The organism is Zavarzinella sp., assembly GCA_041399155.1.
Taxonomy (GTDB): domain Bacteria; phylum Planctomycetota; class Planctomycetia; order Gemmatales; family Gemmataceae; genus JAWKTI01.
On sequence record JAWKTI010000002.1, the window covers coordinates 807,402 to 922,744 of the forward strand.

104 protein-coding genes, 1 tRNA gene and 1 pseudogene (2 of these 106 cut by a window edge) are annotated in these 115,343 nt (G+C 49.0%); 57 read left to right on the forward strand and 49 right to left on the reverse strand.

The genetic code is table 11. The features are described 5' to 3' along the window. From R3B84_13330 to R3B84_13360, 7 genes are all read right to left on the reverse strand, one after another. Positions 1 to 1,119 carry the 5' portion of a DUF1549 domain-containing protein gene (locus tag R3B84_13330; protein ID MEZ6141549.1) on the reverse strand. Its footprint begins 648 nt before the window's first position, so 1,119 of the gene's 1,767 nt are visible here — the first part of the coding sequence; the start codon lies at positions 1,117 to 1,119; the stop codon falls past the left edge of the window. 45 nt (positions 1,120 to 1,164) lie between these two features. Then, complete coding sequence (locus tag R3B84_13335) at positions 1,165 to 1,380, reverse strand: c-type cytochrome domain-containing protein (GenBank protein ID MEZ6141550.1); 216 nt, start codon at positions 1,378 to 1,380, stop codon at positions 1,165 to 1,167. Positions 1,381 to 1,425: 45 nt separating this feature from the next. Then, positions 1,426 to 2,469: a sialate O-acetylesterase gene (locus R3B84_13340; GenBank protein MEZ6141551.1), complete on the reverse strand. Its 1,044-nt coding sequence runs from the start codon at positions 2,467 to 2,469 to the stop codon at positions 1,426 to 1,428. 253 nt (positions 2,470 to 2,722) lie between these two features. Next, entirely contained in the window at positions 2,723 to 3,724 is a 1,002-nt protein-coding gene (locus R3B84_13345) for a WD40 repeat domain-containing protein (GenBank protein ID MEZ6141552.1), read from the reverse strand. 60 nt (positions 3,725 to 3,784) lie between these two features. Next, entirely contained in the window at positions 3,785 to 5,056 is a 1,272-nt protein-coding gene (locus R3B84_13350; protein ID MEZ6141553.1) for a DUF1501 domain-containing protein, read from the reverse strand. Positions 5,057 to 5,074: 18 nt separating this feature from the next. After that, a complete protein-coding gene (locus tag R3B84_13355; protein MEZ6141554.1) occupies positions 5,075 to 7,240 on the reverse strand; it encodes a DUF1549 domain-containing protein in 2,166 nt (721 codons plus the stop codon). 276 nt (positions 7,241 to 7,516) lie between these two features. After that, the gene (locus R3B84_13360; GenBank protein MEZ6141555.1) at positions 7,517 to 8,548 is read right to left on the reverse strand and encodes an NAD-binding protein; all 1,032 of its coding nucleotides are present in this window, start codon (positions 8,546 to 8,548) and stop codon (positions 7,517 to 7,519) included. A 125-nt stretch (positions 8,549 to 8,673) separates the two neighbouring features. Between R3B84_13360 and R3B84_13365 the strand changes: the two genes are divergently transcribed. Next, on the forward strand, positions 8,674 to 9,015 hold the full coding sequence (locus R3B84_13365; protein ID MEZ6141556.1) for a hypothetical protein: 342 nt from the start codon (positions 8,674 to 8,676) through the stop codon (positions 9,013 to 9,015). Positions 9,016 to 9,047: 32 nt separating this feature from the next. Here R3B84_13365 and R3B84_13370 read toward each other — a convergent pair whose 3' ends face one another. Together R3B84_13370 and R3B84_13375 are read right to left on the reverse strand one after the other, a co-directional pair. Further along, the gene (locus tag R3B84_13370; GenBank protein ID MEZ6141557.1) at positions 9,048 to 10,274 is read right to left on the reverse strand and encodes a hypothetical protein; all 1,227 of its coding nucleotides are present in this window, start codon (positions 10,272 to 10,274) and stop codon (positions 9,048 to 9,050) included. 210 nt (positions 10,275 to 10,484) lie between these two features. Continuing rightward, the gene (locus tag R3B84_13375; GenBank protein MEZ6141558.1) at positions 10,485 to 11,375 is read right to left on the reverse strand and encodes a hypothetical protein; all 891 of its coding nucleotides are present in this window, start codon (positions 11,373 to 11,375) and stop codon (positions 10,485 to 10,487) included. Positions 11,376 to 11,656: 281 nt separating this feature from the next. On the opposite strand from R3B84_13375, the gene R3B84_13380 reads away from it, so the two are divergent. The 4 genes from R3B84_13380 to R3B84_13395 all read left to right on the forward strand — a co-directional run bounded on the left by R3B84_13380 (position 11,657) and on the right by R3B84_13395 (position 14,222). Further along, positions 11,657 to 12,157 carry a hypothetical protein gene (locus tag R3B84_13380; protein MEZ6141559.1) on the forward strand — a complete coding sequence of 167 codons (501 nt, stop codon included), beginning with the start codon at positions 11,657 to 11,659 and terminating at the stop codon, positions 12,155 to 12,157. Then, on the forward strand, positions 12,151 to 12,501 hold the full coding sequence (gene tnpB, locus R3B84_13385) for an IS66 family insertion sequence element accessory protein TnpB (protein ID MEZ6141560.1): 351 nt from the start codon (positions 12,151 to 12,153) through the stop codon (positions 12,499 to 12,501). The genes R3B84_13380 and tnpB overlap by 7 nt, the downstream gene beginning before the upstream one ends. A 100-nt stretch (positions 12,502 to 12,601) precedes the next feature. Further along, positions 12,602 to 13,894: an IS66 family transposase gene (locus tag R3B84_13390; protein MEZ6141561.1), complete on the forward strand. Its 1,293-nt coding sequence runs from the start codon at positions 12,602 to 12,604 to the stop codon at positions 13,892 to 13,894. Positions 13,895 to 13,985: 91 nt separating this feature from the next. Continuing rightward, a complete protein-coding gene (locus tag R3B84_13395; protein ID MEZ6141562.1) occupies positions 13,986 to 14,222 on the forward strand; it encodes a transposase domain-containing protein in 237 nt (78 codons plus the stop codon). Between the two features lie 83 nt (positions 14,223 to 14,305). Here R3B84_13395 and R3B84_13400 read toward each other — a convergent pair whose 3' ends face one another. Further along, entirely contained in the window at positions 14,306 to 15,391 is a 1,086-nt protein-coding gene (locus tag R3B84_13400) for a hypothetical protein (protein ID MEZ6141563.1), read from the reverse strand. 77 nt (positions 15,392 to 15,468) lie between these two features. Here R3B84_13400 and R3B84_13405 point away from each other — a divergent pair, with 77 nt between their 5' ends. Then, positions 15,469 to 15,669 carry a hypothetical protein gene (locus R3B84_13405; protein MEZ6141564.1) on the forward strand — a complete coding sequence of 67 codons (201 nt, stop codon included), beginning with the start codon at positions 15,469 to 15,471 and terminating at the stop codon, positions 15,667 to 15,669. Between the two features lie 8 nt (positions 15,670 to 15,677). Here R3B84_13405 and R3B84_13410 read toward each other — a convergent pair whose 3' ends face one another. Further along, positions 15,678 to 17,123 carry an IS66 family transposase gene (locus tag R3B84_13410; protein MEZ6141565.1) on the reverse strand — a complete coding sequence of 482 codons (1,446 nt, stop codon included), beginning with the start codon at positions 17,121 to 17,123 and terminating at the stop codon, positions 15,678 to 15,680. A 77-nt stretch (positions 17,124 to 17,200) separates the two neighbouring features. Between R3B84_13410 and R3B84_13415 the strand changes: the two are divergent. The 12 genes and pseudogenes from R3B84_13415 (at position 17,201) to R3B84_13470 (ending at position 31,277) form a co-directional block, all read left to right on the forward strand. Next, positions 17,201 to 17,776, forward strand: a pseudogene (locus R3B84_13415) (IS5 family transposase). A gap of 187 nt (positions 17,777 to 17,963) precedes the next feature. Beyond that, positions 17,964 to 18,356: a hypothetical protein gene (locus R3B84_13420; GenBank protein MEZ6141566.1), complete on the forward strand. Its 393-nt coding sequence runs from the start codon at positions 17,964 to 17,966 to the stop codon at positions 18,354 to 18,356. A gap of 606 nt (positions 18,357 to 18,962) precedes the next feature. Next, positions 18,963 to 19,514 carry an FHA domain-containing protein gene (locus R3B84_13425; GenBank protein ID MEZ6141567.1) on the forward strand — a complete coding sequence of 184 codons (552 nt, stop codon included), beginning with the start codon at positions 18,963 to 18,965 and terminating at the stop codon, positions 19,512 to 19,514. Positions 19,515 to 19,660: 146 nt separating this feature from the next. Beyond that, positions 19,661 to 20,797, forward strand: a complete 1,137-nt coding sequence (locus tag R3B84_13430) for a hypothetical protein (GenBank protein ID MEZ6141568.1) — start codon at positions 19,661 to 19,663, stop codon at positions 20,795 to 20,797. Next, positions 20,787 to 21,362 (forward strand): hypothetical protein, encoded by a 576-nt coding sequence (locus R3B84_13435; protein ID MEZ6141569.1) that lies wholly within the window; start codon positions 20,787 to 20,789, stop codon positions 21,360 to 21,362. The genes R3B84_13430 and R3B84_13435 overlap by 11 nt, the downstream gene beginning before the upstream one ends. A gap of 101 nt (positions 21,363 to 21,463) precedes the next feature. Continuing rightward, complete coding sequence (locus R3B84_13440) at positions 21,464 to 23,518, forward strand: hypothetical protein (GenBank protein MEZ6141570.1); 2,055 nt, start codon at positions 21,464 to 21,466, stop codon at positions 23,516 to 23,518. A 46-nt stretch (positions 23,519 to 23,564) separates the two neighbouring features. Then, positions 23,565 to 24,077 carry a hypothetical protein gene (locus R3B84_13445; protein ID MEZ6141571.1) on the forward strand — a complete coding sequence of 171 codons (513 nt, stop codon included), beginning with the start codon at positions 23,565 to 23,567 and terminating at the stop codon, positions 24,075 to 24,077. Positions 24,078 to 24,112: 35 nt separating this feature from the next. After that, the gene (locus R3B84_13450; GenBank protein MEZ6141572.1) at positions 24,113 to 25,777 is read left to right on the forward strand and encodes a YCF48-related protein; all 1,665 of its coding nucleotides are present in this window, start codon (positions 24,113 to 24,115) and stop codon (positions 25,775 to 25,777) included. Between the two features lie 53 nt (positions 25,778 to 25,830). Next, positions 25,831 to 27,183, forward strand: a complete 1,353-nt coding sequence (locus R3B84_13455; protein MEZ6141573.1) for a ferritin-like domain-containing protein — start codon at positions 25,831 to 25,833, stop codon at positions 27,181 to 27,183. Between the two features lie 20 nt (positions 27,184 to 27,203). Beyond that, positions 27,204 to 28,847 (forward strand): LodA/GoxA family CTQ-dependent oxidase, encoded by a 1,644-nt coding sequence (locus R3B84_13460; protein MEZ6141574.1) that lies wholly within the window; start codon positions 27,204 to 27,206, stop codon positions 28,845 to 28,847. A gap of 159 nt (positions 28,848 to 29,006) precedes the next feature. Continuing rightward, positions 29,007 to 30,113 carry a PQQ-dependent sugar dehydrogenase gene (locus R3B84_13465; GenBank protein MEZ6141575.1) on the forward strand — a complete coding sequence of 369 codons (1,107 nt, stop codon included), beginning with the start codon at positions 29,007 to 29,009 and terminating at the stop codon, positions 30,111 to 30,113. 96 nt (positions 30,114 to 30,209) lie between these two features. After that, entirely contained in the window at positions 30,210 to 31,277 is a 1,068-nt protein-coding gene (locus tag R3B84_13470) for a tryptophan 7-halogenase (GenBank protein MEZ6141576.1), read from the forward strand. Between the two features lie 391 nt (positions 31,278 to 31,668). Here R3B84_13470 and R3B84_13475 read toward each other — a convergent pair whose 3' ends face one another. Together R3B84_13475 and R3B84_13480 are read right to left on the reverse strand one after the other, a co-directional pair. After that, positions 31,669 to 33,693 (reverse strand): ferritin-like domain-containing protein, encoded by a 2,025-nt coding sequence (locus tag R3B84_13475; GenBank protein MEZ6141577.1) that lies wholly within the window; start codon positions 33,691 to 33,693, stop codon positions 31,669 to 31,671. Positions 33,694 to 33,942: 249 nt separating this feature from the next. After that, entirely contained in the window at positions 33,943 to 35,703 is a 1,761-nt protein-coding gene (locus tag R3B84_13480; GenBank protein ID MEZ6141578.1) for a hypothetical protein, read from the reverse strand. A 439-nt stretch (positions 35,704 to 36,142) separates the two neighbouring features. On the opposite strand from R3B84_13480, the gene R3B84_13485 reads away from it, so the two are divergent. Then, entirely contained in the window at positions 36,143 to 36,445 is a 303-nt protein-coding gene (locus R3B84_13485) for a hypothetical protein (protein ID MEZ6141579.1), read from the forward strand. 391 nt (positions 36,446 to 36,836) lie between these two features. On the opposite strand, the gene R3B84_13490 is transcribed toward R3B84_13485, so the two are convergent. The 3 genes from R3B84_13490 to R3B84_13500 all read right to left on the reverse strand — a co-directional run bounded on the left by R3B84_13490 (position 36,837) and on the right by R3B84_13500 (position 38,385). Then, positions 36,837 to 37,757 (reverse strand): hypothetical protein, encoded by a 921-nt coding sequence (locus tag R3B84_13490; protein MEZ6141580.1) that lies wholly within the window; start codon positions 37,755 to 37,757, stop codon positions 36,837 to 36,839. 62 nt (positions 37,758 to 37,819) lie between these two features. Then, positions 37,820 to 38,116, reverse strand: a complete 297-nt coding sequence (locus tag R3B84_13495) for a hypothetical protein (GenBank protein ID MEZ6141581.1) — start codon at positions 38,114 to 38,116, stop codon at positions 37,820 to 37,822. Between the two features lie 74 nt (positions 38,117 to 38,190). Further along, positions 38,191 to 38,385, reverse strand: coding sequence for a helix-turn-helix domain-containing protein (locus tag R3B84_13500; protein ID MEZ6141582.1), 195 nt, complete (start codon positions 38,383 to 38,385; stop codon positions 38,191 to 38,193). 225 nt (positions 38,386 to 38,610) lie between these two features. Between R3B84_13500 and R3B84_13505 the strand changes: the two genes are divergently transcribed. The 3 genes from R3B84_13505 to R3B84_13515 all read left to right on the forward strand — a co-directional run bounded on the left by R3B84_13505 (position 38,611) and on the right by R3B84_13515 (position 41,676). After that, positions 38,611 to 39,456, forward strand: coding sequence for a hypothetical protein (locus R3B84_13505; GenBank protein ID MEZ6141583.1), 846 nt, complete (start codon positions 38,611 to 38,613; stop codon positions 39,454 to 39,456). Continuing rightward, entirely contained in the window at positions 39,450 to 40,109 is a 660-nt protein-coding gene (locus tag R3B84_13510) for a hypothetical protein (protein MEZ6141584.1), read from the forward strand. The genes R3B84_13505 and R3B84_13510 overlap by 7 nt, the downstream gene beginning before the upstream one ends. 352 nt (positions 40,110 to 40,461) lie before the next feature. Further along, complete coding sequence (locus tag R3B84_13515; GenBank protein ID MEZ6141585.1) at positions 40,462 to 41,676, forward strand: hypothetical protein; 1,215 nt, start codon at positions 40,462 to 40,464, stop codon at positions 41,674 to 41,676. A gap of 192 nt (positions 41,677 to 41,868) precedes the next feature. Here R3B84_13515 and R3B84_13520 read toward each other — a convergent pair whose 3' ends face one another. The 4 genes from R3B84_13520 to R3B84_13535 form a co-directional block, all read right to left on the reverse strand. After that, on the reverse strand, positions 41,869 to 42,276 hold the full coding sequence (locus R3B84_13520; protein ID MEZ6141586.1) for a hypothetical protein: 408 nt from the start codon (positions 42,274 to 42,276) through the stop codon (positions 41,869 to 41,871). Next, positions 42,276 to 43,778, reverse strand: coding sequence for a recombinase family protein (locus tag R3B84_13525; GenBank protein MEZ6141587.1), 1,503 nt, complete (start codon positions 43,776 to 43,778; stop codon positions 42,276 to 42,278). Before R3B84_13525 ends, R3B84_13520 begins: the two co-directional genes overlap by 1 nt. Next, complete coding sequence (locus R3B84_13530) at positions 43,775 to 44,242, reverse strand: DUF2924 domain-containing protein (GenBank protein MEZ6141588.1); 468 nt, start codon at positions 44,240 to 44,242, stop codon at positions 43,775 to 43,777. The genes R3B84_13525 and R3B84_13530 overlap by 4 nt, the downstream gene beginning before the upstream one ends. 565 nt (positions 44,243 to 44,807) lie before the next feature. Next, a tRNA-Asn gene (locus R3B84_13535) sits at positions 44,808 to 44,879 on the reverse strand. A gap of 142 nt (positions 44,880 to 45,021) precedes the next feature. Between R3B84_13535 and R3B84_13540 the strand changes: the two genes are divergently transcribed. Further along, entirely contained in the window at positions 45,022 to 45,885 is an 864-nt protein-coding gene (locus R3B84_13540; protein ID MEZ6141589.1) for a fumarylacetoacetate hydrolase family protein, read from the forward strand. Positions 45,886 to 45,942: 57 nt separating this feature from the next. On the opposite strand, the gene R3B84_13545 is transcribed toward R3B84_13540, so the two are convergent. The 3 genes from R3B84_13545 to R3B84_13555 form a co-directional block, all read right to left on the reverse strand. After that, the gene (locus tag R3B84_13545) at positions 45,943 to 46,539 is read right to left on the reverse strand and encodes a sigma-70 family RNA polymerase sigma factor (GenBank protein MEZ6141590.1); all 597 of its coding nucleotides are present in this window, start codon (positions 46,537 to 46,539) and stop codon (positions 45,943 to 45,945) included. Next, on the reverse strand, positions 46,517 to 46,750 hold the full coding sequence (locus R3B84_13550; protein ID MEZ6141591.1) for a hypothetical protein: 234 nt from the start codon (positions 46,748 to 46,750) through the stop codon (positions 46,517 to 46,519). Before R3B84_13550 ends, R3B84_13545 begins: the two co-directional genes overlap by 23 nt. Positions 46,751 to 46,910: 160 nt before the next feature. Next, positions 46,911 to 47,267: a hypothetical protein gene (locus R3B84_13555; GenBank protein MEZ6141592.1), complete on the reverse strand. Its 357-nt coding sequence runs from the start codon at positions 47,265 to 47,267 to the stop codon at positions 46,911 to 46,913. Positions 47,268 to 47,954: 687 nt separating this feature from the next. On the opposite strand from R3B84_13555, the gene R3B84_13560 reads away from it, so the two are divergent. Together R3B84_13560 and selD are read left to right on the forward strand one after the other, a co-directional pair. Beyond that, complete coding sequence (locus tag R3B84_13560) at positions 47,955 to 49,397, forward strand: L-serine ammonia-lyase (protein ID MEZ6141593.1); 1,443 nt, start codon at positions 47,955 to 47,957, stop codon at positions 49,395 to 49,397. Positions 49,398 to 49,463: 66 nt separating this feature from the next. Further along, positions 49,464 to 50,522 (forward strand): selenide, water dikinase SelD, encoded by a 1,059-nt coding sequence (gene selD / locus R3B84_13565; GenBank protein ID MEZ6141594.1) that lies wholly within the window; start codon positions 49,464 to 49,466, stop codon positions 50,520 to 50,522. 47 nt (positions 50,523 to 50,569) lie between these two features. On the opposite strand, the gene R3B84_13570 is transcribed toward selD, so the two are convergent. Continuing rightward, the gene (locus R3B84_13570; protein ID MEZ6141595.1) at positions 50,570 to 50,935 is read right to left on the reverse strand and encodes a hypothetical protein; all 366 of its coding nucleotides are present in this window, start codon (positions 50,933 to 50,935) and stop codon (positions 50,570 to 50,572) included. A 212-nt stretch (positions 50,936 to 51,147) separates the two neighbouring features. Between R3B84_13570 and aspS the strand changes: the two genes are divergently transcribed. Then, on the forward strand, positions 51,148 to 52,926 hold the full coding sequence (aspS, locus tag R3B84_13575) for an aspartate--tRNA ligase (protein MEZ6141596.1): 1,779 nt from the start codon (positions 51,148 to 51,150) through the stop codon (positions 52,924 to 52,926). A gap of 159 nt (positions 52,927 to 53,085) precedes the next feature. Here the strand turns inward: aspS and R3B84_13580 are convergent, their stop codons facing one another. Beyond that, complete coding sequence (locus R3B84_13580; GenBank protein ID MEZ6141597.1) at positions 53,086 to 54,471, reverse strand: hypothetical protein; 1,386 nt, start codon at positions 54,469 to 54,471, stop codon at positions 53,086 to 53,088. 404 nt (positions 54,472 to 54,875) lie between these two features. Between R3B84_13580 and R3B84_13585 the strand changes: the two genes are divergently transcribed. Both R3B84_13585 and R3B84_13590 read left to right on the forward strand, forming a co-directional pair. After that, positions 54,876 to 55,592, forward strand: coding sequence for a DUF1080 domain-containing protein (locus R3B84_13585; protein MEZ6141598.1), 717 nt, complete (start codon positions 54,876 to 54,878; stop codon positions 55,590 to 55,592). Between the two features lie 153 nt (positions 55,593 to 55,745). Continuing rightward, positions 55,746 to 56,840: a twin-arginine translocase subunit TatC gene (locus R3B84_13590; GenBank protein MEZ6141599.1), complete on the forward strand. Its 1,095-nt coding sequence runs from the start codon at positions 55,746 to 55,748 to the stop codon at positions 56,838 to 56,840. Between the two features lie 75 nt (positions 56,841 to 56,915). On the opposite strand, the gene R3B84_13595 is transcribed toward R3B84_13590, so the two are convergent. After that, positions 56,916 to 57,167 (reverse strand): DUF202 domain-containing protein, encoded by a 252-nt coding sequence (locus R3B84_13595; protein ID MEZ6141600.1) that lies wholly within the window; start codon positions 57,165 to 57,167, stop codon positions 56,916 to 56,918. Between the two features lie 109 nt (positions 57,168 to 57,276). On the opposite strand from R3B84_13595, the gene R3B84_13600 reads away from it, so the two are divergent. Further along, entirely contained in the window at positions 57,277 to 59,160 is a 1,884-nt protein-coding gene (locus R3B84_13600) for a hypothetical protein (protein MEZ6141601.1), read from the forward strand. A 93-nt stretch (positions 59,161 to 59,253) separates the two neighbouring features. Here the strand turns inward: R3B84_13600 and R3B84_13605 are convergent, their stop codons facing one another. Then, on the reverse strand, positions 59,254 to 60,894 hold the full coding sequence (locus R3B84_13605; GenBank protein MEZ6141602.1) for a TolC family protein: 1,641 nt from the start codon (positions 60,892 to 60,894) through the stop codon (positions 59,254 to 59,256). A gap of 398 nt (positions 60,895 to 61,292) precedes the next feature. On the opposite strand from R3B84_13605, the gene R3B84_13610 reads away from it, so the two are divergent. The 10 genes from R3B84_13610 (at position 61,293) to R3B84_13655 (ending at position 71,512) form a co-directional block, all read left to right on the forward strand. Further along, a complete protein-coding gene (locus R3B84_13610; GenBank protein ID MEZ6141603.1) occupies positions 61,293 to 63,392 on the forward strand; it encodes a hypothetical protein in 2,100 nt (699 codons plus the stop codon). Next, positions 63,389 to 63,844 (forward strand): hypothetical protein, encoded by a 456-nt coding sequence (locus tag R3B84_13615; protein ID MEZ6141604.1) that lies wholly within the window; start codon positions 63,389 to 63,391, stop codon positions 63,842 to 63,844. Before R3B84_13610 ends, R3B84_13615 begins: the two co-directional genes overlap by 4 nt. Positions 63,845 to 64,047: 203 nt before the next feature. Then, on the forward strand, positions 64,048 to 64,443 hold the full coding sequence (locus tag R3B84_13620) for a prepilin-type N-terminal cleavage/methylation domain-containing protein (protein ID MEZ6141605.1): 396 nt from the start codon (positions 64,048 to 64,050) through the stop codon (positions 64,441 to 64,443). A 15-nt stretch (positions 64,444 to 64,458) separates the two neighbouring features. After that, positions 64,459 to 65,037 (forward strand): prepilin-type N-terminal cleavage/methylation domain-containing protein, encoded by a 579-nt coding sequence (locus R3B84_13625; GenBank protein MEZ6141606.1) that lies wholly within the window; start codon positions 64,459 to 64,461, stop codon positions 65,035 to 65,037. Then, positions 65,037 to 65,495, forward strand: coding sequence for a hypothetical protein (locus tag R3B84_13630; protein MEZ6141607.1), 459 nt, complete (start codon positions 65,037 to 65,039; stop codon positions 65,493 to 65,495). Before R3B84_13625 ends, R3B84_13630 begins: the two co-directional genes overlap by 1 nt. A 2-nt stretch (positions 65,496 to 65,497) precedes the next feature. Next, on the forward strand, positions 65,498 to 66,292 hold the full coding sequence (locus tag R3B84_13635) for a prepilin-type N-terminal cleavage/methylation domain-containing protein (protein MEZ6141608.1): 795 nt from the start codon (positions 65,498 to 65,500) through the stop codon (positions 66,290 to 66,292). A gap of 14 nt (positions 66,293 to 66,306) precedes the next feature. Next, positions 66,307 to 67,893, forward strand: a complete 1,587-nt coding sequence (locus tag R3B84_13640) for a type II secretion system protein GspK (protein MEZ6141609.1) — start codon at positions 66,307 to 66,309, stop codon at positions 67,891 to 67,893. 98 nt (positions 67,894 to 67,991) lie between these two features. Then, positions 67,992 to 69,680 (forward strand): pilus assembly protein PilM, encoded by a 1,689-nt coding sequence (gene pilM / locus R3B84_13645; GenBank protein MEZ6141610.1) that lies wholly within the window; start codon positions 67,992 to 67,994, stop codon positions 69,678 to 69,680. After that, positions 69,680 to 71,011: a hypothetical protein gene (locus tag R3B84_13650; GenBank protein MEZ6141611.1), complete on the forward strand. Its 1,332-nt coding sequence runs from the start codon at positions 69,680 to 69,682 to the stop codon at positions 71,009 to 71,011. The genes pilM and R3B84_13650 overlap by 1 nt, the downstream gene beginning before the upstream one ends. A gap of 81 nt (positions 71,012 to 71,092) precedes the next feature. Continuing rightward, positions 71,093 to 71,512: a hypothetical protein gene (locus R3B84_13655; protein ID MEZ6141612.1), complete on the forward strand. Its 420-nt coding sequence runs from the start codon at positions 71,093 to 71,095 to the stop codon at positions 71,510 to 71,512. A gap of 460 nt (positions 71,513 to 71,972) precedes the next feature. On the opposite strand, the gene R3B84_13660 is transcribed toward R3B84_13655, so the two are convergent. Next, the gene (locus tag R3B84_13660) at positions 71,973 to 73,580 is read right to left on the reverse strand and encodes a sulfatase (protein ID MEZ6141613.1); all 1,608 of its coding nucleotides are present in this window, start codon (positions 73,578 to 73,580) and stop codon (positions 71,973 to 71,975) included. Between the two features lie 268 nt (positions 73,581 to 73,848). On the opposite strand from R3B84_13660, the gene R3B84_13665 reads away from it, so the two are divergent. After that, complete coding sequence (locus tag R3B84_13665; GenBank protein ID MEZ6141614.1) at positions 73,849 to 74,682, forward strand: hypothetical protein; 834 nt, start codon at positions 73,849 to 73,851, stop codon at positions 74,680 to 74,682. A 39-nt stretch (positions 74,683 to 74,721) separates the two neighbouring features. Here R3B84_13665 and amrB read toward each other — a convergent pair whose 3' ends face one another. The 3 genes from amrB to dnaK all read right to left on the reverse strand — a co-directional run bounded on the left by amrB (position 74,722) and on the right by dnaK (position 79,230). Next, a complete protein-coding gene (gene amrB, locus R3B84_13670; GenBank protein MEZ6141615.1) occupies positions 74,722 to 75,936 on the reverse strand; it encodes an AmmeMemoRadiSam system protein B in 1,215 nt (404 codons plus the stop codon). A 122-nt stretch (positions 75,937 to 76,058) separates the two neighbouring features. Continuing rightward, positions 76,059 to 76,943 (reverse strand): SDR family oxidoreductase, encoded by an 885-nt coding sequence (locus tag R3B84_13675; GenBank protein MEZ6141616.1) that lies wholly within the window; start codon positions 76,941 to 76,943, stop codon positions 76,059 to 76,061. A 340-nt stretch (positions 76,944 to 77,283) separates the two neighbouring features. Beyond that, positions 77,284 to 79,230, reverse strand: a complete 1,947-nt coding sequence (gene dnaK / locus R3B84_13680; GenBank protein MEZ6141617.1) for a molecular chaperone DnaK — start codon at positions 79,228 to 79,230, stop codon at positions 77,284 to 77,286. A 402-nt stretch (positions 79,231 to 79,632) separates the two neighbouring features. Between dnaK and R3B84_13685 the strand changes: the two genes are divergently transcribed. From R3B84_13685 to pgsA, 8 genes are all read left to right on the forward strand, one after another. Continuing rightward, complete coding sequence (locus R3B84_13685) at positions 79,633 to 80,952, forward strand: hypothetical protein (protein ID MEZ6141618.1); 1,320 nt, start codon at positions 79,633 to 79,635, stop codon at positions 80,950 to 80,952. Then, on the forward strand, positions 80,949 to 82,481 hold the full coding sequence (locus R3B84_13690; protein MEZ6141619.1) for a hypothetical protein: 1,533 nt from the start codon (positions 80,949 to 80,951) through the stop codon (positions 82,479 to 82,481). Before R3B84_13685 ends, R3B84_13690 begins: the two co-directional genes overlap by 4 nt. A gap of 200 nt (positions 82,482 to 82,681) precedes the next feature. Beyond that, positions 82,682 to 83,656 carry a MoxR family ATPase gene (locus tag R3B84_13695; protein ID MEZ6141620.1) on the forward strand — a complete coding sequence of 325 codons (975 nt, stop codon included), beginning with the start codon at positions 82,682 to 82,684 and terminating at the stop codon, positions 83,654 to 83,656. A gap of 13 nt (positions 83,657 to 83,669) precedes the next feature. Further along, the gene (locus R3B84_13700; protein ID MEZ6141621.1) at positions 83,670 to 85,682 is read left to right on the forward strand and encodes a DUF58 domain-containing protein; all 2,013 of its coding nucleotides are present in this window, start codon (positions 83,670 to 83,672) and stop codon (positions 85,680 to 85,682) included. 2 nt (positions 85,683 to 85,684) lie between these two features. Next, positions 85,685 to 86,509 (forward strand): hypothetical protein, encoded by an 825-nt coding sequence (locus tag R3B84_13705; protein ID MEZ6141622.1) that lies wholly within the window; start codon positions 85,685 to 85,687, stop codon positions 86,507 to 86,509. Positions 86,510 to 86,517: 8 nt separating this feature from the next. Then, positions 86,518 to 86,814: a hypothetical protein gene (locus R3B84_13710; protein ID MEZ6141623.1), complete on the forward strand. Its 297-nt coding sequence runs from the start codon at positions 86,518 to 86,520 to the stop codon at positions 86,812 to 86,814. A gap of 105 nt (positions 86,815 to 86,919) precedes the next feature. Next, on the forward strand, positions 86,920 to 88,269 hold the full coding sequence (gene rimO, locus R3B84_13715; protein MEZ6141624.1) for a 30S ribosomal protein S12 methylthiotransferase RimO: 1,350 nt from the start codon (positions 86,920 to 86,922) through the stop codon (positions 88,267 to 88,269). Between the two features lie 12 nt (positions 88,270 to 88,281). After that, complete coding sequence (gene pgsA / locus R3B84_13720; GenBank protein MEZ6141625.1) at positions 88,282 to 88,869, forward strand: CDP-diacylglycerol--glycerol-3-phosphate 3-phosphatidyltransferase; 588 nt, start codon at positions 88,282 to 88,284, stop codon at positions 88,867 to 88,869. Positions 88,870 to 88,882: 13 nt separating this feature from the next. Here pgsA and R3B84_13725 read toward each other — a convergent pair whose 3' ends face one another. From R3B84_13725 to R3B84_13740, 4 genes are read right to left on the reverse strand one after another with little or no spacing between them, the layout of a single operon-like run. Beyond that, positions 88,883 to 89,929: a transglutaminase-like domain-containing protein gene (locus R3B84_13725; GenBank protein ID MEZ6141626.1), complete on the reverse strand. Its 1,047-nt coding sequence runs from the start codon at positions 89,927 to 89,929 to the stop codon at positions 88,883 to 88,885. 50 nt (positions 89,930 to 89,979) lie between these two features. Further along, positions 89,980 to 91,581, reverse strand: coding sequence for a DUF1549 domain-containing protein (locus tag R3B84_13730; protein MEZ6141627.1), 1,602 nt, complete (start codon positions 91,579 to 91,581; stop codon positions 89,980 to 89,982). After that, the gene (locus tag R3B84_13735; GenBank protein MEZ6141628.1) at positions 91,578 to 92,615 is read right to left on the reverse strand and encodes a hypothetical protein; all 1,038 of its coding nucleotides are present in this window, start codon (positions 92,613 to 92,615) and stop codon (positions 91,578 to 91,580) included. The genes R3B84_13730 and R3B84_13735 overlap by 4 nt, the downstream gene beginning before the upstream one ends. A gap of 46 nt (positions 92,616 to 92,661) precedes the next feature. Next, positions 92,662 to 93,978 (reverse strand): DUF1501 domain-containing protein, encoded by a 1,317-nt coding sequence (locus R3B84_13740; GenBank protein MEZ6141629.1) that lies wholly within the window; start codon positions 93,976 to 93,978, stop codon positions 92,662 to 92,664. Positions 93,979 to 94,213: 235 nt separating this feature from the next. Between R3B84_13740 and R3B84_13745 the strand changes: the two genes are divergently transcribed. Continuing rightward, positions 94,214 to 95,008, forward strand: coding sequence for a hypothetical protein (locus R3B84_13745; GenBank protein MEZ6141630.1), 795 nt, complete (start codon positions 94,214 to 94,216; stop codon positions 95,006 to 95,008). 136 nt (positions 95,009 to 95,144) lie between these two features. Here the strand turns inward: R3B84_13745 and R3B84_13750 are convergent, their stop codons facing one another. Genes R3B84_13750 through R3B84_13780 form a run of 7 tightly spaced genes read right to left on the reverse strand, consistent with a single transcriptional unit; the run spans position 95,145 to position 102,864 of the window. Beyond that, positions 95,145 to 96,437 (reverse strand): FAD-dependent oxidoreductase, encoded by a 1,293-nt coding sequence (locus tag R3B84_13750; protein MEZ6141631.1) that lies wholly within the window; start codon positions 96,435 to 96,437, stop codon positions 95,145 to 95,147. Further along, positions 96,350 to 97,444 (reverse strand): mandelate racemase/muconate lactonizing enzyme family protein, encoded by a 1,095-nt coding sequence (locus tag R3B84_13755; GenBank protein ID MEZ6141632.1) that lies wholly within the window; start codon positions 97,442 to 97,444, stop codon positions 96,350 to 96,352. The genes R3B84_13750 and R3B84_13755 overlap by 88 nt, the downstream gene beginning before the upstream one ends. Before the next feature lie 25 nt (positions 97,445 to 97,469). Continuing rightward, positions 97,470 to 98,180, reverse strand: a complete 711-nt coding sequence (locus R3B84_13760) for an ABC transporter ATP-binding protein (protein MEZ6141633.1) — start codon at positions 98,178 to 98,180, stop codon at positions 97,470 to 97,472. Then, the gene (locus R3B84_13765) at positions 98,180 to 99,472 is read right to left on the reverse strand and encodes an ATP-binding cassette domain-containing protein (protein MEZ6141634.1); all 1,293 of its coding nucleotides are present in this window, start codon (positions 99,470 to 99,472) and stop codon (positions 98,180 to 98,182) included. The genes R3B84_13760 and R3B84_13765 overlap by 1 nt, the downstream gene beginning before the upstream one ends. Positions 99,473 to 99,499: 27 nt before the next feature. Continuing rightward, on the reverse strand, positions 99,500 to 100,576 hold the full coding sequence (locus R3B84_13770; GenBank protein MEZ6141635.1) for a branched-chain amino acid ABC transporter permease: 1,077 nt from the start codon (positions 100,574 to 100,576) through the stop codon (positions 99,500 to 99,502). Beyond that, positions 100,573 to 101,607, reverse strand: a complete 1,035-nt coding sequence (locus R3B84_13775) for a branched-chain amino acid ABC transporter permease (GenBank protein ID MEZ6141636.1) — start codon at positions 101,605 to 101,607, stop codon at positions 100,573 to 100,575. Before R3B84_13775 ends, R3B84_13770 begins: the two co-directional genes overlap by 4 nt. Positions 101,608 to 101,625: 18 nt before the next feature. Beyond that, positions 101,626 to 102,864 (reverse strand): branched-chain amino acid ABC transporter substrate-binding protein, encoded by a 1,239-nt coding sequence (locus R3B84_13780; protein ID MEZ6141637.1) that lies wholly within the window; start codon positions 102,862 to 102,864, stop codon positions 101,626 to 101,628. A 15-nt stretch (positions 102,865 to 102,879) separates the two neighbouring features. Between R3B84_13780 and R3B84_13785 the strand changes: the two genes are divergently transcribed. The 5 genes from R3B84_13785 (at position 102,880) to R3B84_13805 (ending at position 105,864) form a co-directional block, all read left to right on the forward strand. Then, the gene (locus R3B84_13785) at positions 102,880 to 103,062 is read left to right on the forward strand and encodes a hypothetical protein (GenBank protein MEZ6141638.1); all 183 of its coding nucleotides are present in this window, start codon (positions 102,880 to 102,882) and stop codon (positions 103,060 to 103,062) included. After that, entirely contained in the window at positions 103,049 to 103,720 is a 672-nt protein-coding gene (locus tag R3B84_13790) for an HAD family phosphatase (protein MEZ6141639.1), read from the forward strand. Before R3B84_13785 ends, R3B84_13790 begins: the two co-directional genes overlap by 14 nt. Before the next feature lie 39 nt (positions 103,721 to 103,759). Then, complete coding sequence (locus tag R3B84_13795; GenBank protein ID MEZ6141640.1) at positions 103,760 to 103,882, forward strand: hypothetical protein; 123 nt, start codon at positions 103,760 to 103,762, stop codon at positions 103,880 to 103,882. Between the two features lie 27 nt (positions 103,883 to 103,909). After that, positions 103,910 to 104,305 carry a peroxiredoxin-like family protein gene (locus R3B84_13800; protein MEZ6141641.1) on the forward strand — a complete coding sequence of 132 codons (396 nt, stop codon included), beginning with the start codon at positions 103,910 to 103,912 and terminating at the stop codon, positions 104,303 to 104,305. Between the two features lie 89 nt (positions 104,306 to 104,394). Continuing rightward, complete coding sequence (locus tag R3B84_13805) at positions 104,395 to 105,864, forward strand: cytochrome c peroxidase (protein MEZ6141642.1); 1,470 nt, start codon at positions 104,395 to 104,397, stop codon at positions 105,862 to 105,864. 96 nt (positions 105,865 to 105,960) lie between these two features. Here the strand turns inward: R3B84_13805 and R3B84_13810 are convergent, their stop codons facing one another. The 7 genes from R3B84_13810 to R3B84_13840 form a co-directional block, all read right to left on the reverse strand. Continuing rightward, positions 105,961 to 107,832 (reverse strand): PQQ-binding-like beta-propeller repeat protein, encoded by a 1,872-nt coding sequence (locus R3B84_13810; GenBank protein ID MEZ6141643.1) that lies wholly within the window; start codon positions 107,830 to 107,832, stop codon positions 105,961 to 105,963. A 104-nt stretch (positions 107,833 to 107,936) separates the two neighbouring features. Next, positions 107,937 to 108,356, reverse strand: a complete 420-nt coding sequence (locus R3B84_13815) for an NIPSNAP family protein (protein MEZ6141644.1) — start codon at positions 108,354 to 108,356, stop codon at positions 107,937 to 107,939. Positions 108,357 to 108,529: 173 nt separating this feature from the next. Beyond that, the gene (locus R3B84_13820) at positions 108,530 to 109,072 is read right to left on the reverse strand and encodes a TlpA disulfide reductase family protein (GenBank protein MEZ6141645.1); all 543 of its coding nucleotides are present in this window, start codon (positions 109,070 to 109,072) and stop codon (positions 108,530 to 108,532) included. Continuing rightward, positions 109,056 to 109,409: a hypothetical protein gene (locus R3B84_13825; GenBank protein ID MEZ6141646.1), complete on the reverse strand. Its 354-nt coding sequence runs from the start codon at positions 109,407 to 109,409 to the stop codon at positions 109,056 to 109,058. Before R3B84_13825 ends, R3B84_13820 begins: the two co-directional genes overlap by 17 nt. A gap of 124 nt (positions 109,410 to 109,533) precedes the next feature. Then, positions 109,534 to 110,148, reverse strand: a complete 615-nt coding sequence (locus tag R3B84_13830; GenBank protein ID MEZ6141647.1) for a hypothetical protein — start codon at positions 110,146 to 110,148, stop codon at positions 109,534 to 109,536. A gap of 17 nt (positions 110,149 to 110,165) precedes the next feature. After that, on the reverse strand, positions 110,166 to 110,438 hold the full coding sequence (locus tag R3B84_13835) for a hypothetical protein (protein ID MEZ6141648.1): 273 nt from the start codon (positions 110,436 to 110,438) through the stop codon (positions 110,166 to 110,168). Next, positions 110,404 to 110,730: an FHA domain-containing protein gene (locus R3B84_13840; GenBank protein ID MEZ6141649.1), complete on the reverse strand. Its 327-nt coding sequence runs from the start codon at positions 110,728 to 110,730 to the stop codon at positions 110,404 to 110,406. The genes R3B84_13835 and R3B84_13840 overlap by 35 nt, the downstream gene beginning before the upstream one ends. A gap of 401 nt (positions 110,731 to 111,131) precedes the next feature. Between R3B84_13840 and R3B84_13845 the strand changes: the two genes are divergently transcribed. From R3B84_13845 to R3B84_13855, 3 genes are all read left to right on the forward strand, one after another. Beyond that, positions 111,132 to 112,409: an extracellular solute-binding protein gene (locus tag R3B84_13845; protein MEZ6141650.1), complete on the forward strand. Its 1,278-nt coding sequence runs from the start codon at positions 111,132 to 111,134 to the stop codon at positions 112,407 to 112,409. Between the two features lie 268 nt (positions 112,410 to 112,677). Further along, positions 112,678 to 113,571: a YdjY domain-containing protein gene (locus R3B84_13850; protein ID MEZ6141651.1), complete on the forward strand. Its 894-nt coding sequence runs from the start codon at positions 112,678 to 112,680 to the stop codon at positions 113,569 to 113,571. A gap of 145 nt (positions 113,572 to 113,716) precedes the next feature. After that, on the forward strand, positions 113,717 to 115,343 hold the 5' portion of the coding sequence (locus tag R3B84_13855) for a zinc-dependent metalloprotease (protein MEZ6141652.1). The gene runs 998 nt beyond the window's last position; the window shows 1,627 of its 2,625 coding nt (coding positions 1–1,627); it begins with the start codon at positions 113,717 to 113,719; the stop codon falls past the right edge of the window.

Here is a 115,343-nt window from a genome sequence, read left to right on the forward strand (position 1 = left end):
CGCAACTTTCAGTTTTTCGTTGGCCACATTCAGTGCATTTTCTGCTACGTCCAGTTTTTGCCGAGCAGCGGTAAGGAATGTTTCTGTTACCCAGGCACGCCGTTCTGGTTGCCACGCTTCCAAGGGCAGATCAACTGTTTTGATTTCCGGCATTTCAGGTGCAATCAGGTTGGGTACGCCCGGAGTAATCGATTGCGACTGATCAGGATTTTTTTCATCCCCACGCACGAACCGGTAGGTGGGTGTTTCCGGGTGGGCATCGAACACTCGAGGGATGCCATTCTTCTCCAAATCGTTTTCGCCAGGGACGACTTCCAGGCGGGCATGGTATGGCTCAAAGAAGGCTCGCATCTGGTAATATGCCCGTTGTGGGAATGGATCGTATTTGTGGTCGTGGCAGCGGACACAGTTCATTGTCAGGCCCAGAAAACCCTTACTGACATGCTCCACCGTTTCATCCATCCACTGGTGCCGATTGAACAGAAAATAATTGCGTGCCAGATAGCCTGTTGCCCGTAATTTTTTCAGGTCGTTGGGGTATAATTCATCGGCAGCTATCATCTGTCGAACCATTTCATCGTAAGAAATATTTGCGTTCAGCGATTCCATGATCCAGTCTCGCCAGTGCCAAAGATGCTTCTGGCTGTTGCGCAACTGGCTCCCCAACCCCCACCAATCACTATAGCGCCAGATATCCATCCAGTGTCGAGCCCAGCGCTCTCCATGTCGGGGGCTACTTAATAGGCGATTGACTTCGCTTTCATACCAATGCTCACTTGTATCAGTCTGAACCCGCTGCAATTCTTCCAATGTGGGTGGCAGGCCAATCAAGTCCAGAGACAGTCGGCGTAAAAGAATCGCACGAGATGCTTCAGGTAGTGGGGTCAAGCCACGTTGTTCGTGCTGTTTGGCCACGAAGGCGTCAATCGGATTACGCACCCAATCCCTGCGTTCGAAGGTGGGCACAATTGGACGCGTAATCGGCTGAAATGCCCAGTGATTTCTTGGGTCGGCTTCTGGTTTCTCATCTTTGGGATGTGGGGCACCTGCGAGAATCCATTGCCGTAGCAGGTCGATTTCAACTTGATTGAATGGAGAACCTTCATGTGCTGGCGGCATCCGATCCACCATATCTTTGGGGCAACGCGGGCGATCAACTCACTCTCAGCAGGTTTTCCAGGCACCACCGCTGGGCCGGAGGTACCCTTTGATGGCCAGGTCGGCGGTATCCAGTCGTAACTTACCGTTCTGCTTCAACGCGCCGTGGCAGGCATAACACCGTGTCAGCAGTGGTTTCACCTGCTTGAGATAGTCGATTTCGGCAGCACGCAGTGTCCCGGTCAGAACAAGGAAACTGATGACCAGAAAGTGGTATCGCACCGGAATACTCTCCAAATATGAAGGTTCTCTCACGAATAAGGCCTTTTACTTCTTACCATGCAGTTCCAGCATCGTTTCCCCCATCGTGCGGCCGATGCGGTTGAACCAGATGGCACTGCCCAGGTAGTGGTAAGGTCGGTCCCCACCTGTCTTCTGCCATTGTTCCAGATTTTTCTGCCATGTGGGAAATAATTCTTCCGCTGCCTTATCCACCAGCACATCGGTGCGGATCGTCTTCACATTTCCGCGAAACTCCGGCACATCATTCATCGAAAGCTGGGCGTTCTGCACAATCAGCATCGCACCTTTGGCTGGTGCGGAGCCGTTCTGGCCCATCGCACCAATGACCACGGGTAATGTGGGGGTCTTGTATTCCTTGCGAATATCGTTGATCAGGTTTTTCATGTGGGTGGCGTATTCATTTTCCGCACCGTACTGGTCGTTCCAGCCTTGAAACCACACGAAACCGCTGATCACCGGCTTTTTCCCTTTCAATGTGGGGAACAGGGTATCTTTATTGGCCAGTGTATCGCTTACTTCCTTCAGCATCGCCCGATAGGAAGACCCATACGGTTCCAGAATCGACTCGTATGTGGGTAATGGATTCTGTTTTTTGCTCTTTTTGTTATTGTTCTGTGCCTGAGTTTTGGCTTTTTCCCACTCTGCAGTTAAGGTGGCTTTGTCTGGCATGCCAGATGATGGTGGGCGGAACAGTTTGAACAGCGAATGCCCACCCCAGCACGTTTTGATTAGCAGGACAGGTTCTTCAAAGTGATTCCCCACCACGGTGCCAAATTCCAACTCAACTCCGGTGCGGTCGCGTGAACCATAGCCAATCGTCAGCCCACCGTGACGTTGCAGGAATTTCACATATACATCGTCCCGCACAATCCACTGATCATCCTTTCGCAGGTGGGCAAACAGGTTGGCAGTTTTTGGGTCGCGTGCCTGATGCTCGTACAAGGCGTTCGGTGCCTTCCCTTCCATGTTCGACTGACCCGCCAGAATATAAACACGGACGATCTGCTCGTCTGCTGCATGCACCAGGGTGCCAATCAAAGTAACCACCAAACCACAAAGCCATTTCATACCACTGTTCCTCATCTGGGAGAGATTTTTGAACATCTACTGTAACAGGATTTTCCCAGAAATGAAAACGATTTTCAGGAAAACCGAAATGGTGGCTGAAAAGGGCATCACCCCTAATTGGTTGATCAATCAGTATGTGAAGATTAAGTAGCTTAACCAAAAGAAACTGACATGTAAGGTATCGCTGCTGTGTAGGGTACTAATGACCGATTAGCTGAATGGGGATTTAATTTACCCGCGGTTACTGGATAGGTTACTTCTTGCCTGCTGGTTTTTCATAGAGGCAGGTAACACGAATTTGACGATCATGATGTGCGGTGACCACTTGCAAACTTTCCGGGTGCAGATCCATATCACGGGAAGTGTTCGGCAACTTCAGGCGATGAAATACCTTTTCGTCTTCTGCCTTCCAGAAAACCAGAAAGCCACCGCCACTACCGCCAGTTGCACATACCAGCGAGCCATCCGGGAGATAAAACACATTCCACCCGATACCTTTGACGGTAGCATCGGTGTGGGTTTTGACTTTTTTACCGGATTCCCAGTTAAACTGCAGGACTACCGGTTCGTTTACCGCACCGAGTGGATTGGTTGCTTTATGTAACCCACTGCAGGCAATGTGTTTACGGTCTGGACTGATCGCCAGCGACCGCACCCCACCATAGCGGACGCCCTGCGATTTATCCGTCATGAGTTCTTTGGCATCGAATGATCTTACCAGTTTTCCGGTAGTGATTTCCCACTGATGAATATTTCCGACCAGATCGCCTGAAAGCAACCATTTTCCATCCGGATGAAAAATGGCACTGTAGACATCGGATTGATGCCCAGAAAATGTCTGAATCAGTTTGTAATCAGACACATTCCATAATTTTACCAGGCCATCGTTCCCGGTACTAACCAGATATTTTCCGTCTGAGCTGAAGCTTACCGCACGCACCCAGCCAGTGTGGGCTTTGATTGCTTTGAGAGGAACCTGTTTCTCCTGAAGAGTATTCCAGAAAATAATCGTGTCGTCGCAGCCAGCGCTGACAAAAAAGTCCCCACTGGGATGAACAGCGATATCGTTTACCCAGCTTTCGTGCGCCTGCCATGTGATATGTTTTCCGGTAGCGATTTCCCATCGCTGGAGAGAGTAGTCTTCAGCACTCGAAAATAGATAGCGGTTTTTCGGATCGAACGCACAGGAAATCAATGGGCTGGTATATTTCCATGTCGAAGAGATCGATGCTTTTTTCGGATCCGCCGTTAACATGTTTTCTCCGGAGCAGTGGGATATTCTTCAAAATGTAACATTTCGGGCAACAAACTAACTTCAGGCAATTAATTCTCGAATTGGCTTGTAAGCCGGATCGGCCATTGGAATTGGTCTGCCACCGATGTCAAACGAGCCTTCCGAATCAAGCCCCAAAGCGCACAGATAGGTGTGAAACAAATGCCCATGGTTTACTTCCCGATCGATCACGCTGGTGCCATTTGCGTTCGTTTTTCCAATGACAGCACCTGGTGTGATTTTGGCTCCACCCAGACAGATCGACCAGGCATTGCCCCAGTGATCGCGACCATAGTTGGCATTAATGCGTGGCGTTCGGCCAAATTCAGACATCACAACAACCAACGTGCTGTCCAGCATGCCCCGCTCATGTAAATCGGTGATTAAAGCAGAAAACGCACGATCAAATTCACCTACCTGTTCCAGATGAAAATTGAAGTTTTCGTTGTGAGTATCGTAATTGGAATGCGATGTCTGGACAAATGTAATCCCATTTTCCAATAATCTTCTGGCCATCAGCAGATGTTTACCCAGTTCATCAGTGCCATAGCGATCCTGATCTTTGGCTGATTCCTTCGATACATCGAAGACATCTCGTTGTTTCATCAATTCCATTGCAGATTCATAACTGTATGCATAAACATCCGTCTCTGCGGTGCGGCGACGCTGAGCGAACCGGTCGTTCACTTTGCGACGGAAGTCATTTCGCGATATGTCCAGTTCTTCAGTGAGGTTTGCAGGTCGAGCAGAGTTCTTTGGCGGTCCGTTCACCCCGATGCTGGCAAATTTCGGCCCGAGGTAAGCGGCATCGTTTCCACGTCCTCCACCGGGGATGATAATGTGCCCAGGTAGTGGATTGGAAGTATCTTCCAAAGCGCGGGCACAGACTGCTCCAATGGTAGGCAGTGATACCCCAGGTGTTTCGTTTCGACCATGCAGCATTTGATAGCGACCTTTGCCATGATCGCCGTTTTTGGTATTGATGCTGCGAATAAGAGCAAGCTTGCCCATATGTTTGGCAGTTTCAGGAAGAAGCTCCGAAATATGCACCCCAGGGATAGCAGTCGGGATCGCCCGAAATGGACCACCAGTATCGGTCTTCGGTTTCGGGTCCCAGCTTTCCAACTGGCTCAATCCGCCGGACATATAAATTACCAAAACTCGCTTCTGATCCTTCGCCAGTTTTGCCGCCATCGCAGGTTGCGTTAGTGCACCTAACCCACCAACGACAAAACTTCCTGCTATCCCACCGAGAAATTGCCGTCTGGCGATCTTGTGATCGGCAGTACTGCATGGTTTACGCAGATTGAACATTGTCATTCCTTTCAATTATTAATGCTGGAATCGAAACTCGCTGGATGTTAATAGTGCCCACACTAACTCCTGAATAGCGGCTGTCCGATCTTTATCCCGTGGCTTCAGGTACGCTGCGACATCTGCTACTTCGTCCTTTGTCGGACGACGAGTGAATACGCTGATATACAATTCATTGGCAAGCAGTTCGTTTGTAGTTTTCTTCAACAGACGGTCAGTTAAATTACCACCAGCCGGTGTCAGCAGGCTTCGCAATTCATTCCCGTTGGCAAAAAACAACGCTTGTTCGGCAGTTGCAAAGAAATCTGTCTGCGGTTGTGCCGCACCATGTCCAAACAGAGAGATGAATGTTTTTTCATTTGGAAGCAACTTGGTGTAAACATCATCTTCAATTGCTTTTGACCGCGATTTTATTTTCGATGGATCTTTGAAGTCTTCAGGTTTGAATGGTGATTTTTTATCAATTGCGACAGTGGATACCGTGCGCTGGCGATCAATTGCCCCAGTTGCTTGGAGTACACTCCATGTCAATTGTTCCGGGGTCATCGGTTCCACAATGCCAATCTGGAATTGTTCAGACCAGTATTGGGTCAGTAAATCATAAGCTGCGTTGAATGCTTCCTTCTCTTTAACTGATAACTGATCGCTTCTTTTGTTACTGAGTTGTTCAAACTTCAAGCGATATTCATCAAGAGCTTTGATTGCTTCAATTCGTTTGTGAATAGCACTCACTATGAGGTTCTGTTCATCGTTCTTCTTCGACAGTGGGGCCAGTTTCTTTGCGCGATCCTCCACAACTTGTTGAAGTGAAACACGCTCAGTGGTCAACTCTTTAAAGGTCTGGTTCGCGTTGGTTAATTTTTCTGCTGTTGGTTTCTGTTTAGAATTGATTATTGCCTTGGCAGCGCGGATCTCTTCGTTTAATTTCGTTAATTTTTTGTTAGGTTCAAACCACTCATCATAAGCTTTTTGAAAAAGTGAATCACGTTCTGCTTGTATTTTTTTCTGAACGGCCAGTTCCGTTTCTAGCCTGGTGAGCAACGGGGCAGTCGATTTTATTTCTGCGATTTGCTCATTCGGGAGGAGCACCGATCGCTGGTAAGTATTGGTGAGGGCGATTTGCCGAAGAAATGATTTGATATCAAAATTCATTTCAGCAAATTCTGCCGCAAGTAAGTTCAACAATTCCGGATGAGAAGGTGGATTGTCCGCGTGGTGTAAATCGAGCGGATGCACAATCCCTCGTCCAAGCATCATCGCCCACAGCCGGTTTACAATATTGCGGCGAAAAGCGTGATTGTCGCCTTTCAAGGTGAATTCTTTCAGTTGATTTCGGCGACTGTATTTCGGAATGGGAAGCAAGTTTGGCTTCGTTTTGTCTGGTGGTACCGCATACTCTTCCCCCGTTTTGAAAACAGGTTCAGTGATTTCCAGCTCCCCGGGTAAACGAGGCCGAGTTTCACCCTCTTCTGAGGTAAACACGGATTTGAAATCGGCATCCCCATCTGCCTTTTCTGCAATGATTGGTGGTTTCTTTTTATCCGGTTGAAAGAGATAGGTTCGATTCACAAAAGCAAAGATGCCGTAGTAATCTGCCTGAAAATAGTCATCAATCAGTGGGTGATCGTGACATTGAGCACATTGGAGGTCGAGTCCGAAAAAAATCCGCCCAATATCTCGAGTCAGCAAATGAGGTTCTGCGGTGCGGGACACAATAAAACCAGTAGGCCCAACAGTTTTCTGGTCAATTCCATCAGCACCGAATAGATCCGCAGCGATCTGATTCCAGGGTTTGTTGTTACGGACACTGGAAGTGAGATAATCGGTCCATTCAGCGGTTGTCACCCGGCGTTCCATCAGGGTGAGGCCGAGCATGTTGGCCATATGACGGACATATTGCTCCGTGGAGAGCAGTTCGTCAATCAAACGTGCTCTTTTGTGCTGAGAGTCATCCTCAAAAAACTGCCTGGCTTGATCTGCCGATGGGATCATTCCGGTCAGATCGAGATAAACTCGTCGCGCAAATTCTTCATCGGTAGTAAGTGGTGCCGCCGGACCAGTCCGACTGGCATCAATGATCTGATCGATACGAACATGGAGTGGGTCTGCCGCGTCGATTGATCGTGGTGTTGCAGTGCAAACTGCAATAAGCAGGAGGCTGCTGACTTTGAACCATGTCAACATCGTCGATTCCACTGGAAGGCCAGGCGAGAAATTAAGGTAGGAACACTCTTGTTTGAATGTTTGTTAGATGTTACTTCCATTTTCATACTCCGTCAACGATTATTTACTTGATCGGCACAAAATTACTGACTTTTCATCGCTGTGACGTGCCTGATGGGCTGTTTTTATGGACAAGTGAGCGGTTTTTCCGGATTCGATATCTTTTGGTATTGGCTCCTCTATCGATGCGAAGCCAGTGTAATCAAACCCTTAAATGACACATTACCCAAGGCACGTTTACTGATTTTTTGCATTGAATCTTCGCGTGCGCTGTTGCAGGCGTACGATTTCATCGGCCATGCCCACTACCAGCAGTGTGCTGCCAGCTTCAATGGTGACGTCACAGTCCGGGTTGAAAATCGTATCACCAGCTGGTTGATGTAAAGTGATAACCACTACCTTCAAATCAATACCGATTCCAGCATCCTTGAGGCTTCTGCCTACAAAAGGACTGCCAACAGCGACGCCTACCTCCTCAATGCGATAACTTTCGGTTTTGTGGCTACTTGCCTGTTCAAAGAAGAGATGAACAGTTGGGCGCAAAACAGCCTGTGCGACACGGTGCCCGCCAATCACATATGGTGCTACCACGTGATTTGCACCGACTCTTTTGAGTTTTGCTTCCGAATTCTCGCTTTCTGCTCGGGAAATTAATTGGAGTTTGGTATTCATCGACCGAGCAGTGAGGATTACATAAAGGTTGTCTGCATCCGAGGGAAGCAGGCTGACAAGGGACCTTGCTGTGGGGAGGTGTGCCTTGGCCAGAACTTCATCTGAAGTACAATCACCCACCAGCGGTACACCTGATTCAAAATTAATCTCATCGAGCCGTTTCAGATCACGGTCGATCACGACATAGGGGAGATGATTTCGTTCGAATTCCTCACATACCATTCGGCCCATTCGACCAGCTCCACATACAATAATGTGGTCATTCATCTCTTCCAGAGCTCGGGTCATGCGACTCTCCTTGATTGCTTTGCGAATATCCAGGCTGATGATGCTGCGAACAATTTCAGTAGCGATGTAAAATAGTGTGAAAATCCCAAGAAAAGAAAAACAAATTGTAAATAACCGCCCCGTATCTCTGAGTGGATGAACTTCACTGTATCCCAGTGTTGTCAGCGTGATGGCTGACATATACAACGCATCCAGCCAGGACCACTGAGGCCCACCGATCAGCTTGTAACCGATGGTGCCAATCAGAATCAGAATGAATGGCAACGAAATCGCAAATACCTGTCGGCGGCTGAGGAGGCGCTGAATCATCGGTTCATTGCTCTGGTCAGAAAAGGAGGTGCGAAATGATTCTGTATTTGTTTCAAGCTCATCTTCAAGTCTGAATTTTGGTTAGAGCCGCTACAGCTTGACCCGAACATCGTGCAACAGAATTGGTGAGGCAAGTTCCTGAGCACGTCGCCAGTGCTTGGATAGGTCACTCGATTGCAGTTGCTGATACACACTACTGGCAGGTAACTGATGAAGACTACGAACAAGCACTGGCAGGTGCAGAGCAAGCGAAGCAAAATGCGAAGCAGTCAGTTACTGAGTGGTATCGTCAGGAACAGAATTCGCAAATTGATGGTAATAGTAAAAACTTGGAAAATCCCGATGAATTACGGGTTGATTCGAAATGTGATGAGAAAAGTACACATTTGAATACCTCCCCAAGAGGGACGCTGTTCGTAACAAAACTACTCTTATTCATCATTAAGCGAGCAGCAAAATGTATTTGATTCCCAGATTAATTTGTTTCAGCAATGATGGTTTATTCCGAATCAATCGGTACGGAGTCTGGTGCCTCACCATGTGGTGAACTGTTATCATCCGAAGGCAAGCGTACCAGAACTGATCGTAACCGACCTTGCACTAGCGGAGGTAAAACTCGCCGTATCTCATCAAGGCGTCGCTTCAAATCAATTAACGAATATAGGATTTCTGGAACCACGACGCTATTAACAAGTAGATCAAGAGTGCCAAGGTGCCCAGAAATGATCGATGATTGGATAATCGCCCGCATGGCGACTACGCGACGATCGGTTTGGAGATCTTCCCGGTTCACTTGCTGGAGCAGAAATCGCTGAATTGAGATTTGGAATTCCTCTGACCCCTGTCGAATTAATTCCAGTATTGTCAAGCAAAATTGTTCAAGTTCATCATTGGCAAAGTTCGTGAAAATATAACCCAGCCAAGTTGGGTTTTCTTGGATCCAAATCATATCTTGTACCACGATCATGCCAAGCCCAACTGCTGTTCGAAATTGGCAGAGCAAGAAATCTCGGCCATCTGGAGATAACTCTCCAATTATTCTTAATTTTTCAAGCAATGGTGTTGTGGCATCTTCATCAGCTTCGGGCTCAAAATGGGTCAAATCTTCCGAATGATTTTGCTCTCTCGATGCAAATAGCCAACGGATCGCGATTGGATCGAAGGCTGCGTCGATCGCTAGAATGGGCGGTTCCGCGATCCCATCTCGAACTGGGAATCCAGCACGAAGACAATGTGCAACTAATACGTCAACAGTATCTTGGTGGTTCCTAAGTAATGTAATTTCGCTCGCAGGACCAGCCTCCAGGAGAGAAATCCGCCAAAGAGCAGTAAAATGTGTCGTAACAAATGCGAGCGATGATGGAGCACGCTGAGGGCGTCCTAGCAAAGAACTAATCGCTGAGCGATGTGCAAGTTGAGCAGGGATACTAAGCTGGAGCAGACTGATGATTTCTGAATTATTCCCAAGGTCCCTCGCGTTATATGAAAAAATCTCAGCAGTTACTTGTGCAGCTGACCACCAGGCTAGTGAGGCGATTATTGTTGCATCCGAAATGTGTGAATTTACTTCCAGTGTCTGGACATAATGTTGCGCAACAGTGTGCAGAAAATGCCATGTCTTGCCGCGAGGAGTGGATTTTGCGTCTGCTGTAGTGAATCCGCTAAGAATGTCAGCGACTCTTGAGCAAGCCTCTGTTTGACTTTCGGAAGGTACTATACTAGGCATGCTTAAGAAAACGCGGCAAAAATGGTAGCACTTCAACGGGTGAGCAAAGTCATCTGCCCAAGTTGAGATCTCGTTCCATACACCTACATTACCGTGAATTAAAGTCCATGCCCGCACAAGGGATTCAATAGCAAATGGTGCGGCTAAAGGAAGGTGGCCGAATCTTTGGTAATACCTCTCAAGGGATTCTGTTAGAGTTTTCTCGGAAACCTAGATTTGAATTAATTCTTCGGAGCTATTTCTGGGTAAGCTGTAACATGTAATGGGGATGCTTTCGAGTAAGCCTATACGTGGCTCAAGTAGTTGCCTTAACGCCACATTGATTTCCTCCTCCCATCGAGCTCCGTGTGCTTGGTGAAGTCGAGCGAGAGCAAAGAGGAAATCTTTCGACATTGCTGTAACTAATGCACGGGCGGCAGTGCGAAACTTAACATTGTCCGTATGGGTTATGTCCGGTGTTAACTCTTCTGCTGCCTTGAGAGTGTTTGGCGTAAAGAAATGTGTAATTGTTACTTCAGAATGAAACAGATGCTTCATCGCTGCGTTTCGCACAATGGCAGAAGAGTGAAACAAAAAGTCCGGAATATAGTGTGCCTCGTCCGGTTCGCCGTCTTGAGACGTTCTCAGAAACATCCATGGACCGAAAGAATAGTTAATCAGTTGTGGATGAGATGAATCAACTAGAGCTGATAAAGCAGTGGCATTGGGTTCAAAATCAGAAGACTTACTAATACCTAATTCAGCTAACACAGTGCCAAAGCGAACACTTAGTTCTTGGTGAAGGAATGCAGTTTTGACTGTTAAGCGGCGAAAGTTTTTTATTTGTTCTCGATACTCATGAACTATTGGTTGCTCCAACTCTACCTCGATAATAGCAGACATGATGTCATCGTATTCTTCGACAGTTACCTCTAGTTTTTCTGTGATAGCGACACGTGAATCATTCGAACGCTGGATATCTTGGAATTGAGACGCTTTCAGTAAGGCGAATGTGAGCAAAAGGCGGGGGATGTCAGCTGCAGCGACAGTGCAGGCAGCATGCGGCAGGTTGCGAGGAGAAGGCGGTAGGAATTCGCTCACGCACCATTTCGTCAAAGACATCCTCACCTCCCCGTCAAATCTGGCATCATGCCAAACTTGCATCAGAAATTGTCCGATAGCCTCTACCACACAAGTGAAATATCGCAACCCAATTGTGACTGGTGGCGTTGTAGGCTCTTGTCCACAGAAGAGTCCTGGGTCCAAGCAACAATCATGAACATACCGACAAATATCGCGAAGCTCTTGACCAGGAGGGAAGTCAATATGTCGTATCCGTTCGGTGAACGACTGTCTTGTGTAGCGTGGTAAGCTGCTGGTTTCTTGTTTCAAGGAGATCAGTGATGCTGAAGAATCGTCGCAATTTAGAACTGGAACAATCTTGGCGAGTGCATTTGCAGCAGCAATTGACAAGTGGGTTTTCGATTGCGGAATACTGTCGTCAGCAGAGTTTGAGTGCGATTCAATTTTATTTTTGGAAACGAACCATTATGCAGCGAGAACAGGAGATTATTTCGATACAGCCCAAGTCGTTTGCTGGTAAAGCAGAACCAATGCCGTCAAAATCTTCCGCTGGTAAACGACAGGTGGCACCAAAGGTGGCAGCGGGTGAAACTGCCCAGGCATCAGCACCAGTCAACCATCAGCCCGGTGCACCAACAAGCAAGGAAGCAGAACCGCCCGCGTTCATCCCGGTCGTTTTTCAACATCTCAAGGTTCCACAATATAGCGATACGCCGATCGAGATTATTCTGTCTGGTCAACAAACGATCCGCGTACGGGCGGGATGCGATCGGCAATTACTAGCAGAAATCGTTCACCTGCTGGGAGAATCATCATGCTGAATCTGCCCGACAGCGTGCGTGTATTCGTGGCCACGCATCCCGTGGATATGCGGCGAAGTTTTGATGGCTTGTGTTTCCTGGTTCAGCAATATTTGGGTCAGGATCCGTTGTCTGGTGATCTGTTTGTCTTCCGCAATCGCCGTGGCGACTGCTTGAAATTGCTCTGGTGGGATCGTGATGGCCTGGCCATCTGGTACAAACGCCTGGAACAAGGCAACTTTCTGTTTCCGAAAGATCCCAGTGCCGTTCTGACGTTGACCGGCATTGATCTGCAACTGATTCTGCAGGGAATCGATCTGAGTAAGGTTCAACGTCAGCATCGTTATCAGCGACCAGCCGACTGAAGATTTCACTGGCAAATCAGTTCTCAATTGATTTCAGAAAAAATATCAAAATTCTCCATGATTGATTGATAGTTTTTGCTACCTCGCGCGTCTTAATAGTATGAGCGAGTCATCGGCTGATCACGATCCTTCTCTACCCGTTGACCTCGGTCAGTGTCATGAAATAATTCGGACAATTTCCGAAAAGTATCTGCAGCAACAAGCACTGATTGAATCCCTTCAGAACCAGATCAACAACCTGATGCGATCTGGTCGGAATCAGAAACGGGAATATTTTGACCCGGGCCAAGGGGAGTTATTTGAAGAGCCGGAACCGGAACCAGAGCCTGTTATCGAACTCGAACCTGAACCAGTTATCGAGCCAGAATCGCCAACTCGTCGCAAAGGTCATGGACGCAAGCGGCCACTGACAGATTTGCCTCGGCAGCGGGTAGTGATTGATCTTGAGCCGGAACAGAAAACCTGCTCCTGCTGTCACCAGCCGCTGACAAGAATTGGCGAAGTGATCAGTAGTCGTTACGAATACAAACCTGCTTCAATATTTGTGATGGAGTTTGCCCGTCAGAAATATGCCTGTCAACGTTGCCTTGATCGCCGGCCTGCGGATAACAACCCTGTACCCGTCAATGACTTGATCCGCGTGGCAGAACCACCTGCAAATCCGATTCCCAAGGGAAATGCTGGACCTGGGTTACTGGCTTTTATTCTGGTCAGTAAGTTTGTTGATCATCTGCCGCTGCACCGGCTCGAACGATTGTTTCAGCGAGCCGCTCTGAAGTTATCTCGCTCTACAATGTGCAGTTGGCTGGGCGATGTCGCGCAATTGCTGGAGCCACTTTATTGCTGGATGCTGGCGGATCTCTTGCAATCCCGGGTAATTCATATCGATGAAACCAGTTTGCCACTGCAGAAAAAAGATAATCAGCGTCAGTTGCATCCCGCCCGCATGTGGGTAGCGATTGGTGATGCACTGCATCCGCATCTGATTTATGACTTCACACTGAGCAAAGCACGCGCAGGGCCAGAAGCACTGCTGAATGATTACAACGGCTACTTGCATGCGGATGCAGCCAACTTGTACGACCAGTTGTACACCCGGCAAAATATGACCGAGGTGGCGTGCTGGGCACATGCGCGGCGCAAGTTTCATGAGGCCCAGATTACGGCACCGCTGCAGGCTGCGCGGGCCATGGTGCTGATCAGCAAACTGTATCGGATTGAAAAGGAGATTAAGAAGGATCTGGCTGAGCAGTCCTGGGAATTGTCTGTGCAGGAAGCGTCTCGAGTGCAGATTCGCCAGGAAAAAGCAATTCCCGTGTTGAAAGAATTGCACGATTGGCTGCATGCGGAGGCACCAAAGTTGTTGCCCAAAGCCCGATTGCCAAAGCGGTGAACTATGCGTTGCGCCATTGGCAGGCCCTGCACCGATATACCGAGCAGGGGTATTTGAATATTGATAATAATGCCGCGGAGCGGCATTGCGAGTGATTGCCCTGGGACGCAAGAACTGGCTGTTTGCAGGCAGTGAACAAGGCGGTCGCAATGCAGCCATCATCTACAGCATCGTGCAATCGTGCCTGCACGCGGGTGTGGAGCCGCAGGCCTACCTGACCGATATCCTGGCAAAACTGCCCACCTGGCCCAAGGATCGCCTGAGCGAGCTATCCCCTGCAGCCTGGAAACCTCAACAATTCGACAACAACAATCCCACACCATCCTGAATCCATCTACCCGATTCTAAACAATTGCGAAATCTCAACGAGCTCTGCAAGTTGTGAGAAACTCAACTCACGGATGTATGAAATCAGAACAGTCGTTCACTGAACGGGTACATATGTCTGCTTGCGAACTCTATCAGGATCTCTGGCTTAGGCACCATGAAGCGGTATCGCCACTTGGCTAACTGGAGCCAGGCATCGCTAAATTCTGCGATGTTCAATTTCCCATTTTTAGCGAGAGTAACTAGCAATTGCTCGGCTCCGAAGGCTTGTCCATCTTGACCATTGCGAGCATTGAGTAATTTTGTCTGAAGAAAGCGGTCATCAGCTAACAGGGGGATCTGGTGCTGATCGGCAAGTAGTAGAGCATCGAGGGTCGGATGGATTTCAGCAGAATCGGTCAGGCCTTCAGCTTCTATCATAGGTTCAGGATGATTCGGCATAGTAGGTTTTACACGCTCATCCGACGTCAACATCCCGCGGAGTTCCCTGCTCCAATTCATCCGTTGAGCCCGCCGATCAACACCCAGCAATTCTTGGCGCATTGATTCAATATCACCCGGATCTAGATAAAACTTAATGCCTGTGACGAACTTATCAAGCAGGCCAGCTTTGTGCACAGTTACCAAGGTTGATAGTCCAACCCTGATCCCACTCAATGCCGCGGTATGGAACATCGCGCCATCGCTAGTTGGGCGGTGGCACATTTGCAGTAAGCGATCCGTTTCTGCTCTTGATAGCTGTCCGACCCGCTTCAGCCAATTCACGGCATCGGCCAGATGAAAGTGAGCAGGTTTTTCTTCCAGATGATGCTCGTCAAGTGTGGGCAGAGTATTGGAAGTCATAGAAAGTGAGCGGAGACTTCCTTGATCGACAGCAGCGAGGATAGCCCGTCTAGCAGCAATTTCAGAGGGCTGGTGAGGTTGAATTGTTCGATATTCTTCAAGAAACTGCTCGAGGTACCTTGCAGGGAAAAGGATTTGACCAAAAAAGGTGAGGGTGCGATCAAGGAGGCCAAGTCTGTGCAAGGGTATCCGTTCGGTGAATGACTGTCTTGTGTAGCGTGGTAAGCTGCTGGTTTCTTGTTTCAAGGAGATCAGTGATGCTGAAGAATCGTCGCAATTTAGTACTGGAACAATCTTGGCGAATGCATTTGCAGCAGCAATTGACAAGTGGGTTTTCGATTGCGGAATACTGTCGTCAGCAGAGTTTGAGTGCGATTCAATTTTATTTTTGGAAACGAACCATTATGCAGCGAGAACAGGAGATTATTTCGATACAGCCCAAGTCGTTTGCTGGTAAAGCAGAACCAATGCCGTCAAAATCTTCCGCTGGTAAACGACAGGTGGCACCAAAGGTGGCAGCGGGTGAAACTGCCCAGGCATCAGCACCAGTCAACCATCAGCCAGGTGCACCAACAAGCAAGGAAGCAGAACTGCCCGCGTTGTAACCGTTCACTTATGTTGTTGCAAGTTTCGGTGCAGGTTTGCCTTTCCGGTGTGCGTTGATCGCTTCTTCCAGATAATCTAATACGTTTCTCCCCTGTAGTTTCAATGTTTCACATACCGTCAGGATTCGCTCTGCGAACCGACAGCCACGAGCACTTTGAGAACCAAAGCTGCGTCGCCGCCACAACACAGCGCGACGTTGTACACGCTCCGCATCATTATTCGTTGGCGGAACATGCTCATGGTCGACAAACAGCCATAAACGCCTTTCTACTTTGGCCACCCTCTCGCAAAACCCTGCAACTGTTTGGTCCTTACTACCTTGCCCCTGTTTCAGCAGCGTGCGTACGCGTTCCTTCAACGGTTTCATCCGCTGTTGCAATGTTTGGCGACTTATCTGATGATCTCTCGTAAAAATATGCCATAGCTCAAATATTTCCTTGTGTAATTCAAGCCAGTGATCCACGAGTTTTGTCGCTCGCTTACTTCGTTTGGACAATGCCTCCCAGTTGCGTTTCAAATGTGCCCAACATAATTGATGGCTATCTTCAGGAAGGTTCTTCACATATACCTTCCAGCGATCCGTACTGACAAATCCAGGGAGTGCTTCACCCATAAACGTTTTCAATGCATCAATATTGCGACGTGCATGAATGAGAAATACTACGATATGAATCTTTGCCGCAATCGCTGTCCATAACCAGCGTTTGTGGCCCGCCTCTTTCCAGCCCGTTTCATCAAACCCCTTTACATCAGCGTTTTTAACTTTCTCACGAGCTTCCTCATAAGGTGCGTCCAATGCCGGAATTGCCTCGGCTTCCAGATTGCTGATGGTTCCCAAGGATATGTCTATGCCAAAAATCGTTTTGCAAGTTCGTTCGATTGACCGTTTACTCAATCCATCCTGACCCACCATACATAGCAGAGCAGCTGTCAATCGAGGACCGGTGCAATGGTTGCGGTACTCGGCAGGAATGGTCATCGCCGTTGTGTGTCCACAATCAGCACATTTCCGGGAATGACCTTCATATTGTGTTACGATTAAAGGCTGCTGTGGCAGTTCAACTTGCTGATGAATCCTGGGTTCAGGTAGATTCGGACAGCCAACAAGTGATTTGTGGCAGCGAGAACAGGTTTCTGGCACGAACTTGATAAAGGAGTCCACACTTTCAGGAGGCAAGGGTTTTCGCAGATTTGCCTTGTGACCATGTTGTGCCCCGCGTTTGCGACCAGTCGGCTTTTGGGAAGCTAATTTTTCTTTTTCTGCAGGTTCTTGCTTGTTAGGCGGTTTCAGCTTGTCTTCCAGATCACGAATGCGAGCTTCCATCGCCAGTATTGTCTTTTGTTGTTGCTGAATAATTTGTTGCTGATCCATCAGCTGTTGTTGCAGCAAATGAACCTGCTTGAGCAATTGCTGGCACCCAGGACATTCGGAATTGAACGACTCGATTTCCATCACCGGATTATAGAAAATGGCTGAAATTTGCGAAAGGCCAATTCCCGAACCGGTGAACGGTTACCAATGTTTTTCAGCGACTTTTTGAGGACATGCCGAAAGATACACCACTGGAAAACATCAAACGAATATTCATCGATAGCTCAGTAGTTCGAGCACATCAACATGCTGCTGGCGCGGCAAAAACTGGTGACGACGATGATCAGGATCTTGGGAGAAGTAGAGGGGGATTGAGTACGAAGATTCACGTTGCATGTCTTGACGAAAACACGTTAATCGCAGTGGAAGTAACTCCTGGACAAGCTGGAGATGCACCTGAATTCGACAATCTGTTTGATGAAAGCATCATACAAGTTCCTGATATCGAGGAAGTTGTTGCAGATAAAGCTTATGATAGCGATCGTATCCGATCAAAAGTGATCGAAGAAGGGGATATTCCAGTACATATCCCAAACAAATCAACTGCGAAGGAAGAATGGCCAATCGACAAAGAAGCTTACAGAAGCCGTAACAAAATAGAAAGATTCTTTAATAAATTGAAGCAATTTCGAAGAATTGCAACTCAATACGACAAACTGTCAGACTGCTTTCTGAGCTTCATTCATCTGGCTGCTACGTTCATCAAATGCCGTTCATTCGTCAACAGAACCTAGCTTCGACATTGAGACTAGAGTATACTGTATACTAGACCCCATTGTCAAGACCACAAAAACGCTTTCGAGAAGCGATTTTCTAATTTCATGATGTATTGCTGCAACGTCCTTTCACCAGAACACTCCAGGAAGTTGCCGTCGAAACATCATCCCTTCTCATGGACTTCTTTCGGGATCCAGCATACCAATGGGCAGCCAGCTCCGCGTGGACCTCGGCAATCGCAGCGAAGAAGCCATCGCGGCGCTGCGCCATCACGCCGGCGCCAAACGAGCCCGCGCGGCGGAAATCGAGGCCGACGATCCCGAACTCATCGCAGCCAGCCGCGGAGTGGACGGCCACGCGATCACGCTAAACCTGCTGGGACGTTTCCTCGCCCGTGCCCACGGTGGTGACGTCCGCCGGCGCGACATGGTGAAGTTCAAGGAAGCAGACCGCAAGGGACAAGGCGGCACGACCTTCAAGATGCTTGCCGCGTTTGAGAACTGGTTTGACAAGTGCGGCGAATTCGGCGCGCGTCGTCTACTCACCATCCTGCGATTGATCAGCCTGTTGATCGTCCCGCAGAATGGGGATGCCTAGGAGTACTGCGAAACCCACCTGTCATCGCCGGGCTGACCGACCTGTTATTCATGAACAGGCTGGATCAGAGCACTGGACAGGCGAAGGGATATCCAATCCCTGATGAGAATTGGAATACTGCGTCTTCGTTTTTCGCCGATTTTGGGCTTCTGGCAATTCACGCTGACATCAATTCGGAAACGGCGATCGATTGCCATCCTCTGATTCGCGAACACTTTGCTCATCACATGCTCAAAAGCCAAGTTGACGCCTGACGATCTGCGCATGACCGGTCGCACTTTGTCTTGTTTCAGGCGGTGCAATTCAAAATCGCTTACCCATAAGACACCCGCGAGTAAATCGAATATCGGACAACAAAAATGAAAAAACGCACAATCGTTTTCGAATGACCCCATTTTCTTGTCCGAAATCAAAGAGGCTAGCGTGTAACAAGGTAAGACTCCGCATCACAACTCATTGAGTTCGTGCAACCGAGTGCAAATGGAACAAGGAACATAACGGTTCCATTTGTGTTGATATGAACTAACTACATCGGTCACGTATTCTCGACTGAGTTTGCAAAGTTGGTCATCATTGACTTCGAACATAGTTAGAAGAGATATTGCCATGGTACCTTCACCTTTTTATCTTCGTTCTATCCTTGCACCATTCTTACGAATTTCGCTTTTTCAGGGTGTTGTTACGCTAGGAAGAAGCTCTAATGCAAATATTGTAGTTGCAGACAAAAGTGTTTCTCGCCGTCATGCCGAATTCAAAATCATCAAATCGGATGTCGCGATTCGTGATCTCGATAGCCGCAATGGCACATATTTAGATGGTGTTCGAATCAAGACCGGAGTGATTGGAGCGGGCCAGATAATCCGCTTTGGATTGATCTCGTTTTATGTTGATAAAACCGCAGCGCAGGATGAAGATACGTTTGATTCCAGCCTCCCGAAGTCAAAGACCAATCGATGCTGGAAAGAGTGCGAATCCGGCTTGACGAACGCTCAGGCGCGTGTGTTGATTTTGCTTCTTGAAGGTTATTCTGAAATCGAAATCGGCTTGAAATTACACATCAGCAGACATACTGTTCATAATCACGCCCGTGCCATTTATCTCGCGTTTGATGTGCACTCACGGTCGCAGCTCATGGCGTTTCATGCCAGGCAATTGTAAAAGTGATTCGCGAGTCCAAGACTCAGCCGATCCCAAATTAGCCTGTTTAGGTCATGGCACCGACAGAGAAAAGAACAATAACACTTGATAGGTTCGTTAGATTCTGTTTTGAAAAGACTCTCACTATTACACAGAGATGATCACTTATGCTCAACAACGGCGATACTAAACGAGAATATAAAGTAGCCGGCAAATCGGTCCGGGGACTAGGCAGTTTCCACAAAACGCTGAAACACAATGAATTTGGCGAAGTGGATTCCGGCCAGTTTGAGAAGCTTGTCGATGCAACCGAGGGAGCTGCAGCATTCAAAGATGTGCCAAGCTTTGCCAGCGGTGCGGCTAAACTGACAAATCCCCAGTGTGGACTTGCAAGCGATCGCCTGACACAGCACCCCGCACATTATACGATGCCACCTGCACCGCAAGTGCTCTCCATTACGACTGCTGCCGAAATGACTGAGTTGTATTGGATGGCGTTGCTCAGGGATGTTTCTTTTGATCAATTCGCAGACGATCCGGGCGTTAAGTCCGCGGCTGCGGAGGTCTATGCAAAGTTTCAACTGGCGGTTGCAGATACTGATGCAGGGCATCTGATGCCGGGAATTGATGTGCCAGACGAATCTGGCAAGCTGGCCAAGATAACACCGCAGAATCTTTTCCGCCTCGGCCTGCCAGGAGATGAATTTGGCCCGATGCTCAGTCAATTTATGATTCGGGATATTCACTACGGTACTCAACAAATTGATCAGAAACAACTTCCTTACGCAAAGGACCGCAACTATCTGACCGAGTTCACTGCATGGCTTGATGCACAAAACACTGGACGAGACATCGACGGAAACGACTATTCCACTGCCAATGATGGTAATCCAGATAATTTCGAGAAGGACCGAAGATACATTGCTACACCCCGCGATCTTGCTCGTTTTGTGAATAAGGATGCCTTGCACCAGGCATATTTCAATGCCACGCTGCTGCTGTTATCAGGTGGTGCACTTTGGACAGACGGCAATCCATATGGGGACAACGGCAGTCTGAACAAACGCGAAGCGGGCTTTGGTGTTCTTGGGGGCCCGCATATTCTCGCACTTGTTTCCGAAGTCGCTACTCGAGCGCTCAAGGTCGTCTGGAGATCAAAAGTGGCAGGTTCACCTGCGGCTAAGACCGGAGGCATACGGCGGACTTGTCCACGTGCAGAATATCGGTGCGCCATCGGGCAAGAGACCTTACGGGCTGCCGGGCTGGGTTGCAAGCACCGCTGCTGCAAAGCAGGTGAAAGATAAGTACAAGAGTTTGTTGTTACCAATGGCCTTCACGCCGGGCAGTCCTAATCATCCCGCGTATGGAGCTGGTCACGCTACCGTTGCCGGTGCGTGTGTCACTGTACTGAAAGCATTCTTCAAAACAATTAACAAGACCAAGAGTAAATCAGAACCGATCAAGTTCAGCACTCTTACCGAACGCGAGACGCCCTATTCGAAACCCCAGCCGATTCAATCTTACATAACCAGCGCTGAACATGAATGTGTGCGAAAAACATTGCCGAAAGCAGAAGCGGACAAACTCACCATCGAAGGTGAATTGAATAAGCTCGCGATGAATGTCGCGATGGGCCGCAGCTTTGGCGGAGTGCACTGGCGAACGGACAATACCCGCAGTCTTATCCTGGGTGAAGCGTTGGCAGCACGGATTTTGGCTGATATTACGCTGGATTCCAACGAAAAACCCACTTTTGAATTCCGCAGTTTCAGTCGAAAAAGCGATGGTAAACCCAAGATGATTTTGATCCGCCAGGGCAGAATCTACGTGGATGGTGATCTTGTTGAAACGAACACAAGTGCGCTGTAAATGCAAACAGGTTTCCAAGCAAACCGGCTGTTAGGAAACGCGTGACATGCATTCTGGATCGTGATAGGAAGTTAACAAATTACACTATACGAGGCAATTTCATGAACGTCAGCGGATTATACGAACGACAGGCCAATAATGATGTTCCATTTTCCCGCGAGAATTTGCGTCTTGATGTGGATGGTACTTTTCCACAAATGGCGGCAAGCGGAACCGGGTCGTCCGGGTTGCAGTTCAGCGCCCATTGGGTTGCGCGGCCTTTGACGCAAACAATCACTTTGGATGGCGAAGAGTGGAGCGGGCCGATTGTTCAAAAGTTCGGGAACGTAAACCTGATGCCGTACGATTTTATCTCGATACGAGTTGAGAATGGCCAGTTACGCGCAACGTTTCAACGCACAGGCTTTCCTGATCGCGTGAAGGATTTCAATTTCAAATCTCCACACTTTCGAGAAGTTACGTTCGAATACGACGCGGAGGAGGGTGTCGACCTCTTGCTGGAGTACGAGACGCATTCGCATGTGGATCGGCCAGCGACCTTAGCGAACGAAACGCTGAGCATTGATAATGTGTTTGAGCGAGCCGGATTCGACGTGCTGCGCACCGGGCAGGACAGCATCGTGCCCAATGCCGGTTCCGGCACGAATGAACGATGGAGTTCCAATGAAATGCATGACGCAATGCAGGTTCATTTCTCTCGGTTCGCGGCGTTGCCACTTTCTCAACAAAACCAGCCACGCTGGGCGTTGTGGACGTTCTTTGCAAAACTGTACGAAGACGGTCCAAGTACAGGCGGCATTATGTTTGACACGATTGGGTCGGCACATCGTCAAGGAACCGCAATTTTTCGAAATTCCTTTATCTCCAATGCCCCTTTTGGAGAAACCACAGTTGATGCCTGGCGGCAACGTATGGCGTTTTGGACTGCAGTTCACGAGATGGGCCATGCATTCAACCTTCTGCATGCCTGGCAGAAAACATTGGGAACCCCCTGGATTCCTCAGCCATCAGGATACGACTTGCTGACATTCATGAATTACCCTTACTTGTATAAGACGGGAACTTTTTCAGAAGCGAATACTATCCGTTTCTTCAAAGATTTCGACTTCCGTTTCACAGATGATGAACTCTTATTTCTGCGTCACGCGCCTGAGCGCTACGTCATCATGGGTGGAGCAAACTTCGGGACCAACCACGCACTCGAACAGGCGCGTCTTTCGCCTGTGCCTGCCTTTGCTCTCGAATTAAGGGTTAATCGTGAGACACCGGAATTCGAGTTCATGGAACCGGTTGTCATCGAAATGAAGCTGACGAATACAACCAGTCAGCCGACATTAATTGAAGAACATCTGCTCCGCATGAATGATTCGATGACGATCCTGGTCCGAAAAAGAGGTGAGGAAGCCAAGGCGTTTCATCCGTTCGCGCATTATTGTTACCAGCCGAACTTGATTGTGCTTGAGCCTGGCCAGTCCGTATATGAGTCGCTGTTCCTTTCCGTTGATCATCATGAATGGCTCATTGATTCGCCGGGATACTACTCAATCCAGGTCTGCCTGCAACTGCGTGACGAAGACATTCTTTCCAACGCGTTCCAGGTCAGGGTGGCTCCGCCAGTGAATCGCGACCAGGAGTATCTTGCTCAGGATTATTTCAGTGAAGATGTCGGTCGTGTGATCACGTTTGATGGAACATTAGTTCTGACGAAAGCGCATGATACCTTACAGGAAGTATCAGCTCGGTTTCCAAAGAGCAATGCAGCTATCCATGCGAACGTTGCTTTACATATGCCCCGTGCCGCACCGTACAAACTTCTCGTGGCATCCGGCGAAGATAAGGATTGTCGCTACGAAATTAAAGAAATTGATGCCAGAAAGGCAGATACGCAGGCGCTGGTGAAACTGCTTGGGGATCCCAAAACGGCCGATGAAACAGCCAGATTCCTGGGGCACATCGAATATGGATACTATGCAGAGCGCGTCAGCGATGCATTGAAAATGCAGGATGAAATGGAAGACGCTCACGCGGTCACCCAATGTATGCACGATACGTTAGAATCGCGAGGTGTTCCAGAAAACATATTGGCAGAAATCACAGAAACGATCACAGACGAGCCGACAACGGAGAAGAAACCACGCAAACGCAAACCGAAGTAAAGGAGTTCATTGAAATGCTCGGTCATTGCTTCAGGGAGGCAACTCGATGATTGAAGTGATCATGTTCGATTTAGGCGGGACGTTAGTTTCCGGGTCTCCGCCCGTGCCAATGCCTGGTATTCTTGAAGCGCTGGCAGACATCCAGACGTTGGTGGATTCTAACGGTAAGCCATTGGACTGGTGTTTGGTTTCCGATTTCTACAGTGTTACACCTCCGGCTGTTCCGAACAAAGTGTCCGAAATGGAGAATCAATACAAGGTTATTCTGCAGGATACTGGCCTGGACAGTTTCTTTTCACCCTTCGACCAACGTGTGACCTTATCGACGCATCTGGGAATTCTCAAGCCGGATTGTCGAATTTTCCAATTGGCATTGTCACGCCTTGGCCGCGGAACATTGCCCCTGGAGAAATGCCTTCTGATTACAGAAGAGGCATTTCATGTGTCCTTCGTTCGATCGTTCGGGATGAAGGCGTTACGGTTTGGTGCGATTGGTAATCCAGGTGTGGATTTCAGTTCGTGGGCTGAAGTGAAAAGCCTGATCGCTCAGTATGTGTGATTTCGATTGTTTACGTTTAACTAGGATCAATTACGATGAATCGCTTTCAACGTGTTCAGGAAATTTTAGATACCGCTGTTGGCGGGCCGAGTGCACCAGCTGGCCCGCATAGCGCTTTCTGGCGTGGAATCACACGAGATGAATTCGTAGCGAAGAAAATCTTTGGCCTGGAACTAATCACAGTAGGCAGCGGGGCAGGTTCAATTCTTATCAAAGCATTGAAAGGCGAGACACCTTTTGGAGCAGACACCGGAAACGATGAAGCAGATTACAACCGCATGCCTTCAGGTCGAGATCCTGTCCCCAATGAAGATATTACCTTCATCCAGCAATGGATCGACGAAGGCTGCCTGGAAGATCCCTACGTCGCTGTCGCCCCGCTTGCCTGGCGTACAACCAATGCCCCGGTGGCAAGTGCACGCACGGATGACATCTGGTTCAGCGATCCGCTTACCGGCTGGGCCGTCAACAGCGATGGCACAATTGTCAACACGATTGACGGAGGCGTTTCCTGGAACATACAACACTCTGCCCCGGGTGTTTATTTTCGATGCATTAGTTTTGCAGACTCGAGTAACGGTTGGGCAGGGACATTATCAAGAAGTCGTCGACTGTTCCAAACCGCTGACGGAGGCAATAACTGGACTCGGGTAACCAATCTGCCCGCGGATGCTCCCGTTGCCATCTGCGGAATCTCTGTTGTCAATAATCAGGTTGTCTACGGTTCAGGTACCAATCGGCCAGAAGATTTTCCCGGCATCATCAAGACAACCGATGGCGGAACTACATGGTCCGCGATCGACATGTCCGACCATGCATCGATACTGATCGATGTATATTTCACAGACCCCATGCACGGCTGGGTTGTCGGAGGCAAAGCGAATGAGCCAACACCTACAACGCGTGACAAAGTCAAACCGGTAGTGCTGGAAACCAACGATGGCGGTGTCAGCTGGATCAACCGGCTTGCCGGTCAGGAAGACATGTTCCCGTTCGGCGAATGGGGCTGGAAAATACAATTCCTCAATGACAAACTTGGCTTTGTTTCCCTGGAAAACTTCACAGCCGGAGCAATACTCAAGACCGTGGACGGCGGTAAGACCTGGAAGCGAATCAAGATCAATGACCCGCAGGGAAATGTGAACCTTGAAGGAGTCGGCTTCATTGATGAACAACGTGGCTGGGTAGGCGGTTGGGGGTCAGATTTCACACCGCCTGGGCCGACAGGTTATTCCAGTGCAACGACCGATGGCGGGGAAACATGGACCGACGCCAACGAAATCGGCTTGCGAATTAACCGCTTTCGATTTTTTGGCAAGCCGGTAACCGTAGGGTATGCCTCTGGATTTACCGTGTATAAGTACACCTCGTCTCCATTGCCAGCGATAAGCACAGAGGTAGCTTCTAACCGGACTCGTCCGCTTTTGCCAGTTTCGAACATCCAATCCACGACGTTCCCAGTCGACATACAGATGGATATTCCTGACGGTACCAGGCGTCTCACCTTGCATGTCTGGGATCGCTTCGGTGTCGATCACGGTTACATTCTCGATGAAGTGCGACCCGATTCTGGATTACAGTTTTTCCGTTGGGATGGCATTGATGACCGTGGAAACGCAGTAATTGACGGTGATTATATTCTTCGACTGACTGCGGATGATACTTCTGCCAGCAGTACGCTGTCGTATCGAAGCGTATAAACGGAAAAGTTTTGTAAATATTTGCAACAGATCAATAACACTTGGGAGAAAGCATGAACTCGCGTTTTATCCAAATTCAAAAACCCTCGACTCACACAGGATTAGAACTTGCTGCGCCTGCAACGATTCCAAGACCTGCGGAACTCAGTAAGCGCGACTGGGCAATCTTTTTGCTTCATACCGCTGCTGAAGTTGAGCATGCTCTCCTGGTGCAGTATCTATACGCTGCATACTCGATCAAAAGTCAGACAATTCCAGGAACTGGCTTGTCAACTGATGATTGGTCTTACAGTATTATCAAAATTGCCAAGGAAGAGATGGGGCACCTGCTTTGTCTGCAGAATCTGTTACGCTTCATCGGAGGGCCGACAAACCTTGACCGTGAAGATTTTCCGATTCGGTCACAATTTTATCCTTTTCCATTCATGCTGGAAAAATTCAGTAAAGAGTCACTTTCAAAATATCTTTTCGCAGAGATGCCTGAAGATACAAGCGGGTCAACGATTATCACACCTGAGGAAATTGCGGAGATTCAACTACGTGCCCAGACCGCTGTCGGGAGTTCAGGGGTCGGTTTTCTCAACCATGTGGGAATGCTGTTCAGAACGTTGATCACTGTATTCAGCGACCCTGAACTGGATGATTTTCCTGGACAGTTACCGTTTCAGGCACCCGCGAAAAAGCCCTGGACAACTACGAATGACAAGCAGACAGCCCCTGACCAGATGCCGAAAGGGGTAAAAGTTTTCCGCATTAATTCCAGAGATGATGCTATTCAAGCGCTATCAGCCATAGCACGTCAGGGGGAAGCAGCTAACAATGATAGTGAGTTGATGGATTCACACTTCGGAAGGTTTCTGAGTATCTATCGTGCATTTCCCGATAATTTTGATCCTTCCTACCCGGTTGCTACCAATCCGAATACGAATCTTGTGCAACCGAATGCGAGTACGATCACTGATGCGACAACGCTGTTATGGGCGCACCTGTTCAATGTAAGATATCGTATTCTTCTATCATTCATCGGACATTCGATACTTGTTCCCGCTACACTTCCAAATGAGCCGGACAAACTGGATCCGAACAGTGGTAATTCACTACTTGTTGGATGGATCTATACAGAAATGGTTTACGCCACAGGCTCACTACGTGAGATCGCCATTCAGCTGGCGACTCTGCCACTTGCTGCAGGAGGCACTGATACTGCCGGGCCACCATTCGAACTGCCTTACACACTGGTAATGCCTGATCATGAATCAGATCGCTGGCGTTTACACCGAGATTTAATTAATGCTTCCAGAGACATCCTCAATGAAATCATTTCAGGGGATCCGCAATCTGCGATTGCAAATGACATTTTGACGATCGATACTGCACGATTAACAGAAATTGAAGCTCGAATTTAACTTTTTACACGGAGTAACTCATGTCGAAGACTTATAAGATTCATCCCGCAATCGGATTCGCTCGTGTAGGAACGAGTGGTGAATATTTTAATGGCCCGGAAATCCCAGGCGAATTTGCACAGCCTAACAACGGATCATATCGTGATGCGAACAAAGAACTTTGCAGACAGGCATGTACTTTCAAGATATTTGAATATGACGAAACGCAAAATCAGCCAGAACTGATTGAAGTTGGTGGAACAATTCAAAAAATCGAGTGGTCAGTGCACCTGATGAATAAAAAAGCAGTGTGGTATCAATTTGCAGGTGTTGTCGGTGAGGGCCCGACTGGCTACCCTGCAAATCACCCATTGCGAAATGCAGCGATCACCAATCCAGCCGAGCGCATTAAGAAACTGATTATAGATCCCCTGCAGCGTACGATCATCGCAGACGGTTCTCCAGCAAGTCATGAAATTGAACGCGGAACGAGCACCATCCCGGGCAATGAAACATGGCCACCGGTTTTCACTGGTGGAAAGAGAATTGATTCCCTGGGTACTTTATTTGTGAATTTAAAAGGTTTTCTTACAGTGGCAGGAGGGTATGGGAAGTCCGGTACTCCAGGCCCTTTACCGCCTAATGGACAACTGAATTATGACAATAATGATAACTGGTTTGATGACACTTCAGATGGTTCCGTCACTGCAAAGCTGCATGTATCCGATGGAACAACTATTCAAGTTGATGCCCCTGCCTGGCTCATCGTCGGCCCGCCTGACTACGCACCGCCAATTGAAAACCTGGTAACGGTATATGATTTACTGTACGATCTCGCACTTCGGAAGCTGGGATTGGATGCGACGATTTATAATGGCGCATTTGTTGGCGGGGCAGGTGGATACCGACCTTCATTTACTAAGGACATATACCCGATCTTGCGGCGTGCATTGGATTATCGTTTCGTGATTAAAAGTGCGTCACCTCACCACAGCGGCGGAAATTTTGATATTGTCAGTCTTGCATCTCCGCCAGCACCTGGTGAAGACCCAACAAGCAACATTCGCTCAGACATTTTCGACCGACTCCGTGACCCAGATAACTTGAACGGGCCAGGATCAAAAAACATGCCCAGACTGCACAACGATGGAGTTGATCAGAATCCGCCTCAACCTGAAACTCGGAAATTCACGATTACCCGGTTTCAATATTTTGCCATGAAGCAATGGGCTGCCGGGTGGTTCGTTAGTGATTGGACAACGCCAGCTCCTGTCCCCGCGCTGACTCCGACTGGCATGGATCAGGCCGCAATGGAGGCCGCTTGCGGCGGTTCATTCTTCCCCGGCATGGAAGGATCCTGGATACTTCGTGATCCCAGAATATATCACACCCCCTTTGATTTCCGGTTTAAGCATTTATCAATTGAAGGTGTCGACGGAGTGACTCCCGGGGATGTTACGAAGCGCATGGCTTTGCCCTGGCAAGCCGACTTCCTCAAGTGTGGTGATTCATGGTGGCCCGCTCAGAGGCCAAATCAGGTGAAGAGAGGATCGAGCTCGCAGGAATGGGCATCTGGAATACTCAATCATGTGCAGCTGGTTGATGTCTGGTCTCAGTTGGGTATCGTAGCTCCAGACCCATCGAACCCGGGCGAATATATTGAAACCGAACGCACATTACCTTAATTCGTTGATCTGACTTTGTGAATTGATAATTATCATCAATCGAAATTAGCCTTTTCAGGTCATGCCATCAATCTCCGGAATGCAAACAATATATTTATGTTCAGTTTGGTTCTTTCATGTGAGATCTGTACGCTTCGTATTGCTTTGAGGGAGTTTTTGATGCCTGTTGTCGTAAAACAAATTGTTACTGGCCTGAATCGTCCCGTATTTGCCTGCTCGCCGCCCGGTGATTCTTCTCGACTCTTTATTCTTGAACAACGAGGTGAAATTAAAATCCTAGATCTGACTGCATCGCAACCTCTTTTGAAAGCAACGCCCTTTCTCACTCTGAGTTCCCTGGCAACCGGGAACGAACAAGGGTTGCTAGGCCTGGCATTTCATCCACAATATGCGACGAATCGAACTTTTTTCATCAACTACACCGAGCCTGGTGGTGCGACAATCATTGCTCGCTACACTGTCAAAGCTGCTACGCCCGATCAGGCGGACTCAAGCAGTGCAATTGTGGTGATGAAAGTTTTACAACCGTTTGCCAACCACAACGGCGGTTGGCTTGGCTTCGGGCCAGACGGATTTCTTTACATCGGCCTGGGTGATGGTGGTGCCGGGAACGACCCGGGCAATCGTGCACAAAATCTGGGAGAACTGCTTGGCAAGATGCTGCGAATCGATATTGACGGCGATGATTTTCCAGAGGATACAAACAAAAAATATGCGATACCTTCTACAAATCCATTTGTCAATAATTCCGGCTCCATGAAGGAAATATGGGCATATGGCCTGCGCAATCCGTGGCGTTGTTCATTTGATCGAACATCTGGCGAGCTTTATATTGCGGATGTTGGACAGGACGATTGGGAAGAAGTGAACGTGCAACCACCGGGCCAGGGAGGACAGAATTACGGTTGGCGCCTGCGAGAAGGTTTCCACGACACAGGCCTTGGTTCCGCAAGCGATGTCGTGTTGACTGACCCAGTACACGAATACGACCACGGAGAAGGAATTGCCATTATCGGCGGTTATGTTTATCGTGGAACGAAAGTGCCTGATCTGGTTGGCAAATACCTGTTTGCAGATTTTACCGGACCTATATGGATGCTGTCATTTGCTGATGGAAAATGGGCAGTAGGAGAGAACATTCAAAGTACTTTGTTTCCGGATGGAAATGCTCCAAAGTCGATCACTTCATTCGGGGAAGATGCGAATGGTGAACTCTACCTGCTGAATCAATCTCCCGGGACGATCTATCGTTTTGAACAGATTTGAAAGAGCCACTGTTCAGATTCAAACGACATCGAAACAACAATTTTTCAAACGAGATATGTTTGACGGAAAAACACGTTTATCCGAAACGGAGTGGTTGTGAAAGAGATTCTTATACTCGGTTTAGGCCCAGCCGGTTCGGCGGCAGGTCTGACAGCTCTCTCTGCAGGTGCCTCAATTACAATGCTTGGTCGCGAACCACCCGCCGGCCCGCGTGTAGGCGAAACGATTCCTCCACAAGCCAACATGCTCTTAAGTTCGCTTGGAATTGATAATCTCGCAGCAGATGGACATCTGCCTTCGCATGGCACAGTTTCAATTTGGGCGGATGCGGAACCTGTAGAAAACGACTTCATCTTCAGCCCCTATGGACATGGTTGGCATCTAGATCGAGCAGCCTTCGACGCCCGATTGCTGAAAACCGCCTCAGATCGAGGCGCGAATATTTTCTCTGGCACGCGGCTTCTTTCCGCACGACATGTAGAACACAAGTGGATGATTGTCGCAGACCAGGGAGACAGGCAAGTCAAATTTCAGGCAGATTTTGTTCTCGATGCCACAGGACGTTCCTCCTGGTTTGCTCGTCGACAAGGAGTCACTCGGATACCAAGCGATCGACTAGTCGGCATCGTTGGCTTTTTCGACACAACTGAAGAAAGTGATGCACGTACGTTTCTCGAAGCGAGCGAAGACGGGTGGTGGTACGCTGCACGTTTGCCTGGTTGCCGAAGTGTGGCTGCATTCATGACTGATGCCGATATTTTGGCCGGCTATCCAGGCGGTGCAAAAGCAATGTGGCAAAATCGTCTCCAACAAGTTTCTTTGACCACTCCGTTTGTCAACAAAAATATCGATGCGCTACGAGTGATACCTGCGAATGGCGCTCGGCTGTCCTGCGTTACCGGGCCCGGTTGGGCGGCGATTGGTGATGCTGCAGCGTCCTGGGATCCTCTTTCTTCGCAGGGTATTGTGACTGCGATTGAAGGTGCCAATAGATGCGTAAGTGCATTGATGACTGAACCTGAGGAGTTGAACGAGTATTTGGACTGGTTTGAAACCGCATGGGCAGACTACTCTCGGATACATCGCGTATATTATAGTCAGGTTCGCCGATGGCCGGATTCAGTATTCTGGCGCCGGCGATCGCTACGTGATGATCTCTGGTAGGGTATGCTCCTGCTGTGATTTCTAACGCCAGACTTAGTTTCAATGGCCTTTAATCGGCTGCATGTGATTGAGACAGAGATGTTACCGTTTTAAAATGGTCTAGAGCATACAATCGAACCAGTGTGTGAATCAACCATTCCGGTGGGAGTGGTAACTCAGCCAACGGCAGTTGGAGTTCCCGTTGCCAGCGATAGCAACCGGGAGTCACCACGGAGGGGGAGACCACCAGGTAGCCGCCTGCACGCGTGCGCGGCGTTCCGTAAGTAACTCGTCAGCGGTGTACGATTTTAGATCGATTTTGGACGCGGATTTGGCATTCTCCTGGAGTAACGGTTAACAGATTACAAAGAACATTCCAAAAACGGGACGACGAAAGCAACGTTCTGGGGTACTACATTTCTGGCATGCCAGCGTCCATCCAGGCTTTGAATAGGTCGATATCAGCTTGTGGCCAGCGGCCTTGGGGTGGCATCAGCCCTTCGTCCAGTTGCTGGAAGATCGACGCGGCAAGTGCTTTGACATCATCGTATTTGGAAAGGTCAAAGTTTCCCACTGCCTTCATGCAGGCAACATCGGAAGGAGTAAACAACGGACGGATGTTCGTTGCGAACGTCGGTGCCTGCATTGGTGGAGTGACTGGCGGAGCCACCGGAGGCGTTACTCCGCTTCCAGATGGTATCGGGTCTCGTTCTCGATGCAGACCTGGATAGGGAGGTACGGAGTCGGGACAATTCCGCGTGATCCATCCTTCGATGTAGTCGATCCGTGATTTAGGAACGGCGGGACGCTCACGGGGCATTTGCCCAAGTGGATCGGAACCTCGAAGGACTTTGAGAATTCGAGAGTCATCTGGATGATTGCCAATCACCCAGTTGTTTTGGGCGGCCTTGAAGGCGGCAAGATCGCTCTCCGACCAAAAGTTTCCATGGCGACCAATCGTGAACCCACGCACCGCCTCTTCCAGAATCCGGACCACCTTTGGAAAATCCTGTGACTGCGGCGGTAGCGGGCGACCGGCGACCAGTTCGACCATGATCTTCTGGTCGGCCTCGTCGGATGCTTTCACGTCGATCAGAAATCCGTTGTCCTGATCCGCCGTCTCGGCGAGTAACTCATCAATCAGCCGAACCGCTGCCTTCGAGGTGTCTAAGTGCATCCGCCAACGGTTCGCCTCTCCGTCCGGAATCTGTGTCGTGTACGGTAATTCAAAGGGCGGCCCAGCGCGATGTGCGTCGGCATCCGAGCCTTTGGGAAGAGTCACCAGCTTGCCGGCAAGCTTTTTCAATCGCCGCATTTCGTTAAATACGCCAAGCAACAAATAGCCCCGTGCCGTCCTGTCCCCATTGGCATCGTATCGGGCAGTGTCAATCCGCAGGAAGTGATGTAACTGAGTCAATAAGATCTTATAACGCAGATTGAACAATTGCGCCCAGCGTCGCGATCGCTGGTTCGTGATCCGCCCTGACTGCTTGAACGATTCCAGCCCTGAATCAACCATTTTGTGATAAGGCACAGAGAATGATTCCTCACTCGTATTCGGGCAGACGGGCACATTATGAACGGGCACTGCACCTTGGAGTTCCGTCAGGTCTTTGAATGTCTTGTACGCCAGCAGGAACCATTCAAAGTGTGACTCATCCTCGTCTGCGGACGGGGCAGGTTCCGCATCGACTCCTTCCCCCTGTTCCGCAATCGCCTCCAGGGCGGCCACGGCATCAGCCCGCAGCGTCGCGGGGTCACTACCCGAGAACTGTCTGACTAAAGACTGGACAGCCTTGATCGCCTCTCCGTCGAACGGCCTCGTCTTTGGATCGAAGCCCCAGTCATCCCAGCTGGCCTGAAAATCCGCAGTACCGGGTCGAAAATCGTCGTCACGCAGTCCGCCGTCGGCTTCGCCATGCCGAAACAGCCACAATAACCGCGCAAAGATGTCACCCACATGCGACGGGCAAATCCCGTCGTTCGACGCCTTCGCCTGATCGGTGACGGTTCCCATGATCATTGCCTTGTCGGCATCCGAGATCGAGCCATCATCGGGGAACCGGCGGGGACTCTCTGCGATCAGATACTTCGCGAGCGAGCCGAGCGAGACCGGCTCCAGCTTGAACCGAAACGGCAGCAATTCGCTCGCAAATGGAGAGTGCTCCCGATCAAGATGCAACGGAGCTCCGAGCAGTTGCAACAGATTCTGCACACTCGCTAGGTGGGCCATCTCTTCCCTGGCGATGTGCAGCAAGAGATACCGCAGCAGGTCCACCTTTTCCTGCTTCGCATCGCGATCCGGATCGTCTTCCGCCGGATAGGCAATCGAATAGGCCGCGTATAGGTACTGCACCATCAACGAGTGCTCGACTTCGGCCGTCGCATGGAGCAAGGCGACTGCCTCGTCCCGAGGCTCAAGCTTCGGATTAGTCATCGGTTCCTGTCCCGGGTTCGGGAGCGGAGCCCAGGTTCCAGTACAATTCGTCACAGGTATCACCAAGGCCGCGACATTTGCGACGGCAGCCTCTGCCCTCGCCTCGGGAACAGATAGACGCCTACGGATGATGGATCGCAATTGCATGATTTCTTTCTCAGCTGAACGTTATAGCGATGATAGATTCGAGAATTCACTTCCCGGATGGGTTTAAGTTGTTGTCATCTTTTGCCCAACAAGCGGCTACTGCTAATGCAGTCTTGCCCAACGACGTAGCAACTCGCGTTTGCCGTCCGACAGGTCTCGAGTAATTGGCATGTACCTCGCCGATTCAAACATCGCAGGATCCTTGCTGGTCACCTCAACAATCGTTGCTGCAAGCGCCTCCATTAATGCCTGATCATTAAGTGGCAATCCTCTCTGAGTCATCACTGGGCTGATCAGATCCCAATGCCGCAAGACGGTATTGTAAATAAACTCCCATGTGAGCTCGGAATCAGAGGCGTTGTCATTCAAGTCCATGTCAGTCGGAAGCGTCCGTGTACTGAAGAACTGGTCGCTCATAATGTCAAGCTGCGGCGGCAAGCTCGGTACCAGGGAGCTTGCCTCGTACGGCTGCATTCGATAATCGAGTGGACCGAGTTCCGAATGCTGAACTGTAATTGTCATATTGCCATCCGCATCCACGGAATGAACCGTCTCTGGATCTGAAGTTCGAGCCACGCCCCCACCCGGACCGACTCTGTAGCTGCCAACCACGACATTTGTTGATACGGACGGGGGCCTACCGTGATCAAGGACACGAACAGTCACTGAATGCGTTTCATTCTGATTCAGGTAGACATCGCGCCTGTCAACTACAGCTGTGTAACGCTGTTCACGAAGTAACTCGACGCGTTCGCCATCGATCGTCGACGAAATCACCAATTCACCACTGCGAACCAGATTTGCCAAATCCAAGGCAACTGCGAGTTCGACAATTCCACCTCGCGATTCATACGCCACCTGCCCATAGTCAGAAAGGTTGATCTGGCCAATATCAACTGCAGTTCCGGCTGCCTGTACCGACACAATCAACGGTCCAAGATCCAGTTTCTCCAAATCGGCATTGACTTCAGGAATCACATGCAAGAAATCAATCACCAAATGTGTGTCAGAAATCTCGAAAACTGCTGGCCCACAAGGAACTCCTACTCCCGGAATTGGATTCGAAGGAGTAAGGTATCGGCCCCCAGGCCAAGTCGCCGCTTCATCGTGTTGCCACAGCCCAATCGTTCCAACAACTCGAGAATAGGCTGGGTTCGAGAAGTAATGACCTTGCTGGTGCATCGCCGCGAGCTCGGCAACCGTGCGAGGTTGATGTGGAATGGAATTCAGAATTCCATTCTGAAAATACAGCGTACGGTAGGTTGCAAAACGGAGCATCAGTCCTGCGATGTCGTCTTGTTCCTCCATCACTTCTTTGATTTTGGCCAGGAGCGGAGACTGGTCCGTTCCATGTAATTCAAATGTTCCTTTTGGAAAGGTTGTCTGCCAAACAACACCAGCTCCCCCCGCACTTGGGAGTCCTCCGATGTTTCTGCTGAAATTGATCCACCGTGAGTGCATCGTGTGAGTTCTCGTCGCCGAGAGCCCGAGTGAGGAATCACCCAATGAAAAGCGATCAAAGTAAATCTGAGAATTCCAGACAGCGCGAGGGTCAAGGTCAACGAGCTTGCCATTCAGTGTTAGCGCGTGTCCGAACAACGGATCGGAGTCCAACGGCAAGCTGCCTGGCCCGAAAGATCCACCTACGACCCGCGTGTTGTCCTCCGCGCGCGATGGATCGCTATATCGTTCGAACTTTGCGTCGTGACTGCCAAAGAGATTCCAGATCCCGAAGCCCGGCAGACCAGAGATCAGATGTGCTGGAAACGTATCGTTAGTAACGCCAGAGGGCAGAATGACTTCTGCACGAGCCGAATCGAACAGATCTGCGTTGTTGTTGGCCAGCCCCGGATCCCAGGACATGGTTCCTCGAAAATAGATTCGCGTAGAGTTCAGGACGCTCATGATTGCTCTTGTCTTTCGGGGATAGGAAATCTCTTATCAGTCTCAGATCACAAACGTTTCGCTTTCAGGTTGGATGGTGACAACTTTTTGAAAGCGAGTCATTATCAGGCTCCTTACCAATGCTGGATGGATTAACAGGGTCCCTTGACCGGTTTGAGAGAGAGATTAGGCAACAGATACGAAGGCACAACACCCGATGTGTTGTTGATGGGGGGTAAGGTAACAGTTGTGAATTGTGTCTGTCAAAGTAAATTATCGGAAAAAGAAAAATATTCTGAGAAATTCTTTCTTTTGAGTGAATTTTGTTCAGGTATAGCTCAATTTTCAGCCAAGACCCCTTCCAGTTGCTCCGAGAGTGCCTGCCAGTCGAAACCCAGGCCCGAGAGGTCGTATTCGAGTGCCACCAGATTCTGGACCTGGGAGGCAGATCGGCCACCGTTGGATCATTGCGGAACTCGTAGTCGTGGGCCGCACGGAGAAGGGTGTCCTGTTGGCTGGGGATCAGGTCCAACGCGATCACTGGCACTTCGTTCAGTTGCAACCGGATCGCGGCCTGCCAGCGAGGGAGGCCAAGAAGCACCTCATCGCGGGTGTTCACTACTATTGGTGGACGGATTCCCCACCTGCGGATCACTGTACAAGTTTCCTGTACGGTTGCCTCCGGAATCGATGCACTTCCAGGTGCGGGGTGCAATTCTGAAGGGTTTCTCATTTCGATATTCATTTTACTCTCACTTTTTATCCAGTGCCACCAATTGCGATTATTCGATTCCTGTGGCGATATTTCTATTTTTTTGATGAAGTTGTCGATTAAGTGATAATATTCGATCCTGATTGATCTGATTGCGATTCTCCTGCCTCCGGTAGTGCCCGATGAACATTTTTCAGGTTTCCATTTTTTTTCTCCAAAAAAGAAAGTGTGTCTGGATACCCGATAGCTCCCGGTGGCCTCAAAGAGAACCAATCTGCCCGGTAGTACCTATGGCAAGCTGCAGTCGGTTGGAGCCTGCTTGACACCTTCCCGCCGTTGCAAAATAAACAAATATCCATCATTGTTTGTTGTCCCTTCGACGAATAGGTTCTTCAAAAAATCACGTTTCTGCAGAATCATCAGGCTTGCGGATATTCAGATGTCGGGATCGTTCCCGAAGGTATTCTTCTTGCATCCTGAATGCTTCATTCGCAGCCTCGTTCGAGATTGGTTTTGTGGCCTTGCGGGTGGGCTGTTCATCGTTCCAGCGTTCTTCCTGGATATACTTTGCGGGATTCGGAATCCACCGCCCATCGTCGTTTGTCCAGGCTTGGGACTGACACCGCTGTGCAAGATCTGCAAGGATCCTGGCGACAAGTTCTGGCGTCGGAGCGAGGTTGAGCCATTCACTCAGGGCGGCTTTCTTGCCTGTCTTTTTCGGGTATGAATTCCAAAAACTCTCAAACTCACCGTCTCCCCCTTCGGGGGGTATGGGGGGTGTGTTTTCTTTACTCTTCTCTTCTCTGCTCTTCTCTTCTCTGTCGTTACGTAACGTAACGTTCGTTACGCGTTTTTGGGGATCATCATTATTGCCACTTACGGCTTTTCTGGCACGATATTCCGCCTGTCTCTGAGCATTGGATTTCGCGAGACTTGCAGGCTTCACTTCTGAGTTGTAATCTGAGAAAAAGTTCGGAAAAACAAGGCGATTGTCAACAATGACGAGCCAGCCAACAGCCACCATCGCTGCACCAAATCCAGGCAAATCAGCGATGTCATCGAGGATGTCCGAATTGCCGTAAGTGAAAATTAAATTATCGCCCTCACGCTTGCCTCGATGCCGAAAAGTGCCCCACACCGTAACGAGTCCGCCAACAACAGCGTTACGGAAAACGTTACGCGTTACGTTGGCTCCGTTACGCGTTACGTTACAAATGTTACGGTCAGAATCGAATCCATCAGCCATGAGCAAATCGGCCATCAGACAGACTTTTGGGTCTCTGTAAAGGTCCGTTCGCATCTTGATCCAATCTTCGGCCACGATTCTATCTCCATGCAGGTAAGATCACCCGATTGCTTTCCGCTATTGGGTTGATGAGAAACTCAGCGGTCACTGGCACTCCTCCTGGTGGGTTCCACCGGTTCCACATGAAAGGCGAGTTCACCAAACTCTTTGCGAAGATAGCCCAGAAACAGATGATTGAGATCCCGCCCGATGGTTGTTCGGGCATCGACAATGCAGGTGTGGTGCTCCGGATCGAGGTAGTGGGCCTGGTTTACCCGCACCTGGGATTCTCCATGCAGGCTTTCCACACCCCAGATTGCCAGCAGTAAGGTGGCTTCGACATCCTGCATTGAAATAGCAGGCTGAAAACGATAGCGATACACTGATTCTGCCAATTCGGATCCTCCGCGCAAAATTCCCTCTGTAAATAGTTGTTTGCCAAACGCGCGGAGATTGACGCACGATCTGATTAATTTTCCAGATATATTTTCAGACCCGCATTTTCGAAGCGTTTTCGGAGTTGGCTGACCCGGCGTTGTAAAGTGGTGCGGGGAACTTGCAACATGCGGGCGATTTCGCTGAGAGAATACCTTTGCAAATAATTCGCGAATACCCGCAGATCTTCTGGCAGGTCAGCAAACAGTTCTTGTAAATCGAGTTTCAAATGCAGCTGATCATGAAAGATTCTTCATTAATTCGAATGTGCTCACCAGCAAGCGAAACGGTTAGCCTCGAGCAGGATGATCGTGCCCTACTTCCAATCATGGAGAGAGTGCAACCGGTCATTCGGGAGGGTTGGGTAACTGATTTAGCAAATTGGGGTGTAAAAAGATGGGTCTTTCTGCGATATCAGGGGTTCTGACAACCAAACATCGCAGGAGACCCAATAATGATTATCCCAGACACATCTTCTTCAATCAACCCCAACTTCCTGTTTGGCCTATTTGATCGACTCGCATCAGAAGTCAATCGTGCTGTACAGGAATGCATGCCGATTCGTGATTTCGAGCAACATGTTCAACAATCGGTTGCTCAAATTGGTGCTTCAGCAATCTCGTTGTACCTGGAAATGCTTGGCGATGGCGACGTGGGAGAAAAGATCCAGACAGAAACAGGTGAAGTGCTTCATCGCAGCGAAGAACCCCGACAACGGTCCATCCGAACGATCTTTGGTGAGCATCGGTTTGAGCAGTATGTTTATGGCGTCGATCTTGGCCGCAAGATTGATTTGTATCCTGTGGATGTCATGATTCAGATGCCAGCAAACACATATTCTCCGTGGTTTCGCGAGGTCATGCATTATCTCAGCACAAAGATGTCGTATCAGGAATCATCAGATGTGATTTCTTTGTTGTATCTGCAAAAGAGTCCGGTCGATACTCTGGAACGAAATATCCACAATCTGAGTGAATCTGCAGAACAGTTTCTGAATGAGATCCCAATTCCTGCACCAACAGCAGAGGGAAAGATTCTGGTGGTGAGTGCCGATGCCAAAGGAGTCCCCATGGTTCGCAAGACGAAGGCGATTCCAGCGTTTGATCAACGGTATTTTCCTGGTAATCGGCGTATGGCGACGCTGGCGACCGTATATTCCGTGAATGAATATTTTCGAACGGCTGAAGAGATTGTCGCAGCGTTATTTCGAGAAAACTCGAATCGTGAGGAGAAACGCCCCGAACCGGTGGGCAAAGTGGTTGCGGGATTTTTGTCGCAATGTGATGCGGAGGGGTGCTGATCAGAGGCACGCACCACGCGATGGTGTGGGCAGCAGAACAGGTCGAACGTCGCCACCAATCAGGTCAGCCTTTGGTACGGCTGATGGATGGTCAGACCAGTTTGTGGGAAGCATCTGATGTCAATTTCGATTCATACGAAACAATTGATATCCTGGATATCATTCATGTTGCCAGTTATGTGTGGGATGCGGCAAAAGTGTTTGAGTCTCACCGTGAACATCAGGAAGCGTTTGCTCGAGACCGCCTATTGAGAATCCTGAAGGGAGATGTGAAAAGTGTGGTTTCGGGAATCCGTCAGAAAGCGACAAAAAGCGAATTGAAAGCAGAAAAGTTAAAGAAGATTAATCAGGTTTGCAACTACTTTGAAAAGAACTACCACCGGATGAGATATGACAGCTATTTGCAGCAAGGGCTGCCGATTGCAACTGGGGTGATTGAAGGGGCTTGTCGGCACCTGGTGATGGATCGAATGTGCCGCACGGGAATGAGATGGAAAACGAAAGGGGCCCAGGCAATGCTACACGCCCGAGCAATTGATCTGGCAGGTCGAACCAGAGATTTTCATATTTACCTGGCTAACCAGGAATACCAAAGAACAGACAGGTTCCGCAAACAGCTCAATCTGTCCCACTTATTACCCTTGCCCGGATGACCGGTTGCACTCTCATGGAGATTTTGAAACAACCACGAAACAGTGCTGGTTCGATATTAGGGACGGGGCTGGTTGTCACCACTGATTTTGATCACCGGGATGACTCTAATCTGGTCATCGAACAATGGACCGCCTGGAGGACATCATGATTCCCAGTTGCTGAAACCAGATCCTGTTCTGGTAACAAAAAATTTTAGTCGGATCGAGAATCTGAAGATCGAGCATGGCATCACTTCAGTTGGAACAGCGATAGCGTAGTAATGAATTAATCAAAAGTCTGGTTTCATTCTCCATTTTAGGCTCACTGTGCTAAAACAATATCTTGCTTAATTCTAAACTAGCTGGATTGATTATGTCGCAACTTTTACCTCGGAACACATTGTGTTCAATTTTAAGTTGTATTTCAATGGTGCTGTACTGCGGCTGTGACCGAGTGGTACAGCAAAAGAGTGGTATAGGATCCAACGGATCGGGTTCTCTTCGTGTTTCAGATTCTGCCCAACCTGCAGATCCCTATCCCGACGAGATTGTTTCCTTAACACGAGATTGTGAAACACAAATAAAAGAATCTTTTAAGCAGTATCCTGGCTATAAGATCGTATGTATTTCTGTTGCGGCAGAGCGAAATTGCACTGGTTTTCAACATAAACTGGATTTATCAGACACTATTCCTGCAAATACCATTGTCAGAAATTACAACGGTATTCAGCTTGCAATTGACAAGGATGATGTTGCTTTTCTCACGGGAACCAAACTTGACTACGTAAAAGGGCCACCTGGCGGGTTCAAATTCGATCACCCTCGGCCGGACACTTCTTTATTAACAGAATACCGCTTAAAGGCTGAAGAAGCAGCGCGTTTACGACCGATCGAAGAGGCAAAAGCAAAGCAGATCGACCCAGAAAAAGCCGTTGCAGATTTACTTTCCGATCGCAGACAGCAAGCGTACGATGATTTGAGATTATGGTGGAAATTCAACCAGTCGGAAGTCTGGTCAGAATACGCCAGTCCTGTCAGAAGCGTAGAACGTTACAAGCTTCCAACAGGAAAGTCGATTACCGTTGTATTCACAGGTTCCGAAGGTGATTCAGGTAGAGGTGTTGATGTAATAGGTGACGATGGACGAAACCGCCCTATTTTTGGTGGCCACAATTACATAGAGGAACAGGGCAACTACCTGGATGTAAACGGTGATTCTATTCCCGAAATTGTCAGTGATGTACTTCAAGCAAGCGATAAAAACCGAGATATTACTGCAACTTATTTCGTGATTGTTCCACTTGATTCCGAACGTCCACTGTTGAGTATAAGCTTTGATCGACGTCAATTCAGTGGAAATTCAACCTGGAAATGGAAGCTCGCAAAAACCAAATCCGGAAATAGCGATGTTATCCTTGAGCAACAAGTAAAAAACAAATGGGTTGAACGTGCAAGATTCATCTGGTCTAAAGAGAAATCGAAATATGAAGGCCCCAGTGGATCTTCGAAGGATGGATTTATTGCCGCACCAGGCGAGATTTCTTCTGAAGAGATAGATCAGTTTTTCATCGACGCTACTAAGGAATAGACCAGTATCTTACAATTCCCTCAGCATCAAATCTCGCACACAATGTCTTCATCTGTCTGCTGTTGCCCCATTAGACATCTTCGACAACGTCTTCTCAATCAACCTCTATTCCCCTCCTGAACCGATTGATTGGGAAACGTAGATTGGGCTGGATCAGTCAGCAGTCGTATCGAAGAGAGTTGTCGAAAGTGCTTAGATACTAGCCTGTTTTTTCAACACCTCCCACATTGCCCGTTGGTTCGCCCAATCGAGGGTGGCTGCGATCGGTTGCAGTTGAGCAAGGATGATTGCGGGTCTCCCATGGGTGATCCTGGGCAGAAACAGAATCTCTTCCTGAATATCAGGTGCCAGATGAAGGAGATTCATGATTTGACTAATCCGAGCCCGGCTCACTTGGCCCAGTTCCGCCAGCTGGCGATAGTTCTCCAATTCCCCCGAGGCTAATAATTGTTCACAACGTAAGGCCAAGGCCAGCAATTTTGCTAGCCGGGGAACCCGACCCGCAGCCAACGCAGCTGGTTTCGGTCCCCGTTGCAAGCGTTTTTCTCCACCCCGACCCCAGCGGTCGAAATGAATATCGATCTCCAGTGTCATCGCCATCAATTCATCTCCGCTTGTTCCATTCTGTCCATCAAACTCGAAATCCCGGTGGGGTGGAAGGCAATCGCGATTTTGCCCCGATCGCCATCAAAGGTCACTCGTTCCACCAGCAAATGGAGCAGTTGTATCTGGTCCTGCAAGGTCAAGTGGTGCCAATAGCGGTCAAATTGCTGCAAGGCTCGCTGGATCATATTCCGATCAATCCGGTTCCATCGTCGGTTTAATGTGATTTCCTGCAGACGCTTTTCTGCGATCCGAATCCAAGCCCGAAGTTCCGTCCCGGTCTCACCTGATTGTCTCTTCAACTCCCGTTGCCAGCCTCGGATCCGGTTCTCCAGGGTCTGCTTTTCTCTCTTCCAGGCCAGTCGTTGTTCCTCATCCTGTCGCTGGATCTCCACCAGCACCTCATCGTGCAGTTGTTCATCCTGTCCCAGGATCTGCAGTTGTTGCACCACCAGGTCTTCGATCTGGGCAGCAGGCAGGGAGCCGCTGGAGCAGGTAGAACGGCCAATCTTCTGGGCAGATGAGCAGATGTAATAGCGATACCGCTTGCCACCACGTGTCGTATGGGTGGGCGTCATCGCACAGTTACAATGGGCACAATGCAGGATTCCCTTGAGCAACGCACCAAACTTGTTCCGCACCATCGCACTCGCCGTTCGACCATTCCGTTTCAAGATGGATTGCACTCGTTCCCACAAGTCGGGCTCGATGATTCCGGTGTGCTCCCCCTGATAAATATCCGTCTTATGGCGGATCTTCCCGAGATAGGTAATGTTGGTGAGCATCTTGTGCAGGCTGGTCCGAGTGAACTTCAGTCCACCCCGCAGATTGCCACCATGGGTTCGCCATTGTTTATTGACCCAGCCTCTCCGATCGATCTCCTGGACCACCGACAACAGTGATTGTTGTTCCGCATACAGTTGAAAAATCTGGTGAACCTGATCGGCTTCATATGGTTCCACCACCAACCGGGTCGCATTCGGATCAACCACATAACCGAGAATCGGATAGCCACCCGTCCACTTCCCCTTCTTGCGGGTGGCAGCAATCTTGTCGCGGGTCCGTTCGCTGATCATCTCTCGCTCAAACTGGGCAAACGATAACAGCACATTCAGCACCAGCCGACCCATCGAATTGCCCGTGTGGAATTGCTGAGTCACCGAAACGAATGCCACCTGATGTTGATCGAAGGTTTCAATCAGGCGGGCAAAATCGAGCAGCGATCTGCTCAGGCGATCAACCTTGTAGACCACGACCACATCAATGTCACCCGCAGCAATATCCGCCAGCAGTCGCTTTAAGCCGGGGCGATCCATATTGGCACCGGTAAAGCCGCCATCATCATACTTTGTGGGCAGGCAGACCCAGCCTTCACCCACCATACTATTGATGTAGTTCATCCCCGCATCCCGCTGAGCATCCAGCGTGTTGTATGCCTGATCCAGACCCTCTTCGGTGCTTTTGCGGGTGTATATCGCGCACCGCATCGTCTTGTTCATTGTTTCCCTCGTGGTAATTTGAAGAAATGAAAGCCGTTACAATGGCCGCCTGTGATCACCTTCGCGACCGCACTCAACGAACTGTAGATCTGCCCCGCATACTCAAAACCGTCGTCTCGGATCAGGACCTGCAGAACTTTCCCTTTGTAGGTGCGACTCAAAACCGTACCTGCAGGTGGCAGGCGATTATCGGGGAGTTTGATGATGGAAGGTGGTTGGGGTACCGTCGGTGGGGGATTCAAACGTATTTCCGCATCATCCGCCAGTTCAGTGGCCCGTTGCTTCGCTCGGTCGGATAGCCCACCATGAGCCCGGACCTGCAGTCGCCAGGCGATCCGTTTGATCAGCCAGGCCTTGTTATTCGCCGTGGTCACTTCACCAAACAGATCCCCATAGAGCACCTTCAACTGTTTCACTGTTTTTTGCGGTAGTTCCGCAATCTGCTGTGGCAGACTGGTTCTCATCGGTCATCTCCTTGCTGTTCAGCACTGTGGACAGGTTGCAAGGTGTGCGCGACAGTTTCAAGTCGAAATAACTGATAATCTGAACACTCTTTGCAATCACGGATGTTCCGTAAAGTGCGGGCGAGTAATTGCACAATTTGTTGCCTGCGTTGCTCCTCGTTTCGTTCCTCGAAAACGGTGTCGATCATGGTCTGCTTTCTCCATTCAGCAGCCCACGGTGAATGCCACATGGTGGCCGATCAGTCGTCTGGCATCAAAAGTTCGGGACGATTTCCCTTACCAAGATTATTTGCAAACGGAAGGGAAAATGACGCGCGGCTGTTAACTAGCGGGTGGGGCAAAAAAGAGAGATCTCAGAGATATTTGGAGCAATTTTGCCCAAAGTTGGAGATGGACCATGCCAGGAATTAAAAATAAGCTGCGGTCTCTGGAGAGATTAGAGAAGAGAGCAAAATCTGTAAGTGATTGCAAATAAAGCAGTTACGTCAGCGAAAACGTGTGCTTATATCGCTGGAATGGGGCTGTTAACTGGCTTGGATGGAAAATTCGAAGAGAATCAAATCAGCTCCCCCGGTAGGATTCGAACCTACGACCCGCCGGTTAACAGCCGGCTGCTCTACCGCTGAGCTACAGGGGAATATTTCACCTAACTGGTGGCTTTTAGGTGTCCCAAAGGAACGCCCCCACCTAAGGAAAGTAATTTTTATTTACTGCGGGTAAGTCAGCAAGGGGTCTGCGCAATAAAATCTTAACTTCTCTCTAACTGGAGTATCGACAGTATGCGTCTGGCCACTTTAGCCACACCCGATGGTGCCCACCCGGCAGTATTTCTCGATGGTTTTTACATCGATCTTGTTGCAACGGACAGCGATTTCCCTCGACAGGTTCGCAATATTATTGGCGATGAGATCATGATGGCCAAAGCAGCCGCCACGGCACAGCGTGCGGATGCGGTGCGAATCCCCGAAGCGGGGGCTCAACTTCATTCTCCCATCCACGATCCTCAAAAAGTGGTATGTGTGGGCCTTAATTACCGCGACCATGCCATTGAAAGCAACATGCCGATTCCCAAAGAACCGGTACTTTTCAGTAAATTTCCATCTTCGCTGATTGGCCATGGCGAAGCGATTGTGATCCCCAAAGACAGCACCAAGGTGGATTATGAAGCCGAACTGGTGATTGTGGTGGGCAAACGCGGCCGTCGTATCTCCGAAGCGGATGCTATGGATTACGTTGCTGGCTATGCGGTGGGGCACGATGTTTCCGCCCGCGACTGGCAACTGGAAAAAGATGGCAAACAATGGATGATTGGGAAAACTTTCGACACATTTGCACCTGTGGGGCCCCACCTGGTGACAAAAGACGAAGTGCCAGATATTCACAAATTGCAGATTTCGCTGCGTCTGGATGGCAAAACCATGCAGAACAGCAATACCGAACAGATGATTTTTTCGGTGGCACAGATTATCAGCTATATTTCGCAAGTAATGACGCTGGAACCTGGTGATCTGATTTTCACTGGCACCCCACCTGGAATCGGCCACGCACTCAAGCCACCAGTATATATGGTGGGTGGGGAAGTTGCCGAAGTGGAAATCGAAGGACTGGGCGTGTTGCGAAATCCTGTGGTCGCAGAAAAGTAACGAAAAAAGACTGAAACCAGGTGTGGGCGACCTTGTTTTCAGTCAATCGTTTCAGACTCACACTGCGTTGGCATATTCGCCTTCATAAGAGCCCACTTTCGTGGGTCCCTCATTCATTTCTTCCAACACAGCCTTCAACCGCAGCCGGGCGACGTGCAACCGACGCTTGATCGTTCCTACCGGGGTAGAAAACTCGTCGCTCATCTGCTTCAAGCTCTGACCACGCAGGTAGAACGCTTCCAGCGTTTCCCGGTCCAGTTCCTTCAACTGCTTCAGCCCTTCCCGAAGTTCGGTGCGAGCTTCCTTCCGTGCCAGTTGTTCCTGGGGGGTTTCGGTATGCCCTTCCACCGCATCCAGAACTTCTGGTTCGGTACCCGTGAAGGCCCCTTTACGGGTCTTCTTGTTGATTGCCATCCGTGCGGTAATCCGACGTAACCAGCCGGCGAAGCACCGGGGGTCCCGCAGCTGGGGCAATTTTCGCATGGCGTGCACAAACACTTCCTGCGTTAATTCCTGTGCATCCACCACGTTATTCACACGGTCCAGTGCCATTGCAAAAACAGCATTCTGAAACCGCTTCACTAATTCTCCGTACGCTTCCCGATCACCGGTTTGAGCGCGCAGAACCAAATCATTTACTTCGATCCAGGTCATGATAATACTCTGTACCGATCCTTGTTCCATGGATCGCAGGCAAGTACATCGCACTTGGGAGCGGTGCTGGGATCAGACGGCACTCTGCTCGCAGGTACTTTGCCACCCGGACCGATTCCGTAAATGGAACCACCGTGCGGGGTGCATACAAGACCACGATTGGTTCGGAAAATGTGCACCAAGCCACCGACAGGCAGGTTGGTATACGCACCGGATTTTCCGGACCGCTGTTTTTGGTTGGGAACGTGGAGTTCCCTGGCTAATTCTGGAAGGCAAACCGATATAGGTCTGCAACGCAAGTTTCGTAACTGTAAGTACTTACGAGCAGTGTAGCTATACCGACACCTTCCTTTGGTTAGGGGTTAAGGGATTCAGCTTTTCACAATTTGTCTACCAGCGTGTCTTTGCTGATAGGCGGTTCCCATGGTATGGGTGCGATGCAACGACTGGTAATCGCGCTCGCACGGCATACTGGGTATCATCCGCGATGGTGAAATCTGTTTCCCCTGTTTCAAGCCAGGTCGTTTACACTTCTCAGATCGACCGATCTGTTCGGAAGTACGTTCCATACTATCCGTTTGATCAGTATCTGTGAATGGTAAATCGGTCCACAGGAACAAGGATGCCGTTGGGCAACCACGACCCAGAACCGCTACCACGTTGCAACCGGCAACCAAATTGGCTGCGTTGAGGTTGTTCAGAACGAGGTTCAGATTCAAATTGGCCATGACTAACCCTCCGACAAGTTAGGCGTTCTTCAATTGACGCCCGAGTGTTGATAAATCGAAACGACTTTCGTTTCGCAAAAGTAAAAAAATTAAGGGTTGAACAACAAAAGTTGAGTTACTCACATTTTCACTCAACAACCTATATAACGCTATTCGTTGAAAACTTGGGCAAGATTTTCGAAAAAATGCCAAATTATTTCAAAAAAGCGTCGCTAGACAAATCTCAGACGAGGTGACAGCCTGTTTGGTTCGCAGAAAAAGTAAAAATTCAGGAAGATTTTTTTCCAGTTTTTGCCACCACTGGTAAGTGGAGTGGAATTTTTGCCAAAAATTAAAGGGAACTCATTAATAATGTCCCGATTCAAAGGAATGCTTTCAGCAGGTGATATCGATTTTGGAAAAAAGTCGAAAAAAGTCTGCATCAACACAAGTTATTGTTTGGTAATAAGTTACGTCGACTAAAAATCGCCATTTTGCCTCAATTCAGAAAAAATCTCTTACTGAACGTATGACACGTGGATATATATTTATGTGTAAATTATACCACTTATGTGTGGTACACTCTTTTGAGACATTGTGATGGAAAAGAATTTTTCTGTAACCTGTTCCAGTCTAGATTTTAATCGATGTGGATTCGTTCCACCTGCCCGGTTCAATTCAACCAACGATTTTGGTTACGTACATAAGATGAGCCATATCAGGCAAGGCGAAATCATTGGCATGAGCACCATCAGCACGTTCGATATTTTCAAAATTGGGATTGGGCCTTCCAGCTCCCACACCATGGGTCCATGGCGGGCGGCCCTGGATTTTTTAACCCGAATTGGCCCACTGGAAGCAATTACCCGCGTGCGGATTGACCTGTATGGTTCGCTGGCCAAAACGGGCAAGGGGCACGGCACCGATTATGGAACAGTAATGGGCCTTGCTGGCTATGAACCCAGCACCTGTGCCGCAGAAGAGCTTCCTATTGTAACCAACCTGGCCTGGAAAAAGCACCAGCTTCATCTTGGTGGACAACATTCCATTGAGTTTGTTCCTGAACGTGATGTCGTTTTTCATTTCGATCGATTCCTGCCCCACCATCCGAACGGGATGACCCTAACCGCTTTTCAGGGCGATGGCACATTACATGCAGAAACATACTATTCCATCGGTGGGGGATTCATTGAACGCGAAGGTGATAGCCCGCATTCAGATTCCGAGCAGAATATTCCCCATCCTTTTGCCACCGCAGCCGAACTGTTACAGCATTGTCGCACGCACGGCACCAATATTGCAGAAGTGGTGCTTCGAAATGAACATGCACTGCGACAACCCGGGGAGGTGCAACAGCAATTAACACGGTTACAGGAAGCAATGCGTGCCTGTATCTATCGTGGCTGTCATCAGGAAGGGGTGCTGCCGGGCAACCTGGGCGTAGTCCGACGTGCTGCGGCAATCGCCCGCACGTTACTGCCAAATTCAGCAAAGTTAACAATCCAGGAATGGTGGGCAGCAATTGGTGCATCTGGCCAGCAGTTTTCTAAGGTATCGTTATGGATCAGTTGCTTTGCATTAGCAGTGAATGAAGAAAATGCAGCGTTTGGTCGCGTGGTTACCGCACCCACGAATGGTGCTGCTGGTGTGGTGCCGGCAGTGTTCATCTATCAGCAACTATTTTACCCAGCCGATGAAGAATCTGCAGCCACTTTTCTGCTGACTGCAGGTGCTGTTGGCAGCTTGTTCAAAACGGGTGCTACCATTTCTGCCGCGATGGGTGGTTGCCAGGCAGAAATTGGTGTATCCAGTGCCATGGCGGCAGCAGGTCTGACAGCTACTTGTGGCGGCACACCGGAACAGGTGTTGATGGCTGCCGAAATTGCGATGGAGCACCACCTGGGCCTGACGTGTGACCCCGTTGGCGGCCTGGTTCAGATTCCCTGTATTGAACGGAACACCATGGGAGCGATCAAGGCTATTTCTGCCAGTCAACTGGCCATGAACAGCGACCCCTCCAAAGCACTAGTTTCGCTGGATGCCGTAATCCGCACCATGTGGGAAACTGCACGCGACATGGGTACCAAATACAAGGAAACTGCAGAAGGTGGCCTGGCACTGCAGATTGCAGTGAATGTGAGTGAATGTTAGATTGACTTATGAGCCCACAGCACAGCTTTAACCGCAACTTTTGTTCAACTTCAGGAGAAGCTACCAATGAGTACCGATACACCCATTCGCCTGACCCAACTTGCCAAGCGTGCGGGCTGTGCAGCCAAGCACCCACCCGGATTTCTGCTGCCGTTGCTTGGGCAATTGCCAACGATTATCGATCCGAATGTGCTGGTAGGAAGTGCTACTGCAGATGATGCTGCAATTTACCGTTTGAGTGATGATCAGGCGTTGGTGTTTACTACCGATTTTTTCACGCCCATTGTGGATGAGCCATTCGATTTCGGTCGCGTGGCTGCCGCCAACGCATTGTCTGATATTTACGCAATGGGTGGAAAACCACTAATGGCACTCAGTATCGTGGGCTTTCCAGATTCGCTGCCTGTTCATGTACTTGGCGAAATCCTGCAAGGTGCCAGCACCATTGCTGCGGAAGCTGGCATTGCTATCGTTGGTGGTCACACCATCAAAAGTGAAGAACCCATTTTTGGCCTGGCTGTCATTGGTACTGTGCATCCGAACAAAGTGCTGAGCAATCAGGGGGCCCAGCCTGGAGATCAGTTGATTCTGACGAAACCACTGGGCCTGGGAATTATTTCCACTGCGGCAAAGAATGACAAAGATCTCCAGGGGGCAATTGTGCGTGCCATTGAAGTGATGACCACGTTAAATCGCACTGCTGCCGAAGTGCTGACCCAGTTTCCAGTACATGCACTTACCGATATTACGGGATTTGGTTTACTGGGCCACTTGCGAAACATTACCGCAGCCAGTGGCTGCGAGGCAACCATCTGGGCGGATGCCGTGCCGATTTTGCCTGCCGCACGGACGTACGTGGCACAAGGTATTGTTCCAGGTGGCACTCGTGCCAATCGTAGTTTTCTGGTTGATTGGGTGAAATATGACCCCACCCTGGGTGATGAGATTCAGTTACTTCTTAGCGATGCCCAGACTTCAGGCGGTCTACTGGCAGCAGTGCCGGATAAAAACCTGTTGCAGGTGCTCCGTGCGTTGACGGAAGCTGGCCTGCAACCCGCCCACGTGGGTGAAATCAGTGGTAAGGGTTCCGGGCAGATTCATGTGATTCCACGACAGGTGCTGTAGCTACCAAAATCAGATTGAAATTGATTCTTTCTGAAAAAGCGGATCAATTACTTTGCTCGTTTAAAAGTCATTGCAGTGCCATCGGAATCTTTTACGGTCAGGGTATCCCCACTGATCGAACATTTTTCCACATGTTTATTGCTGTTGCCAAGTTTCTGATCGAGATTCCAGGTAACGTTGTCACCCATTCCAAGTGAGTATTTTCCGGTGTATTTCGTACCAACAATGTCATAAACCATCGTTCCATCAGTGCGGAACTCCAGTGTCATGACGCCAGCTGGGATGTTGTTCCCCTTCACCACTGCTGCGTTGTTGACCCACTTTGTTCCTTCAAGCTTACCCTTATTGTTACTGCAGCCAGTAGCTACAAACAACACCAACGCCGCAACCATACCTGTAGAAAAAGTTTTCATGCGAGTCCCAAAAGAAAGCGATAGATTAATCAATCGAACACCTATTCACATGTTCTGAAAAAAAATCCATTTGGCAAGCAAATGTTACAAATCCAAAGATATTGACGGCATTAAATCTTCTCAAGTTGTTATCCAAGCCGTGAACCAGAGAAATACGTAAAACGCTCTTTTAGGAAGTTTTTGTAAGTCTTCTTTAAAGAAGAGGGTTTTCCATGGCGGATTGGCAGCGAACCCACACCTGTGGTGCGCTTCGGTTGACAGATGTTTCCAGCAAAGTAACCTTAAATGGTTGGGTGCATACCATTCGCACTTACAACGACCAGACGTTTATCGATCTTCGCGATCGTTACGGCCTGACCCAGATAGTATTTGATGGCGATCTGAAAGAACTTGCAGAACAGGCCAAAAAATTAGGCCGTGAATTCTGTATTTCTGTCACTGGAGAGGTGGTGGCCCGTCTGCCAGGGAAAGCAAATCCGAAACTGGCGACGGGGGAAATCGAAGTTCGTGTATCCTCAATGACTGTATTGAATGAATCCCGCACGCCACCGTTCGAAGTGACGGAGTTTGGTAACGAACTGGCAAATGAAGATCTTCGGATGCAGCACCGCTATCTGGACTTGCGGCGTCGCAGCATCCAGGAAGTGCTGCAAATGCGGCACCGCCTGTGTACCACCATCCGCACCGAACTGGATAAACAGCAGTTTCTGGAAATCGAGACTCCTCTGCTGGGGAAAAGTACCCCGGAAGGTGCCCGCGATTACCTGGTACCCAGTCGCCTTTTTCATGGTGAGTGGTACGCACTGCCGCAATCACCTCAGTTATATAAGCAACTGCTGATGATTGCGGGTTACGACCGCTATTTCCAATTGGCACGCTGCCTGCGTGATGAAGATTTGCGGGCAGACCGACAACCGGAATTTACCCAGCTCGACCTGGAAATGTCATTTGTGGAACAGGATGATGTTCTGAATGTGATTGAACAGCTCAGTGTCGCCATTTTCCGCGAATGCCTGGGAATTGAACTGCCCACGCCATTTCCAAGGATGACCTACGATGAAGTCATGCGGACATACGGCAGTGATAAGCCGGATTTGCGCTACGACATGAAAATTGTGGATATCAGCGAAATCGCTGGTGGCACCACGTTCAAGGTATTTCAGGACTGCCTCACAGCAGGTGGGGTCGTCCGTGGATTATGTGCCAAAGGTGCTGCAGGGCAGTTTTCCAATACCGATCTCAAACCAGGCGGCAAACTGACCAAGTTCGTGGCTGACTACGGTGCTAAAGGGCTGGCTTTCCTGAAAGTCGAACAGGACACAGTTTCTGGTTCTTTGGAAAAGTTCCTGACGCCTGAACAGGTAGCTGCCTTGAAGGCCGACATGGGTGCGGAAACGGGCGACTTACTGTTGTTTGTGGCCGATCAGGAAAATGTGGTGTGCGACAGTCTGGGTGCGTTGCGATCACATTTGGCGCAAGTCCTGAAACTGTATGACCCTACGGCGAAAATCTTTAACATCCTTTGGGTGATAGACTTCCCCAGTTTTATGTGGGATGCAGAAGAAAATCGCTGGGTTGCCAACCACCACCCGTTTACCGCACCGAAGGATGAGGATGTGCATTTAATGTCCACTGACCCTGGAAAGGTGCGTGCCAAAGCTTACGACCTGGTGCTGAACGGTTACGAAGTGGGTGGGGGAAGCATCCGGATCCATCAACCAGAAGTTCAGTCGAAAATGTTTGAACTGTTGGGGATGGCTGCCGATGAGGCCCAGGCTCGCTTTGGCTTTTTGCTGGATGCGTTGAAATTTGGTGCCCCACCCCACGGTGGGATTGCACTGGGTGTTGATCGCTGGGCGATGATGATTGCGGGTACCACCAATATTCGGGACGTGATTGCGTTCCCGAAAAACCAGAAAGCACGCGATTTGATGACCGGTGCTCCCGCATCCGTGGATGCCCGACAGTTGAAGGACCTTGGGCTGAAATAGAATTGGATCTGACCACAGATTCCAGCCGTTATCACATTTCCTACAGATCAACCCAGCACATTACCAGCTTTACGAAATAGACACAAAAAAACTCCCTGCATTTTCTGCAGGGAGTTTACGTTGTACAGAAGTCAGTGGAAAAATCAGTTTGCAAAAACCTTATTTGCAGCTGAAGCACTTGAACAGTCCGCAGCCTTTGAAGCTTTTGCCGCAAGAGCTACCGCAGCCAGCGGTGGTGCCACAAGGGGTGCCACAGCCTGCGGAGTAGGTTGCTGCAGGTGCACATGCACTGGTAGGTGTTGCACAAGGAGCTGCGGGTGCTGCACAAGGAACGGCCACTTTGACCATTTTCTTTACTGCAACGGTTTCGGTGTAGGTTTGGTCCATTTCAACAGTTTCGGTCACACATTCGTAAACGGTCTTGGTGACAGGAACGGTCTTGGTGACAGGTTTGCAAACAACCACGTCACGTTCTTCCTGAACGGTTACGCACTCATGCACGGTGCGGGTAACGTCTTTGGTCACAGGAACGCATTTGTAAACGGTAACCATTTCGGTTTTGGTTTCGGGAACCATTTCGCAAACGGTACGGCTGACTTTCTTGGTCACAGGAACGTATTTGCAAACGTTAACCATTACTTTCTTGGTCACAGGAACGCATTTGTAAACAGTGCGGGTGCCCTGCATGGTGACAGGAACGCACTTGGTCACAGGAACGGTCACGGTGCAGGTTTGAGGAACGCGGTCGTACACAGTGCGGGTACGGGTCTGGTAGGTCATGCAGTACTGAGTAGGGGTAGCACAACCGCTGCCGCAACCAAACTTACCGAAGCATTTGCCAAACAGACCACATTTGCCACAGCCAGTGCTGGGAGCAGCACAACCAGTGTCGCAGCTAGGAACGCGGGTCATCACGGGAACAGTTTCACATACGGTGCGAGGAACGCAGGCGTAGGTGGTGTGAGTGCGTTGTTCCATGCTGGTTTGCATTTCGTACTTGGTGTACGTGTAAGGAACTTGTTCTGCAACCTGGGTGTATTCGGTCACAGTACGCTCTTCCTGTGCATTGTGAGCTTCCATCACGGTTACCGTATCTTCAACGGTTTTCATGACTTGCTTGTGCACAGTGTAGGTGCGTGGTTCTTGTGCAGAAACCTGTTCCATCACGGTCACTTTGTCGGTGACTTGCTTGGCAACGAGTTTCTGAACGTTGAATTTTTGCTTTTCGGTCACGTTCACATATTCGGTGACAGTGGTGTTTTCCGTAACTTGCTTTGCTACTTGTTTGGTGACTTGAACGGGAACCTTGCGGGTTTTGGTCACACATTCGTAGGTCGTAACTTCCTGATCGACGTAGGTTACTGCGGGAGCACAAGGTGCGGCAGCGGTGGCACATGGTGCAGCAGCGGTGGCACAGGGGGATGCGGCAACGGTACCACAACCGCTGTTTCCACCTTTCCCCTTACACAGGCTGAAAAAATGTGCCTGTGCAGGGATTGCCGAGCTGATTAATGCAGCTACAGCGAGTACGAACAGTTTCTTCATAAATTCTCCACTTCACAGTTCACCACGATGTCGAACAAGTTGTTAGTCAGAGCGGAGAGGCCAGGTTGGTGGTGAACAACCAGGTTTTCCGCTACCAAAGCAGGATGGATAACCTATCCGCTCTAGGCACAATATTAAGTAGGAGTCAATTAGGCGACTCGCACACATTAGATAAGATAAGCGAATTGGATAATTTGGAAAGTCTGCAACGATTGGAATTACGGTAGGAAATGAAAATTAACTCTAATAATCCCTATATTCTGACTGATTGAACCCTCATGCGGGGCTGAAAACCGTGCTCATTACTTTTTAATGTGTTCAATTTGCAATATTCACACCACTTACCTAAGCTATCCAAACAGAAAAGAAGTAATTATTAACAAACTCTCATCGGAAAAACGAACGTGAAAACAACATCGATCCTGCTGGCTATGGTGGGAGTATTATGCCCCACCATGATGCACGCGGAAGAAAAGGACACCTGGACTCCGCTCTTTAATGGAAAAGACCTGTCGGGCTGGAAGATCCACCCGAAGCCGCATTCTTCCATTGTTGAAGTTTCTGAGAAGAAAAATGATGCGGGCAAAGTTGTGGCGTTTATGGGCAAGTTGAAGGATGACAAATTGATCCCACTTTGGCGAGTGGAAGACGGCATTATCATCGGTGGAGGGCCTCCTTCGCACCTGTTCAGCGAAAAAGGTGAATACACAAACTTCCGATACCGTGTTGAGGCGAAAATCAACGACAAAGGCAACAGCGGGCAATATTTCCGCACTGCTTTTGGCCCCGGTTTCCCCAATGGGTATGAAGCCCAGTTGAATGCCACCCATGGTGACCCGATTCGTACCGGAAGTCTTTATCCTGCAGGTGGTTTGGGCAAATATCGCAAAGAAATCACGGTCATGAACACAGCACCCCACGGTGCGGATGAATGGTTCGTGCAGGAAGTGACCGCAGTGGGTCCCAAAATCACCATCGCAGTCAATGGCAAAAAAACAATTGAATTTGTTGATCCGGAGCACCGATTCAAAAAGGGGCACTTTGCGCTACAGGCCCACGACCCGGGCTCCGTGATGAGTTTCCGAAAAATCGAAGTGATCGAACTGCCCAGCGAAAAGTAGCCAAAAACGCTTGCATCCTGCAACCGAAAGGCTATACTGTTCCTATGCATATTGGCATTGGTACCTTCACAAATGCCACGTACAATCTTCAATCTGTTTGTCTGCTGGTAACTCCGCCAGTGTAGACTCTGCTGCCAGACTACGGAACCTACCATGCTTTCCCGACGTGATCGCGCCAGACCGGTTTACGATGAGAATTTTTTTGAATCAACACGAATGTCCTTTGGAGACCACCTGGAAGAACTCCGGGTTCGCATGTGGCGTGCCCTTGTAGGACTGTTTTTCTTCCTGGTAATCGGCTTTATTCTCGATGGGCTTGGAGATTACTTCAAAATCCCACAATTGGGTATTGGCAAGCCGATGCTCAAAGTGATAACAGCTCCCGTTGAAGACAAAGTACGAGAGTTTTTTGCCAAACGAAATGAAATAGCGCGTGAAAAACTGGCCAATGCCCGAGAAAAACATGACATCAACCGCCTGACAGAAACAAAACCTATGCAGGTTCAGGTGCCTACCAAGGCATTCACCGATACTTTTGAAGGCTTAAAACTAAAAGATCCTGATCAGGAATATATCGACGTTACCTTGAAAGTATCCCCACCGGAAATTAATACGATTGCCGATGAGGGCGGCTCGGTACTGGAGAAGCAACAGTTTCTTACCAGTTTGAGTGTGACAGAAGCCTTCATGGTCTACATCAAAGTTTCTTTGTTGTGTGGCGTGGTGTTGGCGAGCCCCTGGTTGTTCTGGCAGGCTTGGGCCTTCATTGGTGCAGGGTTATACCCCCACGAAAAACGCCTCGTGCACGTTTACATGCCCTTCAGTATTTTTCTTTTTCTGGCAGGTGTTTTCCTTTGCCAGTTTATTGTAATCCCGCGGGCGGTGGCCGCATTACTGGTGTTTAACCAATGGATTGGGATCGACCCGGACTTTCGACTGAAAGAATGGCTGGGATTTGCGATTGTGATGCCGCTGGTATTCGGATTGTCGTTTCAAACGCCACTAGTGATGACTTTCTTCAATCGAATTGGGATGTTTACCTGGCGAGATTACCTCTCCAAGTGGCGACATGCGGTGATGTTGCTAGCCATTATGGCGGCACTGCTGACGCCTTCACCTGATATCGTTTCGATGATGTGGCTGTTTGTGCCCACCTTTTCGCTGTATTTGCTGGGTATCCTGATCTGTTATTACTCTCCACCCCTGGCATTTGAAGAAGATGAGGAAGAAGAGCTCATCGGATTTTAGAAGCTGGGCATCCAATTGAATAACTTTGAACCCGCCTCAATGGAATTAGCATTCCATCAGATTGGGATTACATTGCTATTTTTGCTTTCTGAGACGGTTTCGGATAGCCACAAAACGGTACGCACCAATTACTACAACCAGCATCCCGAAGATGATTAACGTCCATGCTAGGATGAGAATCAGGTTGTTCGATGGATACAACTGCAGCAGAACCGCACCCCCACCTGCCAACGCCAGTGCGGTGCGGATGTAAGCCAAAACGGTCCGTTCATTCGCAAGTTTGGTGCGTTCTACAGCAAGTTCATCCCGAAGCTGAGTTTCATTCATAGTTGTCTATATAGTTAATTAAAAATATAATCAGTTGATTTTATAACACTTTCTTCCCACATCCAGGCGGAAATTTCTACAATTTCCCTACTTCCAGGAGAACCTCTTCATGAAACATTTCACGTGGGTAATGTTATTGTGCCTTGCTGCACCGAACTTGTATAGTGCGGAAGATCCGATGCCATTCGGCAAGGATTTTCCTTCGTTAGACAATGCTGCCACAGGTGAATGGTGGACAAGAAAAGCAAAAAAGGCTGTTTTTAACCTGAATGTGCCCCGAAACAAAGTGGTGGCATTTGCTTTATATACGCACCACCGTGGGGTGTTGAAGTTGTCTGCCCAACTCTATCCTCTAATGCCCACTGAAGCAAAAGAGGTGCGACTCGAGTTCCTGAAAAATGGTCAGTGGGAACTGGCAGCCACTGAAAAAGTGCTCTATCCGGGCTGGAGTGCCCACTTTCGAATTGAAAAATGGGATTCGACGCAAAATGTCCCCTACCGCGTGCGTCATGGAGAAAAAGCAGTTTTTGAAGGGTTGATTCGTAAAGATCCAGGGAACAAACCAGATATTGTGGTTGGTGTTCTGTCCTGCAATTCGAGTCGGACCGATGGGCCACGTGCAGAAATTGTCGAAAATCTGACGGCACAGGACCCGGATTTACTCTTTTTTGCGGGCGACCAAAGCTACCACCACACACAGCACACGGCAGGGTGGCTGGAATTCGGAATCCAGTTTCGCGAAATTATGAAAGATCGCCCTACGATTACCATTCCAGACGACCACGATGTGGGCCAGGCAAACATCTGGGGCGAAAACGGCAAAGTAGCTGCCAATCCTGCAGGTGCCAATGGTGGGTACTATTACCCGGTTTCTTATGTCAATATGGTGCAGCGGTGCCAGACCTGGCACCTGCCCGATCCATTCGATCCCAAGCCGATTGAGCGGGGTATTTCAGTATATTACACCAGTCTGCTGTGGGGTGAGATCGATTTTGCCATTCTGGAAGATCGCAAGTTCAAATCGGGTCCGGAAGGAAAAATCCCCAAAATGGGCCCACGCCCCGACCATATTAATGACGAAAAGTACGATCCCAAAACCGTTGACCTGCCCACTTTGGAACTGCTGGGTAACCGTCAGATGAAGTTTCTGGAACAATGGTCACAGAAGTGGGCTGGGGCAAAAATGAAAAGTGTCCTCTCTCAAACTGCTTTTTGTGGGGCAGTACACATGCACGGTGGCAGGAATGCCCGCCTGCTTGCCGATCTGGATTGTAATGGCTGGCCACAGACTGGTCGAAATGAGGCTTTAAAGGCCATCCGCCGGACCTGGAGCACCCACCTGTGTGGGGATCAGCACCTGGCAGTGCTGGTCAAGCATGGGATCGATGAATTTGACGATGGGCCGTATGCCTTTACCACACCAGCAATTGTGAATACCATTTACGGCCGCTGGTGGCATCCCAAAGATGAAAAAGCGGGTCCGAATGCTGTACCAGGTTCGCCACTGCCATGGACGGGGAACTTTCGCGATGGTTTAGGCAACCGCATTACGATGCTGGCCTATGCCAATCCAGCGAACGTCCAGGATGAAAAGCAACGTGGCGACGGCTACGGGATCGTGCGCTTTCAGAAAAAGAGCCAGAACATTACTTTTGAATGCTGGCCACGCTTCGCAAAAGTAAGCGAGGGCGACACAGCACAGTATCCAGGATGGCCAATGACGGTAAAAGCAGCCGATAATGATGGTCGCAAAGTGACTGGGTATCTGCCCACGCTGGAGTTCAAGTCGATCGCCGACCCTGTGGTGCAAGTGATTGATAACTCAAGCAAAGAAATCATTTACACAATACGGATTGCCGGAAAGACATTTTCCCCAAAGGTATATGCCAACAGCACCTACACCATCCGTTGGGGGAAAGATCTGCCTGAAAATCAACTAATGACCACCGCGAAGCCAGGGACGAAGGATGCTGCGAAAATGTTGGTCGAATGAGGTGTCGATAGTTGATCAAGTTCACGACTGTTGACCGCAGTTTGCAAAACCCTTTCAGTATTTGGTTTGTAGTGTCTGCCCAATGTACTGGAATCACTGCAGTTTGTCGCTTTCAATGGTGGGGCTGGGCTGTATTTCTGTCTTTACTTCAGGCGCGCCTTCAAAAGTCTTTAATTGTGTGCCAGAATGGCCAACTGCACGATAAAGCCGGAATTGTGCCCGGTTGTAATCGGCTATAGCCTGATAGTAGTCCTGATACGCTTGCTGCAACATACTGACCGAAGAAATCGCTTCCTGTGGGCGGATTACCAGCAGAATCTGCTCTCCGACACGTTTTGTCTGGCTCAGACCTGTCAGGTTTTTGTCCGCCGAAGAGACTGCGTTTTCCAGACCGGAACTGGCTGCTTCCATCCGTTTCGCAGCCCGAGTCAGTTGTGCGTGGGCCTGGGTCACATCGGCAATAACCTGGTCTTTCATTCGCAGCAATTCCAGCATCGATTGTCGCTGTTCTGCTTCCCGTTCACGCACGCGGGCGGCATTGCCGAAACCCAGATTCTGCAGTTCCCAAACTGCCTGCACATCCACGCTGAACCGACCAGCAAAATCGCCAATGTAATTATCGATGCCGCCCCCAAAGGTACCCCCAGCCAGTCCGGGAGTATTGGAACCCACCCCACGTACGGCGATGGTGGGCAGAAATGGTCTGGCTTTTTCCTGATCCAGACGTGCCAATGCTGCCTGAATTAGCGCCTGGTGGGCAGCCAGTTCAGGACGGTGCGTCAGTGCCAGTGGGCATAATTGGTCGATACTGGCATCACGTTGAAACAGATTCAGTTGCAAAGCCGGGTCTTCTACGGGTGTCAGCACGGTATTTGGCTGTAATCGCAATAGGCGGGCTAATTCTGCACTGGCTACCTGCCAGTTTTCATATGCGGTTTCCAGACTCTGCCGACGGCGCGCAACTTCCGTTTTCACGCGATTGACTTCGACGTCTGGTGTTAAATCGGGTGCGAGTTTTTCAATACGTGCAGCTAATTCCTCAGCACGTTTCAAAGAATCCAACGCACCAGCAACTTCGCCACGGTGCTGCTGAACCTGAAAATAACTCAATGCCACCTGCAAAGTGGTGTCGTTCCGTTGTGCCTGTGCGGTGGCGATACTGGCATTTAACCGTTGCTTCGCCACTAAAGGTTCGTGGAAGGCATCGCTGACTGAAACAATTGCCTGTGGGCCCCCACCTGCCAGAAAAGATGACCGATTGGTGGCAAAAACTGTACCAACAATATCCTGGATCTGCCCATCGTGGCGAAAATAATCCACACCAATGTTCAGGTTGGGCACCCACATGATGTTCGCACGATCGAGCTGGGCCTGGGCAATTGCGATCTGTTCTTCCGCAATCTGCACATCAATTGGGCTGGCATCTGCCAGTTTCAGTGCCGCAGGCAGATTAATGGGAGATTTCTCATTTGTGTCTGGCGTTACAGGTGGGGGCATCGTTTCACCTGATAACCCAGTTCCTCCAATAGTGATTTTGTTCAAGCCACCGATTGGTGGGACAAATACTTCGTGCACAGATTCAGAAATCGTCGTTTCTGAAGTGCTTTCTGGTAAAGGAGTTACGACAGAGGATTCCCCACGTTCAATGTGCACCATAATGCACGCTGGCAGTGGTACCAGTGCGACACCCACCATTATCAGGCGAACAATACGTGAATATCGGATTTGGTGCACGAACAACCCCATGCCACTTGAGACTTTTCGTGCTTATCGGCATGTTTGGCAAAAAAGATGAACGAATAACTGATTTCTTCCGCAAAGTTTGCCCAAAATACCATCAATGTGGGCATATTATGAGAGTAAATTCATTAATTTGAGCCCATGAATGATTGGGGTTATCGCTATTTTTCAAAAAAGTTCAAAAATTTTTCGTTTTCATAAGTTCATTTTATTTAGGTACTTACGTTGATTGATTTTCAATAGTTGGCCCATAGGTGTCAGAAAAATGTCCCAATTTTACATGTACGTGGATATATTATATATGTGAATATAATTCCACTTTTGAACATTTCACCTGATGTGGGCATTTCGTGTACCACTTTCGCCAACATTCGTTGGAAGGATTTGTTAAGATGAATAACAAGTTGTTGCCTCTCACGATCCGCAAGGAGGAAGAATTGAAGACCACCTTTCCATTCCGCATGCACACTGCCTGGTCGTTCGTCTTCCTGGTAAATATTGTCGTTACGTTCACACCAAATGCTTGGGCCGATGTGATCATTCTCAAAGATGGTTACACGATTCACGGTAAGGCACTCAAAGAGAAGGCAACCATCCGCGATCCGATTTCCGGTGATGCGTTTGTGACCGATAAAGCCGATGGCTTGACAATGATTGATGATGGGGCACGCTATGTGATTATTCCCCAACGGCAGCAACTGGGCGATATTGGTGCCAACGACCGCTTTCAGGCAATGTCGACTTACACCTACCAGGGGAAGTTTTTCCCAGGCAACCTGCGTTTTCCAGGCAACGTCCATTCGCCTGAAGTGGGAAGCTGGGATTACGCGAACTGGCGTCGCAACATTAAGTACATTGATGGGGATAAACCTGCGTTCTACCATTTGCTGAAGCAGCAGATTACGCTGATTTCGCCACATTACATCTACATTAATTCGTGGTCGCACTTCATCCAAACTTCTTATTTGACAAAAGAATTTCCGATTGCCGATCTGCGGGGTCTGCTGCAAAATCACCCGGACCTGGTGGAAAAAGCTAATGAAGTCGTTCCCGCACGTCGCGAGCGTCTGTTCCGATTCTGGCTTCAGGCAGAATTGTACGATGAAGCGGATGTTGAGCTCAAGAGATTGCAAAAGGATGCCCCACAGGAAGTCGAACTTATCCAGAAATTAACAGCAGAATTAAATGAAGCACGTTACAAGAAGATTCTGGATGCCATTACGGTGGCCAACAAAGCCAATCGCCACGAGTGGGTGCAGCAGCAGTTAAAGCAATTGAACATTGCCACGTTGCCCGAAAATTCCAGCATTAAAGTGGCCACCTGGAAAGCAGAATATGAGACGCTGGAAAAAAAACAGGCACGGATGTTGCATCAATTAAAGTTGTGGAGCAGCAAGCTGGATGGCGCCGATCCTACTTTTTTGAAGCCGGCGGTGGCAGCATTGCAAAATGAAATCCACCTAAGTGCGTTGACACGTCTGGATACTTTTTTAACTTTGGCAGAACAAGCGGAACGCGATGTCCAAAGTGGGCGAGAGCCAACTCAGACACCTGCAGAGTTGCTTTCTGCTGCAATTACTGGCTGGCACCTGGGCAAAATTGGGGCAGAAGCAAACACTACCACAGCGAACAAAGTGTGGAATACACGTTTGATGGCTCTGGAATATCTTGCAGGTGGTTCACCACGCGAACGACAGGTACGGATGGAAAAGTATCTCGCTTCCGATCTGAAATTGCCTTACGACGAACTGGAAAAAGTAATTGAAGCGCTGCCTCCACCATTATCGCCTGAAATGATTACCACAGAGCCCTCTTACCAGAATACAGGGCCATTAGTGAACGTGCCGGAGGGTGTGCGTTACTTTTTGAAATTGCCTAAAGAATATCACCCCAGCCGACCGCACCCCTTGCTGGTGCTGCTGCCGGAAATCGGCCAGTTGCCGCACGACATGGTGCGTGAAATGGGGAATATGGCCTCCGACCATGGGTATATCCTGGTATGCCCCATCTGGTATGAGAAAAACCAGCCGTTTTACATGCATTCTGTCATTGAACAAACTAAAGTAATGCAGTTCATTCGTAGCGTGCGACGCACCTACCAGGTGGATGCAGACCGCACTGCGTTGTGGGGCTTTCGCAATGGTGCCAGTCTGGCAATGGACCTGGGTGCCTCCCACCCGGATATTTTTTCTGCCATTGTGGCCTACATTCCGAACCTGTTTACCGACTTTTACATTAACTCGGAATACTGGCTGAATTATCAGAACCTCCCACTGTATATCGTCAGTGGGCAACGTGCTGGTCATACCGTTCCAGGTATTCAAATGGCGATGTCGAAGTTTTCGTCTTCTGGTTTCCCCGCGATTACCAGCATTTATAAAGGACGGTCTTCTGAATTGTACAAAGAGGAAATACCGTTCATTATCGACTGGCTCGACCGGAAGAAACGCGTAGAGATACCCCAGCGGATTGCGCTAGTTTTGGATCGATGACAGTAGGGTTCCGCACCGTGCGTCCAACTGATGAACGCTTTTACTGGTTAAGTGCCAGCCAGCACAAGAAAGGCTTTGAACTGGATTACTCGCAGATTATTCGAAACAGCCCACTTTATTCGGATCAACTGCCGATCATGTTGCCAGACTACCAGCTATTACTGAAAACGTCTCAGAATCGGCCAAAGAATCGGTCTTACCCAGCAAAACTGGCAGCAAGTATTACCGAAGGCAGCATGATTACCGCAAGAGTCCTGGGAGTGGAAGATCTGTCGATCAGCTTTTACCGTGGGATGCTTGACTACTCGCAGGAAGTTCGAATTAAAATTAATGGACAACCTACCACTAAGCATCTGGTGAAGCCCGATCCCGCTGCATTGTTGGAAGACCTTTACGAACGTATGGATCGCCAACGTCCTTATTTCAACAAGTTAACTTTTGAAGTGAAATAACCGTTGCACGAAACCCGTAATTTGGGTAAATTACGCAACACTCTCTCGCAAAATGGTTATTTCCTCAGAATCGTCTTAGGGATACAGATTTACTGTAGTCATTGAGCTATTAATGAAAAAAGATGAAATTATTCCCATTTTCATCTTATTTTAACCCTTATTCGGTTTTAATGAGTTTTTAGAGACACCAGAGGAGAATATCAATGATCCTGACCAAACGTTCATTTGTTGATCACCCCACTAAAGCGGTACGTGGGGCATTTACCTTGCTGGAAGTGCTGGTCGTGGTGACCATCATCATGATTCTGGCATCGTTTGCCACGGTGGCAACGTTCAAGGTGCTGGAAGATAACAAATACACCACCGCGAATGTGCAGTCAGAAACTTGGGCAAAGGCTGTTTCTCAGTTTATCGTGAAAAACCAGGCCAATCCAGACAACCTAGAACAAGTGGCCACCTACATCAGTGGCGATGAACGTTCCTTGGTGAACCCCTGGAACAACCCCTACACCATGACGATTGAAGATACCGAAGAAGGGCCAGTAATTTACATCAGTTCCGATTCACCAAAAGGTCCTATTCAGGTGATGAGAAGATAAGCCGGTAACAGAATAATGCTGATTTCACGCACCATTACTCCCGAAAATCAACTGCGTTCCGGCTTTACCGTGCTGGAATTGCTTGCAGTAATGGCGTTAATTCTCATTCTGGGTGCGGTGGCGATCCCCACGTTGGATGCGTTGTATGGTGATGTGCCACAAAAGGCAGCAGCAGACAAATTGCGTGAAATGTTCGCCGAGGCACGAAGTCGTGCCATTGAAGATGGCCGAGTCTACCGTCTGGGGATCAAGCTGGATCAGGGTGATTACCGTATCGCACCTGATAACGAGATGTACTGGTTAGGCGGGGATGAAGGTGCTTCCGATGATACGGGAGTCCCACCGTTAATTCGTGAAGGGGTGCTGGAAAAAGGGATTACATTCTCCGTCAGCGGGATGAACAGTGCTGAAACTGAATGGTTTCCGGTAGTACTGTTTAATCCGGATGGTTCCTGTTCTGATGATCGTGAAATCATGTTGATGGCCAAAAAAGCCGCACCGGTCGTGCTGCAGATACGTGCCTTAACCGGAGTCATTCAGGTTGTTGATACCAGGCAGCAGCTACAGCAAAGTGGTACGGGAGCAATTCCATAATGCGTCTGCACCACCCCCAGCAACGGGAAGCTTTTTCGCTGATCGAAGTGATCGTGGCTACCGCAATCTTTTTGTTGTCACTGGTCGCAATCAGTAGTCTGGTGGATTTCGGCACCGACCGTGCCGTTGAAGTGCGTGCTCAAAGCCTTGGCACCCGCCTGTGTCAGAGCAAACTGAACGAGTTTGCTGCCGGCGTGGAATTGCTGGAAAATGCCGCCTCCGGTGGCAGCTTTGAAGAAGAGCCGAACTGGAGCTGGGAAGCCGAAGTGGTTCAGGAAGGTGCCCCGAATCTCTATCGCGTGACCATCATCGTCACTGGGGTCTCGCCAGAGATACCCACTGGTCAGATGGAAGTGCAGATGACCCGCTTTATATATGATCCGGCAATGAAAGGCCGCCTCAGTGGGAATTCAACAACAGATGAATCGACCACATCTGGTAGTACTTCAGGGAGTTGATGATGTTACTGCACCGCCAAACCCGAAGTGCCTACACCTTACTCGAAGTAATCGTGGCGAGTGCCCTGGCGCTAATTCTGATGGGCGCCTTGTATGTGGCTCTGGATGTGCAGTTACGTCTGGCAAACGCGGGCCGGGATGCACTTGATGAAGCAATTCTTACTCGGGCGTTAGTGCAGCGGATCGAAAACGATCTGAATGCCGCTCTGACACCTGTTGCACCACCCAAAGAAAGCGAAGAAGACCCACTGGCAGGGATATTGCTTGATGAAACAATTCCGGTGATCGCAGGCGTGGTGGGAAGTGTTGATACTCTGGTGATCTACGTTGCCAAACCCACGACGGGGCGTGTCACGGTCAACTATTCTGTCGAAAATGCGGAAAATATGGCCGACATTCGCAGAATTGTATACTGGATGGCACCCACGGGCTTGGCCAGACAGGAAGTCCCCTGGGTAACTTCAGAAGTATATTCCTCTTCCACCGAACCAGTAATTCTGGATGACCGTGGAGAAGATGCCTATGTGATTGCCCAGGAAGTGACTGAAATCAGCTTTGAATACTTTGATGGCTCTGCCTGGACCGATTACTGGGACGGTGCGGTGCTGGATGAAGATGGCTTGACACCGATCGGCCCACCAGCAGCGATTCGTATTCGTATGTTTGTGTTGGTAGCAGGCCCACAGATTGGGCAGAAAATTGAAAAAGAAGTGGTCCATGTGGTCGCACTGAGCACTGCACCCGGACCTTCAGCCAGTGCCCTGGATCCATTGGGTATGGAAGAAGCAGTTCCTTAATTTGTGAAGTTGTGATGTTGTTACAGAGAGACCCCCATGACCGGAATGCTCCCAGACACGGCTATGTGTTATTAGCGGTGCTGTCCGTGATTGTGGTGCTGACCTTGGCAGCTTTTCAATACAGCGACCTGATGCAGGCAGAAAGCGTTGCAGCAGATCGTCTGCGAAAAGCCACCGAAGCGAAGGCATATGCCGATTCCGGCATCCATTATGCAATGGCATTTTTGTCCGATCGGGATTCGTTCTTAAATACTTTGGGATCTAATCCTTACGATAACCCCACATTTTTTGAGGCGATCACTCTGACCGAAGGCCCATCCCCACGTGGGACGGGGATGTTTTCTCTGTACACACCGGATTACTCTGCCGATGCCAGCACTGGTGGGCAGCTACCAATGCGCTTTGGCGTGACTGACGAAGCCAGCAAGATCAATATCAACGCTTTATTTGACCTAGATTCCACAGGAAGACTGCTTCACGACACACTGATGAAGTTACCTGGGATGACCGATGAAATTGCCTACTCGATTGTGGATTGGCTGGACCCAGACGACCTGGAACAACCAGGTGGGGCAGAACGGCCGCATTATACAGGACTGGAACCTCCATATTCGCCAAAGAATGGCCCACTGTCGACATTAGAAGAGCTGTTATTTGTAAAGGGAGTGACGAAAGATCTATTGTTTGGGACCGATCTCAATCGGAACGGCCGCACCGATGCTGGAGAAGATGGTGCAAACGGTTTCAGCCCAGGTTGGGCGGCTTACCTGACAGTTTACAGTAGAGAAAAGAATGTCGATAACGAAGGGAACGCACGCATCAACATTAATGGCAACGATCTTGCAACACTGCAAACCGATTTGATTGAAGCAGTGGGTGAGGATGTTGCCACGCACATTCTGGCGTATCGACTCTATGGTGCGAACCCACCCCAGCAAAGCGGAAAAGGCCAAAGTATTACGCAAACTCAGGCAAACTACATGGCCATCAAGTTGATCGTTGATAAAGCAATTGCCGATCAGCAGCAGGGACGCAACAGAATCTCCTCGTTGTTCGCACTATATCAAGGTGGGATTTATGTTCCTTATGCAGGCGCTGACCAGAATGGTCGACCAGTGAATATCACCTTTTACAAGGAATCTTTCCTGGCTGATCCAGGTTACGCAGCCGAGATACTGCCATTAATGCTGGACAAGCTGACGACACAGAATGCGACTGATCTGCCTGCCCGGATTAATGTGAACACTGCCCCACGCGAAGTGCTGCTGGCATTACCAAGCATTACTGAAGAAGATGTCGACGCGATCCTGTCGGTGCGACCAGTTTTCTCCGGTGGGGAATCAGTAAGCGTTGATTACGATACTCCCGCCTGGTTGATTACACAGGCCAGCCTGCCCCCTCAGGTGGTACAGGCAATGGATCGTTATATTACCGCACGTTCCAGTGTTTTTCGCCTGCAATCGATCGGCTATTTTGCAGAAGGTGGTCCCATTGCCCGCGTGGAAGCAGTAATTGATACAAACAACGGTTTACCAAGAATTCTGTATTATCGGGATTTAACCGAAATGAGCCGTAGTCTGGATCCAAGGATTGTTCCATAAGTTGAATGTATCAATCAGGACGATTGTGGGTCGTGTTTCATGATTCATTCATGAAGTGGTCTGAAAATAGAATGTAAGCCCAATCCTGGGAGGTTTGTGTGTCCAGATTCATCATCCTCGATATCGATCAGCAGCATGTGCACGTGGTCAGCGGGCAGGCAAAGGGTAAAATGGCCTCGGCCAACATTGCCATTACTGCAACCTTTTCCAGCACGGATGACACCACCTACCAACTTGGGAAGCAGTTGCGGGAGATTCTGAAGACCCACCGCATTGCTGCTGCACCAGTGATCGTCGTGGTGGGCCGCGATAAAGTGGTTGTCAAGGATTTGAAAATCCCTCCGGCAGAAGCCCACGATGAACCGAATCTGGTCAAGTTTCAGGCCACACGGGAATTGAATGAAGCACCCGATTCCGTGATCCTGGATTATACCACCCAGACCAGGCTCGATGCAGATGGACAGCGAAAGGTGCTGGTCAGTGTCTTGCGGAAAGATTCGCTGAAATACTGGAAGGCGATCTGCGCTGCTGCCGGGCTGGAACTCGCAGGGATTACCTTGCGACCCTATGCATTGCAGGCTGCGGCTAGCCATGCGATTGCTACCGGAGAAATCACCGCACCGGAAAACAAGTTTGCTTCCCACGCGGTCATTGCACGTGGGGAAAGCTGGGGCGAACTGATCATCTGTCGCGACGGTGAGGTCGTTTTCACCAGATTACTGCCAGCACTGGCGTTACAATCGGAAAATGGACTACTGGGTGAGATCCGGCGTAACGTTGCTGTCTATAACGCATCGGCACGGCAACAACCCGTTGAAGCGATCTATGTTGCCGAAGCCTCAGGCAGTATTGCTTCGTGGGGTGGTCGACTCGCGAGTGGATTGGATATTCCGGTCCAGGTCTTTAATCCATTGGCGAATGTCCCCAATGACATTGTCCCACAGGAATATGGCCGGTTTGCTGGGCTGGTGGGTGGTCTGGCACTTCGGGCTGCCAGCTCAAAGTTGCCGATTAACTTTGTTACCCCACGCAAAGCCACTGTAAAAAAAGATCCTTCCCAGATCAAATTGAAGTATCTGGCTTTTGCAATCATCGGATTCGTTTTTCTGGCACTGGTGGGTGGTGCGATTTATGCCAGCACGCTGAAATCAGAAGTAGAGCGATTGCAAAAGAAGGTTGCTGGCCTAGACGAGGACTTGAAGAAACTGGAACTGGACAAGAAAAAACTGGATATTCTGAAGGATTGGAGCAGTAGCCGAGTCTGTTGGCTGGATGAACTTTACGATATGACCGCGCGGTTGCCCGATCCAAAGCAGGGTTACCTGGACACGATAACCTTTGCTACCCGCGCACCTGAGAAAAACGCCAAAGTGCGTTACACTGGCACCGTAGACATGAAGATCTACAGCACCTCGGAAAAAGGGCTGACTACGCTGAGCTCCAGCCTGCGTGGTGATGTGAATGCACGTTACCGCAATGTGATTATTCAATCTGCCAGCCGGGGTGTTGCCCGGGGCAACCGGGGAGTCATGCAGACATTAAAAATGGATGTCAAGGCGATCCCGCAGGACAAGTTTAGTGCAGTAATCAACGCAAGTGTGCCTGAAAAACCAGGCGCCACCCCACCGAAAACGGATACTCAGGGAACTCGCGGGCGGTTTTCCAGTCGCACTCCGGGTGGGGAAAGTCGACCCGCTGGTTCGGGAACCGTCCCAGCTGGTACCACGCAACCAGCAGAAAAGAAAGACGATAATGCCAATGTTGCCCCATCGGGAGAACAACGCTAATGACTCAACGTGAAAAAACCCTCTCGATCATTCTGTTGGGTGCAATGCTTTTCTTCGTGGGCGGGGCACTGGGATATTTTGTGGTCCTGTCACCCATCATGGAAAGCAAAGCACAGATCAAAAAGCTGAATTCGGATATTGAAGACAAAGAGCTGGCACAGGAAAAGATCTACGCACAGCAGCGACAAATGAAGGCACTGACAGAACAATCGCTGCCAAACGATGTTCCCAAGTTTCGTGGGATTTACAGTGAGTTTCTTGCACGGCTTTTCCGGCAGGCAAACTTCGAAACGGGTACCGTGCGGATTATCAGCAAAGATCCTGATGAAAAATCGGCCCCAAAGATACCCACGACGAAAAAATATGCCTACACCCGCCTTATTTATGAAGTGGCTGCACAGGGTGATCTCTACCACCTGGTGGATTTTATGCAGATGTTTTACGGTCAGCCGGTGCTGCACAACATCACCAAACTGACAGTATCCCGTCCATCGGAAGCAAAGCTGCAGTCATCACGTGAGTTGACCATTAGCATGACGGTGGAAGCACTGGTGATGGATGGTGCCCCCAATCGGCCAACACTGTTTCCATTACCGTCCGCGCCTGCATTACTGGCTGGTGGTGGGGTGGCGAATGTGGGAATCACCAGTCATTCTGTGACATCTGTCGGCCCAGGTGCCCCGCAACCAATTCAGACGATTCTGGCCTCGCCTTCCCGCCCCTATCTGGCAGTGGCTGGTGCCAACCCGTTTTATGGTCCCCCGCCAAAACCAGAGCCACCTAAACCGGAAGAAAAGAAAACCACACCGCCTCCGCCACCACCGGAACCATCTCCGGATGAAACACCTTACGTCTATATCACCAGTATCATTGGTGATGATGCGGGGCTGACAATCGCTTCACTGTGGGATCGGGCGAACAACTACCACTATTCGGTAGTGAAAGAACCAAGCGGAAATATCTATGTGGAAAGCTACTTTATGTTTGAAGGTAGTCGAAGTACTCTTCACAAGACCAGCCGCGAAATCGTCGTGGGAAGCACCAAAGGGCTGAACATGCGTCGTTTCCGGGTCTGGCAGGTCAATGACGATTCTTTGTTGCTGGAAGAAATTGAACAGATTCCTGCGGATGTAAAAGAATTGCCAAAACTTCCCGCACAATCATTTGTTGCGGGTGGGCTTGCTCAGGCAAATATCCCCACAGGTCGCGTGGGTTTGATGACGCTGGATGAGCCGCTCAGCAACCTGAAAAAGGTCTGGAGTATGGACATTCCTGAAATGATCTACCCACGGTCCAGCGCCCTGCCACCGCTGAAGTCCAGTGGTCGCTGAGCAGTCAGTTGAAAAAAAGATTGCTTTCAAGCCCCAGTTTCACACAATATGCTTTTCATCAGAACCTTCTAGAGAATAGCGATGCCGATCAAGTTTCGTTGTGTTTATTGCGACAAACTTTTAGGAATTGCCACCAGAAAAGCGGGTACCACTGTTGATTGTCCGCAGTGTTCCAATGCTTTAATCGTCCCCACGCCACTACCAGACTCAGTGGATAAAGATGATGAGACGGTAAAAAAACTCTTTGAAGACGATATCGATGAACTGTTGCAGGAAGACCCCAGTGAAGAAACCCCCTCGTTACAGGCAGGTGGGCCGAAAACAACAAAGCCTGCGGTGGCACCTCAACCCGCACCGATTACAGCACCGTTGCCAGTGAAGGAATCTGGTGAGGATTTAACCATCAGCAAAAGTCTGGCCATTGTGATGATGGTACTGTTTGCGTTGTTGCTGTTAGGTGCCTTTATCAGTGGCTTCTTTTTTGCCCGCTCGGGTACGTAGAGCAGGGTTCAATATTTTGAGTTCATTTTGATTGAATTACTATCGGCGACAAATATTTAATGCTGTTGATAGCTACAGGAAATTCATGAATCAGGCTGACGTGATTATTAATTGAATTTGGCCCTGAAGGGGCCATTCTGTCAGCCCAGGGTGAGCGAAGCGAGCACTGGGTATGTCGTACAAAAATCATCGGCCCTGAAGGGGCCGTTCAAGTGTGAAATGATGAACTAAAGCATTTTGATGTTGAAAACAGATCCATTTTGAACGGCCCCTTCAGGGCCGCAGGTATGGTAATTTCTTTTCCCAGGGCTCGCTTCGCTCACCCTGGGCTGACCCTTCAGGGCCAAAAACTATATTCGTTAAACAGCCTGGATCACAATTAGTCGAAACCAGCTCTAATTTTCAATAAACCAGTTTTCGAGAGGTGGCACCAGCTTCCAATTGAGCTGTTACCTGTCAATCATTTCTTCTTCGGTGGGTTCTTTTTCTTCTGTGCTGGCAGATCAGAAAATGGTGGCTTGTCAAACGCATCCTGTAATCGCGGATCGCTGTTTACTTTCAAGATTTCATCGAGCTGAGCAGCCAGTTTCGCTTTTGCTGCCTGATGTGCTGGATCACTAGCCACATTTTTGATCTGGTGCGGGTCTGTTTTCAGGTCGAATAACTCTTCTAATGGTCTTTTGGCAAACGCATAATCAAAATGCCATTTCCATTCCGGCTTGTTGCCGTTCAGCACCAGCCAGGCTTTGGCGGGGCTGGCATCCATATCGGCGTAGGCACGATAGGTATCGTTTTCCAACTGATCCCATGAGGGTGGGAGGTCTCCCTTTGCAGCCACCCCCATTGGCCAGCGATCTGGCTTGAAATTACGGATATACAGATAATCGGCGGTGCGAATCGCTCGCTGGGGATAGGGCATGTTATCATCGCGAGTGAAGGCAACGTGCCGTTCACGACCTGTCAACATCCATGAACGGTCAGGATCGACCTGCCCGGATTTCGTGGATTGCAGCACCGCCACAATACTTTTGCCGTTGATATCTTTGAAAGCAGCAGTTTGCGACAATTCCAGAAAGGTGGGGCATAAATCGATCAGCGAAACGAAATCATCGACCACCCGATTACCAGGGACCTTTGGTCCGGAAACCACAAGACTGACGGCAGTTCCGAAATCGTAGAGATTGCATTTTCCGCCAGGAAAGCCAGGGGCACCGTGGTCTCCACTGATCACAATGATTGTGTTTTCCAGTTCGCCACGACGCTTCAATTCTTCGATATGCACGCCGATTCCTGCATCCCAAGCCTGGATTTCACCCAGATAGTCCGCAAAATCTTCCCGGATTTCGGGCACATCTGGCAGAAAAGGCGGGAGTTTGCCTTTCAATGCTTCTGGATCGATCTTCCAGAGGGCCTTGCCGGAGCCTTTCACCCATTTTCGGTGCACGTTAGTGGGGCCAAACCAGTAGAAAAACGGTTTTTTCTCTTCGCGAGCATCCAGAAACGATTTGAAGTTCCCACCCACTTCCTGATAAAGTTCCTGCTTTGCCTGCTCCAGGGGAGTGCCACCTGCCACCATTTTGGTCACATTTTGTGAGAAAGTATTAAAACGCCCACCCGATTTCTGATAGGCAAAGCGATTCCCACCGAACGGTGCATCTGCGGGAGTGCCTGGGCTCCACACTTTGTACGATTTGCCAATATGGTAGCCGTTTTGTTGTATTGGCAGGGGGAATGACGGCAGACCTTCATCCCACACCGCCCCCTGTAGAATGGCAGCAGTGTTGGTGCGGAAAAAGTAGCGGCCAGTCAGCAGCGAACTACGACATGGCGTGCAGGACGGTGCGTTCACATACGCATTGGTGAACAGCACTCCCTGTTTTGCAATGGCATCAATGTTCGGCGTGCGGATAACTGAGTTGGGTCCCGGTTTTGCTTCCGTTTTCGCATAACAACTGGCGTATTTCCCCCAGTCATCTGCAAAGCAGAAGAGAATATTTGGCCGTTCCGCCCCAGCGACAGGTGGCAGGCAGCCCAGTACGAACAGCCAGATCCAGAGAGGTTTTTTCATTTTATCTCGACCTTGTTTGTTTCAAACTTTCCCAAACGGTTTGGGAAGACATGGACGCAGTTAGTGTAACAGATGTGAAAAGAAAAATGAACCGTTATAAGTAGTCATTTTGAAACGAACGCGTTTTTATGTATGACCTCCAATTTCTCAGCACCAAAATTAGATCAGAAACCAAGCAATCTCCTATGGAAAGCACTATCAAGCGCCACAACGCAGGCCGCTTATAGTATAATTCGATTTGTATACGTACTGTTTACAGGATTTTGCGATGTTCCCACACAAGTTCGTAACCGTCGCTTTTTTATCATTCTGTTTCACTTCTATTGGACAAGAAAAGAAAATTGAAAAAGCCCCATTCCTGATTTATGCCCCGAAAGCTCCCGGCGATTTCACTGAATTGCAACGGCTGACACACAATTCAGAATATCTGGAATATATCGTCGAACTGAATGCAACCAGTGTCGTTTCTAACCAGCATTTTATCGATACGAAAAAGCTGGACATGGAAGCGATTCACCGTGCGTTAGTAGACGCGCGGAACAACAGGCCTAATCGGATATTGAAGCAAAAAGTTCATTTTTCATTGAATTATTACAATCAAGAATTTGTTTCAGATGATGTCAGATCGCTTCTAAGAAAGTCTATGATTGGTCTGGGAGTTGATGTGGGTTTTGAAAATTGCAGTTGTATCAGTTTCGTAACCCGAGATACGTCAGCATGGAAAAAGCGAATTGCTTTTCACAAAGCGTACCAAACAGTTGGTCCAGAACAGGAAAAAGAACCAGGCATTGGCAATAAACATGTTACAGCATTTACAGTCTTAACAGAATACAGCAAGCAACTACATGATGGATCTGATTGCGTCGTAAAATTTAACGAACCGTTTGGGGAAGAATGGGATGGAACACTTAACGCGGAACAGATCCAGGCTGTTGAAAAGGCAGTACGTTTAGCTGATGTGAAAACCAAGCAGTATATCACTTTCTGGATTGTATCTCGTTATGCAAGCAATAAAGCTCAACAGAATTTTAGTGACAATACAGTCCCTAGCTTACTTAAAAAACTTGGTTTCGCAAGTTCTGCGATCATAACCAGCCATTGAACCATTACTCTGATTGATTGGTGTGCTTGAATCAGTTTCTTAAGTAAATGCGGCGCTGGCAAAACTAACGCTTTCAAACCCATCAGCATGCACGAAGCGGTGGTAATTCAGAATCTTACCGGTGCGGGCTCTGGCGGCTTCCAATGCCACGTATGTGGGGGGTAGTCCGCAAATTCTTCGACAATCTTCTTCTTCCGCAATCACTCGAAAGTAACCATCGGTGTCAGCCACTTCCAGCCGATGCAGTAATTTTTCATCCTGCGTTCGACTGTGCAGCAACTGCTCGTCAGAAACCAAGTCCGGGTCATCAAACTTCGGTCCGATGTGGGCAAGATCCCCACTGATCAGGTAAACTACGTTACCACCAGCTTCCTGTTCTGCTTGTCGCAATGCCTGAATCATTCGGAAAACATCGTCCTGGTCGCGTGGGGTGGCTTTTCGCTCAACACAATCGAAAAACGATCCCACCAGTAGTGGGACAATCCGAATCGGTTTTCGCAACTGATACAGGTACTGTAACATCACCACTTCGAGCTCGATGGAATGTTCTGGCACGTGGGCAAACGGATCATCAAACAGGCCATCCCCAAAATGTTCGACGATCGAATTAATGTACTGCTGATCGGCAGGCACCGTGCCAAACGGGGTGATAAAGTTCTGCCTCGATAATGTGAATCGGTGGGATGAATAGTGGGATGTTGCCACGATTACAAAAATATCGGCTGTGGTGCGTTCCACCAATTCCTTAAACCCATGTCCGTAAGTGGTACCACCACGCTGATAGTCCATGTGGGGCACCAGCACTGCACGCACCGCACCTTCCTCGTCGACTCTGCAGCCCGATTCGGCTGGTAAGCCTGGCCCATGGCTGCCACCAAAGAGTTTTTTCAGCTGTTTTGCGGCTTTATCGGGGTCTGCATCGTAAACGCCCAGGCACGCAGGTGGGCGGTCTGCCTGAGTAATGCGATTTCTCAGTGCGGGAGTGTCTAAAAATGTTGCCTGTTCGAGTCCAACTAAAATATTCTGAATGGTTTCTAATGGTACTTCCTGGCCTTCAAATAATTTGGAGGCTTCCGCACGAATCTGGTTGATATTTTTCTTGCCATCGATCAGACGAACAATATCGAACGCTGCACGAGATAGCTGCATCGCAGAACCGATGCGAAAATCGTCCAGAAGCACCACTTTGCCTGGCTCATCTGCCAAAACGGGCCGCAAACCAGGCCGAAGTACCGGAATAGAATCCAACAGCATTGCTCACCATCCGTGACAATTATTAACACCGTGCTATATAACCGCAATAGCATCGAGCCGAGTGTGGGACGCAACGGGAGAAGTCACGTGGGCATTTGCAATTAAAAATTTTCCAACAAAGGTCAAACACCCATGACATTGTAGCCACAATCGACAAAAAGCGTATGCCCGGTCACGGCGCTGGCCAAATCGCTGCACAGAAAGAGCGTGGCATTTGCCACTTCGTCTGGTGCAATCGCGCGTGGCAATGGGGATCGAGCTGCAGCGTAGGTAATCGAATCGTTGAAATCGGAGCGAATCGATCGTGCTGCACGCGAAGCGTATGGACCTGCAGAAATCAGGTTCACACGAATATTTCGTTTGCCCAGGTTGCTTGCCAGTTGGGCAGCATCAATCTGCAGGGCAGCTTTCGCAGTGCTCATTCCACCACCATAATAGGGCACGACGCGAGTGCCACCTAGGTAAGTCAGGCCGACAGCACAGCCACCCCCGGGTCGATTTTCCATATGAGGTGCAGCTGCACGCAGCATCGAAGTGAGGGAGTAGGCACTAATCCCAAGTGCTTCAAAATATGCCGAGCGGCTTGTTTCGACCATCGGCTTCATAATTTCACGGCTGAAGGCGATGGAATGAATCACGATATCGATGCCACCAAAATCTGCGGCACAGGCATCAACCACTTCTTTGATGGCATAGAAGGGGAACTTGTTATAACGTTTGTCGTTGCGGGTGGCTTCATCTACATCGTCCATCGTGTCGAACTTGGCATCGCACGCATAAACCTTTTCCGCTTTCAATTCCCCACCGGTATAAGGCAGTATGCGGGATTCCGCATCCATTTCCCGTGTCAGGAAGCTTTCTACAATCCCCACCACGCGAGGGTGGCAGGCAAGTGCAATGCGTGCACCGGCAGCCTGCAAGGTTTTTGAAATATACCAGGCGAAACTGTCGTTATCACCCACACCAAAGATGAGGGCAACCTTGCCACTCAAATCAATCGGTACCATATCTGTCTGGCTCCGTAATGCTTTATCGCAATTCTGTTTTCTAAAATACGTCCTAACCCACTGTTTTAGGAACTAGTTGGAAAAAAGCATGTTTTGGGTGCTGTGGCAGGTTCCGATCAAATATGAAGTTCAAGTGATCGCATTTTGATCCTGGATTCTGGCCTTTTTTCAGTTTGCCGCGAAGACTACCTGGGTGATGACCCAGCAAAACGAAAAACAGAAATAGAGCCAGAACAATTGATCGAAACCATCAGCAATTTGTTTAGAAGGCTATTTAGAAATTGTTGGGCGAATATTCGATCAAGAAATGAAATCAACCGGGAAAAAACCGGAAATCACGTTACTTCACTTCAAACTCGGCATCCATCACATCATCGCCTTTCGCAGCACCGCCTGCACCTGCGTTACCAGCATCTGCATTGCCTGCATTGGCCTGTACTGCTGCACCCATTGCCTGAATGGCCTGTTCCAGTTCGCCCATGCCAGAACGAATTGCAGCCACATCCTCTGCGTCTTTCGCTTTGCGAAGTTTTTCAATCGCGGCTTTGATGGGTGCCTTGTCGGCATCACCCAGCTTATCGCCTGCTTCAGTCATGGTTTTTTCAGCCATGTGAATCATCGATTCCGCTTTGTTCTTTTCTTCGATAAACTCGCGTTTCTTCTTATCGTCTTCGGCATGCAGTTCCGCATCGCGTTTCATCTTTTCGATTTCGTCTTCGCTCAGACCCGAAGAATTCTCAATGCGAATGTTCGACTGCTTGCCGGATGCCTTGTCTACCGCGGTAACACTCAGCACGCCGTTGGCATCCAGATCGAAGGTCACTTCGATCTGTGGCACACCACGTGGGGCGGGGGCGATTCCTTCCAGGTGGAAGTCGCCAATTTTCTTGTTGTACTGGGTCAGTTGCCGTTCCCCCTGGAATACCTGAATCTGCACACCGGGCTGATTATCCGCAGCCGTGGTATACGTCTGGGTTTCCTTGGTGGGAATGGTTTTGTTGCGTGGAATCAGCACGCTCATCACGCCACCTTCGGTTTCGATACCCAAAGAAAGCGGAGTCACATCCAGCAGCACAATGCTCGATTCGCTGCCCAACAGTAACTGTGCACCCTGAATTGCGGCACCAATGGCAACCACTTCATCCGGATTCACACCTTTGTGGCCTTCTTTGCCGAAGATTTCCTTCACCAGTTGCTGCACGCGGGGCATCCGTGTCATCCCACCGACCAGCACCACTTCGTCAATCTGGTTGGGCTTCAAGTTCGCATCTTTCAGTGCGGCAAGTACCGGCGTTTTGCAACGTTCAATCAACGGTTCCACCATTCGTTCAAATTCCGAACGAGAGAGTGTCTTTTGAATGTGCTTCGGTCCAGTGGCTGGGTCCATCGTAATAAACGGCAAGTTCAAATCAGCAGTCGACTGACTGGAAAGGTCTTTCTTCAGGCGTTCTGCAGCTTCTTTAATCCGCTGCAGTGCTGCCGCATCTTTCCGCAGGTCGATGCTGGTTTCTTTCTGAAACTCATCGCACACCCACTCGATCAGCACATCATCGAAATTATCGCCCCCCAGGTGGGTATCACCGTTGGTCGATTTCACCTGGAAGGTGCCTTCATCGTCGATATCCAGAATCGAAATATCGAATGTACCACCACCCAGGTCGAAAACGGCAATCTTCTGATTCTTTTTCTTGTCGAATGCATACGCCAGCGAAGCCGCGGTGGGCTCGTTGATAATCCGCATACGCTGCTTCGATTTCGTCTTGGTCTTGGGATCTTCGATTTCCCATTCCGTATCGAAACCAGCAATCGCTGCAGCATCAATTGTAGCCTGGCGCTGGGCATCGTTAAAGTATGCTGGCACGGTAATAATTGCTTTACGAACCGTGTGCCCAAGGTAAGATTCGGCTGCTTCTTTCAGTTTGCGAAGCACAATCGCCGAAACTTCTGGTGGGGTGAACGGCTTACCGTCGATTTCCACTTTCACCAGATCGTTTTTGTTGCCAACGATTTTGTAAGGGACCAGTTTTTCTTCCTGTTCCACTTCCAGGTGCCGACGACCCATGAACCGCTTGATCGAATAGATTGTGCGGTGGGGATTCAGTGACGCCTGACGCTTCGCGGGATTGCCCACGAGACGCTCGCCTTTGTCTGTGAATGCCACCACGCTGGGGGTGATCCGATCACCTTCCTGATTGGCGATGACTTTCACTTCGCCGTTTTCTTCCATCACTGCGACGCAGGAATTGGTGGTTCCCAAGTCGATTCCGATAATTTTATCTTTGGCCATAATCATCTCCCTCCTACTCTGTTGCAAGAATGTATAGCAATTACAGTGCCAATTAGAAATATTATTCGCAAACGTTTACCTAATAAGAACTTAAGAAGAAATTATTTTCAGGGAATGAATTTCGATGTTCTACAGGCACTGCCATTTTGACAGGAATAATGTACATATATACACTTTTACTGTCATTTTGTCAGTAACTACTGGTGGGAAATTATTCCTGCTTAGTTCAGGCACTATTGCACCAGGATTGTGGGACAAAGTTAAATATTTTGAACGATTTTGCCATTTTCGCAAACTTTTTTACCTGTTCGCTCGTTTATCAATTAACGTATGGTTTGGGAATTATTTCTCTGGTAGAATGTTCCCAACGGTGGTGATTACGAATGACAAGGAGTGAGTGAGATGAAAATGACAGTAGCATCGGCAATTGCTGTGCTCTTTACTGCCACATCTGCATTTTCGCAATTTCCACCACCCCCGCCGCCTCCGCCACCGATCATTCAGCCGATACAACCCGGTTTTCAACCTGGATTTGAATTGCCTCCAGGGGAATTTCAGCCCGGTGAATTGGAAACAGTCCCAGATTTCCGCAATTGGTTGCAATCGCGATTAGCGAATGGAAAAACAGAACCGGGGGACCTGGATCAACAGAAACAGGAAACTTTACAGCAGTTACTAAAGCAACTGAAAGATCAGCACAACATCGGGCCGGACCAGATCAAAGATATCATCAAAAACAACAAGAAATTTCAGGATCCGGAATTTCTGAAGAAAGTTGAAGCTCTCACCAAATCAAAAGATTTTCCGAACAATATTCAAAACCTGCTGAAAAAGCAGAATGACCTGCAACCACCTAAAATCGATAATCCTGACCAGTTGAAACAGCAATTGGATCAAGTGCTGAAACAACAGCCGAAAGATGTTAAGAATCCTGTCGATCCAGACGTGAGCCTGCCCACTCCGGAAGAGAAGCCAAAGACAGGCCGCGAAAAGATGATGAAGTGGTTGCAGGAACAGATGAAAGACTCCCCACAATCGCAGCAGATGATAGAAGACTTATTCAATGAATTGGGCAAATCGAGCGATTTCGACATTCTGAAAGAATTACCCGAACTCCAGAACGGTGCCTGGAAAGATCTGCTGCAATCGGGCGAATCCACCGCAGAAGACATCATCAAAGACATTGATGGTGGGGAAGGCTTTTTCAGCAAATGGAAGTTTAACTTTCGCTGGGGTTCAGGTGGAGGCGGCGGTGGTGGGGGCTGGAATATTGGTGGAGGCGGCGGAGGTGGCGGCAGTGTGGGTGCCCCGGAAGGCAGTACACTGACAAATGTGATTCTGCCAATTTTTGGCTTGATTGGTGTGGCTTTTATCGCCTATCTTTTGCATCGGCGATGGCGAGAACAGACCCGTCAGGCAGAATTGCTGCAAGCTTCATTGGTGTTTCCTGTTGATTATTTCAACATTCGAACTCGTGAGGACCTGGTTCGTGTTTTTGATGACTATTGCGTAAAAACACTGGGTGCCGAATCCTTACACTGGAACCATCACGTGCTGTTATCGCATCTGGATCAGAAGACGTTGCTGAAAGAGGAGTTAGCGTTACTGGGTCGATTGTACGAGAAGGCACGTTACGCACCGCTGAACGAAGAAATGACTGCTAGTGAGTTGCATGTGGCAGAGGAATGTATGCACCAATTGTCCCGAGGTGCCTCTATATGAGAATGCCCAGATTCCTGATCTTTACTGTGTTTTTCCTGGGTCTGTGCCTGCCCACAGCAAATGCACAGGAAAAACCACTGCCCGCTTATGGCACGGAAATTTTTCGTTTTCTGCTGCACCTGAATGGGGTCAATCCGATCTCATCGTTTCAGGAATATCGTGAAAATCCTCAACCACAGAACACGATTATTGTCTGCCACGGTGATACTGATTGGCTGAATACGATGGGTGAGGACTTTGTGGCCCAGTTTATCAAAGCAGGTGGGGCCATTGTGATTGCATCAGAAAATCCCCCAAGCCGTTTTCCCAATCTGCGAATCCCTGGCTGGAATGAGTCGTTGGGAATTACGATCAGCAATCAATATGTGGAATCGCCTAATGAATCCTGTTATCATCAGTTGGGTTATCAGCCATACCTGGTGCCAATGTGGAAGTTCGCCAAAGTAACGCCTGGCACCCCACATGAGTTGTTTACGGAAACAAATAATCAGGGTGAACTATCACGAGTGCCCAGCGTGGGGCCAAACGCAATTGCAACTTCTGGGCCTGTTGATCTGCTGATCTATCAACAGCCTACCCACCGCACACTACAGACAGCTGTGTTGTCGAAGTATCCTGCAAAATCGTTCTATTTTCTGAATAACAACCGCATGGCACCTTTACTACAAAGTAACAGTTCTTTGGTAGTTTCCGATACTGATTCCGGTGGTTTTCTGTTGCTGTTTGGTAGCCGTTCGCTTACCGATAATTCGATGCTGAAAGGCACGCCGGATCCCAATCAACCACAGGACATTGTGTTTGATAATGGCAATCTCGGTTTTCAGGAACGTCTGGCGAAACTGTTAAAAACTGGATCTGGTGGCAACCGGACCAAATGTCTCTTTGTGGAAGAAGGGCGAGTGATCGATAAATTTGCGGTCCCGCAAATTTCGCCCAATCCAGACGATTTTGATCCTTCGATGATCCCACCGAGCTTGTTATTGAAGATTGCTGATGCAGTGACGGAACCAATTGCGAATTTTGTCGAAGAGAAGCAGATTCCTGATCGCATCACGAATCGAATCGTCCCCACCCGGTGGGTGCGGAAGCTTCTGATCTGGGGCATGATTTTATTGCTGGTAGGATTCATCCTGAAGTGGCTTGGGGTCGTCGGTAAACAACCTCTGTCACTCAGTCTGGCATCGTTAAAGGCCTATCGGCGAAAAGCAAACCGGATCAACCCAGTGTTAGATCGTGCTCGCGAACAGTTGGATAGCCAGAACTTTTATGATGCTGCCCGTCTGCGGGTTCGTTACCACCTGGATATCATGGGTGGGGAGCCGAAATATGATCTACAGATGCCCGAATTACTGATTGCCAGCGATGCCCGCGACCGGAAAGAACTACATGCAAAGATCAGCGAGTTTTGGGAACTTGCTTACGGTACTGAAACGTTTGAGATTTCACCAGAGCATTGGGACCGTTTGAATGACGACCTCGAACGAATCATGCGTCTGGCACAACGGGGTTTCTGGACCTTTGCCCGCTGACGATTATTTTCAATTGCTTGGCATAACGATGTCGATTCATATACTTTCCAGAAGTTGTCCTGGTTATCAAAACACTCGCAGCGATCCTTTCCAGATGAATGTTCGAAATTCAAAACTGCTGCAGAAGAATGATGTTTTGATAGCAAAACTACACAACAACTCTGAATTACTACCACGAACAAAGTTGAGTGATACCCACAATGATTCCAGCTGCAACTGAATCGGCCAAAGAACTGGCAGCGAAAGGACGTCAACTAGCAACACAGGTCACCCAGGAAATTGGGCGTACGGTTGTGGGTATGGACCACGTCACCCACCAGTTGCTCATCGCAATGATCGCAGGTGGGCATGTGCTTCTGGAAGGTGTCCCTGGGGTTGCCAAAACAACCCTCTCAAAAGCATTTGCTCGGTTGTTAGGGTGCCAGTTTTCACGCGTTCAGTTTACTCCAGACCTCTTACCTTCAGATGTCACCGGGACATCAATCCTCGATCGCACGAAAAACGAGTTTGTCCTGAGAAAAGGCCCAATTTTCTGTCAGGTGCTGCTTGCTGACGAGATTAACCGGGCACCTGCGAAAACTCAGTCGGCTTTGCTGGAAGCGATGCAGGAAATGCAGGTGACGGTGGAAGGCACCACTCTGCGATTACCAGAACCATTTCTGGTGCTGGCCACCCAGAACCCCGTTGAACAGGAAGGTGTGTACCGCTTGCCCGAAGCTCAGCTCGACCGATTTCTTTTGAAAATAGAAATGGGTTATCCCGGACATGATGCCGAAGTGCACATGCTGAAGGTGCACAGCCATGCGATTCCGGAACAGCAGCCAATTTTTAACCCCGACACCATTATTCAGATGCAGTCGGTGTTGAATCAGGTATATGGTGCAGAAGAATTACTGCACTACATTGTTGACTTGTGTGAAGAGAGCCGCAAACATCCTGATCTGCTGCTGGGTGCCAGCCCACGTGCTGCACTGTGTCTGTTGCGGTCCGCAAGAGCTCGGGCGGTATTGGAAGGTCGGTATTATTTCACCCACGAAGATGTACAGGAAATTGCCATCCCTGTCCTTGGCCACCGGCTGATCATGAAGCCTGAAGCAGAAGTGGAAGGCCGATCCGTTGCCGATGTGGTGAGGGATCTGCTGGCTGCGGTGCCTGTTCTGGAAGTTGCCGCATAATCCAGAGGGAACCATGCTGACCAAACGTGGCAGAAATCTGCTCTTTTTTCTGTTACTCTTTCTCTTTTTCGGCATCATCATGACCAAAAAATTTGGTTATGGTCTCTTTCTGATTGCCAGTATCTCGCTGGGTTGGTTTCTGTTGGAATGGTTGCAATTTCTTTTTCAGGCGGTCTATGTACTGCCTCGCCTGAGAATCAAACGAACAATTCAGGATGGCGATCACCACCTGCCAGTGTTGTGGTCGAATCTGGAATGTGATGTGGTGATTACCATTAATGGTGCTTCTGGCCATTTGCCCCACCTGCAAGTGGAAGAGATTGTGCCGCAAACTCTGACGATAGTCGATGGTAAACCAGTTCAGTTGGCTGCACTGCCCAAAGGTGGAACATTCTTCCTGACTTATCGAGTGAAGCACGAAGCTCCCGGTGTGATGCACTTTGAAGGTATTCGTCTGAAAGTAATTGACCACCAGGGTTTCTTTTATCGCAAGAAGTTTCATCGCGAGCCAGTCGAGTATCTGGTGCTACCACGTTTAGCAGGTTACGAATCGAATCAACGCACTGGGAAACGCCACAACATTTTTCCGCCACCAGGGATGCACCGCCTGCACCGTCCCGGTGGTGGCAGCGAGTTACTGGATTTGCGGGATTACATTCCTGGCGACCCGCCTAAAACGATTGCCTGGAAGCCATCGGCACGCAAGGATAAGTTGATCACAAAAGAGTTCGAAACAGAAATCCCACTGCGTGTGACCCTCTTTCTGGATGCTTCCGATGCCATGCGAGTGGGCCACCCGAAAAAATTGCCGATCCATCGTTTAGCAAACCTGGGCACGGCAGTAGCAGAAGCGGCGAATTTGCGTCGGGATCATGTGGGTTTGGTGACTTTCCATGCTGATGGTCATGCTGTTGTGCGGCCTGGCCGGAGTCGCACACACCTGATGGATTTGTTGCGGATTCTGGCAAAAATGTGTGGGCAGACAACTCCCACCAGCACCGTGAACGATGCGAGCTTACTGGCAAAATTTGCCTATCCGGTTGCATGTGACCTGTACCCGGATCTGATGGATCCAGCCAACAATACCCTACCACGCGGGATGTTCTGGAAGCCAATTTCGGACAGCAATCTGCGGTGGGTGGCGTTGCTGCTGCTCACCCCATCAGTCTTCATGTTTTTCTGGCTTGTAACGGTTTTCGTTACATTCAGTATCGACCAGGTGGGCCCCACCATTTGGACATTGAAAACGTTATTGCCACTGTTTAAAGATATGGGTATCCTGGGCACCCTGAAGCTGTTTGCGGTGATCTCAGGAATTGGAAATATATCCGCGTTTCTGTTGTGGTTCGTTTATGGTCTGACGGGTTTTCTGCAGAGTCACCGTACGCCGCTGATCTATCGCAAACAACTGGCTTTGTTGTTTGCCCAGTTGGATCAGGCTCCAGCAGGGACAGAATTGCAATATCAGTGGAATGATGAACTGTTTGCACGACGAGCATCCCGATTTTTAACGGATCACCGCGTACGCCACCCAATCAGACTGCATGATGATGAAGGAAATTATCTCTACTACCAGCCTTCGAAATTGGACCATTTGTGCGAACAGCTAAACAGAGCAGTCGGCCTGGCAAGAGATAATGAATTATTTGTCATCGTGGTTGATTTACTGGAATATGGGTCCAATCTCTCAAAACTGATCAAATCAGTTCAGGTGGCAATCGCCCGGCGTCATCAGGTGATCATTATTCAACCCTGGTCAGCGGATATTGACCTGCCACAAAAGCAGATGTCAAAACAGCTGCCAATTCCCGCCGAACCTGCACTGAAATACGAACGCTACGGACTGGAAGCGATTCACGAGCAGGTTATGCAGGACATCGACGATTTGTCCAGTATTGCCTATGTGCGAGTTGTGCGTGAACTTGGCCGAGTGGGTGCCACGGTAGTGCGTGCAGATGAAACAGAACCGATTCACTTAATCCTCACACGACTGGAGAAATTACGTTCCGGTGGGAGGAAATGGTGACCATGGCCGTCAAAAGCATTCGAACCGTCAAGAAAGTAAAGAAGAAATCAGAATTCTTTGAAAATCTCAAGCAGCCTGCTTCGTTAAACTATCTTCTGGTGGCCGTGGTAGGATTTGTCATTTTTGCGTTTGTATTATCATCGCGCGGTAACGATCTGGTGATGCTTTTGTGCGGTGTCCTCGCCATAGCAGGATTGTTGCTCCGCTGGTCCTATGTCCCAATCGTGATCATGTTTTTTACAACCTATGTGTATTTTGATCCGGGACTCCAGGGGCTGATTTCACTGATTAGTTTCGACAGATGGTCAAAAAACTACTCGGCCACAAATTATTTTGAGTGGGATATGCTGGTGGCCGGAATAGCCTTCGTAGCCTACCTGATGGGACATTTTCGCTTTATCTCACTGACTCAGCATTGGATGCCAGAAGATGTGAATCCATGGGCAAATCCGAATTCGGAAAAAATCAAACGCCCATTCTCGCTGGCCACAGCAGAAGAATTAAAAAATGCTTTGCAGACACTTTTTCTGGGTGCGGCGATTGGGACATTGGCCTGTTGGCTGATTGTCCGATTTCACCCCACATACTGGAATCAGGTTCTCAGCCCGGCGGGTTCTTTGTTTTTAACAGGATTACTCCTGGTGACGATCTTTTTTGGTCTGGGGACAGCACTGTTGCAATACCTGCACTGGCAGAGAATGTCTGTAGCAGAGGCGCGGATGATTCTTCGAGACACTGCTTACCATGAAGTGCGAAGGGAAACCAACCGCCAGTTTCGCTGGATCACCTGGTATCGCAACAAACAAAAACGAAAAAATAACAAGTGAGGCAGACAATGTTTTACATCCGTGAGATAATGGGGTGGGGCCTGATGGCGTGTAGTGGCTGGTGCATTTACTACGCCTATTTTGTTTTGCTGAAACAACCGATTCCACGGGTAATTGCCTCGGTAATGCTGACCGTGGTAGCACTCGTCGTTTTTCGTGGGGCAATCCATTTGTTGAAAACTTCGGTTGCTGCCCGACTGGCAAAACTCCCACCAGATATGCCTGCCAACACGGGGTATCGACCATCGCCGAAAGTAGAAAAATCACGCAAACCAGTGATTCCTGGAAAAGTAGCCCGCTCATAGCCTTTGCTCGCAAAAGTAGAGCTGTGATCATTTTCCAAAAGATTCAGCGAATTCAGTCGGGTCACCTCACTACAATAACTGTTTACGTAAAAAAATTGACCACCAATGGCAGAAAAGACCTTTAGTTTCGTTAGTCTGGGGTGTCCCAAAAACACCGTCGATTCGGAACGGATGTTAGGAAAATTAGTTCAGGATGGCTACAAGCTGGTTCCCGATGCGATGGGAGCAGATGTAGTCATCATTAATACCTGTGGCTTCATTGAATCAGCACGGCAGGAATCTCTGCAGGTGATTAATGAAATGCTCGACCGCAAGCGAGCGGGTGAATTCCGCTCTGTGGTGGTGGCAGGCTGCCTGGCAGAACGACAGCGGGATATGTTGCTGGAAACCGTGCCGGAAGTGGATCAGATTCTTGGTGTCTTCAGTCGTGAAGAGATTGTACAGGCTGTAGACCGTGCCCACCTGAACGTGGTAGAACAACGCAGTCTTTTCCGGCCAGCACCGGTTCGTGCCTTAGAAGATACTTCCCGCCTGCGGATCACCCCACGTCATTATGCTTATCTGAAAATTTCAGAGGGCTGCGACCGCTTATGTACGTTCTGTGCAATACCAAAAATGCGTGGCAAGCATATTACCAAGCCGATGGAGGAAGTGGTTCGCGAAGCGAAAGAACTGGCGCAGGACGGAGTGCGGGAACTGATCATCGTGGCACAGGACAGCACCTACTATGGTATGGACCTGTATGGCAAAACGCGTTTGCATGAATTATTGCAACAGTTGGACCAATTAGATGGTATCCAATGGATACGCCTGCTCTATGCCTATCCAGAGCACGTCACTGATGCCTTGCTATCAACTCTGGCGAAAGCGAAAAAAATTATTCCCTATGTGGATATGCCATTACAGCACATTAATGATCGTGTGCTGAAGCGGATGCAACGCCGGGTAAAGCGGGATTCGACGGTCGACTTGATTCAGAGATGGCGAAAGGCGGTCCCCGGCTTAACATTCCGCACCACTTTTATCGTGGGATTCCCTGGTGAAACCGATTCCGAGTTCCAGGAATTGTGCGATTTTGTTCAGGAATCTGCTTTCGAACGTGCTGGTGTCTTCACTTATTCTCTCGAATCAGATACTCCCGCAGCCAAACTGGACGGCCATTTGACCGAAGAGGTGAAGCAGGAACGCTATCACCGACTGATGGAGATCCAGCAACAGGTCGCTTTTGCCTGGAGTGAACGTCAACTGAATCGTGAAATTGATGTGATCATCGATGGACCAGATCCTGAAATCCCCAATTATTATCAGGCGAGAAGTCACGCGGATGCACCGGAAATTGACGGCCTGATCCGACTAAAAGGCAAAAATCTGCGAGCTGGCGACCTGATCCGGGCCAAAGTTACTTCTGCCGATGGATACGATCTGTCAGCACGTGCAATTGGCAATCCTTTCTGATGATATGGTGTTATGGCAAGTATCTGGAACTTCCCCAATATTCTGACCATCAGCCGAATCCCACTGAGTGGTGTGCTGTTTGCCACGATCCACTATGGTTATTGGCAGATCAGTTTGTTGCTGTTTGCACTGGCATCATTTACCGACTGGCTTGATGGCTGGTGGGCCAGAAAATTCAATCAACTGACTGTTTTCGGACGCACTTTTGACCCACTGATTGACAAAATCATGGTGGGTGGGGTGTTTATTTTTCTGATTCCAGTTTCTGCTGCCAAAATGGCACCCTGGATGGTGGCTACCATTATCGGTCGCGAGATTCTGGTCACTGGAATTCGTGGTTACGTGGAAACTCTGGGGAAAAAGTTTGGCGCTGACTGGTTCGGCAAACTCAAAATGCTGTTGCAATGTATTTTGATACTTTTATTCCTGGTATTGATGGCTGGCAAAGATTTCGCCCTGTTCGCACGCCTTGCCTCCAGTGTTTTTGTCGTTTACGAAATACTGCTGTACATCACCATTGCTGTCACGGTTCTCAGTGGAGTGCAGTATTGCTGGAAAGCCAGTAAACTGGTTCAGGGTGTGGAACCGTTTGCAAAATAATTCGGTCTGTGATTTATCGTTGTTTGTAACTGATGATATGTTCGAGCTGATAATCTGAACGAAAACCACCAGAAACCGGAATCCATTCGTGGGCTTTGTCGATGCCGTTCTCTGAAAACCAGACGGAATAATTTTGAAACCAACGATTATTCTGAATAAGTGTGGCAGGAATTTCGAAGCAGGCGTTACCCAGCCCGGGGTCTACCTCGACCCACCCAATCCGTGGCAAATAGACTTCGGCCCATGTATGAATGTTGGTATAGTCTGCTCTCACTTTTTGAAGCTGGCTGGTCACACCATCCGGAGCATACAGATTCAAACCCCACACAGTGCGATAGGGAATCCCAAGGCTGGCGGTCATCTGTTGCAGTACGGATGACTGGTGCCCACAGTGCCCACATCGGTTTTGCATGATGCTGTCAATATCATCAAAATTGAACCTTACGCTGGCATCATAACGAAGATTGGTTTTGATCCAGTCACACAGTAGGGTGACTGTTTGTGCCGGTGAATTGTTTGCCTGCAACTTTTTGGCGATTTGTACAACATCAGGATGAAGTTTATCCTTCACTTTGACATCGATGACCGCTGTCTTGTCAGCTTGTGTGCGGAGGAGTTCTTTCCAGTTGTTTGGTGTCGCCAACAGATTCAACGACCTTTTCGGTGATGGAATCGTCATGGTTGTTGTAAATTCCAGATTTTCCCCTGCTTTCAACGTACCAGGCGTCTGCCATAACACGTAAACGCTGTTTGTGGCAGCATGAATCTGCTGTTTACCACTTTTTGGCTCCAGCAGATACTTGCTGCTCGCACCGTGCTTCAACGCACGATTCTGCCAGGGACGCACCGTCGGCAGTGCATGATACACTCGCAGGTTACTGACTTGTTTTCCTGCGGGTACAACCAACTTTGTGGTCATCGTCACTTCGAATGTAGTAGCCGGATTCAGTTGAATTGCTTTTGATAATGTTTGGGCGTGGGCTGTCAGTACCATGTTCAGGAAAATAGAACAGACGATCGTACTTTTGATCATGCGTGTTGAAATGAACTGATTGAGCATGGAAATTTCTCATCTTGAATCGCTCATCTGATTATACAAATCTATTTGAATTATCGAACAAATCGAAATTCGGATGAGGAACAGATTGCCCAGAGAATATCGGTGAGAATTGTTTCCCTGTTGGGCTTGTTCTCTGATAACAGACCCACCAGTAATGTGGTTTCCTCTGGTGTTGGTCGGCGACTGTAGGCATGCAGGTAAAGATCCAGCACGAGTTTCTGATTCTCAGGTATGGTTTTGAGTTGCTCCAACAAATTTCCACGGTTTGCCCGAAGCCATTTTTGCATCGTTTCATTGTAACTCAGGTAGAGAGCCTGGGCTGCCGTTGCCTCAAAGTTACTGCCATCCTGTTGAAAGCGAAGCACCAGTTTTCGATAATCTCTGTCGCGTTCCATCTGCATACGCACCGCGACTGTCTTATCCAAATTACCCACAGGTTTGGTTTTCGCAGCGATTGCCTGATAGTGGCCCGTCACCATCGACAATGACGTGGCGAACTGATTTTCTGTCAGTGGTTTGCTGGCAGAAACAGGATAAAGTTCTTGTTTTGGACGTGTTTCACCTGCCCATTGGCTACTTCGCAAGTAGGCTTCTGAATGCATCATATCAGCAATCAGATCTTTGATACGAAAACCGCTTGTGGAGAAGTGCAGTGCGAGATCCTCCAGCAATTTCGGGTGGGTGGCAGGGTTCTCTTCATGTACCTGATCCACAGGCTCCACCAGGCCAATCCCAAACAGTTGCTTCCAGACTTTGTTGACCATGGACTTGCGAAAGAATGGATTTTCTGGAGAAACCGCAATTTGTACAAGTTCCGCCCGTCCGTTGGGTGTATTGGGATTTTTTGGCTGTTGATTGTCCAGAAAGAGCATTGAAGCGTTTTTTTCGCCCACTCGTTTGCCAGTGAATAGCAACGGCTTCGCTGGTTTATCCTGCACGATATTGAGATTGCCTTTCTTCCCACGCACGGTGGTGTTAAAAAATGCTGCCAGACCGTAATAATGGTCCTGTTTCCAGCGCGTTACGAATGGATGATCGTGGCATTTGGCACAGGCGAGCTGAATGCCAAAAAAATTGCTGGATACGGCAACGGTTATGGAATCAAGCTGGGCTGTGCGATCACCGTCCAGCCGACTGGTCAGATAATACGAAGCCCCTGGCGTTTTCCCTTCATCAGGATCTAGTAATTCGCGGGAAATCTGGTCCCATGGACGATTTTCTGAAAGTGCCTGAAACAGGTATGTTAGATGCTCCTGACGTGCGGGTGGTAGTTCTTCTTCAATCGGTGGGTTGAGCCAGCGATCCAGGACCCCTGCCCAGTAAAATGCCATTTCTGGGTGCTGCAACAAGCGATCGATCAATTGGTGGTGCCGATCGGTGCGTGAATCTTCCAGAAAAGCAACTGTTTCTTCTTTGGTGGGGATGCGACCCAGCAAATCGAGGTAAATTCGCCGCACCAGATCTTCGGGTGGGGCCAGTGGAGCAGGCAGTACTTTCGCAGTTTCCAACGTGTGGGTGATTTCTGTATTGACGATGGTGGTGCCTTGTCGCTCTTTCGCACCAATATGCCCGCCTGACAGCCAGAAGGTGCTGCCAACAAGAAGGAAACACCGCAAAGAACCTAATAAGTGAGAGATTATTAATTTTTTCATAGCAGATCCCACAGTTCAACAGTGCCATCGTCTTTGCCGCATGCCAGCGTGCGTCCATTTGGGTGAAATGCCAACCCACGCGAGAAGCCGCCTAACTTGATTGAGGCGATTACTTTACCAGGAATGCCCGGAGTGGGGCGTGATTTTGCGTTTTTGGGCATTTCCACAGTTTTGAATTTGCTGTCTTCATAATTCAGGACCTGAACAGTGTCGGAACCTTTCGCCAGCACCGCACCCGTGGGGCTGAATGTCACCTGTGCAGGGGAATTGTCCCCAGCCACCTGATTGCCAGTCGCCACATCCAGAATGATGGTTGATTTCGCGCCAGCAACAGCCAGCCATTTGTCGTCGGAACTGACAAAAATGCCATGAATACCGCTTAGTGCGGGGGTTTGCCCAAAACCATCATTGGCTTCGCCATATTCAAACGTGCGTAACAATTCGGTGTTTTTAGCATCCCACTGAAATAATTTGCCATCTTCCCCAGCAGAAAAGAAATATTTAGCATCGTGGGTCCAGGTAACGCACCTCACATACCCCTTGTGTTCATGAAATCTTTTTAATAATTTCCAGGTGGGGAGTTCCCAGAGTGCCACGGACTGGTCTGCCCCGGCACTAAGTAGACGTTTTCCATCTGTGGAAAGTGCCAGAGCTTCCACCCACCCCACGTGGGCGTTTTCCTGCACATGAGCCACTTTAGTGGTATGGTCTGAGTGTAATTGCCATTGTCGGATGGTGCGATCGGAGCCACCCGTCAGCAACATTGAGCCATCATTATTGGTACAAAACGAGCGAATCCAGCCCAGGTCGTGTGGGCAGATGAATTTCGCCAGATTTGCTTTGCCTAGTTTTTTGAGATCCTGCACCGGACCATCGAGATCCCAGCAGGCAAGTCGACGATCGCTGCACGCACCGAAGAGCAGGTTCTGGCTGGGGTGAAACGCCAACTGATAGATCGTCAGTGGCCCCCGTTTCTCCCCATCGTCTGCCAGCAATCGGAGGTCGCGTTTCGTTGCTTTGGTGAAATTTGCCATAAAGTTATGCCGGCCATGTGAAATATGAGAAAAAATTCACTTTAATTCAGGAAATAACCTCATGAATTACTTTTGCAGTGCGGTCTTCCACCAGTGGAATGGGACGATCTTCGAACTCCAGTTCTGTTTTGGGATTAATACCCAACAATGTGTAAAACGTGCTGAACAGATCAGGAATCGTCACGGGTCTTTCAGTAATTTCCGTTCCTATTTTGTTGGTGGCACCTAACACAACACCAGGTTTGACCCCACAGCCGCCCATCGACATCGACCAACTCTTCGTCCAATGATTCCGTCCGGGTGGGCCTTGTCCCTGTATTGTGGGGGTGCGGCCGAATTCACCCATCAAAATCACCAGGGTTGAATCCCAGAGTCCGCGATCGATTAAATCATCGATCAATGCTCCAGCAGCCTGGTCGAATTCGGTAGTCAGGTACCTCTGATTTTCAAATGCCCGCCGGTGCTTATCCCAGGCAAGCCCGTTCTGGTGCATCACCCGCACGAAGGGAACGCCATTTTCTACCAGCCGCCTTGCCAGAATACAGTCCTTGCCAAAATGGGATGGGCCATATTTTTCCAATGTGGACGCAGATTCCTCTGTAATATCGAAGAGCTTATTCTGCGATAACAGGTTGTTCACCGTGGCAAACGACTGGTGGTGTTGCTGGATAGGCCCTGTTTGTCGATGCTGATCGAATGTTTTACTGAGTTGTACACGTAAGTGATTACGCTGCTGGAACTTCAGCCGATCTGCATCGCCAATAACCTGCGGAAGATCCTGGGGACCTTTTCCCCCACCTGGGCAAACAAGTGCCTGATATTTCGGGCCAAGAAAACCAGGTCCTGGATTGGCCAGGTTCCCACCACTTTGTTGTCCAAGCATCACATATGTGGGCAATCGATCCTCGGCAGGTCGTTGCTGTGCACATACAGAAAGCCAATGAGGTGGGCTGGCAAAAACGTTTATCGGTGGCAAGCCAGTCTGTGCGAAATAATGGGCTTCCATGTGATCACCCAGTTCGCTGGTCATGGAACGAATAATTGCCATTTTGTCCGCAAGGCGGGCAAGATTTGGCATATACTCGTCCATGCGATAGCTTGGGATGGTTGTCTGAATGTTCAAGTGTGGTCCACCAGTGGGAGCACCCGTTTTGGGATCCCATGTTTCAAACTGGCTTGGCCCACCACTCATGAAAAGCAAAATGACATTTTTGGACTTTTTCTTTGCTTCCTGTGCGTTCGCAGTGCCGAACAGCGAACCAAAGCCCCCAAACGCCATCCCACCGGCAAGCAGGGAGCCCTGGAGGATGCTGCGGCGTGATAAGTGTTCACTGAATAAGGACTTAGGTGATTTTTTCAGCATAAAAATCCCATCTGCTCAGGCGGGGGAAACAACTCTGCATTAAATATAGGTTCTACGCACTACAATTTAGGCGAAGAAATCTGCCGAAAGGCCTGAACCTGTTGGAAAAGTGCTTCCGTGTCTTGCATCCAGAATAGCCTGCGCTAAGATAAAAATAGTTTGACGCACGTTGATTCGATGTTTTCACCAGTGTGAAAATCAGAATCGCACCTTTCCATTGTTGAGGAGTTACATCATGAAGGTAAACCGTATTCGCAACATTGTTGCTGTGGCAACGGCCTGTTTTGGTGCCTGGATTGTTAATCAGCAATATTCGCAGGCAGACACATCTACCAGTGATGTTGCATTCATGGTAGATCAGGATGTGAAACTGTTGAAAACGATCACGACCGATTATTCGAAAGCAACTGCTGCCAAAAAGCGTGTGGTGGAGCGAAACGGTTCTCGTGGGATCACTTCTACTGGTTTAGTGATGGCATATTACGCCAATAGTGCAATTGATGGCAAAGATGCTGCTAACGATGCAAAAATGGCAACCTTGCGTGATCTGGGCCTGAAACTGGCAAAAGCTGGCAAAGATAAAGATTTCAAAGGTACCGATGAAATTCTGAAGGCAATTGCTGCTGGTCCGAAAGCAGACCCCGCAGCCAAGAAAGAAAAAATCGATTTGACCGCTGCCATCAAGGGAATGGACCTTTCTGTGGATGATACGATGCATCACTATTTCAAAGACCGTTCTTACGGAACAAATGTAGAAGACATGATCAAGGAACAAGGCAAAAAAGCCACTGTGAAGGCGCAGGAAGCCGCGGCAATTGCCCACCGTGTGAAAAGCCTGGCAGTGTATTCCAAAGTGGTGATGAATGCGGAAAACGCTGGGGCAAAGAAAATGTGGCTCGATTACACCAAAGAAATGGATGAGGCAGCAGATAAACTGTTACAGGCCAGCAAAGGCAAACCTGCCGACCTCACCAAGGCATTTGTTGCTGTCGATGTGGCCTGCACCAAGTGCCACAACGAGTTCAAATAAGCATATTACAATATTGCAAAATTATCGATTGGCAAATTAGTAAAATCAGCTCAGCGATTTCATCACTACCTGTGCGGCATTTTCGCCCGATCTTACCGCACCTTCCATGGTGGCAGGCCACCCTGTTGCTGTCCAATCACCAGCTAGAACCAAGCCTTGCACGTTTGTCTGTGCGGAAGGCCGACACTGATCGATTCCCGGGGTGGGGGAAAATGTGGCGTGATGTTCCGTGATCACTTTTGAACGTAACACTTGTTCGGGTAAGGCTTTCGGAAAAATTTCGCTTAGTTCCTGGATGATCAGTTTGGCGATACCAGCACTCCCCAGAGTTTTTAATTGTTCTGAGGCACTGATGACGACCTGGTAATAGTGGCCAAGTTCGAGGTGTGAACCCCTGGCAAACAACCACTGACTGTGGGTATCGAGCAGCACCACGTGAGGATAGGAAGTGATCGGCTGTTGATACCACAGATGCACGCTGGTTATGGGCGAATTCTGTAGTGACTGAACTTTCTTGATTGATGTAAGTTCTTCTGATATAAGGGCTTGTAGTCGATGCACTGGGATGGCTGATGCAGTGATCGCCCAGTTGCATCTCTCCATCTCGAAGTTCCAGCCCAATGAACTTTCCCGAACGAATGTGGATTTTTTTCACCGCCTGATTCAGGCGAATTTCAATCTGATGCTCTTGCAACCATCGTTGCATTTCCGCACCGTACAACTCGTGCAACGGCACCTTGGGTACGAAAACCTGATTCGCTTTGCGACTGGAGAAAAATGAATCAGCAAACACCTTCCGTGCGTAGTGCGTGCTCACCTGATCGATCTGTTCGTTTAACGCACTGATCAGTACGGTTTCCCAGAAACGTTTGATCGCACGTTCCGATTGATTGTGGTGCTGCAACCAGATGAGAAAATTCCCATCTTCCTGAGGGGGCCACAACCAGAGTTTCAGCAAAGCACGCCCGACTGCTAGCTTTTCCCACCAATTGAGAAAATGTAACTTCAAAAAACTGCGTGCCAGATGTAGTGGTGCGGGGAAGTGATCTGCAGAAAATTCAGAAACCCTACTATCCTTAGTCATAAAGTAGAGTTTTGGTTGTGGCTGAAGATAATGTTCAATCCCTACCGTGCGGCAAAAATCATGAAAATGGGTACAACAGCCCATGCTGACGTGCTGACAGTTATCCAGCCATTCACCCGAAGTGCTGTCAAAAAAAGAGCCCGCTCTACCACCCAGGCGGGAGTTGGATTCCAGTAGAATCGCAGGGATTTTTCGCTTTCCCAGTTCGACTGCAGCTGCCAACCCAGCCAGACCACCCCCCACGATATAAACAGGTTTCATGGGATGAGGGCAGTGCTCGAAGTGGGAGAAAAAGTAATACCGTGCCCAACGCTTGTGGCAGGTCGTTGCTGGCCATTTCGCCATTCGACCGCACTGCTGAAAATATCATCCAAGGTGGTGGCATATTCCGTTGAAGGAATATTTGCCAGCCCGCAAGTCAGGTGCATACCAATTGCCCCACAGAAACGCGGGATGACTGGAATATGATAGACTTCTGCGAGGTGGGCAAGTTTGATCATGTTGGAAATCCCACCGATCTGAAACAGGTCAGGACGCAGCACGCGGGCAAAGCGTGTTTCCAGCAGGCGGGCAAACTGGTCAATCGATTGCAGGCGGGAACCCAATGCCAGTGGTGTTTCAAGTCGCTCGCTGAGGCGACGATAACCGCTTTCGTCGGTATCCGGAACCGGGTCTTCAAACCAGTCTGCACCGATGTCTTCGTCAAGAAACTGTCCAAGTGCCAGCGCGGTGCCCAGATCGTATCGAGTATTCCCACGAACTGCCAATAGTGGGCCATCACCCAACTCTTCCCGAATCAGTTGAACACGATCCGCGTCGAGTTGGGCATCGCAATCACCTACATCCACGATCAGTCCCGTAACTCCTTGCTGGATCAGGCTTTGCGCTGCATGAACCACTTCTTTGGCGGTGCTTTTCCCACTACCCACATCGCCCAGAATGGTGGGGGCCGAAGGTCTGGCCCCACCCAGTAGTTGCGCCAGCGACCAACCGGCAATTTTCGCCCGCAGATCCCACAAGGCAATATCAAGTGCGGCCAGAAGCCGATTAAAAAGTCCCCCACCGGCGATACTTTGGAGTTGGTGCTGCAGGGAAGCGATGATGGCGGTTGCCTGCAGCGGATTTTTTTCCTGCACGTGGGAAGCTAACAGAGATTTTGCCAGCAGTGCTGCCGATTCACCAGCAACTGGAAATGGAGCAAAGCCCACCCCTTCCAACTGATTGTCTGTAACCAGTGTGATCGTCAAAAGCTCAGGTGGGTGAACTTTCGGTGCTGGCACCGCATCGGAAAGTGATATTTTCGTGGGCTTACCAATTCGAAATCGCTGCACATCCAGCCGAATAATTTTCATCGATTTTTAACCAGAATTCTGTGAATTATTCCCCAAGGTAGGCAGCCTGGATGCGGGGGTCATTGAGTAAGGTCGATGCTTGATCGGAAAAAGTGATCTGCCCAGTTTCCAGCACGTAGCCACGGTGGGCCAACTTCAAAGCAAGGCGGGCATTCTGTTCTACTAACAGCACCGACATCCCCTTTGAGTTCAATTCTTTGAGAACATCGAAGATTTTCAGGATAATCATCGGTGCCAGGCCCAAAGAGGGCTCATCGAGCAATAATAACTTCGGTCGGCTCATCAGGGCGCGGGCAATCGCCAGCATCTGCTGTTCCCCACCGGAAAGTGTCCCACCAAGTTGAGATTTACGATCTTTCAATATGGGAAAATAATGAAAGGCTTTGTCGATATCTTCCTGAATTTCTGCTGGATTAGTGCGGGTAAAGGCACCCATCTGCAGATTTTCCAGCACAGTGAGACGTGGAAAAATCTTTCTGCCTTCCGGCGATTGAGCCAACCCCTTTTTCACTGTCTCGTGGGCAGGAGTTTTGGTGATCTGTTCTCCATTGAAGACAATCGACCCACTTCGCACGGGCACGCAGCCGGAAATGGTCATCAGGGTGGTGGTTTTTCCCGCACCATTGGCACCAATTACGGTGACAATTTCACCCACATCGACAGTTAATGAGATATCTTTCAGAACTTCGATCGGGCCATATCCCGCCCGTAGTTGATTCACTTCCAGCAGGGGCATCAGCTCACCTCCTCTTTCCCAAGGTAGGCTTCAATCACCCGTGGGTTGTTGCGAACTTCTTCCGGTGTTCCTTCGGCAATTTTGCTGCCATAATCAAGTACAGCAATGTGATCTGAAATACCCATCACCAGGCTCATGTGGTGTTCAATTAACAGGATGGTGATTTTGCGATCGCGAATTTTTCGAATCAAATCCATCAGTTCCGTGGTTTCTTTCGGATTCATCCCAGCTGCAGGTTCATCCAGCAGCAATAATTCTGGCGACGAGGCCATCGCTCGGGCGATTTCCAGTCGCCGTTGATCGCCGTATGGCAGGCTTTCAGCCAGTTGGTGCACAGACTTGCCCAGCCCCACGAATTGGAGAAGTTCGTAGGCTTTTTGCTGTAGATCCTGTTCGCGGCGACCAAATCGGCATCGACTGATAATATTGAAAAGGTTTGTTTTGTTGTAACGATCCATACCGATCAGCACATTTTCCAGCACCGTCATTTTACCAAAGAGGCGGATGTTCTGAAACGTTCTGGCGATGCCTTCTCTTGAAATCACATCGGGGGTGCGGCGATTCCGGTTCCAGACAACAAATGTTCCAGCACCTGCTAATACTCCGCAAACGATCCCAACGATCAGGCCCAGCTTCAAGCGACTTGATTGGGTTGTATACCATTCAGTGTGCTTGGAGATAAAATTGTCACGAATATTCTCTGCCGAGGATTCAAAAACAATTCGATCACCCGCTTTGGCCACGAACTTTGTCCCCACCTGTTCTGGCTTGAGGTTATCGTTTAATAATAATGCCCTCACCAGATTGGCTTCATCCGCTGTGGAGTATGTTTCAAACTCATAGGCTCCATCAACAGACACGACTCGATGCCCGCGTAAGCCTAGATTTTCGGTAGTAAGTGACCCACGCATAAAGGCGAGTGTATCGTCAAAAACGCGACTGATGGTAAAGTTCTCTGGGGTGGCATTGTGTCGCTTGATCGCAGCTCGCCAAAGCCGATCAGGATTTACCGCGAGTAGAAAACCAGAAAGCATCGCGACGAAACTGACCAGAAGGCACAAAAAGACAATCCGCCACGTAATGGGAAGCCGAACTGGATGCCCCTGAAAATAAACATGGCCTGAGGTAGGCTGATAAATTCCTGTGATGGTGTTGAATGCTGTCGTTTTGCCTGCACCGTTTGGCCCAATGACCGAAAAGATCTCGCCGGACTCCACGTGAAACGAAACATCGTTTACTGCGGTCAGTCCACCGAACTTCATCGTCACGTTTTTCAATTCAAGAATGGCCAAGAACGCAACTCCCTTGAGTGTCTTTGTTTATCGATCACGCCGTTCGGGTACCAGTCCTTCCGGTCGAAAACGCATCACCACCACCAACACCAGGCCAAAGATGAACATTTTCCAGAAGCCGGGGAGCATATAAAAATGGTCGTTTTGCCCAAGCTGTTGTTTCAGATGCTGGTCAACGGTGGGGGCTACAATATTTTCAAAACCCACCACAAGTAATACACCGAGAACTACTCCCCAGCGGTTGCCAAGACCACCAAGGATCAGGCAAACCAGAATCAATACAGAGGTATTGAAGCCATACTGGTCGGGAAATGACGTGTTGCTGAGTTTGAATGTGTACAGGCTGCCTGCCATGCCTGCCAGGCCCCCCGCAATCGCAAAAGCAAGGAGCTTCAGCGTGCTGGATCGGATGCCCATGCAGGTTGCAGCAAGTTCATCTTCACGCACTGCAACCCAGGCTCGACCGATACGAGATCTTTCCAGGTTTCTGAGAAAGAGAAAAACAGCAACCAGCAGCACCAGGGTAACAAAATACCAGCATTCATAACTCTGCCAGTTTAATGTGAGCCCGAGTTGTTTTGCTGGCCAATCAAGAAATTTAGGGCTGGATAATGGGCCGAGTGTTTTGGTGCCATTCGTAATTTCTTCAAAGTTTCGCAGCACGTATCTGGTAACTTCACCAAAGCCCAGGGTGACCAATGCGAGGTAATCGCCACGCAACCGAAGCATCGGAGCGCTGACGACCACTGCAAGGGTGGCGGCAACCAGCATTGAACAGATCATGCAGGGAATCAAATCAAATTGAAAAGGGTAATTGGCCACTGCCAGAATGCCCGTGGTGAACGCGCCGACCGCGAAAAAAGCACCAATACCAAGGTGAAGAATACCCGCATTGCCAACAACGACGTGCAATCCGAGTGCGACAATGCAATAAATAAACAATGTAGGCATTTCGTTCCCGATATCAGTACCGATAGAACGGAAAATGTTCTGGTTTAAATCAGGTACGAATGGGTACACGACTGCAATCAGCAATCCCACAATACCAACGATAGCTGCTAATGGCAGTTTTTTGCGGGGCGGGATAGCAGGTTCGTTTGTCATACCTTCTCCCTGGTGCGTGCCCCCAGAATACCTGACGGTCGGAAAATCAGAATCAGGATGAGTGCCAGAAAGACCATCGCACTGGTCCAGGCTTCACCGACGTAAGCAGATCCGAGTGCCCTTACCATACCGATTACCAAGGCACCTAATACAGCACCGGGTATATTGCCAATGCCACCCAGAACCGCCGCAGTAAAAGCATAGAGACCATTAATGAAGCCAATCTGGAATGATGTTGAGTTCAGATAGAGGGCATACATGACGCTGCCCACACCAGCAAGTGCTCCACCAATCGCAAACGTGACTCCAATAACAGAATCAACATTGATACCCATGAGGCGGGCTGCAGTCGGGTTCTGAGCCGTAGCCCGCATCGCCTTGCCTGTTTTGGAATATTTCACGAACAATGTTAAAAGGATCATCATTGGGATCGTAATCCCAAGGATCATCGCATCTTTCACGGAGAATCGTAACTGGGTGTCTTTGCCCAGGATCGCTGGCAGAAGGTTTCGATCTGGAATCAGGTTAGGGAAACTGCGAACGGAGGCTGCCTGCACAGATTGCCCATTCTCTGGTAACAAACCATTCCATAACTGGCCAAGATTCATCAGCATAAAGCTGACACCGATTGCAGATACAATTAGTGCCAGTTTGGGGGCCGACCTGAGTGGGCGATAGATCAATCGATCAATCCCAAAGTTAAGACCAGCAGTAAATATTGGTACCGTCAAAAAAATCAGCACAACACCGGTGATGATCAGGCTGGTTTTCGCAGTGGTAGCACCATCACCTGCCAGTCCCAGCATTGCCAGCACCGTCAGGGCGAAAAACATGCCCATCATGAAGACATCGCCGTGAGCAAAGTTGATCAATTCAACAATGCCGTAGACCATGGTGTAGCCAAGCGCTATCAAGGCAAAAAGTGCCCCAAATGTCAGCCCTTGAATTAATAATTGAATCAGTACCAGTTGCGAGGATGGAGAGGAGGTTTGAGCAAACAGCCCTGGCAACTCGAATATCGGTTCGATCACACAATACTCCAGTGAAAATTAATCACCAATCGGTTTGTCGAACGGTTCAAACTTTCCTGGTCCAACTTTCACTCCGTTGACAACATCAATCGTGGTATCGCCATTCTCGTCCAACGACCACTTACCTAAAGCACCTTCTTCGAAGTCTTTGATGGTGAAGGCCGCTGCGCGAATTGCTTCACGATCTTTTTTACCAGATCGCTTGATCGCTTCAATTGCCACTTTCCCACATTCATATCCATAAATAGCAAATGCTTCGGGATCTTTACCATATTTCTGCTTGTAGCGATCTACGAACTCTTTCCCTTTGCCAGTTAATTTTTCTGGAGCAATACCGGGAAAAGTGAGGTAGCAATCGAGTGTTTTGAAGGTATCCGCACCAGCAGCCTGGATAAATGCCTGCTCAAAGCAGCCATCTGGTCCCATCATTTTGCATTTGTTCAATCCTACGGCGACCATATCTTTGGCAATCTGGCCAGCGCCTGATTGCGAAGTGGCACCTACGTATAGCAGGTCGGGGTTAAGGTTTTTGATCTGGCTTAGTTTGGTGCGGAAGTCGGTCTGCTTGGGATCGATGCTGTCGTGTCCCAGAACTTCAATACCAATTTGTTTGCAGGTTGCTTTGAAGATATTGGCAATACCCTGACCATAAACTTCCTTATCGTCCAGAATGTAAACGGTTTTCACACCGAGCGATTTTGCCCACTTGGCCCCTTTCGTGCCTTGCAGGTCGTCTGCGGGAACAACGCGTGTAAAGGTTTTCTTCCCACCTTTTTGATAAACGCCTGGTTCATTTGCTTCCCCTGTGCCAGGTTTCGTGAAGCCAGGGTAAGTCACTGCGGGACTGATCTGTAATAACCCACCTTCATTCAGGATTGGTGCAGACACTTTTGCAGCACCAGAGTTATACGGTCCAATGTAAACCATCACATCGGGATTCTTAACGGCATTGCTGGCGTTAGAACTTTCCCGTTGGGCATCCCATTGTCCCTGGGTGGGCGTGGCATCGTCGATATCCTGGTATTCGATCTTGAACTCGACACCATTCAGTGTGATTTTGTTATCTATTTCTTCCAGGGCCATTTTGATGCCATTCACGATGGTATCCGTTTGCCCCTGAGCGCTACCAGTACGTGGGAGGCTGGAAACAATAATGATCGTGTTTGCAGAGGATGCCTTGTCGTTGCAGCCATTGCAACCAGTGGCTAAAGGAACTGCGCAAATCGCCAGCAGGAAAAATTTCAATAACCGCACCATTGGATTGTCACCCCCATGCCACAAATTCTTCAAAAATACTGGCACGTGATTACTTGTACACAGAAAAAAGCCAGAATCAACCGCTTTGTGGGAATTGAGTTTATTTTTACTCCATTTTGGTGGTGGGGGAACCACATTTCCTATATCAACCGTGGGATTTACATGAAAGCGGGATGTGCGGTGCATGGCAACACGTGACTGGGCGGTGATTTGGGACGTGGATGGTACCTTAGTCGACACGGCAAAACTGCACCACGAAGCCTGGGTGCTGACATGTGCCAGACTTGGCAAACTCTTTACACCGCAAGACTTTGCGGATACTTTTGGCAGGCGTAATCCGGAAATTATCCGTCATCTGCTGGGAGAACATCTGACTGATGAGGAAATTGCTCAGATTGGTGCAGATAAAGAAGATCTTTACCGTACAGAGGCCAAAAAAGGGGTAGAACTACTGCCTGGCGTGGGACAATTATTAAAAGGTATTCATCAATTGGCGGTTTCGCAGGGGATTGGAACGAGTGCACCCCGAAAGAACCTCGAACTGATTCTTGAAATTACTGCCAGTACCCATTTTTTCGCCGCACAGGTCGCCATGGAAGACACGACCCGCGGTAAACCTGATCCGGAAGTCTTTCTGAAAGCGGCAGCACAACTCAACATCCCCCCACAGCGGTGCATCGTGCTGGAAGATGCCATCGCAGGAGTGCAGGCTGCTAAGGCAGGTGGGATGAAGTGCATCGGCGTGACATTCGTGGGTCATCACCCACGCGAAAAATTAATCCAGGCGGGTGCAGACCACGTTGTACATTCGTTTGAAGAGATTGACGCCCGCTTTATTGAACAATTGCTCGTATAATAATTGTGTGATATTACAATATTATTGTAAGGTGATTTCGTGATGCTTTCTGCTAATGAATTTCTGAAGATGACCGTCCACGATCAGGTGGGTGCTGAAATTCCCTTACGAAGTCTGGTCACTCGCCGCACATTGTTCATCTTCATGAGGCATATTCAGTGAATCTCCTGTCGAGCGCACCTGGTTCAGGTGCAGGAGATTTTGCCCCAACTACTTGAAATGCAAGTAGATACGATCGTTATCACGATGAGCAAGCCAAAGGCTATCGAAAGCTTTTTAAGAGAGTATCCGCAACCATTTCCTCTTTATGGGAATCCTTCGCTGACTCTTTATATTGCAGTGGGGTTTGGCCGCACCAGTTGGTTGAATTTTTTCCGTCCCACGGTGGTGTGGAAGTACCTGAAAATGATCTTCCAGGGCTTTCGTGTGCGGGCGATTGCCGAGGGAGAGGACGCACTTCAGCTGGGTGGGGATCTGCTTTTTTCGCCCGAAGCGGGCATCGAATGGTGTTACGCGAGCAAAGATGCGGTCGATCGACCTAGCAATGAAGAGATTTTAATGATTAGCCGAGCTCAGGCAAAATAATAGACTAATAATTCGCGAAATTTCCTACCACACACGTGTCCCGCCTGGATTGACGTAACTCTTTACTCTGCAAGAGGTTAACTAACAGTATGACAAGGCTTTTTTTCGTCTGTCTGATCACAATTTCTGCAATCAGCACGGTGCTTGGTCAGCAATCCGATTCTTTTGACGCTCTGGTGCCGAACAGTGCTCTGCAGCGGGCTGTGGAAGAGCAAATCCCCATGGTATTTGTTTCCCGCAATAATCGTGCAGAATGGAATGCGTTGAAGCAGTATTTTACCCTGACTGAACAGGACGCTGTCCACCCAATCAGTGGGAAACCATTCAAGCAGAAAGTGCTGAAAGTGAAACTTCCATTGGGAATCAATCTGCCACCAGCGGTACCCGTGGAAAATCCCATGACCTACACGAAATGGCAATTGGGTAAAAAATTGTATTACGATCCAATTCTTTCCAGCAACAACAAGGTAGCTTGTGCCAGTTGCCACAACCCGAAAATGGGCTTTTCGGATGGTTTTCCCACCTCGGTTGGAATCAACGATGCTGTTGGTGGGATGAACGCACCCACGGTGATCAATTCTGGTTTCAGCCCACTGCAATTCTGGGATGGACGTGCCGCTTCGCTGGAAGAGCAGGCTCAGGGCCCAGTGGGCAATCCCATCGAAATGTTTAACAACGAAGGTTCAGCATGGGAAGCCGCCATTAAGCGAATTCGTCTGAATCCGGATTACAAAGGCTTGTTTGAAAAAGAATTTGGTCATGCTGCCACGCGTGACGCTGTGGCGAAGGCCATTGCCACTTACGAACGCACGGTGATTGTGGGCAATTCAGTACATGACCGTGCCGCAATAGCCGCCCGTGTGCGTGCTGATGATGAAGGTAGCACCAAATTCGATCCCATTGCGGTTGATTATGAGGAAATTCTCAGAGAATGTTTCTCCAGCAAAGATACCCACTCCTTGAGTGCTCTGAAACTGGATCTTTCCAAGGATGAGGCCAAAATTGGTGAAGTTGCTGCATCGATTGCCAACGGTCGCCAGCTCTTTTTCAATAAAGCACAATGCAGCAACTGCCACGTGGGCGAGAGTTTCTCTGACTTTACCTTCCACAACCTGGGTGTGGGGGCGAAAGACGGCAAATTACCTGAAAATCAGATGGGTCGCTTTGCAGCACAGCCCACCGGACACAAAAATCCGTTGTTTGTCGGGGCATTTAAAACCCCACCTTTGCGTGGTTTGCTGGCCAGCAAACCGTATATGCACGATGGCAGTGAAAAAACACTTGCCAATGTGATTGAACTGTACGATCGTGGTGGCAATGCCAATGAATTCCTTGATCCCAAAATGCGCGATACTCTCGCCGAAGCGGCCTACATCACTGCCAAGGCTGCTGGCGAACCATGGAAAGGGGAGCCAGTCACCGTCTTTACTCGTGGCGGACAGCCGATTATTCCCAAGAAATTGAAACTGACCGCACAGGAAAAGATTGACCTGGAAATGTTTATGAGAGCATTAGAAGGCAGCCCAATAGAGAATGTGCTGCATCCCGACTCGAAGTAACATTCCCCGAAGTCTTTATTCGCAAAATTCCGACGTTCTGATTGAAGTCAGAAAATTGCATAGAAAGTTCAATCTGGTCAAATAGATCACAATATTCTACGGCTTTGCTAATTCTCGCAGATCGTAACAATAAATGCCATCACCACCGCGTACGAAAAGACGCCCGTCTACAACAGGATAAATAATTGGTTGTGAGTTATATGCAGTTGTTGCTGTGTTCTTGGGAAGCCACACTGGGCATGAATCGTTCAAATTCTTGTCAAGGAATGTCAATTCTGCTGTGCCATGCTGTCCCTCTGGCAAAAATAATAAACGGTCAGCAACAACGCCTAGCCAGGGGTTAGAACCTGGTCCATGTTTGTTGAACTTCCTTTCCACCAGTAATTTGCCAGAAACCACATCCAGACAACGAATCGTCATTCTACCTAGAAAATAAGCTCGACCATCCACTACAGTGATGGGGACATTTTCATCGGGCTGTAATTCAACGTCTTCCCAAGCTTTCTCCAGCCCTTTTTCGAGAAGTTTCCAGCCCTCAAAATGTAGTTCAACGCTGCTCCCCTTCTTTTGCAAAACAGGTGCGACAAGCATGTCCTTATGCACAACCGTGCTGAGTGGTGCGCCTCTGTCACCTAAAGTAAATGGTGACTCTTGCTTCCATAATACGCTGCCATCGATTGGATTGATGCAATGCAGGTATTGTTTAGGCCAGCCATTGAAGCTCAATAATTTTTCCTTGCCAGCGTGTATCCATGGAATGATGTAGCCACCGTGGCCAAGATTAACAGTCCATTTCTTTTCGCCAGTAACTGGGTCAAAACCAGAGTTATCCCAAATGATGTGACCACCCATGTACAACGGCGATGGATTTGCGGGTCCACTACCAGCCTGCATCGCGATTTTCCCATTGTCGAAACGATACTCCCATTTCAATTTGCCAGTGACACGATCCAACGCGTAAAGCCGGGATGCCAGGTTGGGAACAAAAATTGTGTCGCCATGAACAAGCGGCACGGGTGAGATCCCTCGATGCTTGTGGGTTTGATGGTTGGGAGAGCGCATTGGCATGACGGTTATCCACATTGTTGCCCCAGATGCAGCATCCATTGCCACGATCACGTCATCAGCGACAGGACGAAAATGATTCAGAAGCCAGTTTTTTTCGCGTTTGTTTGCACCGGCAGTCACCATTTCCTGCTCAAACATTTCCATGGATTGATACTTTCTTTCCCAGTAGGGATTTCCAGAAAGTACAGGATTTAACTGTGTGCTTGGTCTAAAAAAGGTGATGTATACCGTATTGTCGAAGATTACAGGAGAACTCCCACCGCCACAATTGCTGCTGGTAAGTGCACGCCAAAAGTATCTACTATCGGGTGCGTTTCCATAACCTGTTAATATGTAGGCTTCGCTACGCCAGACTGGTCTGGCCTTCGCAAGATCTACGATTAATTTGGGCTGTTGCCCTCCAGACATGTCAAGGTCTGTTCCCCAAAAACTAGTCCATGAGGAAGACCGAGAGAGATGATCGTTTGCTGGCAATTTCGTATCGTAAGTGCCGTTAACTTTGCCTTCGTATAAACCAGTCGTGTTCTTGCCAGCTGGCTTGTAAGCAGTGGCACTCAAATCCAATGAGTATTGCCCAGTTACTGTTTCATCTTTGACTTGCAGATCAAGTGTTAGCCACGCCGATTTCTTGTCTATGCGTAAGTGCAGCTTACCATTGATCCTGCCTTCACTTTCAGAAATGGTCGATTCCTCCAAGTGAATACGCAAATCCCCTGCTTGTGGTGTAACGAACCAGAAATTTACGAGTTTTCCATCTCGCAGTGCCAGGAAGAGAGGTTCAGCTTTTCCACCCAGCCCGGCTGGCAAATCCAGGCGAGCAATAGAATAATCTCCCCGCGGGATCGTAGTCACTGGTTTGAATTTGGTGAATTCGGGATTGGAAGGTGCCTCACCCGTCATTGAGTATTGCAATGCGGATCCGCACAATAGCACAATGAAAAAATAACTAATGTTCATGTGTTGTCACTATTCTGAGATAGTAGGACCGAGGAGGCTGGTATCTGTTACTTGATTGCCGAATAATCGGTGCCTTTCAGGAAGACGCTTTCCACTTTTTTCACCAGCCCACCATTCTTTTCACTGGCGGCTTTGGCGGCTTTCCATTCGGGATCATTCACAAAAGCCTGCCAGGATTTTTTTGCATCCAGTTCGCTTGGGAAGGCCAGAATGTAAACCATCATCTCTTTGGCTTTGGCTTCATCGGTGGGGCTCCAGAAGCCTACCAGCGTCATGCCATGTTTTTCAAACAACTTGCAGGTGTGATCGCGAAACCGTGCGTGCAGGGCATCCATTTTGCCTTCGTTTGCATAGTAAGTTCGCATTTCAAACACCCGGGGCAGGGGCTTTGATTCCGCCACAGACCGATCCATACCCAGACTTAGGCAAAAACAGCCCACAAAGAAACCTGTTACCCACTTTTTCATGCTGCTACTCCGATATTGTTGGTGATTTTCGCTGGCACTAATGTACCAGAAAATCTGCAGCGTGGGAAAGCAAATCGTTGAAATTGCGAAGAATCTGGCTTGCCACCATCAATGATAAAATAATTGGTGGCGAAGCTATTCGGAAAAGAGTGCAACTACATCGAGCTTCGGGATTACTTGATTTTTTCCAGCAGGAAGTCAATTTCACGGTCGACAGTGGCTGGGTCAACGCTTGTTCCAATCCAGTTTTTGTGCACCACACCTTTTTCATCCAGCAGCAGGAAACCTGGGATTGCCCGCACATCCCAGTCGCTGGCAATCTCCTGATCGGCATCATGAATATTCTTCCAAGGGTGGGGGCTGCGTTTCAGAAACGATTTCAGGTCGCTCGCGCTGTCATCAATTGAAATGCCAACAATTGCGAACGGCTTTCCTTCATATTTTTCTAATAATTTCTTCGAATGTGGGAACCATTGCACGCACGGTCCGCACCAGGTGGCCCAGAAGTCAACCAGTACAATTTTCCCACGGTAGTCGGTCAGTTTCACTGTTTCGCCATCAACCGTTTTTCCGCTGAATACCACCGGATCTGCGATATTCGCCTGACTGTTCGCTTTTTTCGGTTTACGGGAAAAAATCTGGTCGCACCCAGTCAGTGCAACAAAGAGAAAGAATCCTAAATATATAGCAGGTAAGGATTTATGTCGATTTTTCATGATTTGAGGTCACCTGGTGGCTTTGGGATAATAGACGCTCGACGTGGGCAATTAATTTCCGTTGTGGGGTGCTCATCGGCAGGGCTTCAAGTTCAGTCAGTGTTACACAGCGTAGTTCCAGATAATCGTGGGGCAATTTCTGAATCACTTCTGATGAAGCTATATGGACGTAAAGCTTTACTCGATAACGAGTTACGGGATAACTGATTGAACCCAGTGCGGTTGAATCTGATGCGATTTTCCGAATCGCTGCAAAATCGGCCATTTGCAGTTGCGAATCGGCAAAGGTGGGAATTCCCACATCGAGGCCCATCGCACGTTGCGTGGGCGTTGACATACCAGCACTCGAGACCGGTCGATTGCGATAAACCCATACTCTGTCAGCAGTTGCGGCTTTTCTCTCGCCTGCAGAACGGGAATATCATCGACCGTGTTTTCCCGATATGCAACGCATTCTTCCTTCAATGGGCATCCAATGCAAGTGGGATTTTTTGGCAGGCAGATGAGTGCTCCCAGCTCCATACAGGCCTGATGGAATTCACCGATCTGCTTTTCTGGCAAAATTTCCTCTGCAATCTGCCAAAGCCATTTTTCTGCGGTTGAGGATTTAAGATTTTCGCGATAGCCAAAAATCTGGCCCACAGGCGGCGGGTATTTGCTTCAACGATGGGCAGTTTTTGCTCAAAAGCCTGTGCCAGTACCGCACCCACGATGTATCGCCCCACCCCAGGTAGGGCAGTCCAGAAATCCGCATCGGCAGGTGGTTCTTCGCCATACTTTGAAACGATTGTTTTCGCCGCACGGTGCAGGTTACGGGCACGGGAATAATAACCTAGCCCCTGCCACTGGTGCAAAACATCCTGTTCAGAAGCATTTGCAAGATCACTCAGTGTGGGAAAACGCTCGATGAATGATGCAAATCGACTTTTCACCGTTTCCACGGTTGTCTGCTGCAGCATCACTTCGCTCAGCCAGATTGGGTAAATTTCTCTGGTGGCACGCCAGGGGAGGACACGCATCTCTTTACGAAACCAACGACGTAACTTTTGGACGGTTTTCGTTGGAATCTTATGCATAAGAAGGAATGCGAAAATTATGTTCTTGGGCGGCGGAAATATTTCGAAAGTGCATCGGCAGCAGCAGAAGAACTATCCTGAATTGGCTTCTTCTCATCCGGTTTTTCGCCAGGTTTCGCACCCAAAGCAGGCATTTCCATGACAGTTGTAGCTTCCGCATTGAACTGTTCTGTGGTGGTTTCTGTTGAAGAATCTGATTCGTCATCCAGCAACATCATGGCTGCCATATCATCGTCGGCCTGTGCGTCAAGGCCTTTAGAAACAGCTTTTGTGACAACTTTTGCAGGCATTACGATCTGAATTTTTGAACGCCAGCGGCCCCACCTTAACCAGATCGTCCTCTTTAATTTCCCGTTCCCCAGCGATTTGTTCACCATTGACAAAAGTGCCGTTGGTGCTGCCGAAGTCACGTACAAAAACACCTTCTTCACGAACAAAAAAACCGCAATGTTGTTTGCTGATCGCAGGAGAAGCAGGTCGCAATTGGCACTGGGGATCACGGCCAATTAAAAACTCCCCAGTCAACACGGGGATTACTTTCCCTGCATGAACACCATCGGCTACAATCAGGTTCAATTTCATCACTTCACCTACCTAGTAAACTGCTTGGCGATTGGCGGAGAGACTTTTGGCAAAAAATATTAAATTACGTGGAACTTTTCCAATTGTACTTTCGTCCAAAATAATGCACGAGTCCAAAAGATTAAGATTCGCAAACGCAATCTCATATCCCTATTGTACCAAAATAGTACCCGTATTATCTACGGCAGTAACCTATTATTCACATAAGCTTATTGAATCGGCAACCGATCATGAGAAATTTCCAATTTCTACATCCAAAAAATCTCATCTTGCATCGGCAAACACAATTTACCATGGTTATCAGGCAAATTTTGTGCCTAACCGTACTAATTTTCACCGCCTGTGGGGAAAGACCCACTACTTTAGATCCGAAAACACCCAGTAAGTTTCATGAAATATCGATGAACTGCTACGTGGTGGGCGATTTTGATCCCGAATTGCTGCGTCAATTTGCCGAATCCTGGCAGGCACAGCACCGTGCCAAAATTCAGGTAAAAACTGGCCCCTGGGACGGTAAAGACGGCTTTGCACTGATCAATCCTGCAACACTTGGCCAGTTTGTTGATCAGAATTGCCTCATTCCAGTACCAGGAACCCTTACTGGGTTCTCTTCAAATTACCGCTGGGACGAAATTTTATACTCCCGCCAAATTTTGCGATGGAACGATCAGGACTTTGCGCTGCCTTTCAGCACGCGGTGCCTGTTAATGGTCTATCGCAAAGACGCATTTTCCAAAGAAAATGCCGTGCCGGAAACGTGGGAACAATTGGTTTCTTACTTGAAAAATAACAGCGGAAAACTGGCCCACTTGCCAGTGGCATGGCAGCAATGGCTTTTTTACCAGATAGCCGCCGACTACGATGCCTCTGCAGTGACCCAGATCGCCCCGGGTGCGACAATTACCGATGAATTCTTCGCTTTCCATTTCGATCCTAAAACAACACAGAACCGTCTGGATCGACCGGCATTTGCCGAAAGTGTGTCTGTATTGCAAGCACTTTATAAAAATTCTGCTGCAGAAAATGCCTTGCTGTCTCAATTAAAAGACAAAACCGCCACCTGTGCGTTGGTGACACTGAAAGAATTAGGTGAAATAGCCAACGATCCTGAACTGCGGGAAGCAATTGGAATCATCGCGCGCCCAGGTGCTGAATCGACTTTTTCGCCACAAAACCAACGCCTGCCTGTACTTACGAGCAAAATGAATCGCCTGCCCTACGTGGGTGATGGTGGGGTTATTGCGGTGGTTTCAAAAAATTGCTCTCACCCCGAGGCAGCATGGGATTTTCTCACTTCTCTAACCAGCCCCGCAGAAAGCATCCAGAAATTGATTGCCAACCCACGTGGGGGTGTCGGACCCACCCGTGCGGTCCACCTCGACCCTCGTTCACGCGATGCCTGGTTAAGTTACATGCTGAACAGTGAACAAACAGAACAACTAATGCGTGCTGTGAAAGACAGCTATCCCGCTGGAGTACAGAATGCGAAAAAAGTATTGCGACTGCCCATAAACGATGAACTTGGTGCGATTCTTCAACAAGAATTACAGCGGGCGATAAAGGAACAATCTCCCGCACCAGAGGCTGTGAAGAAGATTTCTGAATCCTGGAAACAGAAGATGGCACCAATTCCTTTGCCAGACCGACTATTGATGCTGAGCAAAAATCTGGGGCTTTGACAGTTTTTGCCCAGATTGTGCCATTAATGGTTAAAATTCATCCAACAAAGCCGATTGATGAGAGGATTCTCATTAGGTCTTAGTGTTAGTGCAGCATTTCCTATATCACCATACCTGATCTTAAGTTCTTGCCAGATAAGTGGTTGCAGCAATGGTATCGAGTAGGTCGAAAAATTGGTAAAATATCTCGGACTATACTGTAATTCGGCACAGTTATTGCATTAGCTTAGATACAAGAATTACGTGCAGAAAGCATCGGAGGGGAAAAATGCGTCTTCTTGCAGCATTACTACTGATAGTGACCATTGGGTGCGACGAACAATCAGATCAAGCAAGTGCTACTGGCAGTTCCACCGTACAGAAAGGGACTGGCGCTGGATCGAATTCAACGAAGACTGGTTCACCAGGTTTTGTGAAAAAAAGTTCAGAAAGCACGCAAACGGATTCTACCTCCGTTTCATCGCAAGAATTGACGCAACAGCCGCCTGTAGAGAAGACAGATCCTCCTGAAGAGCCGCCAATGCCCAAACCGGAAAAAGACCCACCGATTCCAGAAAAGGCGAAACCGCTGAATGCCGCGAAAACGCTGTACTTCGAAAACATTGATGGGGTGCGGAAAGTTCATGTTCTGGCGGAAGTGTGCCTGCGCGAAGGAATGCTGGAAGTGTTGCTCTGCAAAAATCAGACGAAAGAGCACGAATCGATTCTTCGCACTGCCGTGGATGCCCGCGAAATCCATTTTGCACTGGTGGCGATGGGTGCCAAACCAGGTAGTGTGGTGAAATTTGTACCAGAATTTGTGGCACCAAAAGGGCCAAAAATGAAAATCAGTCTGACGTACCATATTAATGGAAAGCTATCAACGGTAGCAGCTCAGGAATGGATTTTGAACAAGAAAACTGAAAAGGCTCTGGAGCACCCCTGGGTGTTTGCTGGCAGCCGATTTTTGAAAGATCCAGATCGTCCCAATGATCCGCCTTTTTATACTGCAAACAATGGTGAGTTGATCGTCCTTTCTAATTTCCCTGATGCCATGCTTGATTTGCCAATTCGCAGCCCGAAAGAAGAAGCGGATCTGCTTTACGATATTCGCACAAAATTGGTGCCCCCACTCCTGACAAAGGTGCTGGTGACGTTTGAATTGGCTAAAGAAGAAAAATAGCCACAAAAATGAAAATGCTTTCACATGTCAATTTGTGCCGATTTTGCCAGTTTTCCCAGCCTGCCTAACTTCCGTTAATTCTTGAATTTTCGTTCAATCATGCTTAAATGCATTAAGGTTGATTCACACCAGTTGAGAAGACTCCATGAATAAATTGTTCACTTTTGCAGCACTGGCTTGCTTTGCCAGTTCTCTCCACGCACAGGAAAGCACGTTTCCCACAATCGATAAAGTGGTGGCAGGCGCCAAGACTTATGATGGACTCTTCAAGCTGTATCAGAAAGGCGACAATCTGTATGCCGAGCTGATGCCCAACCAGCTAGACCGTGGGTACATGATTACCATTTCGTTCGCACGCGGTGGGGAAATGTTCGCCGGCCATTCCTGGAACAGCGATGAGCAGTGGGTCATTTATTTCAAACGGGTAGGCGACAGAATCCATTTGATTCGCAAAAATGTTCGTTATACTCCCGGAAAAGGACCATTAGCACGTGCAATCCAGACCACCTATACCGATTCGGTATTAAAGGCATTGGATATTGCTGCAACCAACCCGATTCGCAATTCGGTGTTGATCAACCTGAACGATATCTACATGACCAACTTTGCCGATCTGCCATTCGGTGCATTCGACCCACGCCGATCAAGCTGGCACCAGGTAAAGGCCTTCAAGAAAAACGTAGAGTTACAGGTATCTGCCGTGTTCAGTGGTGGCCGAGTTACGAATTCCGTCATTGATTACCGTGGCAACACAATGATCCTGCACTACGGCATCATTGAACTGCCAGATACGAACTACAAACCACGTTTTGCTGATGATCGCGTGGGCTATTTCGTTACCGCAATGAAAGATTTTAATAATCCCAGTCTGGATACTGCGTTCGTTCGTCTGGTCAATCGCTGGCGACTGGAACGAAGCGATGATTCGCCTTGGAAAGAAGGTGCTCGTCTGGTACCTCCGAAGCGAAAGATTGTGTTCTGGATTGAAAACTCAGTACCTGTCGAATACCGTGCTGCGGTGCGGGATGGCATTCTGGAATGGAATAAGGCATTTGAAAAAATCGGCTTCCGCGATGCCATCGAAGTGCGACAGCAGGAAGATGAGGAATTTGATCCGGAAGATGCCACCTACAGCACCTTCCGCTGGATTACCACCGATCAAAGTTATGCCATGGGGCCTTCACGTGCCAACCCACTGACTGGCGAAATCATCGATGCGGACATCATTTTTGATGCCAGCATGGTGCGTTATTACCGAAAAGAACAGCGTGTCTATCACACCGAACAGGGCTTCACCCGCCATGTGGACAGCACCATCCAGGCTGCCCGACGTGGTTGGATGGTGTTGCCTCAGGCCACCAAACTGGCAGGCAGTTGGGATACCCGCACACCCATGGGTGTGAATCATGACGACTATGCACGAATTCGCAGTCTTCGTTCCGGAATGTGCCAGTGTGCCTCCCACAAACAAAGTGAGCTGGGTCTGGCGTTAATGGCAATGCAGATGCTGCACAATCTGAAACCTGGCGATCCCATGCCAGACGACATGGTGCAGCAGGCAATTAAAGAAACCGTCATGCATGAATTGGGTCACACATTGGGGCTTCGCCATAACTTCAAGGCCAGCACAATGTTAAAAAATTCCGAACTGCACGATACTTCGATTACACAGAAGCGAGGTTTGGTGGGCAGCGTGATGGATTATAACCCTGTGAACATTGCTCCAAAGAATGTGAAACAGGGAGATTACTTCACCACAACACTCGGACCGT

Coding starts and splice junctions, on each gene's coding strand:
- R3B84_13340 (MEZ6141551.1), bottom strand. CDS start 2,469: ATGAAATGGCTTTGTGGTTTGGTGGTTACTTTGATTGGCACCCTGGTG.
- R3B84_13345 (MEZ6141552.1), bottom strand. CDS start 3,724: ATGTTAACGGCGGATCCGAAAAAAGCATCGATCTCTTCGACATGGAAA.
- R3B84_13350 (MEZ6141553.1), bottom strand. CDS start 5,056: ATGTTCAATCTGCGTAAACCATGCAGTACTGCCGATCACAAGATCGCC.
- R3B84_13355 (MEZ6141554.1), bottom strand. CDS start 7,240: ATGTTGACATGGTTCAAAGTCAGCAGCCTCCTGCTTATTGCAGTTTGC.
- R3B84_13360 (MEZ6141555.1), bottom strand. CDS start 8,548: ATGATTCAGCGCCTCCTCAGCCGCCGACAGGTATTTGCGATTTCGTTG.
- R3B84_13370 (MEZ6141557.1), bottom strand. CDS start 10,274: ATGCCTAGTATAGTACCTTCCGAAAGTCAAACAGAGGCTTGCTCAAGA.
- R3B84_13375 (MEZ6141558.1), bottom strand. CDS start 11,375: ATGTCTTTGACGAAATGGTGCGTGAGCGAATTCCTACCGCCTTCTCCT.
- R3B84_13380 (MEZ6141559.1), top strand. CDS start 11,657: ATGCTGAAGAATCGTCGCAATTTAGAACTGGAACAATCTTGGCGAGTG.
- tnpB (MEZ6141560.1), top strand. CDS start 12,151: ATGCTGAATCTGCCCGACAGCGTGCGTGTATTCGTGGCCACGCATCCC.
- R3B84_13390 (MEZ6141561.1), top strand. CDS start 12,602: ATGAGCGAGTCATCGGCTGATCACGATCCTTCTCTACCCGTTGACCTC.
- R3B84_13405 (MEZ6141564.1), top strand. CDS start 15,469: ATGCAGCGAGAACAGGAGATTATTTCGATACAGCCCAAGTCGTTTGCT.
- R3B84_13410 (MEZ6141565.1), bottom strand. CDS start 17,123: ATGGAAATCGAGTCGTTCAATTCCGAATGTCCTGGGTGCCAGCAATTG.
- R3B84_13420 (MEZ6141566.1), top strand. CDS start 17,964: ATGGGCAGCCAGCTCCGCGTGGACCTCGGCAATCGCAGCGAAGAAGCC.
- R3B84_13425 (MEZ6141567.1), top strand. CDS start 18,963: ATGGTACCTTCACCTTTTTATCTTCGTTCTATCCTTGCACCATTCTTA.
- R3B84_13430 (MEZ6141568.1), top strand. CDS start 19,661: ATGCTCAACAACGGCGATACTAAACGAGAATATAAAGTAGCCGGCAAA.
- R3B84_13440 (MEZ6141570.1), top strand. CDS start 21,464: ATGAACGTCAGCGGATTATACGAACGACAGGCCAATAATGATGTTCCA.
- R3B84_13445 (MEZ6141571.1), top strand. CDS start 23,565: ATGATTGAAGTGATCATGTTCGATTTAGGCGGGACGTTAGTTTCCGGG.
- R3B84_13450 (MEZ6141572.1), top strand. CDS start 24,113: ATGAATCGCTTTCAACGTGTTCAGGAAATTTTAGATACCGCTGTTGGC.
- R3B84_13455 (MEZ6141573.1), top strand. CDS start 25,831: ATGAACTCGCGTTTTATCCAAATTCAAAAACCCTCGACTCACACAGGA.
- R3B84_13460 (MEZ6141574.1), top strand. CDS start 27,204: ATGTCGAAGACTTATAAGATTCATCCCGCAATCGGATTCGCTCGTGTA.
- R3B84_13465 (MEZ6141575.1), top strand. CDS start 29,007: ATGCCTGTTGTCGTAAAACAAATTGTTACTGGCCTGAATCGTCCCGTA.
- R3B84_13475 (MEZ6141577.1), bottom strand. CDS start 33,693: ATGACTAATCCGAAGCTTGAGCCTCGGGACGAGGCAGTCGCCTTGCTC.
- R3B84_13480 (MEZ6141578.1), bottom strand. CDS start 35,703: ATGTCCTGGGATCCGGGGCTGGCCAACAACAACGCAGATCTGTTCGAT.
- R3B84_13505 (MEZ6141583.1), top strand. CDS start 38,611: ATGATTATCCCAGACACATCTTCTTCAATCAACCCCAACTTCCTGTTT.
- R3B84_13515 (MEZ6141585.1), top strand. CDS start 40,462: ATGTCGCAACTTTTACCTCGGAACACATTGTGTTCAATTTTAAGTTGT.
- R3B84_13520 (MEZ6141586.1), bottom strand. CDS start 42,276: ATGGCGATGACACTGGAGATCGATATTCATTTCGACCGCTGGGGTCGG.
- R3B84_13525 (MEZ6141587.1), bottom strand. CDS start 43,778: ATGAACAAGACGATGCGGTGCGCGATATACACCCGCAAAAGCACCGAA.
- R3B84_13530 (MEZ6141588.1), bottom strand. CDS start 44,242: ATGAGAACCAGTCTGCCACAGCAGATTGCGGAACTACCGCAAAAAACA.
- R3B84_13540 (MEZ6141589.1), top strand. CDS start 45,022: ATGCGTCTGGCCACTTTAGCCACACCCGATGGTGCCCACCCGGCAGTA.
- R3B84_13545 (MEZ6141590.1), bottom strand. CDS start 46,539: ATGACCTGGATCGAAGTAAATGATTTGGTTCTGCGCGCTCAAACCGGT.
- R3B84_13555 (MEZ6141592.1), bottom strand. CDS start 47,267: ATGGCCAATTTGAATCTGAACCTCGTTCTGAACAACCTCAACGCAGCC.
- R3B84_13560 (MEZ6141593.1), top strand. CDS start 47,955: ATGAGCCATATCAGGCAAGGCGAAATCATTGGCATGAGCACCATCAGC.
- selD (MEZ6141594.1), top strand. CDS start 49,464: ATGAGTACCGATACACCCATTCGCCTGACCCAACTTGCCAAGCGTGCG.
- R3B84_13570 (MEZ6141595.1), bottom strand. CDS start 50,935: ATGAAAACTTTTTCTACAGGTATGGTTGCGGCGTTGGTGTTGTTTGTA.
- aspS (MEZ6141596.1), top strand. CDS start 51,148: ATGGCGGATTGGCAGCGAACCCACACCTGTGGTGCGCTTCGGTTGACA.
- R3B84_13580 (MEZ6141597.1), bottom strand. CDS start 54,471: ATGAAGAAACTGTTCGTACTCGCTGTAGCTGCATTAATCAGCTCGGCA.
- R3B84_13590 (MEZ6141599.1), top strand. CDS start 55,746: ATGCTTTCCCGACGTGATCGCGCCAGACCGGTTTACGATGAGAATTTT.
- R3B84_13595 (MEZ6141600.1), bottom strand. CDS start 57,167: ATGAATGAAACTCAGCTTCGGGATGAACTTGCTGTAGAACGCACCAAA.
- R3B84_13600 (MEZ6141601.1), top strand. CDS start 57,277: ATGAAACATTTCACGTGGGTAATGTTATTGTGCCTTGCTGCACCGAAC.
- R3B84_13610 (MEZ6141603.1), top strand. CDS start 61,293: ATGAATAACAAGTTGTTGCCTCTCACGATCCGCAAGGAGGAAGAATTG.
- R3B84_13615 (MEZ6141604.1), top strand. CDS start 63,389: ATGACAGTAGGGTTCCGCACCGTGCGTCCAACTGATGAACGCTTTTAC.
- R3B84_13620 (MEZ6141605.1), top strand. CDS start 64,048: ATGATCCTGACCAAACGTTCATTTGTTGATCACCCCACTAAAGCGGTA.
- R3B84_13625 (MEZ6141606.1), top strand. CDS start 64,459: ATGCTGATTTCACGCACCATTACTCCCGAAAATCAACTGCGTTCCGGC.
- R3B84_13630 (MEZ6141607.1), top strand. CDS start 65,037: ATGCGTCTGCACCACCCCCAGCAACGGGAAGCTTTTTCGCTGATCGAA.
- R3B84_13635 (MEZ6141608.1), top strand. CDS start 65,498: ATGTTACTGCACCGCCAAACCCGAAGTGCCTACACCTTACTCGAAGTA.
- R3B84_13640 (MEZ6141609.1), top strand. CDS start 66,307: ATGTTGTTACAGAGAGACCCCCATGACCGGAATGCTCCCAGACACGGC.
- R3B84_13650 (MEZ6141611.1), top strand. CDS start 69,680: ATGACTCAACGTGAAAAAACCCTCTCGATCATTCTGTTGGGTGCAATG.
- R3B84_13655 (MEZ6141612.1), top strand. CDS start 71,093: ATGCCGATCAAGTTTCGTTGTGTTTATTGCGACAAACTTTTAGGAATT.
- R3B84_13660 (MEZ6141613.1), bottom strand. CDS start 73,580: ATGAAAAAACCTCTCTGGATCTGGCTGTTCGTACTGGGCTGCCTGCCA.
- R3B84_13665 (MEZ6141614.1), top strand. CDS start 73,849: ATGTTCCCACACAAGTTCGTAACCGTCGCTTTTTTATCATTCTGTTTC.
- amrB (MEZ6141615.1), bottom strand. CDS start 75,936: ATGCTGTTGGATTCTATTCCGGTACTTCGGCCTGGTTTGCGGCCCGTT.
- R3B84_13675 (MEZ6141616.1), bottom strand. CDS start 76,943: ATGGTACCGATTGATTTGAGTGGCAAGGTTGCCCTCATCTTTGGTGTG.
- dnaK (MEZ6141617.1), bottom strand. CDS start 79,230: ATGGCCAAAGATAAAATTATCGGAATCGACTTGGGAACCACCAATTCC.
- R3B84_13685 (MEZ6141618.1), top strand. CDS start 79,633: ATGAAAATGACAGTAGCATCGGCAATTGCTGTGCTCTTTACTGCCACA.
- R3B84_13690 (MEZ6141619.1), top strand. CDS start 80,949: ATGAGAATGCCCAGATTCCTGATCTTTACTGTGTTTTTCCTGGGTCTG.
- R3B84_13695 (MEZ6141620.1), top strand. CDS start 82,682: ATGATTCCAGCTGCAACTGAATCGGCCAAAGAACTGGCAGCGAAAGGA.
- R3B84_13700 (MEZ6141621.1), top strand. CDS start 83,670: ATGCTGACCAAACGTGGCAGAAATCTGCTCTTTTTTCTGTTACTCTTT.
- R3B84_13705 (MEZ6141622.1), top strand. CDS start 85,685: ATGGCCGTCAAAAGCATTCGAACCGTCAAGAAAGTAAAGAAGAAATCA.
- R3B84_13710 (MEZ6141623.1), top strand. CDS start 86,518: ATGTTTTACATCCGTGAGATAATGGGGTGGGGCCTGATGGCGTGTAGT.
- rimO (MEZ6141624.1), top strand. CDS start 86,920: ATGGCAGAAAAGACCTTTAGTTTCGTTAGTCTGGGGTGTCCCAAAAAC.
- pgsA (MEZ6141625.1), top strand. CDS start 88,282: ATGGCAAGTATCTGGAACTTCCCCAATATTCTGACCATCAGCCGAATC.
- R3B84_13725 (MEZ6141626.1), bottom strand. CDS start 89,929: ATGCTCAATCAGTTCATTTCAACACGCATGATCAAAAGTACGATCGTC.
- R3B84_13730 (MEZ6141627.1), bottom strand. CDS start 91,581: ATGAAAAAATTAATAATCTCTCACTTATTAGGTTCTTTGCGGTGTTTC.
- R3B84_13735 (MEZ6141628.1), bottom strand. CDS start 92,615: ATGGCAAATTTCACCAAAGCAACGAAACGCGACCTCCGATTGCTGGCA.
- R3B84_13740 (MEZ6141629.1), bottom strand. CDS start 93,978: ATGCTGAAAAAATCACCTAAGTCCTTATTCAGTGAACACTTATCACGC.
- R3B84_13745 (MEZ6141630.1), top strand. CDS start 94,214: ATGAAGGTAAACCGTATTCGCAACATTGTTGCTGTGGCAACGGCCTGT.
- R3B84_13750 (MEZ6141631.1), bottom strand. CDS start 96,437: ATGGCGAAATGGCCAGCAACGACCTGCCACAAGCGTTGGGCACGGTAT.
- R3B84_13755 (MEZ6141632.1), bottom strand. CDS start 97,444: ATGAAAATTATTCGGCTGGATGTGCAGCGATTTCGAATTGGTAAGCCC.
- R3B84_13760 (MEZ6141633.1), bottom strand. CDS start 98,180: ATGCCCCTGCTGGAAGTGAATCAACTACGGGCGGGATATGGCCCGATC.
- R3B84_13770 (MEZ6141635.1), bottom strand. CDS start 100,576: ATGACAAACGAACCTGCTATCCCGCCCCGCAAAAAACTGCCATTAGCA.
- R3B84_13780 (MEZ6141637.1), bottom strand. CDS start 102,864: ATGGTGCGGTTATTGAAATTTTTCCTGCTGGCGATTTGCGCAGTTCCT.
- R3B84_13785 (MEZ6141638.1), top strand. CDS start 102,880: ATGCCACAAATTCTTCAAAAATACTGGCACGTGATTACTTGTACACAG.
- R3B84_13790 (MEZ6141639.1), top strand. CDS start 103,049: ATGGCAACACGTGACTGGGCGGTGATTTGGGACGTGGATGGTACCTTA.
- R3B84_13805 (MEZ6141642.1), top strand. CDS start 104,395: ATGACAAGGCTTTTTTTCGTCTGTCTGATCACAATTTCTGCAATCAGC.
- R3B84_13810 (MEZ6141643.1), bottom strand. CDS start 107,832: ATGACGGGTGAGGCACCTTCCAATCCCGAATTCACCAAATTCAAACCA.
- R3B84_13815 (MEZ6141644.1), bottom strand. CDS start 108,356: ATGAAAAAGTGGGTAACAGGTTTCTTTGTGGGCTGTTTTTGCCTAAGT.
- R3B84_13820 (MEZ6141645.1), bottom strand. CDS start 109,072: ATGAAAAATCGACATAAATCCTTACCTGCTATATATTTAGGATTCTTT.
- R3B84_13825 (MEZ6141646.1), bottom strand. CDS start 109,409: ATGTCAACGCCCACGCAACGTGCGATGGGCCTCGATGTGGGAATTCCC.
- R3B84_13830 (MEZ6141647.1), bottom strand. CDS start 110,148: ATGCATAAGATTCCAACGAAAACCGTCCAAAAGTTACGTCGTTGGTTT.
- R3B84_13835 (MEZ6141648.1), bottom strand. CDS start 110,438: ATGCCTGCAAAAGTTGTCACAAAAGCTGTTTCTAAAGGCCTTGACGCA.
- R3B84_13840 (MEZ6141649.1), bottom strand. CDS start 110,730: ATGAAATTGAACCTGATTGTAGCCGATGGTGTTCATGCAGGGAAAGTA.
- R3B84_13845 (MEZ6141650.1), top strand. CDS start 111,132: ATGAACTGCTACGTGGTGGGCGATTTTGATCCCGAATTGCTGCGTCAA.
- R3B84_13850 (MEZ6141651.1), top strand. CDS start 112,678: ATGCGTCTTCTTGCAGCATTACTACTGATAGTGACCATTGGGTGCGAC.